Annotated in this window: 102 protein-coding genes, 5 tRNA genes and 1 pseudogene (1 of these 108 running past the window's edge); 53 read left to right on the forward strand and 55 right to left on the reverse strand. The window is 60.7% G+C overall.

What is annotated here, in order from left to right:
* Window positions 1-31: 31 nt before the first annotated feature.
* From NAV32_RS00290 to NAV32_RS00335, 10 genes are all read left to right on the forward strand, one after another.
* Window positions 32-1,006, forward strand: a complete 975-nt coding sequence (locus tag NAV32_RS00290; protein WP_256050733.1) for a KpsF/GutQ family sugar-phosphate isomerase — start codon at window positions 32-34, stop codon at window positions 1,004-1,006.
* Window positions 1,007-1,528: a KdsC family phosphatase gene (locus NAV32_RS00295; protein WP_256050735.1), complete on the forward strand. Its 522-nt coding sequence runs from the start codon at window positions 1,007-1,009 to the stop codon at window positions 1,526-1,528.
* Window positions 1,529-1,536: 8 nt separating this feature from the next.
* On the forward strand, window positions 1,537-2,109 hold the full coding sequence (gene lptC, locus NAV32_RS00300; RefSeq protein ID WP_256050737.1) for an LPS export ABC transporter periplasmic protein LptC: 573 nt from the start codon (window positions 1,537-1,539) through the stop codon (window positions 2,107-2,109).
* A complete protein-coding gene (gene lptA / locus NAV32_RS00305) occupies window positions 2,096-2,659 on the forward strand; it encodes a lipopolysaccharide transport periplasmic protein LptA (RefSeq protein WP_256050739.1) in 564 nt (187 codons plus the stop codon). Before lptC ends, lptA begins: the two co-directional genes overlap by 14 nt.
* The gene (lptB, locus tag NAV32_RS00310; RefSeq protein ID WP_256050741.1) at window positions 2,659-3,384 is read left to right on the forward strand and encodes an LPS export ABC transporter ATP-binding protein; all 726 of its coding nucleotides are present in this window, start codon (window positions 2,659-2,661) and stop codon (window positions 3,382-3,384) included. Before lptA ends, lptB begins: the two co-directional genes overlap by 1 nt.
* Before the next feature lie 144 nt (window positions 3,385-3,528).
* Window positions 3,529-5,037: an RNA polymerase factor sigma-54 gene (locus NAV32_RS00315; protein WP_256050743.1), complete on the forward strand. Its 1,509-nt coding sequence runs from the start codon at window positions 3,529-3,531 to the stop codon at window positions 5,035-5,037.
* 95 nt (window positions 5,038-5,132) lie between these two features.
* Window positions 5,133-5,441 carry a ribosome hibernation-promoting factor, HPF/YfiA family gene (hpf, locus tag NAV32_RS00320; protein ID WP_181085564.1) on the forward strand — a complete coding sequence of 103 codons (309 nt, stop codon included), beginning with the start codon at window positions 5,133-5,135 and terminating at the stop codon, window positions 5,439-5,441.
* 3 nt (window positions 5,442-5,444) lie between these two features.
* A complete protein-coding gene (gene ptsN / locus NAV32_RS00325) occupies window positions 5,445-5,909 on the forward strand; it encodes a PTS IIA-like nitrogen regulatory protein PtsN (RefSeq protein WP_256050747.1) in 465 nt (154 codons plus the stop codon).
* 106 nt (window positions 5,910-6,015) lie between these two features.
* Entirely contained in the window at window positions 6,016-6,873 is an 858-nt protein-coding gene (gene rapZ / locus NAV32_RS00330; protein WP_256050749.1) for an RNase adapter RapZ, read from the forward strand.
* An 8-nt stretch (window positions 6,874-6,881) separates the two neighbouring features.
* Entirely contained in the window at window positions 6,882-7,154 is a 273-nt protein-coding gene (locus NAV32_RS00335; protein ID WP_256050751.1) for an HPr family phosphocarrier protein, read from the forward strand.
* Window positions 7,155-7,171: 17 nt separating this feature from the next.
* Here the strand turns inward: NAV32_RS00335 and pmbA are convergent, their stop codons facing one another.
* Window positions 7,172-8,518, reverse strand: a complete 1,347-nt coding sequence (gene pmbA / locus NAV32_RS00340; protein WP_256050753.1) for a metalloprotease PmbA — start codon at window positions 8,516-8,518, stop codon at window positions 7,172-7,174.
* Between the two features lie 106 nt (window positions 8,519-8,624).
* Here pmbA and yjgA point away from each other — a divergent pair, with 106 nt between their 5' ends.
* A complete protein-coding gene (yjgA, locus tag NAV32_RS00345) occupies window positions 8,625-9,146 on the forward strand; it encodes a ribosome biogenesis factor YjgA (protein ID WP_256050755.1) in 522 nt (173 codons plus the stop codon).
* 126 nt (window positions 9,147-9,272) lie between these two features.
* On the opposite strand, the gene tldD is transcribed toward yjgA, so the two are convergent.
* The 8 genes from tldD to mreB all read right to left on the reverse strand — a co-directional run bounded on the left by tldD (window position 9,273) and on the right by mreB (window position 20,927).
* Window positions 9,273-10,715, reverse strand: a complete 1,443-nt coding sequence (gene tldD / locus NAV32_RS00350; protein WP_256050757.1) for a metalloprotease TldD — start codon at window positions 10,713-10,715, stop codon at window positions 9,273-9,275.
* 167 nt (window positions 10,716-10,882) lie between these two features.
* Complete coding sequence (locus NAV32_RS00355) at window positions 10,883-14,683, reverse strand: YhdP family protein (RefSeq protein WP_256050759.1); 3,801 nt, start codon at window positions 14,681-14,683, stop codon at window positions 10,883-10,885.
* Between the two features lie 49 nt (window positions 14,684-14,732).
* Window positions 14,733-16,190, reverse strand: coding sequence for a ribonuclease G (gene rng / locus NAV32_RS00360; RefSeq protein WP_256050761.1), 1,458 nt, complete (start codon window positions 16,188-16,190; stop codon window positions 14,733-14,735).
* Between the two features lie 75 nt (window positions 16,191-16,265).
* Complete coding sequence (locus tag NAV32_RS00365) at window positions 16,266-16,868, reverse strand: Maf family protein (RefSeq protein WP_256050763.1); 603 nt, start codon at window positions 16,866-16,868, stop codon at window positions 16,266-16,268.
* Between the two features lie 89 nt (window positions 16,869-16,957).
* Window positions 16,958-18,097, reverse strand: a complete 1,140-nt coding sequence (locus tag NAV32_RS00370; RefSeq protein WP_256050765.1) for a PEGA domain-containing protein — start codon at window positions 18,095-18,097, stop codon at window positions 16,958-16,960.
* A gap of 153 nt (window positions 18,098-18,250) precedes the next feature.
* Complete coding sequence (gene mreD, locus NAV32_RS00375) at window positions 18,251-18,739, reverse strand: rod shape-determining protein MreD (protein ID WP_256050767.1); 489 nt, start codon at window positions 18,737-18,739, stop codon at window positions 18,251-18,253.
* A complete protein-coding gene (mreC, locus tag NAV32_RS00380; RefSeq protein ID WP_423836408.1) occupies window positions 18,736-19,674 on the reverse strand; it encodes a rod shape-determining protein MreC in 939 nt (312 codons plus the stop codon). Before mreC ends, mreD begins: the two co-directional genes overlap by 4 nt.
* A gap of 215 nt (window positions 19,675-19,889) precedes the next feature.
* Complete coding sequence (gene mreB, locus NAV32_RS00385; protein ID WP_256050769.1) at window positions 19,890-20,927, reverse strand: rod shape-determining protein MreB; 1,038 nt, start codon at window positions 20,925-20,927, stop codon at window positions 19,890-19,892.
* 335 nt (window positions 20,928-21,262) lie between these two features.
* On the opposite strand from mreB, the gene gatC reads away from it, so the two are divergent.
* From gatC to NAV32_RS00415, 6 genes are all read left to right on the forward strand, one after another.
* A complete protein-coding gene (gatC, locus tag NAV32_RS00390; RefSeq protein WP_256050780.1) occupies window positions 21,263-21,550 on the forward strand; it encodes an Asp-tRNA(Asn)/Glu-tRNA(Gln) amidotransferase subunit GatC in 288 nt (95 codons plus the stop codon).
* A gap of 14 nt (window positions 21,551-21,564) precedes the next feature.
* The gene (gatA, locus tag NAV32_RS00395) at window positions 21,565-23,016 is read left to right on the forward strand and encodes an Asp-tRNA(Asn)/Glu-tRNA(Gln) amidotransferase subunit GatA (protein WP_256050782.1); all 1,452 of its coding nucleotides are present in this window, start codon (window positions 21,565-21,567) and stop codon (window positions 23,014-23,016) included.
* A gap of 11 nt (window positions 23,017-23,027) precedes the next feature.
* On the forward strand, window positions 23,028-24,473 hold the full coding sequence (gene gatB, locus NAV32_RS00400) for an Asp-tRNA(Asn)/Glu-tRNA(Gln) amidotransferase subunit GatB (RefSeq protein ID WP_256050784.1): 1,446 nt from the start codon (window positions 23,028-23,030) through the stop codon (window positions 24,471-24,473).
* Between the two features lie 223 nt (window positions 24,474-24,696).
* Window positions 24,697-25,113 carry a septal ring lytic transglycosylase RlpA family protein gene (locus tag NAV32_RS00405; protein ID WP_256050786.1) on the forward strand — a complete coding sequence of 139 codons (417 nt, stop codon included), beginning with the start codon at window positions 24,697-24,699 and terminating at the stop codon, window positions 25,111-25,113.
* Window positions 25,110-26,183 (forward strand): calcium/sodium antiporter, encoded by a 1,074-nt coding sequence (locus NAV32_RS00410; protein ID WP_256050788.1) that lies wholly within the window; start codon window positions 25,110-25,112, stop codon window positions 26,181-26,183. The genes NAV32_RS00405 and NAV32_RS00410 overlap by 4 nt, the downstream gene beginning before the upstream one ends.
* 26 nt (window positions 26,184-26,209) lie before the next feature.
* Window positions 26,210-27,292, forward strand: coding sequence for a calcium/sodium antiporter (locus NAV32_RS00415; protein WP_256050790.1), 1,083 nt, complete (start codon window positions 26,210-26,212; stop codon window positions 27,290-27,292).
* Window positions 27,293-27,346: 54 nt separating this feature from the next.
* Here the strand turns inward: NAV32_RS00415 and NAV32_RS00420 are convergent, their stop codons facing one another.
* The 3 genes from NAV32_RS00420 to NAV32_RS00430 form a co-directional block, all read right to left on the reverse strand.
* Window positions 27,347-28,282: an AEC family transporter gene (locus tag NAV32_RS00420; RefSeq protein ID WP_256050792.1), complete on the reverse strand. Its 936-nt coding sequence runs from the start codon at window positions 28,280-28,282 to the stop codon at window positions 27,347-27,349.
* 146 nt (window positions 28,283-28,428) lie between these two features.
* Entirely contained in the window at window positions 28,429-28,989 is a 561-nt protein-coding gene (locus tag NAV32_RS00425; RefSeq protein ID WP_181085512.1) for a response regulator transcription factor, read from the reverse strand.
* Between the two features lie 34 nt (window positions 28,990-29,023).
* The gene (locus NAV32_RS00430; RefSeq protein ID WP_256050795.1) at window positions 29,024-30,280 is read right to left on the reverse strand and encodes an ATP-binding protein; all 1,257 of its coding nucleotides are present in this window, start codon (window positions 30,278-30,280) and stop codon (window positions 29,024-29,026) included.
* Between the two features lie 143 nt (window positions 30,281-30,423).
* Between NAV32_RS00430 and NAV32_RS00435 the strand changes: the two genes are divergently transcribed.
* A complete protein-coding gene (locus NAV32_RS00435) occupies window positions 30,424-31,116 on the forward strand; it encodes an SIMPL domain-containing protein (protein WP_256050797.1) in 693 nt (230 codons plus the stop codon).
* A gap of 58 nt (window positions 31,117-31,174) precedes the next feature.
* Here NAV32_RS00435 and NAV32_RS00440 read toward each other — a convergent pair whose 3' ends face one another.
* Window positions 31,175-31,408, reverse strand: coding sequence for a hypothetical protein (locus tag NAV32_RS00440; protein WP_256050799.1), 234 nt, complete (start codon window positions 31,406-31,408; stop codon window positions 31,175-31,177).
* Between NAV32_RS00440 and NAV32_RS00445 the strand changes: the two genes are divergently transcribed.
* The 5 genes from NAV32_RS00445 to NAV32_RS00465 all read left to right on the forward strand — a co-directional run bounded on the left by NAV32_RS00445 (window position 31,407) and on the right by NAV32_RS00465 (window position 37,483).
* A complete protein-coding gene (locus NAV32_RS00445) occupies window positions 31,407-33,539 on the forward strand; it encodes a TonB-dependent receptor domain-containing protein (RefSeq protein WP_256050801.1) in 2,133 nt (710 codons plus the stop codon). The genes NAV32_RS00440 and NAV32_RS00445 overlap by 2 nt on opposite strands.
* Window positions 33,540-33,663: 124 nt before the next feature.
* Window positions 33,664-34,263 (forward strand): PepSY-associated TM helix domain-containing protein, encoded by a 600-nt coding sequence (locus tag NAV32_RS00450; protein ID WP_256050803.1) that lies wholly within the window; start codon window positions 33,664-33,666, stop codon window positions 34,261-34,263.
* Between the two features lie 9 nt (window positions 34,264-34,272).
* Window positions 34,273-34,782 (forward strand): DUF2271 domain-containing protein, encoded by a 510-nt coding sequence (locus NAV32_RS00455; RefSeq protein ID WP_256050805.1) that lies wholly within the window; start codon window positions 34,273-34,275, stop codon window positions 34,780-34,782.
* Window positions 34,783-34,944: 162 nt separating this feature from the next.
* Complete coding sequence (locus NAV32_RS00460; protein WP_256050807.1) at window positions 34,945-35,820, forward strand: DUF4198 domain-containing protein; 876 nt, start codon at window positions 34,945-34,947, stop codon at window positions 35,818-35,820.
* Window positions 35,821-35,923: 103 nt separating this feature from the next.
* Complete coding sequence (locus NAV32_RS00465) at window positions 35,924-37,483, forward strand: flavodoxin domain-containing protein (protein WP_256050809.1); 1,560 nt, start codon at window positions 35,924-35,926, stop codon at window positions 37,481-37,483.
* 169 nt (window positions 37,484-37,652) lie between these two features.
* On the opposite strand, the gene NAV32_RS00470 is transcribed toward NAV32_RS00465, so the two are convergent.
* Window positions 37,653-38,816 (reverse strand): type III PLP-dependent enzyme, encoded by a 1,164-nt coding sequence (locus NAV32_RS00470; RefSeq protein WP_143509805.1) that lies wholly within the window; start codon window positions 38,814-38,816, stop codon window positions 37,653-37,655.
* 436 nt (window positions 38,817-39,252) lie between these two features.
* Between NAV32_RS00470 and NAV32_RS00475 the strand changes: the two genes are divergently transcribed.
* The 6 genes from NAV32_RS00475 to NAV32_RS00500 all read left to right on the forward strand — a co-directional run bounded on the left by NAV32_RS00475 (window position 39,253) and on the right by NAV32_RS00500 (window position 45,556).
* A complete protein-coding gene (locus tag NAV32_RS00475) occupies window positions 39,253-41,379 on the forward strand; it encodes a TonB-dependent receptor family protein (protein WP_256050814.1) in 2,127 nt (708 codons plus the stop codon).
* Window positions 41,380-41,682: 303 nt separating this feature from the next.
* On the forward strand, window positions 41,683-43,266 hold the full coding sequence (locus NAV32_RS00480) for a peptide chain release factor 3 (protein ID WP_256050816.1): 1,584 nt from the start codon (window positions 41,683-41,685) through the stop codon (window positions 43,264-43,266).
* Between the two features lie 9 nt (window positions 43,267-43,275).
* Window positions 43,276-43,581: a nucleotide pyrophosphohydrolase gene (locus NAV32_RS00485; RefSeq protein ID WP_256050818.1), complete on the forward strand. Its 306-nt coding sequence runs from the start codon at window positions 43,276-43,278 to the stop codon at window positions 43,579-43,581.
* The gene (locus tag NAV32_RS00490; protein WP_256050820.1) at window positions 43,578-44,327 is read left to right on the forward strand and encodes a methyltransferase; all 750 of its coding nucleotides are present in this window, start codon (window positions 43,578-43,580) and stop codon (window positions 44,325-44,327) included. The genes NAV32_RS00485 and NAV32_RS00490 overlap by 4 nt, the downstream gene beginning before the upstream one ends.
* A 20-nt stretch (window positions 44,328-44,347) precedes the next feature.
* Window positions 44,348-44,956: a DUF4136 domain-containing protein gene (locus NAV32_RS00495; protein WP_256050822.1), complete on the forward strand. Its 609-nt coding sequence runs from the start codon at window positions 44,348-44,350 to the stop codon at window positions 44,954-44,956.
* A 39-nt stretch (window positions 44,957-44,995) separates the two neighbouring features.
* Window positions 44,996-45,556, forward strand: a complete 561-nt coding sequence (locus NAV32_RS00500) for a DUF4136 domain-containing protein (protein WP_256050824.1) — start codon at window positions 44,996-44,998, stop codon at window positions 45,554-45,556.
* A gap of 126 nt (window positions 45,557-45,682) precedes the next feature.
* Here NAV32_RS00500 and NAV32_RS00505 read toward each other — a convergent pair whose 3' ends face one another.
* Window positions 45,683-46,576, reverse strand: a complete 894-nt coding sequence (locus NAV32_RS00505; protein WP_256051136.1) for an SdiA-regulated domain-containing protein — start codon at window positions 46,574-46,576, stop codon at window positions 45,683-45,685.
* A gap of 231 nt (window positions 46,577-46,807) precedes the next feature.
* On the opposite strand from NAV32_RS00505, the gene NAV32_RS00510 reads away from it, so the two are divergent.
* The 4 genes from NAV32_RS00510 to NAV32_RS00525 all read left to right on the forward strand — a co-directional run bounded on the left by NAV32_RS00510 (window position 46,808) and on the right by NAV32_RS00525 (window position 49,508).
* The gene (locus NAV32_RS00510) at window positions 46,808-47,101 is read left to right on the forward strand and encodes a hypothetical protein (RefSeq protein WP_256050826.1); all 294 of its coding nucleotides are present in this window, start codon (window positions 46,808-46,810) and stop codon (window positions 47,099-47,101) included.
* A 63-nt stretch (window positions 47,102-47,164) separates the two neighbouring features.
* Complete coding sequence (locus tag NAV32_RS00515; RefSeq protein ID WP_256050828.1) at window positions 47,165-48,544, forward strand: MATE family efflux transporter; 1,380 nt, start codon at window positions 47,165-47,167, stop codon at window positions 48,542-48,544.
* 1 nt (window position 48,545) lies between these two features.
* Complete coding sequence (locus tag NAV32_RS00520; RefSeq protein ID WP_256050830.1) at window positions 48,546-49,004, forward strand: DUF2214 family protein; 459 nt, start codon at window positions 48,546-48,548, stop codon at window positions 49,002-49,004.
* 69 nt (window positions 49,005-49,073) lie between these two features.
* Window positions 49,074-49,508 (forward strand): hypothetical protein, encoded by a 435-nt coding sequence (locus tag NAV32_RS00525; protein WP_256050831.1) that lies wholly within the window; start codon window positions 49,074-49,076, stop codon window positions 49,506-49,508.
* Window positions 49,509-49,518: 10 nt separating this feature from the next.
* On the opposite strand, the gene NAV32_RS00530 is transcribed toward NAV32_RS00525, so the two are convergent.
* Window positions 49,519-49,848 (reverse strand): four-helix bundle copper-binding protein, encoded by a 330-nt coding sequence (locus tag NAV32_RS00530; protein ID WP_256050834.1) that lies wholly within the window; start codon window positions 49,846-49,848, stop codon window positions 49,519-49,521.
* 169 nt (window positions 49,849-50,017) lie between these two features.
* Here NAV32_RS00530 and NAV32_RS00535 point away from each other — a divergent pair, with 169 nt between their 5' ends.
* From NAV32_RS00535 to NAV32_RS00545, 3 genes are all read left to right on the forward strand, one after another.
* Window positions 50,018-50,608 carry an IMPACT family protein gene (locus NAV32_RS00535; protein WP_256050836.1) on the forward strand — a complete coding sequence of 197 codons (591 nt, stop codon included), beginning with the start codon at window positions 50,018-50,020 and terminating at the stop codon, window positions 50,606-50,608.
* Between the two features lie 444 nt (window positions 50,609-51,052).
* On the forward strand, window positions 51,053-52,000 hold the full coding sequence (locus NAV32_RS00540; protein WP_256050838.1) for an adenosine deaminase: 948 nt from the start codon (window positions 51,053-51,055) through the stop codon (window positions 51,998-52,000).
* A 129-nt stretch (window positions 52,001-52,129) separates the two neighbouring features.
* On the forward strand, window positions 52,130-52,771 hold the full coding sequence (locus NAV32_RS00545; protein WP_256050840.1) for a TetR family transcriptional regulator: 642 nt from the start codon (window positions 52,130-52,132) through the stop codon (window positions 52,769-52,771).
* A gap of 29 nt (window positions 52,772-52,800) precedes the next feature.
* On the opposite strand, the gene NAV32_RS00550 is transcribed toward NAV32_RS00545, so the two are convergent.
* Entirely contained in the window at window positions 52,801-52,992 is a 192-nt protein-coding gene (locus NAV32_RS00550; protein WP_256050842.1) for a heavy-metal-associated domain-containing protein, read from the reverse strand.
* Window positions 52,993-53,145: 153 nt separating this feature from the next.
* Between NAV32_RS00550 and NAV32_RS00555 the strand changes: the two genes are divergently transcribed.
* Window positions 53,146-55,545, forward strand: coding sequence for a heavy metal translocating P-type ATPase (locus NAV32_RS00555; RefSeq protein ID WP_256050844.1), 2,400 nt, complete (start codon window positions 53,146-53,148; stop codon window positions 55,543-55,545).
* Window positions 55,542-55,937 (forward strand): Cu(I)-responsive transcriptional regulator, encoded by a 396-nt coding sequence (gene cueR, locus NAV32_RS00560; protein WP_256050846.1) that lies wholly within the window; start codon window positions 55,542-55,544, stop codon window positions 55,935-55,937. The genes NAV32_RS00555 and cueR overlap by 4 nt, the downstream gene beginning before the upstream one ends.
* 77 nt (window positions 55,938-56,014) lie before the next feature.
* Here the strand turns inward: cueR and bfr are convergent, their stop codons facing one another.
* Both bfr and NAV32_RS00570 read right to left on the reverse strand, forming a co-directional pair.
* Window positions 56,015-56,479, reverse strand: coding sequence for a bacterioferritin (gene bfr / locus NAV32_RS00565; RefSeq protein ID WP_256050848.1), 465 nt, complete (start codon window positions 56,477-56,479; stop codon window positions 56,015-56,017).
* 209 nt (window positions 56,480-56,688) lie between these two features.
* Window positions 56,689-57,579: a PA4780 family RIO1-like protein kinase gene (locus NAV32_RS00570; protein WP_256050850.1), complete on the reverse strand. Its 891-nt coding sequence runs from the start codon at window positions 57,577-57,579 to the stop codon at window positions 56,689-56,691.
* Between the two features lie 192 nt (window positions 57,580-57,771).
* Here NAV32_RS00570 and NAV32_RS00575 point away from each other — a divergent pair.
* Both NAV32_RS00575 and NAV32_RS00580 read left to right on the forward strand, forming a co-directional pair.
* Window positions 57,772-58,305, forward strand: a pseudogene (locus tag NAV32_RS00575) (methylated-DNA--[protein]-cysteine S-methyltransferase); the annotation flags it as partial.
* A gap of 41 nt (window positions 58,306-58,346) precedes the next feature.
* Window positions 58,347-59,129 (forward strand): TatD family hydrolase, encoded by a 783-nt coding sequence (locus NAV32_RS00580; protein ID WP_256050852.1) that lies wholly within the window; start codon window positions 58,347-58,349, stop codon window positions 59,127-59,129.
* A 60-nt stretch (window positions 59,130-59,189) separates the two neighbouring features.
* Here NAV32_RS00580 and NAV32_RS00585 read toward each other — a convergent pair whose 3' ends face one another.
* The 4 genes from NAV32_RS00585 to nfi form a co-directional block, all read right to left on the reverse strand.
* On the reverse strand, window positions 59,190-61,220 hold the full coding sequence (locus NAV32_RS00585) for a methyl-accepting chemotaxis protein (RefSeq protein ID WP_256050854.1): 2,031 nt from the start codon (window positions 61,218-61,220) through the stop codon (window positions 59,190-59,192).
* Window positions 61,221-61,452: 232 nt separating this feature from the next.
* The gene (gene ampE / locus NAV32_RS00590; RefSeq protein WP_256050856.1) at window positions 61,453-62,289 is read right to left on the reverse strand and encodes a regulatory signaling modulator protein AmpE; all 837 of its coding nucleotides are present in this window, start codon (window positions 62,287-62,289) and stop codon (window positions 61,453-61,455) included.
* 26 nt (window positions 62,290-62,315) lie between these two features.
* On the reverse strand, window positions 62,316-62,867 hold the full coding sequence (gene ampD, locus NAV32_RS00595; protein WP_256050858.1) for a 1,6-anhydro-N-acetylmuramyl-L-alanine amidase AmpD: 552 nt from the start codon (window positions 62,865-62,867) through the stop codon (window positions 62,316-62,318).
* Between the two features lie 107 nt (window positions 62,868-62,974).
* Complete coding sequence (gene nfi / locus NAV32_RS00600; RefSeq protein ID WP_256050860.1) at window positions 62,975-63,679, reverse strand: deoxyribonuclease V; 705 nt, start codon at window positions 63,677-63,679, stop codon at window positions 62,975-62,977.
* Between the two features lie 160 nt (window positions 63,680-63,839).
* Here nfi and NAV32_RS00605 point away from each other — a divergent pair, with 160 nt between their 5' ends.
* Entirely contained in the window at window positions 63,840-64,832 is a 993-nt protein-coding gene (locus tag NAV32_RS00605) for a GlxA family transcriptional regulator (protein WP_256050862.1), read from the forward strand.
* A 67-nt stretch (window positions 64,833-64,899) separates the two neighbouring features.
* Here the strand turns inward: NAV32_RS00605 and zapE are convergent, their stop codons facing one another.
* The 3 genes from zapE to NAV32_RS00620 all read right to left on the reverse strand — a co-directional run bounded on the left by zapE (window position 64,900) and on the right by NAV32_RS00620 (window position 68,192).
* Window positions 64,900-65,994: a cell division protein ZapE gene (gene zapE / locus NAV32_RS00610; protein ID WP_256050864.1), complete on the reverse strand. Its 1,095-nt coding sequence runs from the start codon at window positions 65,992-65,994 to the stop codon at window positions 64,900-64,902.
* Window positions 65,995-66,139: 145 nt separating this feature from the next.
* On the reverse strand, window positions 66,140-67,498 hold the full coding sequence (locus NAV32_RS00615) for a tryptophan--tRNA ligase (RefSeq protein WP_256050865.1): 1,359 nt from the start codon (window positions 67,496-67,498) through the stop codon (window positions 66,140-66,142).
* Between the two features lie 64 nt (window positions 67,499-67,562).
* Window positions 67,563-68,192 carry an alpha/beta hydrolase gene (locus NAV32_RS00620; RefSeq protein WP_256050866.1) on the reverse strand — a complete coding sequence of 210 codons (630 nt, stop codon included), beginning with the start codon at window positions 68,190-68,192 and terminating at the stop codon, window positions 67,563-67,565.
* 244 nt (window positions 68,193-68,436) lie between these two features.
* Here NAV32_RS00620 and NAV32_RS00625 point away from each other — a divergent pair, with 244 nt between their 5' ends.
* Window positions 68,437-68,865, forward strand: a complete 429-nt coding sequence (locus NAV32_RS00625) for a ZapG family protein (RefSeq protein ID WP_256050867.1) — start codon at window positions 68,437-68,439, stop codon at window positions 68,863-68,865.
* A gap of 50 nt (window positions 68,866-68,915) precedes the next feature.
* On the opposite strand, the gene nadC is transcribed toward NAV32_RS00625, so the two are convergent.
* On the reverse strand, window positions 68,916-69,764 hold the full coding sequence (nadC, locus tag NAV32_RS00630; RefSeq protein ID WP_256050868.1) for a carboxylating nicotinate-nucleotide diphosphorylase: 849 nt from the start codon (window positions 69,762-69,764) through the stop codon (window positions 68,916-68,918).
* Window positions 69,765-70,094: 330 nt separating this feature from the next.
* Here nadC and NAV32_RS00635 point away from each other — a divergent pair, with 330 nt between their 5' ends.
* From NAV32_RS00635 to NAV32_RS00645, 3 genes are all read left to right on the forward strand, one after another.
* Window positions 70,095-72,374, forward strand: a complete 2,280-nt coding sequence (locus NAV32_RS00635; protein ID WP_256050869.1) for a DUF1631 domain-containing protein — start codon at window positions 70,095-70,097, stop codon at window positions 72,372-72,374.
* 89 nt (window positions 72,375-72,463) lie between these two features.
* Complete coding sequence (locus NAV32_RS00640; RefSeq protein ID WP_256050870.1) at window positions 72,464-72,637, forward strand: DUF3094 family protein; 174 nt, start codon at window positions 72,464-72,466, stop codon at window positions 72,635-72,637.
* A gap of 60 nt (window positions 72,638-72,697) precedes the next feature.
* Window positions 72,698-73,993 (forward strand): NAD(P)/FAD-dependent oxidoreductase, encoded by a 1,296-nt coding sequence (locus tag NAV32_RS00645; RefSeq protein ID WP_256050871.1) that lies wholly within the window; start codon window positions 72,698-72,700, stop codon window positions 73,991-73,993.
* Between the two features lie 154 nt (window positions 73,994-74,147).
* Here NAV32_RS00645 and NAV32_RS00650 read toward each other — a convergent pair.
* The 6 genes from NAV32_RS00650 to rluD form a co-directional block, all read right to left on the reverse strand.
* Window positions 74,148-74,223, reverse strand: a tRNA-Lys gene (locus NAV32_RS00650).
* 5 nt (window positions 74,224-74,228) lie between these two features.
* A tRNA-Pro gene (locus NAV32_RS00655) sits at window positions 74,229-74,305 on the reverse strand.
* 9 nt (window positions 74,306-74,314) lie between these two features.
* Window positions 74,315-74,390, reverse strand: a tRNA-Asn gene (locus NAV32_RS00660).
* Between the two features lie 208 nt (window positions 74,391-74,598).
* Window positions 74,599-77,163, reverse strand: a complete 2,565-nt coding sequence (gene clpB, locus NAV32_RS00665) for an ATP-dependent chaperone ClpB (protein WP_256050872.1) — start codon at window positions 77,161-77,163, stop codon at window positions 74,599-74,601.
* A 154-nt stretch (window positions 77,164-77,317) separates the two neighbouring features.
* The gene (gene pgeF, locus NAV32_RS00670; protein WP_256050873.1) at window positions 77,318-78,055 is read right to left on the reverse strand and encodes a peptidoglycan editing factor PgeF; all 738 of its coding nucleotides are present in this window, start codon (window positions 78,053-78,055) and stop codon (window positions 77,318-77,320) included.
* Window positions 78,052-79,026 (reverse strand): 23S rRNA pseudouridine(1911/1915/1917) synthase RluD, encoded by a 975-nt coding sequence (gene rluD / locus NAV32_RS00675; RefSeq protein WP_256050874.1) that lies wholly within the window; start codon window positions 79,024-79,026, stop codon window positions 78,052-78,054. The genes pgeF and rluD overlap by 4 nt, the downstream gene beginning before the upstream one ends.
* Window positions 79,027-79,318: 292 nt before the next feature.
* On the opposite strand from rluD, the gene NAV32_RS00680 reads away from it, so the two are divergent.
* The 4 genes from NAV32_RS00680 (at window position 79,319) to NAV32_RS00695 (ending at window position 83,675) form a co-directional block, all read left to right on the forward strand.
* Window positions 79,319-80,314, forward strand: a complete 996-nt coding sequence (locus tag NAV32_RS00680) for an outer membrane protein assembly factor BamD (RefSeq protein WP_256050875.1) — start codon at window positions 79,319-79,321, stop codon at window positions 80,312-80,314.
* A 77-nt stretch (window positions 80,315-80,391) separates the two neighbouring features.
* Window positions 80,392-80,628 carry a PP0621 family protein gene (locus NAV32_RS00685; RefSeq protein WP_256050876.1) on the forward strand — a complete coding sequence of 79 codons (237 nt, stop codon included), beginning with the start codon at window positions 80,392-80,394 and terminating at the stop codon, window positions 80,626-80,628.
* The gene (locus NAV32_RS00690) at window positions 80,618-82,210 is read left to right on the forward strand and encodes a sensor histidine kinase (protein ID WP_256050877.1); all 1,593 of its coding nucleotides are present in this window, start codon (window positions 80,618-80,620) and stop codon (window positions 82,208-82,210) included. Before NAV32_RS00685 ends, NAV32_RS00690 begins: the two co-directional genes overlap by 11 nt.
* 124 nt (window positions 82,211-82,334) lie before the next feature.
* The gene (locus NAV32_RS00695; RefSeq protein WP_256050878.1) at window positions 82,335-83,675 is read left to right on the forward strand and encodes a sigma-54-dependent transcriptional regulator; all 1,341 of its coding nucleotides are present in this window, start codon (window positions 82,335-82,337) and stop codon (window positions 83,673-83,675) included.
* A 92-nt stretch (window positions 83,676-83,767) separates the two neighbouring features.
* Here NAV32_RS00695 and NAV32_RS00700 read toward each other — a convergent pair whose 3' ends face one another.
* A complete protein-coding gene (locus NAV32_RS00700) occupies window positions 83,768-84,817 on the reverse strand; it encodes a DUF2333 family protein (RefSeq protein ID WP_256051137.1) in 1,050 nt (349 codons plus the stop codon).
* Between the two features lie 215 nt (window positions 84,818-85,032).
* On the opposite strand from NAV32_RS00700, the gene NAV32_RS00705 reads away from it, so the two are divergent.
* Window positions 85,033-86,643, forward strand: a complete 1,611-nt coding sequence (locus NAV32_RS00705; RefSeq protein WP_256050879.1) for a response regulator — start codon at window positions 85,033-85,035, stop codon at window positions 86,641-86,643.
* 52 nt (window positions 86,644-86,695) lie between these two features.
* Window positions 86,696-88,663, forward strand: coding sequence for a methyl-accepting chemotaxis protein (locus NAV32_RS00710; RefSeq protein WP_256050880.1), 1,968 nt, complete (start codon window positions 86,696-86,698; stop codon window positions 88,661-88,663).
* 157 nt (window positions 88,664-88,820) lie between these two features.
* On the opposite strand, the gene NAV32_RS00715 is transcribed toward NAV32_RS00710, so the two are convergent.
* From NAV32_RS00715 to rnr, 10 genes are all read right to left on the reverse strand, one after another.
* On the reverse strand, window positions 88,821-91,097 hold the full coding sequence (locus NAV32_RS00715) for a YgiQ family radical SAM protein (protein WP_256050881.1): 2,277 nt from the start codon (window positions 91,095-91,097) through the stop codon (window positions 88,821-88,823).
* A 164-nt stretch (window positions 91,098-91,261) separates the two neighbouring features.
* Window positions 91,262-92,338 carry an alanine racemase gene (gene alr / locus NAV32_RS00720; RefSeq protein WP_256050882.1) on the reverse strand — a complete coding sequence of 359 codons (1,077 nt, stop codon included), beginning with the start codon at window positions 92,336-92,338 and terminating at the stop codon, window positions 91,262-91,264.
* 127 nt (window positions 92,339-92,465) lie between these two features.
* Window positions 92,466-93,860, reverse strand: coding sequence for a replicative DNA helicase (gene dnaB / locus NAV32_RS00725; protein ID WP_256050883.1), 1,395 nt, complete (start codon window positions 93,858-93,860; stop codon window positions 92,466-92,468).
* A gap of 109 nt (window positions 93,861-93,969) precedes the next feature.
* Window positions 93,970-94,416 (reverse strand): 50S ribosomal protein L9, encoded by a 447-nt coding sequence (rplI, locus tag NAV32_RS00730; RefSeq protein WP_181083054.1) that lies wholly within the window; start codon window positions 94,414-94,416, stop codon window positions 93,970-93,972.
* Between the two features lie 21 nt (window positions 94,417-94,437).
* Entirely contained in the window at window positions 94,438-95,331 is an 894-nt protein-coding gene (locus NAV32_RS00735; protein ID WP_256050884.1) for a hypothetical protein, read from the reverse strand.
* 37 nt (window positions 95,332-95,368) lie between these two features.
* Complete coding sequence (gene rpsR / locus NAV32_RS00740) at window positions 95,369-95,599, reverse strand: 30S ribosomal protein S18 (RefSeq protein WP_181083052.1); 231 nt, start codon at window positions 95,597-95,599, stop codon at window positions 95,369-95,371.
* A gap of 28 nt (window positions 95,600-95,627) precedes the next feature.
* The gene (rpsF, locus tag NAV32_RS00745; RefSeq protein ID WP_256050885.1) at window positions 95,628-96,053 is read right to left on the reverse strand and encodes a 30S ribosomal protein S6; all 426 of its coding nucleotides are present in this window, start codon (window positions 96,051-96,053) and stop codon (window positions 95,628-95,630) included.
* 183 nt (window positions 96,054-96,236) lie between these two features.
* Window positions 96,237-97,646: an ATP-binding protein gene (locus tag NAV32_RS00750; RefSeq protein WP_336604858.1), complete on the reverse strand. Its 1,410-nt coding sequence runs from the start codon at window positions 97,644-97,646 to the stop codon at window positions 96,237-96,239.
* A 445-nt stretch (window positions 97,647-98,091) separates the two neighbouring features.
* On the reverse strand, window positions 98,092-98,844 hold the full coding sequence (rlmB, locus tag NAV32_RS00755; protein WP_256050887.1) for a 23S rRNA (guanosine(2251)-2'-O)-methyltransferase RlmB: 753 nt from the start codon (window positions 98,842-98,844) through the stop codon (window positions 98,092-98,094).
* Window positions 98,841-101,375, reverse strand: coding sequence for a ribonuclease R (rnr, locus tag NAV32_RS00760; protein ID WP_256050888.1), 2,535 nt, complete (start codon window positions 101,373-101,375; stop codon window positions 98,841-98,843). The genes rlmB and rnr overlap by 4 nt, the downstream gene beginning before the upstream one ends.
* Window positions 101,376-101,580: 205 nt before the next feature.
* Between rnr and NAV32_RS00765 the strand changes: the two genes are divergently transcribed.
* Window positions 101,581-101,667: transfer RNA gene (locus NAV32_RS00765), tRNA-Leu, on the forward strand.
* Between the two features lie 107 nt (window positions 101,668-101,774).
* Window positions 101,775-101,861 (forward strand) — tRNA-Leu (locus tag NAV32_RS00770).
* Window positions 101,862-102,022: 161 nt separating this feature from the next.
* On the opposite strand, the gene NAV32_RS00775 is transcribed toward NAV32_RS00770, so the two are convergent.
* The 11 genes from NAV32_RS00775 to NAV32_RS00825 form a co-directional block, all read right to left on the reverse strand.
* Window positions 102,023-103,318, reverse strand: a complete 1,296-nt coding sequence (locus NAV32_RS00775) for an adenylosuccinate synthase (protein WP_256050889.1) — start codon at window positions 103,316-103,318, stop codon at window positions 102,023-102,025.
* Window positions 103,319-103,406: 88 nt separating this feature from the next.
* Entirely contained in the window at window positions 103,407-104,594 is a 1,188-nt protein-coding gene (locus NAV32_RS00780) for an ATP phosphoribosyltransferase regulatory subunit (RefSeq protein WP_256050890.1), read from the reverse strand.
* A 284-nt stretch (window positions 104,595-104,878) separates the two neighbouring features.
* On the reverse strand, window positions 104,879-105,751 hold the full coding sequence (gene hflC, locus NAV32_RS00785) for a protease modulator HflC (protein WP_256050891.1): 873 nt from the start codon (window positions 105,749-105,751) through the stop codon (window positions 104,879-104,881).
* A complete protein-coding gene (gene hflK / locus NAV32_RS00790; protein WP_256050892.1) occupies window positions 105,751-106,935 on the reverse strand; it encodes an FtsH protease activity modulator HflK in 1,185 nt (394 codons plus the stop codon). Before hflK ends, hflC begins: the two co-directional genes overlap by 1 nt.
* A 97-nt stretch (window positions 106,936-107,032) precedes the next feature.
* The gene (gene hflX / locus NAV32_RS00795; protein ID WP_256050893.1) at window positions 107,033-108,334 is read right to left on the reverse strand and encodes a ribosome rescue GTPase HflX; all 1,302 of its coding nucleotides are present in this window, start codon (window positions 108,332-108,334) and stop codon (window positions 107,033-107,035) included.
* A 12-nt stretch (window positions 108,335-108,346) separates the two neighbouring features.
* Window positions 108,347-108,601 (reverse strand): RNA chaperone Hfq, encoded by a 255-nt coding sequence (gene hfq, locus NAV32_RS00800; RefSeq protein WP_037023690.1) that lies wholly within the window; start codon window positions 108,599-108,601, stop codon window positions 108,347-108,349.
* 92 nt (window positions 108,602-108,693) lie between these two features.
* Entirely contained in the window at window positions 108,694-109,665 is a 972-nt protein-coding gene (miaA, locus tag NAV32_RS00805) for a tRNA (adenosine(37)-N6)-dimethylallyltransferase MiaA (RefSeq protein ID WP_256050894.1), read from the reverse strand.
* A gap of 39 nt (window positions 109,666-109,704) precedes the next feature.
* The gene (mutL, locus tag NAV32_RS00810; protein WP_256050895.1) at window positions 109,705-111,582 is read right to left on the reverse strand and encodes a DNA mismatch repair endonuclease MutL; all 1,878 of its coding nucleotides are present in this window, start codon (window positions 111,580-111,582) and stop codon (window positions 109,705-109,707) included.
* Entirely contained in the window at window positions 111,579-112,994 is a 1,416-nt protein-coding gene (locus NAV32_RS00815; RefSeq protein ID WP_272890069.1) for an N-acetylmuramoyl-L-alanine amidase, read from the reverse strand. The genes mutL and NAV32_RS00815 overlap by 4 nt, the downstream gene beginning before the upstream one ends.
* A 17-nt stretch (window positions 112,995-113,011) precedes the next feature.
* On the reverse strand, window positions 113,012-113,482 hold the full coding sequence (gene tsaE / locus NAV32_RS00820) for a tRNA (adenosine(37)-N6)-threonylcarbamoyltransferase complex ATPase subunit type 1 TsaE (protein ID WP_256050896.1): 471 nt from the start codon (window positions 113,480-113,482) through the stop codon (window positions 113,012-113,014).
* A protein-coding gene (locus NAV32_RS00825; RefSeq protein ID WP_256050897.1) for an NAD(P)H-hydrate dehydratase crosses the window boundary here: on the reverse strand, window positions 113,470-114,224 show its 3' portion. Its footprint extends 736 nt past the window's final position; the window shows 755 of its 1,491 coding nt (coding positions 737-1,491); its start codon lies beyond the right edge, outside the window — the gene reads right to left on this strand; its stop codon occupies window positions 113,470-113,472. The genes tsaE and NAV32_RS00825 overlap by 13 nt, the downstream gene beginning before the upstream one ends.

Consider the following 114,224-nt stretch of genomic DNA (forward strand, 5'->3'; position numbering starts at 1 on the left):
CGCGCGTTTTCATTCAGGCGAAGATGCGAACATGAGCCAGAGCAGCCAGCTGATCGAAACCGCGCGGCGCACCATCAGCATGGAAATCGAAGCGGTCGAACAACTCAAGGCGCGTATCGACGAGACGTTCGTCAGGGCTTGTGAACTCATTCTGCAATGCAAGGGGCGCGTGGTCGTGGTCGGCATGGGCAAATCCGGCCATATCGGCAACAAGATCGCCGCCACCCTGGCCAGCACCGGAACCCCGGCATTTTTCGTTCATCCTGCGGAAGCCAGTCATGGCGACATGGGCATGATCACCAAAGACGATGTTGTGCTGGCCCTTTCAAATTCCGGCACCACCAACGAAATCGTCACCCTGCTGCCACTGATCAAACGCCTGGGCATTACCCTGATCAGCATGACCGGCAACCCCCTGTCGCTGCTTGCCAGATCGGCAGCCGTCAACATCGATGCCAGCGTCAGCACCGAAGCCTGCCCACTGAATCTCGCCCCAACCTCTTCCACCACGGCCAGCCTGGTCCTCGGGGATGCGCTGGCCATTGCCCTGCTCGAAGCACGCGGCTTTACCGCCGAGGATTTCGCCTTCTCCCATCCGGGCGGAGCGCTTGGCCGCCGCCTGCTGCTCAAGGTGGATAACGTGATGCATTCCGGCGACAGCTTGCCGCAGGTAACATGCGGCACATCCCTGCGCGATGCGCTGCTGGAAATGACCCAGAAAGGCCTAGGCATGACAGTGGTCATCGCCGACGATGGCAGCCTGGCCGGCATCTTCACCGACGGCGATCTGCGCCGCACCCTGGACAAGGGCATAGACGTGCGACAGGCCAGTATCGATCAGGTCATGACCGTGCGCGGCAAGACCGCCAATGCCGAGATGCTCGCCGCCGAGGCCCTGAAAATCATGGAAGACAACAAGATAAATTCGCTGGTTGTGGTGGACGCCGAGGACCGCCCGGTCGGCGCTCTGAACATGCACGACCTGTTGCGCGCCGGAGTCATGTGAATGAATGACCTCCTGCGACGCGCCCGCGATATCCGCCTGGCCATTTTCGATGTCGATGGCGTCCTGACTGATGGCAAACTGTACTTCCTGGTTGATGGCAGCGAATTCAAGACGTTCAATACACTGGACGGCCACGGCATCAAGATGCTGATCAACTCCGGCGTGCGCACCGCGATCATCAGCGGCCGCAAGACCCCCGTTGTCGAGCGTCGGGCGCAAAACCTGGGCATCCAGCATCTCTATCAGGGCCGCGAAGACAAGCTGGTGGTGCTTGATGAATTGCTCGCCGAACTGGGGCTCGACTACGCTGAAGTCGCCTACCTCGGCGACGACCTCCCAGACCTGCCGGTCATTCGCCGGGTTGGCCTGGGCATGGCCGTGGCCAGCGCCGATGCCTTTGTCCGCGAACATGCACACGGCGTCACCAGCGCCCGCGGCGGCGAGGGTGCAGCACGGGAATTCTGCGAGCTGATCATGCGCGCCCAGGGCACTCTCGAAGCTGCCCAGTCCGCTTATCTCTAGAGGTTTCGATGCTGAGCAAAATTCGTCTTCCCATTATCCTGCTGCTGATTGCACTGCTCCTGGTTGCTGCCGGCTACTGGAATATCCGCCCGGAAAGCTTCATGCAGCAACCGCGCACACCCTCGACCGAGGAATCACCGATCGATTTCTACGTGATCAACTCCCGCACCATCCAGTATCAACCGGACGGCAAGCGCAACTACGAGTTGACCGCCGAAAAACTGGAGCACATCAAGGCCAGCGACATCAGCCTGCTGACCCGCCCCAACCTGCACTCCTACCGTGGCGCCGAGCTGCCCTGGCACATCTCCAGCGAGCGCGGTGAAGTAGGCCCCCAAGGTGAGGAAGTCGAGCTGATCGACAACGTTCGTATCGAGCGTACCGACGCCAAAGGCCGCCCGACCATCATCACCACCAGCCGGATGACGGTACTTCCCGACAAGGATTATGCCGAGACCGGTCAACCCGTTAGAATCGTCGCCGCAAACGGCGTGACCACTGCCACGGGCATGAAAGCGTATCTGAATGAAAGCAGGATGCTCCTGCTATCCAACGTAAGAGGCCAGCATGAGCTGCGTTAAGACTTTCCCATTCCTGCTCGGATTGAGCATTTTCCTGCTCGCTAGCAACGCCCACGCGCTCCCTGAAGATCGCAACCAGCCGATCCGCATTCAGGCAGACACCGCCGAACTGGACGACCGTCAGGGCGTCGCCGTGTATCGCGGCGACGTGGTCATCACTCAGGGCACAATGAAGATCACTGGCGACACCGTGACCATCACCCAGGACGCCAACGGCGATGTTGAGGTCTTTACCTCCATCGGCAAGCCCGCCTACTACGAGCAGAAGCCGGCGGTGGACAAGGAAATCGTCAAGGCTTACGGCTTGACCATCCAGTACTTCGCAGCCAACGAACGCATCATTCTCATCGACCAGGCCAAGGTCATTCAGGAAGGCAACACCTTCGAGGGCGAGAAGATCGTCTATGACACCCTGCGCCAGATCGTCAATGCCGGTCGCGCCACCAATATCGACGTGACCAGCCCGCGTCCACGCGTGGACATGGTCATCCAGCCGCGCAAGAAGGAAACCCCCGCCACCGAAACACAGGCCGCGGAGCAGAGCGAGTAATGGCAACTCTCAAGGCCCAGCATCTGGCCAAAAGCTACAAGAGCCGCCAGGTCGTCCGTGACGTCAGCCTGTCCATCGAGAGCGGGCAGATCGTCGGCCTGCTGGGGCCGAACGGGGCCGGCAAAACCACCTGCTTTTACATGATTGTCGGGCTGGTGAAAGCCGACCAGGGGCGCGTGCTGATCGACGATCAGGATGTCACTCACCTGCCCATGCATGGCCGCGCACGCGCCGGCATCGGCTACCTGCCGCAGGAAGCCTCGATCTTCCGCAAGCTGTCGGTTTCAGACAACATCATGGCCATCCTCGAAACCCGCAAGGACCTGGATCGCAGTGCTCGCCAGCAAGCCCTCGAAAGCCTGCTTCAGGAGTTTCACATCAGCCATATCCGCGACAGCCTCGGCATGAGCCTGTCCGGAGGCGAACGACGTCGCGTCGAGATCGCCCGCGCACTGGCGACGGCGCCCAAGTTCATCCTGCTGGACGAACCTTTCGCCGGCGTCGACCCGATTTCAGTCGGCGACATCAAGCAGATCATCCACCACCTCAAGGCCAAGGGCATCGGTGTGCTGATCACTGATCACAACGTGCGCGAAACGCTGGACATCTGCGAAACCGCCTACATCGTCAACGATGGCCAACTGATCGCCGAAGGCGATGCACAGACGATCCTTGACAATCAACTGGTCAAGGATGTCTATCTGGGGCATGAGTTCCGCCTGTAATCAGGCTTTCATCCGCCAGGGTGAATCAGGGCTAGCCAACCGCTTCCTGTTCAGGCATATAATTTGCTTACATCGGCGCGCCAGCGCCAGCGAAGTCTGAACAGGCGCGATTGCGCCGGCACACAAGGTTCAAAGTCCTCTGCCATGAAAGCATCGCTAGTCCTGAAGATGGGCCAGCAGCTGACGATGACACCGCAGCTGCAACAAGCCATACGATTGCTCCAGCTCTCGACCCTCGACCTCCAGCAGGAAATACAGGAAGCGCTGGACTCCAATCCCATGCTCGAACGCGAAGAAGACGGGGACGACTTCGACAACCCCGATCCAATGGCCGAGTCACTCGACAAGAAAGCCGAGAACACTCCCGCTGAGCACAGCAGCTCGGACAGCCAGTACGAGGAGCCCATCAATACGGTGGAGAATCTCGAGGAAGGCGATTGGGGTGAGCGCATTCCCAATGAGCTGCCGGTCGATACTGCCTGGGAAGACATCTACCAGACCAGCGCCAGCAGCCTGCCCAGCAATGACGACGATGAATGGGACTTCACCACTCGCACCTCGTCGGGCGAAAGCCTGCAGTCCCATCTGCTCTGGCAGCTCAATCTGGCCCCCATGAGCGATACCGATCGCCTGATCGCCACCACCCTGATCGACTGCATCAATCCCCAGGGCTACCTGGATGAAAGCCTTGAGGAAGTGCTCGAGTCCTTCGACCCCGAGCTGGATATCGAACTCGACGAAATCGAGGTGGTACTGCACCGCATTCAGCAATTCGAGCCTGCCGGCATCGGCGCACGCGACTTGCGCGAGTGCTTGTTGCTGCAACTGCGCCAGTTACCCGAACAGACCGCCTGGCTCAACCAGGCCACTCAACTGGTCAGCGATCATCTGGACATTCTTGGCAGCCGTGACTACAGCCTGCTGATGCGGCGCATGAAGCTCAAGGAAGACGAACTGCGCCAGGTCATCGACCTGATCCAGTCACTCAACCCACGCCCAGGTTCACAGATCGAAACGAGCGAACCGGAATACATCGTCCCCGATGTAATCGTGCGCAAAGACAACAACCGCTGGCTGGTCGAACTAAACCAGGAAGCGATGCCTCGTCTGCGCGTCAACGCCCAGTACGCCAGCTTCGTCAAACGGGCCGACTCCAGCGCCGACAATACCTTCATGCGCAATCAGCTGCAGGAAGCACGCTGGTTCATCAAGAGCCTGCTAAGCCGCAACGAAACCCTGATGAAGGTCGCCACCCAGATCGTCGAGCATCAGCGTGGCTTTCTCGAGCATGGTGACGAAGCGATGAAGCCGCTGGTATTGCATGACATCGCCGAAGTGGTCGGCATGCACGAATCGACCATTTCACGTGTCACCACCCAGAAATACATGCATACACCGCGTGGCATCTACGAGTTGAAATACTTCTTCTCAAGCCACGTCAGCACAGCCGAAGGGGGCGAATGCTCATCCACGGCCATTCGCGCAATCATCAAAAAGCTGGTGGCTGCGGAAAACCCCAAAAAGCCATTGAGTGACAGCAAGATCGCTGGTCTACTTGAGGAGCAAGGTATCCAGGTGGCACGTCGCACCGTCGCCAAATACCGGGAGTCCTTGGGGATTGCGCCGTCCAGCGAGCGCAAGCGGCTGTTGTGATGACAGGTTCGCTGTAAAGCCAGGCACCCTGGCCGATTTCTTCCGGCGACGGGCTCAGGCCCGTCCATTCGCATGAGGCAAAGAGGAGAAGCAGTATGCAAGTCAAAATCACTGGCCTTCATCTGGAAGTAACCGAAGCACTGCGCGACTATATCGATGAGAAACTGCAGCGACTGGAAAGGCATTTCGATCGCATCATCGATATCCAGGTCGTGTTGCAAGTCGAGAAATTGAAGCAAAAGGCCGAGGCCACCATGCATATCGCAGGTCGCGAAGTGGTCGCCAATGCCGAACACGAAGACATGTACGCTGCGATAGACCTGCTCGCCGACAAGCTCGACCGGCAGTTGATCAAGCACAAAGAGAAACAACTCGACCATAACCAGGGTGCCGTGGCTCGCTGACCCATGATCCGACTCGAAGACATACTTACTCCCGGACGTTCACTCGTGAACGTACCGGGCGGCAGCAAGAAGCGCGTCCTGGAGCAGATCGCCAAGGTGATCGGCCAGGACCTCTCCGATCTCGATACCCAGAGCATTTTCGAAAGCTTCGTTGCGCGCGAAAAGCTCGGGTCCACCGGTTTCGGCAATGGCATCGCCATACCACACTGCCGGATGACCGGCTGCCTGACGCCGCTCAGCGCAGTATTGCGGCTTGATGCTCCGGTAGACTTCGACGCCATCGATGGCGCTCCGGTCGACCTGCTGTTCGTACTTCTGGTACCTGAAGCCGCAACCGACGAGCACCTCGAACTGCTTCGCCAGATCGCCAGCATGCTGGATCAGGAAGAAGTACGGGACCGGCTACGCAACGTCGCTACCGGCCAGGAGCTGTATCAGACTGTGGTCGATATCCAGCACGGCCACTAACAGGCCGGATGATCCGCAACCAGGAGCGAGACGTGTCCGCAGTCAATCCTTCACGAATTTCGCACCACTGCTGCGTGCAGCAGGGCGGCTGCCGAACATCGCTGCCATGCGCCTGATCATTGTCAGCGGGCGCTCCGGCTCAGGTAAGAGCACCGCCCTCGATGTTCTCGAAGACAATGGCTTCTATTGCATCGACAACCTCCCTGCCGGGTTGCTGCCGGAGCTGGCGGAAAAAGCCCTGCTGCATACCGAACTGCTGCAACCACAGGTCGCGGTCTCCATCGACGCACGTAATCTGCCGAGTCAACTCAAGCGCTTTCCAGAACTGCTCGAAGAGGCCCGTGCCCGGCATATCCAGTGTGACGTGCTCTATCTGGACGCCGCCGACGAGACGCTGCTCAAGCGCTTCTCGGAAACGCGGCGACGACACCCCCTGACCAATGAAAACCGCTCCCTGGCTGAAGCCATTCGCGATGAAGAGCAGCTACTGGCGCCGATCATCGATCAGGCCGACCTGAAAATCGACACGACCAACCTCAATCTTTACCAACTGCGCGACTCACTGAAACTCCGCCTGCTGAACAAGCCCGAGCCCGGTACCGCCTTCCTCTTCGAGTCCTTCGGGTTCAAGCGTGGCATGCCGGTAGATGCCGACCTGGTCTTCGACGTCCGCTGCCTGCCCAACCCCTACTGGAGAGCCGAGCTGCGCGACTTTACAGGCCTGGAGCAACCCGTGATCGACTATCTGGACGCTCAGGTGGATGTGGAGGAAATGTTTCAGGACATCTTCGGCTACCTGAACAAGTGGCTCCCCCGGTTCGCCGCCAGCAACCGCGCCTATGTCACGGTGGCCATTGGCTGTACGGGCGGCCACCATCGCTCGGTCTACCTGGCAGAGCGACTCTGCCGAGCACTGCGCGAGCCACTGAAAAACGTCCAGGTCCGCCACCGCGATCTGGCCTAGGAATCCACATGCCTTCCTGCGAAATCACCATCATCAACAAGCTGGGTCTGCATGCCCGCGCGGCAGCCAAGTTCGTCGGCGTCGCCAATCAGTTTCCGTGCGACATCCGAGTCGGGCACGGGCTTTCCAGCCTGGTCAACGGCAAAAGCATCATGGCCGTGATGATGCTCGCCGCCAGCAAAGGCACCACTCTGCACCTGCAGACCGAAGGCCAGCAGGAAGAAGAAGCCCTCAAGGCCCTGGTGGCACTGGTTGAGGACTACTTCGAGGAAGGGGAATAAGGCGGTACCAGCGCCCCTTAGCTCCCGGCTACCTTCATGCGCTCGATAAGTACCGATCCGGTGTGGATGCTGCTGCGTGTCTCGGTGTCGCAACCCACCGCGGCGATCTGCCTGAACATGTCACGCAGATTGCCTGCAATGGTCACTTCCTGGACCGGAAACTGGATCTCGCCATTCTCCACCCAGAATCCACCGGCGCCACGCGAGTAGTCGCCAGTCACCAGGTTCAACCCCTGCCCCATCAGTTCGGTAACCAGCAGGCCGCGCCCCATACGGCGGATCAGGGCAGCCTGGTCCTCATCGCCGTGACTGACGAACAGGTTGTGCACGCCGCCGGCATTGGCGGTGCTGGGCATGCCCAGCTTGCGGCCCGAGTAGGTCCCCAACACGTAGGACACGAGCTTGCCGTTCTCGACAAAAGGCTTCGCATAAGTCGCCAGACCATCGCCGTCATAGGCTGCACTGGCCAACCCGCGCGGTAGATGCGGGCGCTCATCGAGGCTCAGCCACTCGGGAAATAGCGTCTGCCCCAGCGAGCCTTCCAGATAGGATGACTTGCGATAGAGATTGCCGCCGGAAATGGCAGCAAGAAAGTGGCCGAACAAACCGGTCGCGAGCTCCGATGAAAACAACACTGGCACATCACAGGTCGGCACCGGCCGGGCACCCAGACGCCGTACGGCACGCTCGGCAGCACGCCGGCCAATCACCTCGGGGGTTGCCAGCTCGCTGGCAATACGGCTGACGTCATAGTGATAGTCACGCTGCATCTGCCCCCCGGACTCGGCGATCATCACGCAGCTCAGGCTGTGCCGGCTGCTGCAATGAGCGCCGATAAAGCCGTTGCTGTTGCCATAGCCACGACAGCCCCGGTGGGTACTCAGCGTGGTTCCATCGGCATTGAGAATGCGCTTGTCTGCAGCAAAGGCAGCGGCCTCGCAGCCGAGCGCAAGCTCCACGGCCTCGTCCGGAGAAATTTCCCAGGGATGATACAGGTCCAGGTCAGCCACCTCCGTGGCCATCAACGCAGGATCGGCGAGCCCGGCAAACTCATCTTCCGAAGCATGCCTGGCAATCGCCAGAGCAGCCGCGACCGTCTCCCGGATCGCTGCGTCACCGCTGCCAGTGGTGCTCGCCGAGCCCTTGCGCTGACCGACATAAAGCGTGATGCCGAAGCCCTGATCACGGTTGAATTCGACAGTTTCAACCTCCCGCTGACGAACGCTCGTCGACAGCCCCTGCTCCATCGAGACGGATACTTCGCAGGCGCTGGCGCCCTGACGGCCCGCCTCTTCGATGATGCGCGCAACCTGTTCGCGCAACCCCGGCAATGCTTGCGGGCCGATCCCCTCAACTTCACTCATAAAACACTCCACACCCACTGATTCGTTCATGACACGCCCGCCGAGCCGACTGCGCCGGCATCGAGGCTGCTGTTATCATGGCGGCATCTCCTACTGGACCTGCCCCATGTCTGATACTTCCGATCTCGATGGCTTCGAGGAAAAAAGCAAAACCCAGGTCAAGCGTGAACTGCATGCACTGCAGGATCTTGGCACGCGCCTGACCACGCTCAAGCCCGATGTTCTCGACCGGCTGCCGCTGACTGATGCCCTGCGCAAGGCGCTGGCCGACGCGCCAAAACATACGGCGCACATCGCGCAAAAACGTCACCTGCAATACATCGGCAAACTCATGCGCGCCCAAGATGTCGAGGCCATCCTCGCACTGGTCGATCAGCTCGATGCCTCTACCCGTCAGTACAACGAACGCTTCCATGCGCTGGAGCGCTGGCGTGACCGCCTGATTGCCGGCAACGATGAAGTCCTGGAAGCCTTCGTTCTCGACTACCCTGAAACCGACCGCCAGCACCTGCGCAGCCTGATCCGCCATGCCCAGCACGAAGCGGCTCGTGACAAACCACCGGCCGCCAGCCGCAAAATCTTCAAATACATTCGCGAGCTGGATGAAACCCAGCGAGGGCTGCGTTGAGTCACATCTGCCGAAGGGCGGAGCAATCTTGTCTTGTGGGAGCGGGTTTATTCGCGAATTTCGCGGTTGAAGCCACTCCCACGGATAAACCTCTCACACCTCCAGTCCGAAACGAAAACCCGCTTATCAACCACCCGTTCCGCCGACGGTAATCCCGTCGATCTTCAGCGTCGGCTGCCCGACCCCGACCGGCACCGACTGGCCATCCTTGCCACAGGTACCGACGCCGCTGTCCAGCTCCAGATCGGTGCCGACCATCGACACCTTGTTCATCACCTCAGGACCGTTGCCGATCAGGGTCGCACCCTTCACTGGCGCGGTAATCTTGCCATCCTCGATCAGGTAGGCCTCGCTGGTGGAGAAGACGAACTTGCCGCTGGTGATGTCCACCTGGCCACCGCCGAGGCTGGCGCAATAGATGCCCTTCTTCACTGAACGGATAATCTCCTCCGGATCACTCTCGCCGGCCAGCATGTAGGTATTGGTCATGCGCGGCATGGGCAGATGAGCATAGGACTCGCGCCGGCCATTACCGGTCGGCGCCACGCCCATCAGTCGGGCGTTGAGCTTGTCCTGGATGTAGCCCTTGAGTATTCCGTTCTCGATCAGCGTGGTGCATTGGGTCGGCGTGCCCTCGTCATCGACACTGAGCGAGCCCCGGCGACCGGCCAGAGTGCCGTCATCGACGATGGTGCACAACGACGAGGCAACCTGCTGACCGATGCGTCCGCTATAGGCCGAGCTGCCCTTGCGGTTGAAGTCGCCCTCCAGGCCATGACCAACCGCTTCATGCAGCAGTACCCCGGACCAGCCCGGCCCCAGCACCACCGGCAGGGTGCCAGCCGGTGCCGCCACGGCCTCCAGATTTACCAGGGCCTGGCGCAACGCTTCTCGGGCAAAGTCCATGGCGCGGTCTTCGCTGAGAAAATAATCATATCCGCTGCGCCCGCCGCCGCCCTGCCCGCCGCGCTCGCGGCGACCATTCTGCTCGACAATGACGCTGACATTGAAGCGCACCAGCGGGCGTATATCCGCCGCCATGCCACCATCCAGCGCAGCCACCAGAATATGCTCCCAGACGCCGGCCAGGCTTACAGTGACCTGCTTGATACGAGGGTCCAGCGCACGCGTGGCGACATCAATGCGCTTGAGCAGCTCGACCTTCTCCGCACGGCCCATGCCATCCAGCGGATTGTCCCGACCATAGAGCGGGACGAAGGTGGCCTTCGACAACACTTCGACACGCGCCTGGCGACCACCACGGGCAATCGAGCGGGCCGCAGCCGCCGCCTCACGCAATGCATCGGCGGTGATCGCGTTGCTATAGGCGAATCCGGTTTTTTCGCCGGACAGCGCACGGACACCGACGCCCTGTTCGATGTGGAAGCCGCCTTCCTTGACGATGCCGTCCTCCAGCACCCAGGTTTCGCTCACCTGATCCTGAAAATACAGATCTGCCGCATCGATACCGGGTCCGGCCAGCTCGCCGAGCAGCCCCGGCAGGTCATCAAGGTCCAGCCCACCCGGTGTCAGCAGGCGCTCGGTGACAGGTAACAGCAGTTCACTCATATTCACTCCAGACGGGCCGTGCCCAGCACGGTACGGAAAATCGGCGGCGCGCTGCACCGGCATGTGCGGGCGACGAAAACCCTGGATTCAGGTTCATTGCAGAAGTCACATGATAAGGGACAGGACCCTGAGGTTCATCCTCAGGCCCAAAACTGACCTTTGCTGTGTCAGTTGGGTTTTTCAAAAGGCTTGTCGAAGGAAATTTGGGGCGACTGCCATGGCCCTTCAACCTTGTACTGAACGCTGGCGAAGCGGGCGACTCTGTTACCCAGCAGCTTATCAACGACAAACAAGGCACCACCGATGGCCGGCGCCCCCACGATCAAGGCGGCCAGCGGCAGATTGTTGCTGACCGGCAACGTCACAAGCAGCTTGGCATCGATCCGGTCATTGGCCATATCCAGTCTGCCATCGAGTTCCAGATCGCTCGACGGCCCGGTCACCGTTATGGGACCTTTCGTCACGAAGACACCATCGGTGGCGACCAGCTCGCCCTTGACGCGATCGTAGCTCAGCCCTTTTCCAAACAGATCGGAAAAGTCCAACCGCAATCGCCGCCCGATGGAATCGAAGTTGAGCAGCCCAAATACCCGCAAGGCTTGGGCGCTACCTTCGATTTCCCGAAACTGGCCGTTGCGCAACCGGGCGTCGATACGACCGGACAGCCTTTTCATACTGAAGAACGCCGGCGATCCGGGCCAACTGCCATCCGCATCGAGATGGAAGCGCTCGCTTGTGGTCGAGGGCGCAAAGCCCCAGGCAAGCAGCACGTCGGCCAGGTTGTCGCCTTCCAAACGCCCCTTGTACCAGCTGCGTGATACGTTCCAGCCACCCGTACCGGCGAGCCGGAGCCCTTTCAACCCCAGATCCAGTGCCGAGAATTCAACACCGTCACCCCGAGGACGCATCTTCAGCGACCAGGCGCCCAGTGGCTGCTCACCTTGCAGCACCTGGGCCACGGCGATGTCCATCGCTGGCAGACTGCGCGGATCAATGCCTGCCAGCGGGTCCTTGTGTGGGGCGTCAGGCTGCGCCGGCTCGGTTGCCGGCAGTCGCAAGTGTGACAGCTTCAGCACGATCGGTGCGCCATCGGCATCAGGCAACTGGGCGTTACCGCTGACTGTCCGGCTTTCCAGTCCCAGCGACCAGGCACTCGAGAGTCGGCGTAAATCCAGCGTGAGGTTATCGACTTTGGTTCCCAGGCCTTCAAAGACTCCTATATCCAGTTGGACACGGCGCAGCAACGAGGCAGCCTGCCGCCCCTGCGGGGCATCATTGTAGGCGTTCAGCAGCGCTTGCCACTCATTCAAATCGACCCGCGGCAGGCGCCCACGCACACGCAAGCCCTGATCGCTGCGCAGGTTCGCAGCGCCACCGCCCAGCACCAGCTCACCACCGCCTTCGGCCCAGCGATTGTCGGGGGCACTGAAGGTCAGTGCAGCCAACGCACCGTGCTTGAGCGTATAGCGCTGGCGCTCACCGCCCAACGTCATACTCAGCGTCGTGTCGCGTCGCTGCCTTGCAGCCTTGGCAAACGGCGCCGGCAGCGTCAGCGTCGTTCCCAACAACGAGGAATCGATCTGCAGGCGGTTGTCAGCGCCGCCCAGCGTCAGGCTCAACTGAAACGGTACGTCGCCCGAAGCCGGCAATGGTTGCTCGATTTTCTGCCAGGTCTTGAGCTGGGCTAGCGACACCACTCCGCCAGCCTCGATACGGGTGACCGGCTTCCCTGGCGTGCCGATGGCGCTGGCCTTGCCACTGACCTGACTGCCCAGCGCACGGGCGCGGATCCCGGACGCACTCAATCCGCGTTCGGTGTCATAGCGAAATTGGCCACTCAGGGCTTCAAGCTGCAGATCGGCCTGAGCGATGAAGAGCGATGCATCATCAGTTGAAAAACCCACCACAACCTTGGGACGCTCGCCCGCGACCAGCGGAATATCCAGCTTGAGCGAACCGCTCAATGAACCCTCGCCTCGCCACCCGGAAAACAATTCTCGGGTACCGATTGGCGCAACCTGCATCAGGGTCAATGCATCCTTCAAGCTACCTTCGACCTGCCCATCGATAGCCAGCCGCAGTGGCCGCTCACTCTGGCCGAGCGGAATCCGGGCCTGAACATCATGCACACGACTGTCGAGCATGCGCCCTTCGGCAAGGCGCACCCGCACCTGACCATCCTCGATCAGCACCTCCCCATGTCCCTCGCGCAAAACTGGCCAGCCTGGCTGGAAGGCGAGCTCGGCATCCCTGACCTTGAAGTACAGGCTCAGACTACGCGCCGTATCGGAAGCCGTTTTGTTCAGCGCACCCTGATACTGGAAATAACCCTGCTCAACGACGCCACCGAGGATCGCTGCCGTCAGCCACTCGCTCAGGGCCGGGCTCAACGCCGGCGAGCGAGTTGGCAGGTATTTTTGCGTATGCCGCGCATCGCCATCGCTGATGCCCACCCGCAGATCCATATAATCCTCGGCCAAGGGATCGCGCATGAGGCGAATCAGAAAATCGCCGGCGATCCGCCCTTCCTCGCCTTCTACCTGCAGATAAGGTGCCGCCAGGGTGAATGCCTGCTCATCCAGCGTCCAGACGAGGCTGCCTCGGCTACGCTGATAATCCCATGGTTGCGCAAACAGCCCGGCAAGATGCAGGCTGAAATCACGATTGTCGAAACGCAGCTCGCCACCGCCGAGATTGCCCTGCACCAGGCCTGTGACGTTGCGCGCAGCAGGAACCCAGTGATGGGCCTCGATGCTCACTTCATCGAGATTGGCGACAAATGCCAGTCGCTCGGCCAGCGGCGCCTGCGCACGATATTCGAGCTGTATATTGCGTAGCGTTCCACTCGGCGCCAGCCCCAGCAGGTATTCGCTGGCGACCTCAGGCATGGGCGCCAGTGCATGGACCAGCGCAGCCAACGGCGCGACGGGCAGTTGATCGAGCTGCAACAGCCAGTGATCATTGGCGGCGTCCTGTTGCAGGACCAGCGAGGTTTCACGCCAATGGGTCTCATCGAGCCTGAAGGCCAGGCCGTGGACCTGAACCCGGTAACCTTCGGCTGAGCGGTCCAGATAGGCTTCAAGTGCCAGATCTTCAATCAGTACGGGCTCGGACTCCAATTGCCCGAGTTCCAGCACCGGTGCCGCCAGATGGGCGACCGCACGTGCGAAGCTCCGCTCGCGCCAGTCCAGCCAGACCTCACCGCCGACCTGCAACCGGTCGAGACTCCAGTTGCTCGTCAGGCTCTCGGGCAACCAGGCGGCCCAATCACTCTGCGGCAACTTGAGATACAGCCGTGCAACGCTGTCTCGCCAGTCCCGTACATCAATTCGTGCCTGAGCATTGAGGCTCAGTGGCTGACCATCGGGCAGTATCAGGCTACCGCTCAGCTGCAGGCGTTCGTTGCGGCTGCGCAACTCCAGGTTGGCATAGGTCAGGGTCAGCGGTGCTTCGTCACGGGCTTCGAGGGTAATCTGACTATCGAGTAGAGACAGGCGGTCTATTCGCTGCAGTTCAGCAATATTGTCGAGCGGGCTTGTCGGCTGACTGTCGCGCTCTGGAAGCCCTTCGATTCGCCACTGTCCATCGGAGTTCTGCACCAGGCTCAGGTGAATACCCGCCAGCTCCACCGATTTGAAGTAGACCCGGCGAGACCAGAGGCTAGTGGCAATATCAGGCTCCAGCGCCAGCCGATCCAGCCGAACCGCTGCACCGCCTTCGCCAAGCACTACGTCATAGGCCAACAGACGCGGCGCAAAGCCGCTCCAGCGTCCCTCCAGCCGCCCGAGACTCACGGGTAACGCAAGCAGTTCACTAGCCCTGTCCTGCACTTCCAGACGGTACTCGGCCACCAGTGGCACCAACTGACGGCCGAGGCTGACATACAGCGCCACCAGCATCAGAGCGATCGCTGCCAGCCAGACGGTGCGGCGCAAAACACCCAGCACAAGGGCAGGAAGCCGGCTCATGCGGACAGGTTCCGCCCGTCAGAGCCGGTCTGGTTGGGCTTTGGCCTATTCAGAGCAGCACCACGTCATATTGTTCCTGCGAGTACATGGTCTCGACCTGAAACTTGATCGAGCGCCCGATAAAGCTCTCAAGATCGGCTACGTTACCGGACTCCTCGTCGAGCAGGCGGTCAATGACTTTCTGATTGGCCAGCACGCGATAGCCTTCAGGTTGGTAGGCGCGCGCCTCGCGCAAAATCTCACGGAAGATCTCATAGCAGACGGTTTCCGGCGTCTTCAACTTGCCGCGTCCCTGGCAGCACATGCAAGGCTCGCACAGCACCTGCTCCAGGCTCTCGCGGGTACGCTTGCGGGTCATCTGCACCAGTCCCAGTTCGGTGATGCCGATGATATTGGTCTTGGCGTGATCGCGCTCCAGTTGCTTTTCCAAGGTACGCAGGACCTGGCGTCGATGTTCCTCATCCGCCATGTCGATGAAGTCGATGATGATGATCCCGCCGATATTGCGCAGACGCAGCTGCCGGGCAATGGCCGTGGCGGATTCGAGATTGGTCTTGAAGATGGTCTCTTCCAGCGTACGATGCCCGACAAAGGCGCCGGTATTGACGTCGATAGTGGTCATCGCCTCGGCGGGATCGATGATCAGATAGCCACCGGACTTGAGCATTACCTTGCGCTCGAGCGCCTTCTGGATTTCGTCCTCGACGCTGTACAGATCGAAAATCGGCCGCTCGCCGGGGTAGTGCTCCAGATGCTCGCTTAACTCCGGCATCAGCTCATCGACGAACTGGCTGACCTTCTGAAAGTTCTCACGCGAATCGATGCGGATCTTCTCAATACGCGGATTGATCAGATCGCGCAGGGTACGCATCGCCAGCGACAGATCTTCATAGATCACAGTCGGCGCGCCGGCGGTTTTCATCTGCTCGTCGATCTGTTCCCAAAGGCGGCGCAGGTAGCGGATATCCATGAGAATCTCATCGCTACCGGCCCCCTCGGCCGCCGTGCGCAAGATGAAGCCGCCGGTTTCCCTGATGCCTTCGGCAGCAACGCACTCGGCCACCACCTGCTTGAGGCGTTCACGCTCGGTCTCATCCTCGATACGCAGGGAAATACCCACATGGCTGGTCCTGGGCATGTACACCAGATAGCGCGAGGGAATCGACAGCTGAGTGGTCAGGCGCGCGCCCTTGGTTCCGATGGGGTCCTTGGTCACCTGCACCACCAGCGCCTGGCCTTCATGAACCAGCGCGCTGATGGGCTCTACGGCATTGCCTTCGCGCGCGGATATTTCCGACGCATGAATAAAGGCGGCGCGCTCCAGGCCGATATCGACGAACGCCGCCTGCATGCCGGGCAGTACCCGCACAACCTTGCCCTTGTAGATATTGCCAACGATGCCCCGGCGCTGGGTGCGCTCGACATGCACTTCCTGCAAGACACCGTTCTCCACCACCGCCACCCGTGACTCCATGGGGGTGATGTTCATCAGGATCTCTTCGCTCATTGTTGTTCTCGGCCTGTGGCGTGATACGTAACAGCCGAAGCTGACAGATAGGCTCGATTCTAACGACTTGAGCGCTCAAGCACAGGGGTCGGACGGCGCTTTTGTCCAGCAGGCAATTCCGAAGGCATCAAGCATCTGCGCCGTCTCGCACAACGGCAGGCCGACTACGGCGGAATAACTGCCCTGCAGGCCGCTGACGAATACTGCACCCAGCCCCTGAATGGCATAACTCCCGGCCTTGTCCTGGGGCTCGCCACTGCTCCAGTAGCGCTCGGCTTCGACAGGCGTAATGGCACGAAACCGTACCTGGCTGGCGACCAGCCGTACTGCACAGTCCGTTTCATTCGCCAGCGCTACGGCAGTCATCACCTGGTGTTCACGCCCGGACAAAACCTGCAGCATGGCCAGGGCATCGGCCCTGTCGGCTGGCTTGCCAAGAATGCGTCCGTCCAGCACCACCGTGGTATCGGCACCCAGCACACAGGCCGAGCGATCGCTGACATGCGCCAGACCGGCCAGCGCCTTTTCCCGCGCCAGGCGCTGAACATAGGCATCGGGCGTCTCCGCGCGATGAGGCGTTTCATCAACGGAAACGGATAGAAGGGAAAACGGAACGCCAATCTGGGTCAGCAGTTCACGGCGTCTGGGTGACGCGGAGGCGAGAAACAATGCGGGCATGCCTGATCCTTATTTAGGGTATCGAAGCAGGTTCGCATATCCGGACGACGCCCGGAAGCCGACGTGCAGGGCACGCCAGCCCGGCACGGTCAGAACTTGAAGTTGACGACCTGATCGCCCTTGAGCGACAGGGTGCGCTGTTGTGTCACACCATTCGAGGTGACCCGAATGTCATAAACACCGCTGTCGAGCATCAGCGAAATGGGCGTCGAGCCCTGCGGCTGTTCGTTGATCAGCACCTGATCGTTGTACTTGTTGCTCCGCACGATAAGCGAATGGGTCTTGCTGTCGCACATTTCATACGGCACATCGAGAATCGCACAGGCCATCATCTTCTTGGCGGTCACGGTGGCCTGAATGCTCATCTGGGCGCTGACGGTGCCATCCATGCTCATGCTTGCTTCGGAGAACTCGGTCTTGGTGCGATAGCCATACCAGCTGGGGCTGAGCTTCAGATCCTCGACCTGGTCACGAATATCCTCGCCAAGAACCCGCTCATAGTGATCGAGTACCCACTGGGACATCCGTCCATCGTGCTCGTACCCGGCCAGACAGGCAGCCAGGCTCTTGGTGGTCGAGCAGCGGAATGAAACCGACTCGTTGAAATAGAGCGTCTTGTCCAGGCGCCGCGCAATCGACTGAATCTTCTTGCTGTTGCGCTTGCGTACTTCGGAGGCCAGCTGCGCCTTCAGGCGCTCCACATCGCGGGCCGCCTGGGAGAAGCTCAGCTGCTTGGCACTCAGGTCCTTCTCCACCGACTGGACGCGCTGAAGCGCGGTCTGCTCGTCATCAGCGCTGCGCTTGTAGTCTTCGAGCAACGTGTCGAGGCGCTCGCGGTTGCTGCTTTGGGCGAAGAAATCTTCCAGCTCCATGCGAATCAGTCTCTTCGCATTGCTCGATTGCAGAGCGGCTGCGCTTTGCGCGCTCTTCTCTACGCGCAAGGCGTCTTCAAGGCTCTGCTTCTCGGCCAGGATAGCGTCCAGTTCGGCAATCTTGGCTGCCAGCTGCTCGGACGACTGTTCCCCGCCGCTCTGCACCGCCTTGCTCAGGGGTGCAATCTGTGGCTGCGCGCCCTTGCCAGAGATGGCAGCGCTGTCCGCCTGGGAGTAGCCACTGCCTACCGCGAGCATCATGACCAGCGCACCGAAGAAACTGGCCCCCGCCAGTAGCGCCTTCGCCCCAGTGAACACTCCGTTCGGCTTGGAATAACTCGAAACGCCCGTATCCATAACCCATTCGCCCGTATTGTGCTTAGCGTTGATATTTCTAATTATAAGTTTCAGGCCTGCGTGGCCTTTAGCTATTAAGGGTGTGGATAATTTCAGAAAAGGCCTGACGGCACAAGGATACAAGCGCCGCAGCCCCATTGCAGGACACAGCGCTCAATAGACATTGAAACGTCGGCGCATCCACTGCAGGGCGATGACAACCCAGGGCCAGAGCAAGGCGCTCACCGGTACCGGCACCAGAAACAGCAGCGTCGGCGGGCGATTACCGGTCAGCGTATTCAGCCACAGCTGCACCAGCTGCCCGATACCGAGAATCACCATCAGCACCAGACTCTGCTGCATCAGGGGGAACATGCGCAGTCGCTGTTGCAGGCTGAGCACAAGAAAGGTGATCAGAATCAGCGGCAATCCGTTCTGCCCCAACAACGTACCGGACAGCACATCGAGTATCAGACTGCAGACAAACGCTGCCGCCATTGCTCCCCGATACGGTAAGGCAATCGCCCAGTATGCAATGACCATTGCCAGCCAGAGCGGACGCCCGAGCCCGGTGCTGTAAGGCATGGGCGCGACGGAGAGCAGAAGCGCAACCACCAGAGTCAGCCAGATGACCCAGCTACCGTTCGTCCGTCCGCTGCTCATGGTCGCGACTCCGTGCTGGCCGGGGAAGCTGCCGGCGTTTCCGGTTCGGCCACGGGAGCCTCCGGAGCGGGCTGCGCAGCCGCTTCACGATCCGCCGTTGCCTGCGCTTGCGCCGCATCCGAGGCGCGCTCCTCTGGCGTGCGCGAGTCGCTGAAGACCAGTAGCAGGTAGCGACTGCGATTGAGCATTGCCGTTGGTGCCGCGCGAACGATGGAGAACGGTTGACCGGAGCCTCGCACCACCTCGGTAACCTGGGCGACCGGATAGCCGCTGGGGAAGCGCTGCCCCAGGCCGGAGCTGACCAGTAGATCGCCTTCCTTGATATCAGCCGTCTCGGCAACATGGCGCAATTCGAGATAGTCAGGGCTACCCGTCCCCACGGCAATCGCGCGCAAACCGTTTCGATTGACCTGCACCGGAATGCTGTGGGTGACATCCGTCAGCAGCAACACCCTGGCCGCATAGGGCATCACCTCGACCACCTGCCCCATCAGCCCGCTGGCATCGAGCACCGGCTGGCCGACGAACACGCCATCCTGCGCACCCTTGTCGATCAGGATGCGGTGCGTAAAAGGGTTGGGGTCAAGACCAATCAGCTCACCGACGATCACTTTGTCATCGACCAGCGCAGCAGAGTTGAGCAGTTCACGCAAACGCACGTTTTGCTCGGTGAGCATGGCCAGCTTCTGCAAGCGCCGCTGCAACAGCAGCGCTTCGGCCTTGAGCTTTTCGTTTTCAGCCACCAGGCTGCTGCTGCTGCTGATCTGCTCAGTGGCTCGCTGCCAGGTACGCACCGGCAGATCGGCCAGCCAGTAGAAGGGTGTCAGCACCAGCCCCATCTGGCTACGAACAGGCTTGAGCGTGTCGAAGCGCGCATCCACCACCATCAGCACGACACAGACCACGGAAAGCACCAGCAGGCGCACTCCGAGCATGGGTCCCTTGGCAAATAGCGGTTTGATCGGCGAATCCTCACGACTGCAGGCTTCAAACTTGACGCAACAAGCCGAAAGCAGGCTCAAACCCGCTTTCGGCTTGCACCTGGAGCTTACTGGTTGTCGCTAACAAGGTGTTTGCAAAAATGGCAAGCGATGGTCACGCAAGCTGAACGCGACATCGCCGAGCGCAGTCATTTGCAAGCCCCTCTCTCTTACTCCGTGGACAACAGATCCATGGCGTGACGATCCATCATCTCCAGAGCCTTGCCACCGCCGCGCGCGACGCAGGTCAGGGGCTCTTCGGCCACGATGACCGGCAGCCCGGTTTCCTGTGAAAGCAACTTGTCCAGATCGCGCAGCAGCGCGCCACCACCCGTCAGCACCAGGCCGCGCTCGGCGATATCCGAGGCCAGCTCCGGTGGAGACTGCTCCAGCGCGCTTTTGACCGCCTGAACGATGGTCGCCAGCGACTCTTGCAGAGCCTCGAGCACTTCGTTGGAGTTGAGGGTAAAGCTGCGCGGCACACCTTCAGCCAGGTTACGGCCTCGCACATCGACTTCACGCACATCATTGCTCGGAAAGGCCGTACCGATTTCCTGCTTGATGCGCTCGGCGGTGGATTCACCAATCAGGCTGCCGTAGTTGCGGCGCACATAGGTCACGATGGACTCGTCGAAACGATCACCACCAACGCGCACAGACTCGGCATAAACCACGCCGTTCAAGGAGATCAACGCGATTTCCGTGGTACCGCCGCCAATATCGACGACCATCGAACCACGCGCCTCGTCAACCGGCAGACCGGCGCCAATCGCAGCGGCCATCGGCTCTTCGATCAGGAACACTTCGCGCGCACCAGCACCCAGAGCCGACTCGCGGATGGCACGGCGCTCCACCTGAGTGGATTTGCAAGGCACGCAGATCAGCACACGCGGGCTTGGCTGCAGGAAACTGTTTTCATGAACCTTGTTGATGAAGTACTGCAGCATTTTTTCACAAACGCTGAAATCGGCGATAACGCCGTCCTTCATGGGGCGAATGGCGTTGATATTGCCAGGTGTACGACCCAGCATGCGCTTGGCGTCGGTACCTACCGCCACAACGCTTTTCTGATTGCCGTGAGTTCGAATGGCAACCACGGACGGCTCATCCAGGACGATGCCCCGGTCACGCACATAAATAAGAGTATTGGCAGTGCCCAGGTCGATCGACAGATCACTGGAAAACATGCCACGCAGTTTTTTGAACATGGGAAATGGCCCTGGGGCAAACGCGTGGGGAAAAAAGTGCCGCAAACTCTAACAATGGTGCGAACTTAGGGCAAGGCGCGCGTCCACACCCGACCGGCGAGGCGTGAGCCATTCGGCTTAAAGTCGACGAATAAGGCGTGCGAAGGGGTCTCTTCCAAACCGCAGCCACGCTACCGGGAAACCCCTCGGGCATGTAAGATTAACAGCTTTTCGGGCTCTAACAGGCCATTGAGAAACTACCTGCGAATGCCCGCTGCCTTGGCTCAGACCTGCCGCCTGGCGCGGATTATGGTCGACGCAGGTTGCACCCGATTCGCTTTGCGCTGGAGAAACCGATGGCGATTGAACGCTCCGAGGTGGAAAAGATTGCTCACCTGGCCCGTCTGGGCCTGGCTGAGGCCGATCTGCCCCGCACCACCGAGACCCTGAACAACATCCTCGGTCTGATCGACCGCATGCAGGCTGTCGATACCAGTGGCGTCGCGCCGCTGGCTCACCCACTGGAAACTCACCAGCGCCTGCGTGCCGATGAAGTCACCGAGCGCAACCAGCGCGACGCCTACCAGGCCATCGCCCCGGCTGTGGAAGACGGCCTGTATCTGGTTCCACGGGTGATCGAGTGATGAAGGACACCGACATGCATCAACTGACCCTCGCCGAAATCGCTCGCGGCCTTGCCGACAAGCAATTCTCTGCCGAAGAACTGACGCGCAGCCTGCTGGCGCGCATCGCCCTGCTCGACCCGCAGCTCAACAGTTTTATCACCGTCACCGAAGAACTGGCGCTTGAACAAGCGAAAGCCGCCGACAGCCGTCGCGCTGCCGGCGAGCATGGCGCCCTGCTCGGCGCACCCATCGGCCACAAGGACTTGTTCTGTACCCGGGGCATCCGCACCAGTTGCGGCTCGAAGATGCTCGACAACTTCACCGCGCCCTACGACGCCACCGTGGTGGAAAAACTTGCCGCCGCGGGGATCGTCACCCTCGGCAAGCTGAACATGGATGAATTCGCCATGGGCTCGGCCAACGAATCCAGCCATTACGGCCCGGTGAAGAACCCCTGGGACCTCACCCGGGTACCGGGCGGCTCCTCCGGCGGTTCCGCCGCCGCCATCGCCGCACGCCTGTTGCCAGCCGCTACCGGCACCGATACCGGTGGCTCGATCCGCCAGCCGGCAGCACTGACCAACCTTACCGGCCTAAAACCGACCTATGGCCGCGTCTCGCGCTGGGGCATGGTCGCCTACGCTTCCAGTCTCGACCAGGCCGGCCCCATGGCGCGTACCGCCGAAGACTGCGCCTTGCTGCTGTCTGCCATGGCCGGTTTCGACCCCAAAGATTCCACCAGCGTCGAACAACCGCTGGACGACTACCTTGCAGCGCTGAGCCAGCCGCTCGCCGGCCTGCGCATCGGCCTGCCGAAGGAATACTTCGGCGCCGGCCTGGACCCGAAAATCGCCGACGCAATAATGACCGTGGTCGATGAGCTGAAAAAGCTTGGCGCCAGTGTCAAAGACATCAGCCTGCCGAACATGCAGCATGCGATCCCTTCCTACTATGTAATCGCACCCGCCGAGGCCAGCTCCAACCTGTCGCGTTTCGACGGTGTACGCTTTGGTTATCGCTGTGAAAGTCCGGTGGATCTCACCGATCTCTACAAGCGTTCGCGTGCCGAAGGTTTTGGCGACGAGGTCAAGCGCCGCATCATGGTCGGCACTTATGCGCTGTCCGCGGGTTACTACGATGCCTACTACATCAAGGCCCAACAGGTTCGCCGACTGATCAAGAACGACTTCATCAGCGCCTTCTCTGAAGTGGACGTGATCCTCGGTCCGACCACGCCAAACCTGGCCTGGAAGCTGGGCGAGAAAAACGCAGACCCTGTTTCCGCCTATCTGGAAGACATCTACACCATTACTGCCAACCTGGCCGGCATTCCTGGTTTATCCATGCCCGCCGGCTTCATCGACGGCCTGCCAGTGGGCGTGCAGTTACTGGCACCCTACTTCCAGGAGGCGCGCCTGCTCAACGTGGCGCACCAGTACCAGCAAGTCACCGACTGGCACACCCGCGCCCCGACCGGATTCTGAGGAGATTGAAGATGCAATGGGAAACCGTGATCGGGCTGGAAATTCACGCGCAGCTCGCCACCCAGTCGAAGATCTTTTCCGGCAGCGCCACCACGTTCGGCGCCGAGCCCAACACCCAGGCCAGTCTGGTTGATCTCGGCATGCCCGGCACGCTGCCGGTACTTAATGCCGAAGCGGTACGCATGGCCTGCAAGTTCGGCCTCGCCGTCGACGCCGAAATCGCCGGCCAGAACGTCTTCGCGCGCAAGAACTACTTCTACCCGGACCTGCCCAAGGGCTACCAGACCAGCCAGATGGATCACCCCATCGTCGGCAAGGGCTTTCTCGACATCACCCTGGAAGACGGCAGCACGCGGCGCATTGGCATCACCCGTGCGCACCTGGAAGAGGACGCTGGCAAAAGCCTGCACGAAGACTTCCATGGCATGAGCGGTATCGACCTCAACCGCGCCGGCACGCCGCTGCTGGAGATCGTCTCCGAACCGGACATCCGCAGTGCCAAGGAAGCGGTGGCCTACGTCAAGGCGATGCATTCACTGGTGCGCTACCTGGGCATCTGCGACGGCAACATGGCCGAAGGCTCGCTGCGCTGCGACTGCAACGTCTCGGTGCGCCCCAAAGGCCAGGCGGAATTCGGCACCCGCGCCGAGATCAAGAACGTCAACTCGTTCCGCTTTATCGAAAAAGCCATCAACCACGAAGTGCAGCGGCAGATCGAGCTGATCGAGGACGGCGGCAAGGTGGTGCAGGAAACCCGCCTGTACGACCCGAACAAGGACGAGACGCGCTCCATGCGCAGCAAGGAAGAAGCCAACGACTACCGCTACTTTCCCTGCCCCGACCTGCTACCGGTGGTGATCGAGCAGAGCTTCCTCGACGAGGTCCGCGCCAGCCTGCCGGAACTGCCGGTGCAGAAGCGCGAGCGCTTCGAGCGCGAGTTCGACCTGTCCGCCTACGACGCCAGCGTACTCTCGGCCAGCCGCGAACTGGCCGACTACTTCGAACAGGTCAACAACACCTGCGGCGACGCCAAGCTGGCGGCCAACTGGGTGATGGGCGAGCTGTCCAGCCTGCTCAACAAGGAAGGCCTGGAGATCGAGCAGTCGCCGGTGTCCGCCGAGCAGCTGGGCGGGATGATCCTGCGCATCAGGGATAACACCATCAGCGGCAAGATCGCGAAGATGGTCTTCGAGGCAATGGCTGCAGGCGAAGGTTCGGCCGACGAGATCATCGAGAAGAAGGGCCTCAAGCAGGTCACCGACTCGGGCGCCATCGAAGCGATGCTCGACGAGGTACTGGCCGCCAATGCCGAGCAGGTCGAACAGTACCGAGCCAGCGACGAGGCCAAGCGCGGCAAGATGTTCGGTTTCTTCGTCGGACAGGCAATGAAGGCCTCGAAAGGCAAGGCCAACCCTGGCCAGGTGAACCAACTACTGAAGCAGAAACTCGAAGGCTAAGCGCAGCCGCGCACAGGGCCGAGCGCGTTCGGCCCTGTGCGCGGCGGCCGAATAAATTGCTGATGCCTCAATAACCGGTTGCCCACTTTTGTGGGAGCGAACTTGCCCGCGAGCTTTTGGCGGTGGATTCGCTGCTGGCACAAAAAAGCAGAGCTCGCGGACAAGTTCGCTCCACCGTGAGGGCCTCTGTTTTCGTTGATCAACCGACAGTGAAGGACACCCCATGCACCTGGGAACATGGCACCTGGTCCCGCTTCTGCTTGCCCTGCTCGTTTCCGGCTGCGCCGAGCGTGTACCTGCCCCTGCAACACAACCGGACACCAGCGCTACCCGGCAGGACAAGAGTCGCTTCAGCCAACAAGGCAAAGCCTCTTTCTATGCCCGCATGCACCATGGCCAACGCACTGCCAACGGCGAGACCCACGACCAGAACGCCATGGTGGCGGCCCACCGCTCCCTGGCATTCGGCACGCAGGTCAGGGTGACCAACGTGCGCAACGGCAAGCAGGTAACCGTGCGCATCAATGACCGCGGCCCCTTCGTGCGCGGACGCATCATCGACCTCTCACGCGCGGCTGCCGAACGGATCGGCATGATCGATCAGGGAATCGCCCGCGTACGCATCGAAACACTCGAATGACAGCACTGACCTTTGTCTATCTGATTGCAGGCTTGGTATTGCTCGTTCTCGGTGCCGAGAGCCTGGTACGCGGCGCGGTAAAACTGGCAGAGCGCCTGGGCATATCCGCCCTCGTGATCGGCCTGACCGTCGTCGCTTTCGGCACCAGCGCGCCGGAAATGGCGGTCAGCGTTCAGGCATCCTTGAGCGGCAGCGGCGATATTGCGGTCGGCAATGTGATCGGCAGCAACATCGCAAATATCCTTCTGATTCTCGGTCTTTCCGCGCTGGTGGCGCCTCTGGTGGTCTCCCGACAGCTGGTGCGCCTGGATGTGCCGGTCATGCTGGCTGCCGGCGTGCTGGCCTTTGCACTGGCCTGGAATGGCAGTATCAGTCGACTGGACGGCTGCATTCTGCTGGCTTTCCTGCTGCTCTATACGGTGTTCCTGGTGATCGCCAGCAAGCGCGAGGCCCGTTCCGACGAGCGCCATTCAGATGACGACGAAACCCAAACCAAACCACTGAGCTGGCTCACCCAGCTTTTCCTGATAGCGCTGGGGCTTGGCTTGCTGGTGGCTGGCTCGCATTTGCTTATCGAAGGCGCAGTATCCCTGGCGCGCGCACTCGGCCTGTCTGAGCTGGTGATCGGTCTCACCGTGGTGGCAGTCGGTACATCCATGCCCGAACTGGCGACCTCTCTGATGGCCGTTTATCGCGGCGAGCGTGATATTGCCGTGGGCAATGTAGTGGGCAGCTGCATTTTCAATCTGCTGCTGGTGCTGGGTGCCGGCGCTGTAGTCACGACTGAAGGGTTATCGATTTCGCCCAACGCACTCGCTTTCGATTTTCCGGTCATGCTGGCGGTCTTTGGCGCATGTTTGCCGATCTTCTTCTCAGGCTACCGAATCAATCGCTGGGAAGGCGCGATGTTTCTAGGCTATTACATGGCCTACACGCTCTACTTGATCATGTTCTCAGCCGGCCTGCCGGCGATCGAACTGCTGCGCCACGCAATGACCTGGTACGTATTTCCCTTGACTGCCATTACGGTTTTGGTGATCTTCCTGCGCGCCTGGAAACACCAGCGCTGATACCCCCCTTTCTGGAGCCTGTTCCTGTGTCCGTAATGACATTCGTCTATCTGATTGCCGGCCTGGTGCTGCTTGTTGCCGGCGCCGAAGTACTGGTTCGCGGTGCGGCCAAACTGGCAGCACAATTCGGCATTCCGCCCCTGGTCATCGGCCTGACCGTGGTCGCCTTCGGCACCAGTGCACCGGAAACCGCTGTCAGTGTGCAGGCGGCCTTCAACGGCAGTGGCGACCTGGCCATCGGCAACGTAATCGGCAGCAACATTGCCAACGTGCTGTTGATCCTCGGCCTGACAGCCCTGGTTGCACCGCTGATTGTTTCCCGCCAACTGATTCGTCTCGACGTGCCCATCATGATCGGCGCCAGCCTGGTCACCTATGCCCTTGCCTGGGACGGCTCGCTGAGCCGCCTCGACGGTGCCCTGCTGTTTGCCGCCGTCGTGGCCTATACGCTCTTTCTGGTCATCAGCAGCCGTCGCGAAAAAGCTGCCGAGGCTGATGACGAGTTTGCCAAGGAGTTCGGACTGGACGAGCCCGCCAAACCCTATGCCGGACTTATCAATGCAGGCCTGGTAATCGCCGGTCTGGTGCTGCTGGTGCTGGGCTCGAACTTCCTGGTCGAGGGGGCCGTGGAGCTGGCTCGCGCACTGGGCCTGTCGGAACTGGTAATCGGCCTGACGGTAATCGCCATCGGCACTTCGCTGCCGGAGCTCGCGACCTCGATTCTCGCCGCCATACGCGGGGAGCGCGACATTGCCGTGGGCAATATTGTGGGCAGCAACATTTTCAACCTGCTCTGCGTACTGGGCCTTGCTTCGCTCGTATCGCCACAGGCAATTGCCGTCTCGGCGAACGCGCTGGCCTTCGATTTCCCGGTGATGATTGCTGTCGCCGTTGCCTGCCTGCCGACCTTCTTCGCCGGCTATACCATCAATCGCTGGGAAGGCCTGCTGTTTATCGCCTATTACATCGCCTACACGCTGTATCTGGTGATGAGCAGCACCGGACGACCCTTTGCCGAAACCTTCGGCGACGCGATACTCGGCTATGCCCTTCCGCTGACCGCCATTACCCTGATCGTCATCGCCGGTCGTGCCTGGAAAAGGCAATAGCGGCCACTGCCACAGGCTGCAAGCCAGGGGGCTTGCAGCCTGCTGCCTTCCGCGCTATTCCAACCCACTCAGTAACAAAAGCCCGGCATTGATGGTGAGCGCCGACGACAACGTGGTAATCACAATGATGGTCGCCGCCAGTCGATAGTTTGAGTTGACTGCACGTGCCATGACGAAGCTGGCGGCTGCCGTGGGGCTGGCGAAGTAGAGGAAAAGGATACCCAGGTCTGCGCCTCGGAAGCCCCAAAGCCAGGCGCCGAACGTGGCCAGCAGCGGTAGCCAGAGCATCTTCATCAGGCTGGCGCTGATCGCCGTATCGCTGCTTTCATGCAGCGCGTTCAGCGACAGGGTCCCACCGATGCAGATCAGCGCCAGGGGCAGGCTCAGCTGGGCAAAATATCCTGCTGAAGTCAGCAGCCAGTCCGGCAACATTACCTGCCAGTAGGCAAAGGGAATTGCTGCCGCGACCCCGATGATCAGTGGATTACGCAGAATGCTCAGGCACACCGAGCGCAGACTGGCGTTGCCGCTGGGGCTGTAGATGGCCAGCACCACCACCGAGAGCGTGTTGTAGATAATGATCACCACCCCTGCGAGCACGCTGCCCAGCGACAACCCGTAGTCACCGTAGAGGCTGCCCGCAAGCGCCAAGCCGACGATGCCGTTATTGCCGCGAAAGGCGCCCTGCACATACACGCCACGATCGGCCTGCGGACAGCGCCACAACGCCCAGCCCCAGGCAAGCAGAAAGCTGGCGATGGTGGCCAGTACAAAATAAAGGATCAACGTCGGCTGCAAGGCAGTAGCAAGATCAGCCTGAAGGATCGAAAGAAACAACAGCGTCGGCAGGCTGCCCTTGAACACCAGCGTCGAGGCGCTGCCAATAAAGGCGCTATCGATCCAGCCGATGCGCTTGAGCACGACGCCAAGAAACAGCATCGCAAATACTGGAGCGGTAACGCCCAGCGTCTGAACGACAAGGGAAGGCATGGATAGGCTCGGAGAGTAGGAGACTGAGGGCGCTTGTCGGATCGGTGAAGCCTAGTCCGACTTGCAACAGCACGGAGTCCCGCTTTTTGCAGGTCGGATTAGCCGAAGGCTTAATCCGACGATCGGAAGGCAGCCCGACTGTCAGGCTACCGTCTTACAGGCCGTTTCTGCAGTTTGCGCTGCAGGGTACGTCGATGCATGCCCAGCGCGCGGGCGGTGGCGGAGATATTGCCGTCGTGCTCGCCCAGCACGCGCTGGATGTGTTCCCACTGCAGGCGGTCCACCGACATCGGATTCTCCGGAACCAGCGTATCCAGGTCAGCGTGCCTGGAAAGCAGCGCGGCAAGCACGTCATCGGCATCGGCGGGCTTGCACAGGTAGTTGCAGGCCCCACGCTTGATGGCTTCGACGGCCGTGGCAATGCTCGAATAACCGGTCAGGATCAGCACCTTCATCTCCGGGTCCAGTTCGAGCAGCTTGGGCAGCAATACAAGCCCCGAGTCGCCTTCCATCTTCAGGTCCAGCACCGCGTAATCGGGCGTCTCCTGCCTGGCCATCTCCAGGCCTTCCTCTGCCGAACCGGCGATGCTGACGTGCAACCCCCGACGACTCATGGCGCGCGCCATGACACGGGTAAAGGTCGGATCATCATCCACCAGCAGCAGGTGGGGCTGATCTTCACCGTCGTGCTGCAACTCTTCGGTCATCTATGCATTCCTCGCAATTGGGTCACGTCAGTGATCAGGCCCGTACCGAGCCGTGCGGCAGTCTCAATTCGGTCAGGGCGCCGCCATCTTCATGATTGTAGAGTTTCACAGTCCCGCCGGCACGTGTCACGCTCGCCTGACTGAGAAATAGTCCCAGACCAAACCCCTTGCCCTTGGTGGTAATGAAGGGTCTGCCGATTTGCTCTGCAATCGCCAGCGGCACGCCAGCGCCGTGGTCTCGAATGGTCAGCTTGATCCATTGCGCATCCCAGTCCAGTCGAATATCCAGATCGTCCGGGCTGGCATCGGTGGCGTTATTCAATAGATTGAGCAGCGACTGCCCCAGGTCCGCCGGGGGCATCAGCCGTGGCGGGCTGCCCTTGCCCAGGCACTGAAAACGATAGGTCGCCTCCGGTCGCATCAGGTGCCAGCGCTGCATCACCGACTCCACCCATTCACGTGCATTCTGCTCGACGATAGCCTGCCGACGATCTGCCTCGGCAGCGCGCACCAGCTGTCGCAGGCTCTCCTTGCACAGCTGAACCTGGGATTGCAGCAGTGCAAGGTCTTCATTCAGGGGCTGCGGCTGCTGGTATTCCTGGCGCAGCTCCTTGAGCAGCACACTCATAGTCGCCAGCGGCGTGCCCAGTTCATGCGCGGCCCCGGCAGCCTGAGTCGCCACCGCCAACAGTTGCTGGTCACGCATGCTTTCCTCGCGGCGCTGGGCCTGTAATTGCTCCTGGCGCCTTAACTGCTCGGCCATGCGGGCGACGAAAAAGGTGATCAGCGCAGCGGCCAGCGCAAAGCTTAGCCACATGCCATAGACCAGCAGCGTGGTGCGATCGACCGGCGGCACGATAATGGGGTCATACCAGGCCAGCATCAGCGTATAGCCGGCCAGCGCCAGGCCTGAGAGGACAATCGAGTACAACCACGGCAAGGTCGCCGCAGCGATGGTCAGCGGTACCAGGTAATAAGATACAAACGGATTGGTCGAGCCGCCCGAGTAATACAGCAGGGCACTGTGAATCAGCAGGTCGGTCGCCAGATGGAAGGCATATTCCTGCTCGGTTACCGGCCAGGGGCCACGCAGCCGCAGCGCGGTGACCAGGCAGATCACACCAGAAACCGCCAGCGTCACCCCAAGATGCAGCCACGGCAGCACAACCAGCTGCGTGGCATAGGCAAGGCCGACCGCGCCTGCTTGGGCGGCAAGAACAAGGATGCGGATCAGGGTGAGCAGACGAAGATTCTGCCGGCTTGCCGACAACAGCTGAACGGATGCGTACATGGGGTCTCCAATCGATTCGCGAGTATAACCAAGCGCCCCGAAAGGCACCCTGTCTGCGGCAATGAGACGCATGGAAAATCTGCGCAACCCTTCTCAACGGGATAAAGTCAGGTGCCGCCCACTTGCCCCCTCCAGGAGTCATCATGTCTGCCTCTTTTGTCCGTCCAGTCACCTTAATTGCCTGCCTGGCCTGCCTCCCGGCAATCGCCGACGATCAGCGCTACAACCAGATATCCCTGCGCGCCGAAGCCACCAGCGAAGTGGCCCACGACCGCATGCACGTCACGCTCTACAGCGAGGCCCAGCACCAGGACCCGGCGCAGCTCGCCGCGCAGACCACGCAGACCATCAACAAGGCGCTGCAACGCGCCCGCCAGACTGGTGAAGTGGTTGTCAGCCAGGGCAGCCGCAGCAGCTATCCGGTCTACGAGGAAAAGGGCCAGCAGATCACTGCCTGGCGCGAACGTGCCGAGCTTCGCCTTGAGAGCAGTGACTTTGCCGCTCTCTCCAAGCTCACCGGTGAGCTGATGCAGGACCTGAAGATGGGCAGCATGCACTTCAGTGTCTCCGACGCGATCCGCAAGCAGAACGAAGATGCCCTGCTCAAGGACGCCATTACTGCCTTTCGCGCCAGGGCACAGCTGACCACCGAAGCACTGGGTGGCAGCGACTACCGGATCGTCAACCTCAACCTGGGCAGCGGTGGCGGCTACCAGCCGGTGATGCGCAGCATGGCGATGAAGAACATGGATGCCATGGCAACCCCGGAAATCGAGGCCGGCACTCGCCAGGTCAGCGTCAATGCCGACGGCATCATCGAAGTGCTGATGCCGTAACAACCCACAAGGGACGGCCTGACCTGAGACCAATTCGCGGCATGTGATGCGCTCGCGGTCACTCTGCAAGCGCATCAATAGATGCCGGCGTGCCAATTGTTACGCTGTCGCCGAGCTCTCGAAAAATACTCGTAACAAATTGAAACAATTGCTCAGACCTTTGAAAATAGGGCTTTCCAGCCTGGTCGAGCAAGCAAATAGCCATGGTGGTAAATCTTTTGTAAGGAATTCCTATTCGCGAATAACTATCATGCGCACCGGAATGATTCTCAACAACAAAGGATCCGCGCATGTACGTCCCCTTCACCCGCTCGGCACTGGCTACTGCTCTTGTCGGTTGCGGCCTGAGCTTGTCAGTTTTTGCTGAAACAACCCCGGTAAACCTGGACGCGATGGTCGTCAGCGCCTCCGGTTTTGAACAGAAGATCACCGATGCTCCGGCAAGTATCAGTGTAATTACTGGTGAAGAGCTAAAACTTAAGCGAGTCGCCAGCCTGGCCGACGCTTTGGCTGATGTCGAAGGCGTGGACGTTAACGACAACGCCGGTAAGACCGGCGGCCTGAATATCAGCATCCGCGGCATGGGTAGCGCCTATACGCTCATCCTTATAGACGGACGTCGTCAGAACGCAGCAGGGGACGTGACACCGAACGGTTTCGGCGAAACCAAGACTAGCTTCATGCCACCCATTTCGGCCATCGAACGTATCGAAGTCATCCGTGGCCCAATGTCCACGCTCTACGGCTCCGATGCCATGGGCGGCGTTATCAACATCATCACCAAGAAGGTCGGCAAGGAATGGGGGGGCTCGGTTAGCGCCGAGACAACCTTGCAGGAGCACCAAGAATACGGTGACAGCCGTGCCACCGAAGTCTACCTTAGCGGCCCTCTTATCGAGGACAAGCTTGGCTTGACGTTGCGCGGCAAATATTTCGAGCGTGACGACTCAAATATCGAGTACGACAACTCAGCGACAGGCGAAACCGTGGCGCCCGGTATGGGTGCCAATCCGGTCGGGTCGGACATTTGGAACGCAGGCGGTCGTCTAACCTTTACGCCTAATGCTGACCACGACATTAGCCTAGACTACGAACAGAACAAGCAGTGGTACGACAATAGCGAAGGACAGATGGGCACCCTGGGCGCCGCGGGAGGCTACGAGGAAGAGCAGCGCTACAACCGCGAACAGTACAGCCTCTCCCATACCGGTCGTTTCAGCTTTGGTACGCTGGATTCCAGCCTAATGCGCAGCACCACCGAAACCAAGGGCCGCCTGATCCCCGCACTGCTCAACACGCCGGGCATCGTCGCTGGCGGGCCGCGAAAGCTGGAATCGGAAAACACCATCTTCGATACCAAGTTGATGATGCCTATCGGTGACCACAACCTCACAGTCGGGGGCCAGTACTGGGAAGCCGAGATGCTCGACGGCGTGGTGCTGGATAAATTCGAGCACCGCATGAAATCGGTATTCGTAGAGAACGAATGGCGCATGCTCGACAGCCTTGCTCTGACTGTCGGTGTTCGTCGTGACGATCACGACAAGTTTGGCAGCCACACCAGTCCACGCGCCTACCTCGTCTGGAATGCCAGCGACAATTGGACACTTAAAGGTGGTGTCAGCGAAGGCTTCAAGGCGCCGGACCTTGAGGACCTGGCTGACGGTATCAACGGCTTTGGCCGTCAGGGCCGCATGCCTCTGATCGGCAACCCAGACTTGCAGCCGGAAACCAGCCGTAGCAGTGAGTTCGGCGTCTATTTTGACACTCTGGAAAACTTCAACGCCAATGTGACGCTGTTTCACAACAAGTTCGAAGACAAGCTATCCACCACCACAGTGGACAACTGCCGTGTAAATAACAGTGCAAGCTGCGTGGATATCGGGCCGGGCTGGGAAGCCGCAGCGCCGACCTTCTCTAAGGCGGTCAACGTCGATGAAGCCGTCACCAAGGGTGTCGAAATCGCAGGTCGCTGGCGATTCGCTCCTGCCTGGAGCCTTAGCGCCAACTACACGTACACTGATACCGAGCAGAAGAGTGGCGTCAACAAGGGTTGGCCGCTCAACAGCACACCCGAGCACATGGTCAACGCCAAGCTTGACTGGCAGGCAACCGACCGTCTGAGCACTTGGCTGCGTGGCGAGTACCGCAGCGAGCGCTTCCGCCGCACCGGCGTAGCACGCGACTACGGCTACGATGCTTTTGGTGACTACAAGGCCTACACCCTGTTCCACCTCGGCGGCAGCTACAGGGTTAGCGATAATCTCGACGTCAGCGCGACCATCTACAACCTGTTCGACAAGGACTTCATCGATTACCAGCCCTACGCCAGCAACGCTGCAGGCCTTGTTGCCTACGGTAACGAATACAACAACAACCAGGAACGTCGTCGCCTCTGGCTCTCCGCTACCTACAACTTCTAAGCACTAGTATCGGCCCGCATCATGCGGGCCGATGCAAATGTATAGTGTTGGTAAATCATTCGCATTTGTGCACCGATTGTTTCTAGAATCCTTCCTCAGGATTTCGCTGCATTAAGGCTTCTCGATGCTCCCCATCCCCTGGCTCGGCACTCTGCGCCAATGGCACTGGATCAGCTCTGCGCTGTGCCTGGTTGGCATGCTGCTGTTCGCGGTGACAGGCATCACGCTCAACCATGCGGCGCAGATCGAGGCCAGCCCGCAAGTCATCGCACGCACGGCCTCATTGCCGGAATCCCTGCAGCAACGCTTGTTGGCCGATCAGCCTGTCGAGGGCCTGCCGAACGAACTGCAGGCCTGGCTGGAAAGCGCGCTGAACATCGACCTAACGAGCCGCGAAGCGGAATGGAGTGACGGCGAGTTGTATGTCGCCCTGCCCCGTCCCGGTGGTGATGCCTGGCTGAGTCTGGTGCTGGAAACCGGCGAGCTCGAATATGAATCCACCGACCGTGGCTGGGTTTCCTACCTCAACGACCTGCACAAGGGCCGTAATACCGGAACGGCCTGGAGCTGGTTCATCGATATCTTCGCCGCAGCCTGCGTGGTCTTCAGCCTGACCGGGCTGCTGCTGTTGCAACGCCACGCGGCGGGACGCCCGACAACCTGGCCACTGGTGGGGCTGGGGCTGGTCATTCCGCTGCTGCTGGCGCTGCTTTTCATTCATTAAGGACTCCTCATGCCCAAACGCTTGCTGCTGCCCCTCGCCCTGCTCAGCGCTCCCCTGCTGGCGGCGGACATGGACGTGACCGTGGAAATCCCACGCCTGCAGGTGGCCGAATACCACCGCCCCTATGTGGCGATCTGGCTGGAAAAACCGGACCAGAGCCATGCCGCCGATCTGGCAGTGTGGTACGACCTCAAATTGAAGGACAAGGAAGGCGAGAAATGGCTCAAGGACCTGCGCCAGTGGTGGCGTCGCAGCGGTCGCAGCCTGGAAATGCCGGTGGACGGCCTCAGCGCAGCGACCCGCGCAGTGGGCACTCACAGCCTGAAATTCAGCGATAGCCGGACGCCCCTGCAAGCTCTGCCCGCTGGCGAATACCGCCTGGTAGTGGAAGCGGTGCGCGAAGTCGGTGGCCGCGAGTTGCTGCGCCTGCCGTTCAGCTGGCCGCCGCAGCAGACCGAGACCCAAAGCATTCAAGGCGAAAGCGAGCTGGGCGCCATCACACTCACGCTCACCCCCTGACAGACCGTTGAAAAACTACCTGCGTTGGCAATACGGCGTTAAAAACAGGCTCGGACTGCTCATTTAGATCACTAAACTCCGCGTCCTCGCCTGTTTTTGCCTTGTCTTGCCTGCCTCGCCTACGTTTTTCAATCGGCCTGTTTAACAATAAGGAAGCCCACCATGAACCCCATGATCAAATGGACCACCCTGGCCCTCGCCATCTGCCTGCCGCTTTCCGCCCAGGCGCACCGAGCCTGGATGCTGCCCTCAGCCACCGTTCTTTCCGGAGACGAGCCCTGGATCACCGTGGACGCCGCCGTTTCCAACGACCTGTTCTACTTCGAGCATGTGCCGCTGCGCCTTCAGGGCATCGGCGATGCAGCCCAGGCACCCGCTGGCGGCCCGCCCGGCATGCGCGCACGCCCGACCCCGGCACTGCAGATCGTCGCCCCGGACGGCTCGCATGCGAGCGCCCAGAATGGCAGCATCGGCCGCTATCGCAGCACCTTCGATGTACAGCTCAGCCAGAAAGGCACCTACAAGCTGGCCGTCGCCAACAGCGGCCTGTTCGCCAGCTGGAAGGAAAAAGGCGAGCTGCGCCGCTGGATGGGCACCGCAGAGAATTTCGCCAAGGACGTGCCGGCCAACGCCGAAGATCTCAAGATCAGCCAGACCAGCAGCCGCATGGAAGTATTCGTCACCTCCGGCAACCCCACCGAAAGCGTGCTCAAGCCCACCGGCCAGGGCCTTGAACTGGCGCCAGTGACCCACCCCAACGACCTGTTCGCCGGGGAAGCCGCCGAGTTCGTCTTCCTTCTGGACGGCAAGCCCGCTGCCGACGTGGAGATCAGCGTGATACCCGGCGGCAACCGCTACCGCGATCAGTTGGGCGAGATCAATGCCAGCACCGATGCTCAGGGCAAGGTCAGCATCACCTGGCCGCAGGCCGGTATGTACTGGCTGGAAGCCGAGCTGAAGACCGACAAGGGCGTGGCCAAGCCAGCCACCGAGCGGCGCGCCAGCTACAGCGCCACGCTGGAAGTCCTGGCCCCCTGAGCCATTCGGGCTGGACCGGCCAGGTCCAGCCCGAATGCCCGGCCAGGCATACGCACAGCGCTGCACACTATGCCGACTCCCCATCAAGCCGAGACACCCTGACGTGCTTCGCTCCTTCCCGTCTGCACGCTACGCCCCCCTGCTGGCCTGCCTGACACTCGCGGTCCTGCTGCTGTACTGGCAACCGGCACGAGAGCTATCGGCCCTGCTGGTGGTTGTCGCCTACCTCGTCTTCTGCCTGCATATCCGGGCAAGGCATCGCCGCACCCACAACCTTTCTGCCGGCGACAGCAGCGCATGGCTGATCGCCTATGCCAGCCAGGGCGGCCAGGCGCAAGAGCTTGCCGAGCGCAGCGGCGAACAGCTGCGCCATGCGGGCGTCGCGGTGGAAATCCAGCCATTGAATGCGCTGGACCGGAACGCCCTGCCCCGACGGCAGCGGGTGCTGTTTATCGTCAGTACCTATGGCGAGGGCGAGGCGCCGGACAATGCGGCCCGCTTCGAGCGACAGCTGCTGGCAGTCGACTGCGATCTGTCCAATGTCGAGTTTGCCGTGCTTGCCTTGGGCGACCGTCAGTACCGACACTTCTGCGGTTTCGGCCGGCGACTCGACACCCGGTTGCGCGAACTGGGCGCCCAACCGCTGTTCGACCGGCTGGACGTTGACCGCGCCGAGGCCGGTTCGCTGCGCCATTGGCAGCACCAGCTGGGGCATATCAGCGGGCACAGCGATTTCAGCGACTGGCAGCCGGCGCCCTATCAGCCATGGCAACTGGACAGTCGTGAACGGCTGAACCCCGGCAGTCTCGGCGCTCCAATCTTTCAACTGCGCCTTCGCCCCGAGGCCGGGATGCCGCACTGGCGCGCAGGCGACATCGCCGAGGTCGGCCCGCAGCATTCACTGGCAGCCATGACGGAAGTGCTGGAGCAACTGGGGTTCGCCCCACACCAGCTATTGGAGAACGAGCAAACCCTGGCCGGCGCCCTCGCCTCGCGACGCCTTCCCCCTGAGCTTGAACAGCTGCGAGGCTGCACTATCGAAGCGCTGCTGGCCCTGCCGCAACTGCCCCATCGCGAATACTCCATCGCCTCGATTCCCGCCGAAGGCGAGGTACAGCTACTGGTACGCGAAGCCCGGCACGCGAATGGACAACCCGGTATCGGTTCAGGCTGGCTCTGTCAGCATGCGGCGATTGGCGACAGGCTGGACCTGCGCATTCGCAGCAACCCGGGTTTTCACGGGCCGGCGCCACAGGTGCCGATGATCCTGATCGGCAACGGCACGGGGCTGGCCGGATTGCGCGCGCACCTGCGCGAACGTCTCGGTACAGCGTCACGCAACTGGCTGCTGTTTGGCGAGCGCAACGCCGCCCACGACACCCTGTTGCATGACGAGCTGCAGGGCTGGTTGCAAGCAGGGCATTTGCAGCGGCTCGATCTGGCCTTTTCCCGCGACCAGGCGCAGAAAATCTACGTCCAGCACCTGCTGCGCGATGCCGCGGACGAACTGCGTCGCTGGGTTGCCGATGGCGCGGCCATCTACATCTGCGGCAGCCTCGAAGGCATGGGCCGCGAGGTCCAGCAGATACTGGTCGGTCTGCTGGGCGAGGCACAGCTCGATGAGCTGAGCGAGCAGGGACGCTATCGGCGCGACCTGTACTGACCACGACGCCGGAAAAGCTTCGCCCCGAGGGCAGAGCTCCCACAAAAAAGCCAGCCAGCCGCACCAAACCGTGAGAGCCGCGCCCTCGCGGCGAAAGGCGGGCCAACGGCTGCCCGAGTCTTAAACAAGAACGCCGCGAAAATCGCGGCGTTCGGTCCTGCATCGGCGCTTAGAGGTAATAAGCCTTCAGCGGCGGGAAGCCGTTGAATTCCACCGCGCTGTAGCTGGTGGTGTAGGCACCGGTGGAGAGCCAGTACATGCGGTCGCCGATGGCCAGGTTCAGCGGCAGGCCGTACTTGTAGTTCTCATACATGATGTCGGCGCTGTCACAGGTCGGGCCGGCGATGACCACTTCTTCCATCTCGCCCTTCTTCTCGGTCCAGATCGGGAACTTGATGGCTTCACCCATGGTTTCGATCAGGCCGGAGAACATGCCGACGTCGGTGTATACCCAACGCTCGACGGCAGTACGGGACTTGCGCGCCACCAGCACCACTTCGCTGACCAGGATGCCGGCGTTGGCGATCAGCGAGCGGCCCGGCTCAAGAATGATTTCCGGCAGCTCGTCGCCGAAGTCTTCCTTGAGGAAGCGGATGATTTCCTCGGCGTAGGTTTCCAGGCTGTTGGTGCGGGTGATGTAGTTGGCCGGGAAGCCGCCACCCATGTTGATCATCTTCAGCTCGATGCCGTCTTCTTCCTTCAGGCGCTCGAAGATCACCTTGACCTTGGCGATAGCGGCGTCCCACACGGAAATATCGCGCTGCTGCGAACCGACGTGGAAGGAGATGCCATAGGGCTCGAGCTTCAGCTGGCGTGCCAGGATCAGCAGGTCCATGGCCATATCGGTCTGGCAACCGAACTTGCGCGACAGCGGCCAGTCAGCGGTGGTCGAGCCTTCGGTGAGGATGCGCACATAGACTTTCGAGCCCGGTGCCGCCTTGGCGATGTTGCGCAGGTCGGCTTCCGAGTCGGTGGCGAACATGCGCACGCCCTTCTCGTAGAAGTAGCGGATGTCCTTGGCTTTCTTGATGGTGTTGCCGTAGCTGATGCGCTCGGGGCCGACGCCACGGGACATCACCTTGTCCAGCTCGTAGATCGAGGCAATGTCGAAGCTCGAACCCTTGTCCTTGAGCAGGTCGATGATCTCGACCGCTGGGTTGGCCTTGACCGCGTAATAGACCTTGGCGAAGTCAAATCCGGCACGCAGATCGTCATAGGCCTTGTCGATGGTGGCAGTGTCGATGACCACGAAAGGGGTTTCGTGCTGGTCGGCAAACGCCTTCATTTTCTGGAAGGTGGGACGGGAATAATAATCTTCGATCTTGATCGACATGCATGGCTCCAAATCGGGAAAACGTAAAGTCGGATTAGGGATGGAAAGAACGCCTGATCAGTTTCCCCACTTTGGTTCGCCTACTTCCCAAGGCTGTGTCGCCGAGAACCCCTTGAGGTCTCTCGTCGTCAGTACTTGAGCCGGATGGATCGTTGCCAGCATGGACGTTCGGGCGCGAACCATAAGACCAAGCGCCACAGGGGTCAAGAGTCGATTTCCACCTGTTTACCACAGATGGAAGGCATCGATGTTTCAGCGGGGCTGCGCGCTCCCTTCGGGAATTATTCCCGGCCTTTTTCGGGAAAAATTCCCGCGGGCATTCACCAACGAAGCCCAACAAAAGTATTAAGTCAACGGAGCCAACGGTCAGTTCCCGGCCCTAGCCGGCTGATCGACCATGGGTCGCGAAAAGCTGCCCACCAAGGACATAACAATTATGAGCTCCCGCCCTTACCCGACGCTTCTTCAGCTGTCTCTGATGATGTGCATGCCTGCCATTGCACTGGCCCAACAGGACCCTGCCCCCCTGGAACTGCCCAGCCTGGACGTGCGCAGCATGGTTCCGGAAAGCATTCAGGGAACACCCGGCGCGGCCAACCTGCTGTCAAGGGAAACCGTCGACACCTACAAGCCCTATACCCTGCATGACGCCTTCGACTTCGTCCCCGGCGTGCGCACCATCGATGACGATGTGCTCGGCCTGCGCTCGGGCATCGGCGTGCGCGGCGCGCCACCGCGGCGCTCACGCAAGGTGCTGCTGCTGGAGGACGGCACCCCCATCAACAACAGCGCCTATCTCGATTCCGGCGCCCACTACACGCCGCCGCTGCAACGCCTGGAACAGGTCGAGGTGCTCAAGGGCGCCGGGCAGATCATTCATGGTCCGCTGAACAATCACGGCATCATCAACTTCCGCAACCTGCGGCCAACTGCCGAGCCACAGACCCGTGTTGAACTGGCCGCTGGCAACCAGAGTACGCGCCAGAGCCACATCAGCCACCGCCGCACGGAAGGCCCGCTGGGCATGGTCTTCAGCTACACCGGCAAAGAGGCCGACGGCACCTTCGACGTGGAAGAACACGAGTTCGACGACTTTTACGGCGGCTTCGAGCTGCAGCTCAACGACAGCCACCAGCTCGCCGCCTCGGCCACCTATTTTCGCGAACGCAGCCAGGGCTACGATGAAAGCAACCTCTCGCTGCAGCAGTACCGCGAAGACCCACGCGGCAAGAAGCGCCTGGACGAAGGCCGCGAGTACAACAACATCTCGGTGGACTACTACAAGCTTGACCTGACCCACAACTACCAGATCAGCGACGACGTTCGCCTGTCCTCGAAAGTCTTCGCCACCGAACTGGATCGCCCGCGCTTCCAGACCCGCGGCACCGCACCGGACGAAGGCGGCGTGATGGAAGGTCGTGATCGCCGTTACCACACCCTTGGCCTGGACAGCCGGCTGGATATCGGCGGCATTTCCGCCCTTGGCCTTGATCATCGCATCCAGACCGGCATTCGCTACGAGAAGCACCGCTTCGCCGACCGCCGTCCGGTAGGCCGTCCCGGCGAAGCACTCAAGGAAGGCAATCGTGGCGAGGTCTATGCCCATGCCGGCGAAAACGGCTACACCCGCGATGGCCGTCTGATGACCTACGATGCCGAAGCCATTTCCGCCTTTGCACAGAACACCATCAGCCGCGGCGACTGGGCCATCACCCCCGGCCTGCGCTTCGAGACGTTCAACCAGTACAACAAGACCAATTTCCGCCCTGGTGACGATGACGAAGGCGTGACCAAGAAGGACAGCAACAGCCTGCTGCTGCCCGGCATCAGCCTGCTTTACAGCGGCTTCGACAACAGCGAGGTCTACGCCGGCATCCACCGCGGCTATGCCCCGGCCTCGGCTCGCAGTGATGAATTCCCGCTGACCCCGGAAACCGGCATCAACAGCCAGATCGGCCTGCGCAGCAGCGCCCTCAAGGGTGTCAGCCTCGACATGGCGCTGTTCTACAACCGCATCGAGGACACCCTGATCCGCAAAGAGGTCGACGAATTCGGTGATGCGCTGTTCGTCAATGCCGCCGACTCACGGGTCTACGGTCTGGATCTTGGCGCGCGAATCGACTCCTGGGCCTGGTACGACTCACCGCTCAATGCTTTTGCCGAAGTCGCGATGAACTACACCAATGCGAAATTCAGCAACGGCCCACTCAAGGGCAACGATGTCCCGGAAGTGCCGCGCTACAACGGCAGCCTGACCCTGGGCCTGGAGCACACCGCCGGTTGGCATCTGAGCACCACCCTCAGCCACTTTGGCGCTTTTTATACCGATATCGAAAACACCCGACCGATCACCGCCAGCGGCGACGAGGACGATGCCGGGCGCGTGCCCAGCCACACCCTGCTCTCGGCACGCGCCAGCTACAAGCTGCCGACACGCCTGGACACCACCCTCTGGATCCAGGGCCGCAACCTGACCGACAAGCTGTACATCGCCGATATCCAGGAAGGCATCCGTCCCGGCGCGCCGCGCTCGATTCTGGCGGGCGTGACCTTCAACTTCTGACGGTTCATCGGAAAGCGCCTGACAGATCACCACATGGCTTGCCGACAAGCACGCCATGCGGTGAAAAACAGGGCCTTTTGTAGGAGCGAATTTATTCGCGAGCCTTTAGCGAAAACTCCGTGCCGCAAAGCAACACTCGCGAACGAGTTCGCTCCTACAGGTAGATGAGGCAGCGTTTTCACCTTCTCTTGTACCCCGCTCATGCGATTGCCCTGAGCTTCCCCCTACAGTTCGCGACCTGCAAATACGACTCGCGTATAATCGACGACTTTTCCGTTTTGCCAAAAGCAGGTTTTGCCGTTCATGACCACCCAGGCCGCTGAAGTCGCGAAGCGCCGTACGTTCGCGATCATCTCCCACCCCGATGCGGGCAAGACCACCATTACCGAACGCCTGCTGCTGATGGGCAAGGCCATCGAGGTTGCCGGCACGGTGAAGTCGCGTAAATCCGACCGCCACGCCACGTCCGACTGGATGGAAATGGAAAAGCAGCGCGGTATCTCCATCACCACCTCGGTGATGCAGTTCCCCTACCGCGAACACATGATCAACCTGCTCGACACCCCCGGCCACGAAGACTTCTCCGAAGACACCTACCGCACCCTGACTGCGGTGGACAGCGCCTTGATGGTGCTCGACGGCGGCAAGGGCGTAGAGCCGCGCACCATCGCGCTGATGGACGTCTGCCGCCTGCGCGACACGCCCATCGTCAGTTTCATCAACAAGCTGGACCGCGACATTCGCGACCCGATCGAACTGCTCGACGAGATCGAAGCGGTGCTGAAGATCAAGGCCGCGCCCATCACCTGGCCCATCGGCTGCTACCGTGACTTCAAGGGCGTGTATCACCTCGCGGACGACTACATCATCGTCTACACCCCTGGCCACGGCCATGAGCGGACCGAGGTGAAAATCATCGAGAAACTCGACTCCGACGAAGCGCGCAAGCACATCGGCGACGAGTACGAGCGTTTCATCGAACAACTGGAACTGGTGCAGGGCGCCTGCCACGAATTCAACAGTGAGGAATTCCTCGCCGGCCAGCTGACGCCGGTGTTCTTCGGCACTGCGCTGGGCAACTTCGGCGTCGATCATGTACTGGACGCCATCGTCGACTGGGCACCCAAGCCGCTGGCGCGCGCTGCCAACGAGCGGGTGGTCGAGCCGGTCGAAGAAAAATTCAGCGGCTTCGTATTCAAGATCCAGGCAAACATGGACCCCAAGCACCGCGACCGCATCGCCTTCATGCGCATCTGCTCGGGCCATTACGAAAAGGGCATGAAGATGCGCCATGCGCGTCTGGGCAAGGATGTGCGCATCGCCGATGCCCTGACCTTTTTCTCCAGCGAACGCGAAATGCTCGAAGAAGCCTGGGCCGGCGACATCATCGGCCTGCACAACCACGGCACCATCCAGATCGGCGACACCTTCACCGAAGGCGAGAACCTGAGCTTTACCGGCATCCCGCACTTCGCGCCGGAACTGTTCCGCCGCGTGCGCCTGAAAGACCCGCTGAAATCCAAGCAACTGCGTCAGGGCCTGCAGGAGCTGGCAGAGGAAGGCGCGACACAGGTGTTCTTCCCCGAGCGCAACAACGACATCATCCTCGGTGCGGTCGGTGTGCTGCAGTTCGACGTGGTCGCCAGCCGCCTGAAGGAGGAATACAGGGTGGAATGCGCCTACGAGGCCATCAACGTCTGGTCGGCGCGCTGGATCGAGTGCAGCGACGAGAAGAAACTCAAGGAATTCACCGACAAGGCCTATGAGAACCTGGCTATCGACGGCGGCGGACACCTGACTTACCTGGCGCCCACGCGGGTCAATCTGGCGCTGATGGAAGAACGCTGGCCGGACGTGAAATTCCGCGCCACCCGCGAGCATCATTGATCCCCGGCCATGAATATCGAAACCATCCTCCAGCGTCTGCACGCCATCCGGGATCACAATGACTGGCAGCGTTTCCACAGCCCGAAGAACCTGGCCATGGCCGCCAGCGTGGAGATGTCGGAGCTGGTGGAAATCTTCCAGTGGCTCACCGAGGACGAATCCCGCCAGTTGCCTGCCGACAAGCTCGAACACGCCGGGCAGGAAGTCGGTGACATTCTCATGTACCTGCTGCTGATGTGCAGCGAACTGGGCATCGACATGGAGCAGGCACTGCTGGCCAAGCTGAGCGACAACGAGCGGCGCTTCGTGCGATGAGTGATCGCCATTTCGACGAGCTGGCCACCCGCTTCGCCGAAAAAATCTATGGCGGCAGCAAAGGTGCGATCCGGCTTGCCGTGCTGCAAGCCGATCTTGCCGAGGCCCTGCCGCAACGCCCGCTGCGAGTGCTGGATGTTGGCGCCGGGCTTGGTCATATGAGCCTCTGGCTGGCCCAGCAGGGCCATGAAGTCACACTCGCCGAACCGGCCGAACCGATGCTTGAAGGCGCGCGCGAGCGTTTCGCTGCTGCAGGACAGACGGCGGCCTTTATCCAGACTGCCTGGCAGGATGTGGAACAGCATGTCGAAGGCCGCTTCGATCTGGTCATCTGCCACGCCGTGCTGGAGTGGCTGGCCGAGCCCGAGGCGATCCTGCCGGTGCTGCGTCGCCTGATCACCAGCGATGGCTGGCTGTCGCTGGCTTTTTATAACCGCGATGCGCTGATCTATCGCAACCTGCTCAAGGGCAGTTTCAAGAAGCTTCGCCGTCAGAACTTCGCTGGCGAACGCCAGAGCCTGACCCCGCAACGCCCACTTGATCCGCGCGAGCTGGCGGCGCAACTTGCGCCCCACTGGTGGGTCGAAAGCAGCAGTGGTGTGCGGGTCTTCCATGACTACATGCCGCACGATTTTCAGATACGCGCCAGACAGCAGGAACTGGTGGAAATGGAACTGGCCTATCGCCGTCACCCAGCCTTTGCCGGCCTGGGCCGCTACCTGCACTGGCTGTGTCGACCGCACTGAACAGCAGCTGGGAGACATCGATGCTCAAGCGTACAGCGTTATCCCTGATCTGCCTGAGTCTTGCGGCCTGCCAGAGCAGCAATCCCTATACCAGCGAATCCGCACCGATTCCGCCGGCGCCACCTGTCGAACAGATCCAGTCCCCGATCTATCCGGCCACACCCCGGGATTTTTCCAGTTACCAGAGCTGGAGCTGGCGCACCCCGCCCGCCGGTGCAGCCTCGCTTGCCGGCGAAGAACTGCAGGAGATGGTTGCCGGTGCGCTCGATCAACGTGGCCTGCGCCCGGCGCCGAGCGGCTCCCTAGGCGATGTGCAGATCAGTACCAGCGCCAGCCTGCAGACGCGGGTGCGGCAGGTCTATGATGATTACGGTTCTCGCGTCGGCGTGGGTCACTATGGTGGCGGCTATGGATACGGCAGCGGCTACGGCGTCGGCGGCAGCGTACCCGTCGTGCGCAATTACGAGGAAGAGGTGATGTCGGTGCGTATCGAGATGTTCGACACCGCCTCCGGTCAGTCCGTCTGGAGCAATCAGGCCGAATCTCGCAGCGCCGCCAAACAGGCCGAGCGCAAGAACGCCGCCCGTGAGGCGATCAATCGTGCACTGGCCGACTATCCACCGCGTTGACGCATACAGCCGAACACGGCACCCCGAGGAGATAGCCACATGCTCCGCACACTGATGATCCTCCCCCTGCTGGCGTTGCTGGTTGCCTGCCAGACTAGCCAGGTGCAACGCGATTTCGATCCGCAACGGGACTACGCCGCCTATCGCAGCTGGGACTGGCAGGAGCCAGGCCTGCAGTACCGTCCGGATGATCCACGCATCAAGAGTGATCTCACCGAGCAGCGCATCCGCAGCGCCGTCACCGAGCAGCTCGACCAGCGTGGCCTGCGCCAGGCACAGACCGGCAGCAGCGCAGACGTACGGGTGCAGGCATGGTTCATCGTCGAGCAACGCACCCAGCAATACAGCTCGACGTCGATGGGGGCCTGGGGCAGCCCGTGGCATGGTTACTGGGGCGGGCCGATGTATACCGACACCCGCACCCTGCACTATCAGGTCGGTACCTTGCAGATCGACTTCTACGACGCCGATGACGGCAAGCTGATATGGCGCGGCAGTACCGAACAGACCCTGCGCAGCGATCCGGGTGGTCCCCAGGAGCGGGCCAGCATGCTGCGTGAAGCCGTTGCCCGTGTGCTCTCGCAATATCCGCCGAGATAAAGCGTAATCAGGCCGTTAAAAACCTAGACGAGGCAGGCAGGACAAGGCGCAACGACCAGCGGGAGTACCCGCCACAGGCTCGCCCAAAGGGATGAGCGCAGCGAATCAAGCGGCGTTTGATCGTTTTTATTTGCGCTCGAAGGCGTAGAACAGATTGGGTTCGCTCACCAGATACATATCGCCACCTGCATCGAAGGTCACACCCTCCGCCTGCGGCACGCTGCTCTCCAGTCCGGCGAATCCGCGCCAGAGCGAGCGATAGCTGACCAGGCTCCCGTTGGCGTCCAGCTCCATCAGCAGCTTCGCTTCCTCGCTGAGCAATACCAGATGCCCGGTGCGCTCATCAAAATGCACGGAGGCCAGGTCGCTGGCCATGCCCTTGTCCTCAATCCAGGCTTCACGGTCGATGATCTTCAGATTCATCTGGCCGCTCAGGCTGGCCCTGATGCCCTGGATTTCGTAGAGCTTGCGCGGCGAATGCTCCTTGACCACGAATAGCCGATCACCGCTCCGGTCGTAACCAACGCCTTCGAAACCACTGTTTTCACCGTCACCCAATGCCAGCGTAATCGATGCGTAGTCCTCGCGCTGGAGCGCGCCAGGTGCTTGCGGCACCGGCACAATCACCAGCGACTGGCTGCGCTCTTCGGCCATCACCAGCAGATCGTCGCCCAGGTAGGTGATACCCTCGACATCGACAAAGCCACTCAAGGGATAACGCGCCAGGAAGGTTCCATCCCTGTCCAGCGCGATCAGTTCCTCGGGATTGTTCAGCACCGCCCAGAGGTGGTTGCGACGGTCATCGAACGTCAGTCCGGAAAGGTTGTTGGCGACCGATGCCACGGGCAGCGCATCGACCCGCACCTGGTACTCGGGCAGCCACAGGCTACGCGCCTCCCAGCTGTTTTCATGCCAGGCGGACTTGAGCGCATAGAACGCCCGCTCATCCAGATGCATCGCCGAGACGGCATAAAGCAGGCCGGCAGCCAGCAGGCCAAGCGGCCACAGTTTCGGGCGCATTCCGGAAAGTCCCGAAGCGCGCACCCCGGTATGGATCGTCATGGTCTATCTCATGAGGAGGCAGGCCAGCAGCCTGAACGGAAAGGATTACAATTGCGTGGCACTCTCATCGCCAGCCGACAGCCCATCATGGACCGGCAGGCAGGGCGCCAAGTTCAACAACTGCGGAACTGCAAGCCGGATTGATGGCCCAACGCCCCAGCAGCCGTGCGAGCGACAATGGAGAGCAGCATGCGGGTGGAAGGCTTTTTCGAGTGGCTGGGCGAGGCGCTCGGCACCGTTATTCGTTACATCGTCGACGCCCTGAGCGGCATTTTCGGGTTCCTGGCCGGCGCCGGGAGCAACTTCCTGGAAGGCCTCTCACGCACGCTGGGCATCGACCAGTCGCTGATCAGCCTGTTCGCGCTGTTCATCGGCCTGATGCTGCTGGTGGCTGCATTGCGGGCCTTGCTCCGGGGTTCGGTCATCGCAGCGCTGATCTGGCTGTTTCTGGGCTTATGGCTGCTGAGCTGGTTGATCCACTGACAGCAGCGGCAAGCTTCGAGCCACAAGCTTCGGTATAGTTGCGGGCTGTTCTGGAGGCCCGCAATGTTCCGGTTGCTTGATGCCTGGCGGCACGCACCCACTCATCGACGTGTCTGGGCGCTGGCTGCGCCGATGATTCTGTCCAATCTTTCCGTACCCCTGGTCGCGCTGGTGGACAGCGCGGTGATCGGTCATCTGCCCCATGCGCATCAGCTGGCCTCGGTGGCCGTGGGCGGCAGCCTCTATACACTGCTGGTCTGGGTGATGGGCTTCCTGCGCATGGGTACCACCGGTTTCGCTGCACAGGCAGCCGGTCGCAACGATGGCGGTGTCCTGCGCCAGGTATTGCTGCAGGGCTTACTGCTGGCATTCGGCTTTGCCCTGCTGCTGAGTCTCGTTGCGCTGCCCCTCAAGGGTTTGGCCCTGCAGTTGATGCAGCCCTCGGCTGACCTCGATCACCTGACCCAGGTGTACTTCCATACACGCCTGTTCGGGCTCCCCGCGGCGCTGGGCAGCATGGCGCTTATCGGTTGGTTTCTCGGTGCCCAGAATGCCCGAGCGCCGCTGGCTATTCTGCTCACCACCAACCTGATCAACATCGTACTGGACCTCTGGTTCGTCATCGGCCTGGAATGGGGCGTCGCCGGAGCCGCACGCGCCTCGGTGATTGCCGAATGGAGCGGACTGGCCGTCGGACTGGCCCTCACGCGCGGCGCCCTGCGCCGCCATCCGGGCCGACTGGACCAGCAGGCGCTGCGCCTGTGGGCGAACTGGAAGCCGCTGATGTCAGCCAATCGCGATATCTTTTTGCGCTCACTGGCGCTGCAACTGGTGTTCTTTCTCGTCACCGTGCAGGGCACGCGTCTGGGCGACACCACCGTCGCGGCCAACGCGCTGCTGCTTAATGGCCTGCTGCTTACTGCCCATGCTCTCGACGGCCTGGCACACGCCATCGAAGCACTCAGCGGCCATGCCATCGGCGCCCGGAATCACCTGGAGCTGCGACGGATCTTGACTGTGGCAGGAGGCTGGTCGCTGCTGGCCAGCCTTGCCTTTGGCCTGTTCTTTCTGCTCGGCGGTTCATTGTTCATCCAGTTGCAGACCGATATCCCCGACGTGCGCGAAATGGCCATCACCTACCTGCCATACCTGGCCGCATTGCCGCTGGTGGCCGTGTGGAGCTATTTGCTCGATGGCCTGTTCATCGGCGCCACCCGCGCCCGCGAAATGCGCAACGCCATGCTCCTGGCCGTGGCGATTTCGCTACCATTGGGCTGGCTGCTGCAAGGCATGGACAATCATGGATTGTGGATGGCCTTTCTCGCCTTCATGCTGTTACGCGGGATATGTCTGGGCGCCATCGCCCGGCGCCTGCAACGCCAGCGGCAATGGTTCGATATACCTCACGCCACGCCCACCGAGCCCATACCAAAAGGTCCCTGACATGGTCTATGCCGTGGTCGCCTACCTGCACTTCGTGGCGATTCTTTTACTCTTCGCCCTGCTGGTGCTCGAACATCAGCTGCTTCGCCAGCCGCTGGATTTCGAGCGGGCACGCAGCCTGTACCGCGTGGATATCGCTTTCGGCATCGTTGCCGGCCTGGTGCTGTTCACCGGCGCCGCACGCGCCATGCGCTACGGAAAAGGGCTGGACTACTACCTCAACAACAGCCTGTTCCACACCAAGGTCGGGCTGTTCATCGCCGTTGCTCTGCTATCGCTCTACCCCACTCTGACCTTTTTCAGATGGCGCTCGGCGTTGAAGGCTGGCGAAGTTCCTGCACTGACACCAGGCAGCGCGCGGCGGGTGACACTGATCATCCGTATCGAGCTGTTCACCCTGCTATTGATCCCGCTATTTGCCGCCCTGATGACACGAGGCTTCGGAGTAATGCTGCGCTGATCGCTTGGCAGTCAAAGCGAACTCTCGGCCAGCGAGAGCCTCCAAGCTGCGTTCCCGAAGGAGGTTTTCATGATCAAGCATCTCACCACCGGTGGCTTCGCCCTCTGCATGTACGCGTCGGTCGCACTGGCCCAGACACCTAAACCGGAAGTTATTGCCCATCTGAACGGGCTGGATATCGAAGTCAGTGCCATGGGCGTGCCGACCGCCACGACCGAAGCCGGCGGCGAGCTGGTGGGCATCAGGGCAATTCGCGTGATGAACAACACTGACGAAATGGTGACCTGCGAATTTCATGTGCCGGACGAAGCAAGGGCAAGCACTTCAGCCCCGCCGGTGTTCAACCTGACCCCGAAGAGCCAACGTGTCGAACGCGTTCCAGGCGACTACTCCCCTGACGAACCCTTCGCCGAACTGACCTGTCATGCCGCTAACCAGAGTGTGGAAAGCCCGGCTACGGAGTCGCCGGGCGGGGCTGGTTCAGAACAGTCACCCTCCGATTAAGACTGGCTGCTTAGGCAGCCATACGCTCGCACGCCTCGGCGCAGCGCCGGCAGGCCTCTGCACAGGCCTGACAATGATCGGCCTGATGTTTGCTGCACTCCTCGGCGCAGGCATGGCACGCCTGAGCACACAGTTCGCAGACAGCCTTTGCATGACCGCTGTCGCGGGTCATCAGCACGGCGGCCAGCGAACAGATGTCGGCGCAGTCACGATCCAGCTCGATGCAGCGCGCCATCATCTTCACGTCTTCCTCGCGCAGGCAAGAGGCGGCGCAGGTTTCACAGATCAACGCACAGTTGGAACAGGCCTTGATGCAGGCCTCATGGTCTGGATTGAGCATGGGATAGTCTCCTCTGTGATGGATTAATGGACTGCCAACGGATTTTCCGCGGAGCATCTCTCATTCGTTTGATGGGCCACAGGCTTTGCAAAGTTCCAGCAGATCGATCAATGGCGCTGCGGGAGTTGACCGTTACAATGGCGCACCCAAGTCCATACCTTCCGCAGTCATGACGTTCACCCTAGCCGCGCCCAGCGAATTCCAGGAAACCATCCGCAAGAGCCGCTTCCTGGCCAAGGCCGCACCGGTATCGAGTCCGGAAGAAGCCCAGGCATTTATCGATGCAGTCAGCGACAGCAGCGCGACGCATAATTGCTGGGCCTGGAAGATTGGCAATCGCTATCGTTTCAGCGACGACGGCGAACCCGGCGGCACAGCGGGCCGACCAATGCTCAGCGCCATCGAAAGCCAGGACTGCGATCAGGTCGTGGTGGTGGTGATTCGCTGGTTCGGTGGCATACAGCTCGGCACCGGTGGTCTGGCGCGGGCCTATGGCGGCTCGGCGGCGAAATGCCTGCAGGGTGGCGAGCGCCTGGAACTGGTATCCCGATCCCTTTACCGATGCCACTGCCGCTTTTCCGAACTGGCCCTGCTCAAGGCCCGCCTGGAAGAGCACGATGCGCTTATCGAAAGCGAAACCTTCGATGCCGAAGGCGCCGAGTTGAAACTGGCCGTGCCCGAGATACAGCGGGCCGGGTTGCAACAACTGCTGGCCGACATCAGTCGGGGCCGCAGCCATCTGTCGGCTGCTGATGACTGATCATGCTTCACGTTGCCCACATTTGTTGTTGAATTCGCTGTGGATAACCTTTTGATGAGTGGCTGCAAGAGCCTAATGGCGCGGCTTTCACGAAGTTGTCGATTTAGTGAGCAAAGCTCGCTCCAAATGCCAAATCAGCCACTCAACCTACTGATAAATAAATGTTTTGAGGGTTTTCCATAAAAATCCGGAGTGTCATTTTCACGCCCTTGTCAACCATGGAGTTATACCCCGATTAAGTGGAGAACTCTGTGGATAACACTGGGAATAACCCAGCGAACACTGATGGTTGCTGCGCCGGTCAATTCTGATCATTTTTTCACCAGCGTCACATCATGTTCATCACGCTGCCATACGCCGGCAATCTACCTTCCTGTTGGATTCGGTTGCCCTTTCGCTGCACCTGACCACTAGAATGTGGCAAACGCCGATGAGAACGCCCCTATGTACGACTGGCTCAACACCCTACCCAAAGCCGAACTGCACCTCCATCTGGAAGGCTCGCTGGAGCCTGAAATGCTCTTCAGTCTGGCCGAACGCAACAAGATCGCCCTGCCCTGGGATAACGTCGATACCCTGCGCAGCGCCTATGCGTTCGGCAACCTCCAGGAGTTTCTCGACCTCTATTACCGTGGCGCGGACGTGCTGCGCACCGAGCAGGATTTCTACGACCTTACCTGGGCCTACCTGCAAAAATGCGAAGAACAGAACGTGGTGCACACCGAGCCTTTCTTTGATCCCCAAACCCACACCGATCGGGGCGTTCCCTTCGAAGTAGCGATACGCGGCATCAGCGATGCCCTGGCTGATGGACGTGAACTGCTGGGCATCAGCAGTGGCCTGATCCTCAGCTTCCTGCGCCATCTGTCTGAAGAGGAAGCCTTCAGAACACTGGAGCAGGCAATGCCCTATCGCGATGCGTTCTTCGCCGTTGGGCTGGACAGCTCCGAAGTCGGTCATCCGCCAAGCAAGTTCGAGCGTGTATTCGCCAAAGCCCGCGCCGACGGCTTTCTCGCAGTCGCCCATGCCGGAGAGGAGGGTCCGCCCGAGTACATCTGGCAAGCGTTGGACCTGCTCAAGGTCCGCCGCATCGACCATGGCGTGCGCGCCGCCGAAGACCCCAGGCTGATCGCCCGCCTGATTGACGAACAGATCCCGTTGACCGTCTGCCCACTGTCCAATACCAAGCTGCGTGTATTCGACGACATGAGCCAGCACAACATCCTGCAGCTGCTGGAGCAGGGCGTGAAGGTTACGGTCAACTCCGATGATCCGGCGTACTTCGGCGGCTACGTGACAGAGAATTTCATGGCCCTGCACAAAAGTCTGGGCATGACCGAAGACCAGGCGCGGAGGCTGGCGCAGAACAGCCTGGACGCACGCCTGGCTTAGCAGACCGTTTACAGAGCGAGGCGGATGCTGTTACATACACAAGTGACTGTAAACCTGTGCAACCCCTACAAGCGCAGCACCATTCGCCCGCAACGGCCTTAATGTAGCCTTTGGCTGCCGTAGTCAAATATGCGAAGAACCAAAGAAGACGCCGAAAAAACCCGCCTGGCCCTACTGGCCTCTGCCGAGAAGCTGTTCCTGGACAAGGGCGTGGCACATACCAGTCTCGACCAGATCGCACGTGACGCCGGCGTGACGCGCGGCGCGGTGTACTGGCACTTTCAGAACAAGGCTCACCTGTTTCACGAAATGCTCAACCAGGTGCGCCTGCCACCCGAGCAGATGAATGAACGGCTCTGCAGTTGCAACCAGCAGCAGCCCTTGCTGGCGCTGCGCAATCTTTGTATCGAAGGCCTGCGGGCGCTGGCCAGGGACGAGCAAAAGCGCCGGATCATGACCATCCTGCTGCATCGCTGCGAGTTCACAGAGGAACTGCGTGAAGCCGAAGAGCGTCACCAGGCGTTCATCAATCAATTCATTGATCTGTGCGAGCAGTTGCTGCAACGAGCAGCCAACAATCTACACCCGGGAGTGACGCCGCGACTCGCCGCCCTCACGCTTCATGCGCTGCTGGTCGGTCTGTTCAGCGACTGGACCCGAGACGCCTCGCTGTATGATCCCGAAACCGACAGCGCCGCGCTGATCGACCCGTTGTTTCGCGGTCTGATACGCGACTGGGACGAAAAAGCGCGACTCTTGCCAACAGCCTGAGCACTGCAGCGCCCGCCAGACAGGCTGAATCAGTGGGCTGAATAGCCCTCTTCTTCAATCACCTCACGTATCGCCGCTTCGCTCAGACTGCCCTCGACCTGCACCGTCCCCGCCTTCAGATCAACCCGAACCTGGGCCTCTGCATCGCGCGCCTTGATTGCATTGATCACGGCGCGCTCGCAATGTCCGCAGGTCATGCCGCTTACGTTGAATGTCTGCATGACGTTCTCCTGTATCGCTATTGTTGAAGACCCGGCCATTCTCATGCTTGCCATAATGACAAGGTCAAGAGCTGCTGAGCCAGTCCTGCAGGGCTTGACCTTCACCCAAGGTAAGGGTTGATCATGGCAGGCATGAATCAGCAGGAGCCCACCATGCCCAGTTCCACCCACACACTGCCTGTCAGCGGGATGACTTGCGCCAGCTGCGCCGGACGGGTCGAGCGCGCCCTGCTCAAGGTGCCGGGCGTTGCCAGCGCCTCAGTTAACCTTGCGACCGAACAGGTCCACATTGAAAGCAGTGAAAGCCCCCTGATCAAACTGATCCAGGCTGTGGAAAAGGCCGGTTATGCCGTACCGCTGCAGACATTGGAACTGGCCGTTGAAGGCATGACCTGCGCCAGCTGCGTCGGCCGGGTCGAACGCGCCCTGCTCAAGGTGCCAGGGGTGCATAGCGCTACGGTAAACCTGGCCAGCGAGCGCGCCCGTATCGAAGCGCTCGCCACGCTTGAAGTTGCAACACTGCTCCAGGCCGTCGAGGCCGCCGGCTACAAGGCGCATGCCAGCGATAGGCAACAGGCTGCGAGAGACAACAACGATCAGCGTCTGCACCGCGAACGGCGGACGGTCATCATAGCCCTGCTGTTGGCGGCACCACTGGTGCTGCCGATGTTCGGCGACCTCTTTGGTCAGCACTGGATGCTGCCGGCCTGGGTGCAGTTCCTGCTGGCCACACCCGTGCAGTTCATTCTTGGCGCGCGTTTCTACGTGGCCGGCTGGAAGGCCGTACGCGCCCTCACTGGCAACATGGACCTGCTGGTCGCCATCGGCACCAGCGCCGGCTATGGCTTAAGCCTTTATCAATGGTGGGTCGCGCCTGCCGGAGAGATGCCGCACCTGTATTTCGAGGCCTCGGCGGTGGTCATCGCCCTGGTGCTGCTCGGCAAGTATCTGGAAAGCCGCGCCAAGCGCCAGACCAGCGCCGCCATCCGCGCTCTGGAAGCCTTGCGCCCCGAGCGGGCAATACGCATCGTTGAAGGCCGTGAAGAAGAGGTCGCCATCGCCGCGCTGCATCTCGATGACCTGGTCATGGTCAAGCCCGGCGAGCGCTTCCCGGTGGATGGCGAGGTGGTCGAAGGCGAAAGCCAGGCCGACGAGGCACTGATCAGCGGCGAGAGCCTGCCGGTAAACAAGGCGCCCGGCGACCGCGTCACGGGCGGCGCCATCAATGGCGAAGGCCGCTTACTGGTGCGCACCATCGCACTGGGCGGCGAGACAGTGCTGGCCCGCATCATCCGCCTGGTGGAAGACGCCCAGGCAGCCAAGGCGCCGATTCAGAAACTGGTAGACAAGGTCAGTCAGGTGTTCGTCCCGGCAGTGCTGGTCATCGCCCTGGCGACGCTCATCGGCTGGCTGCTGACAGGCGCAACGGCGGAAGTTGCCTTGATCAACGCCGTCGCTGTGCTGGTTATCGCCTGCCCCTGCGCGCTGGGGCTGGCGACACCGGCGGCAATCATGGCCGGGACCGGCGTGGCGGCGCGCTACGGCATTCTGATCAAGGACGCTGAAGCGCTGGAAATCGCCCATGCGGTCACCGCTGTGGCCTTCGACAAGACCGGCACACTGACATCCGGTACACCGCGCATCGTCCACCTGCATGCCGTCGATGGCGACGAAGCCGCACTGCTACGTCAGGCAGGCGCGCTGCAACGCGGCAGCGAGCATCCCTTGGCCCGCGCAGTGCTCGATCGCTGCGCAGAAAAAGGCCTTGAGATGCCGGATGTGGAAAAAAGCCAGTCACTGACCGGGCGCGGCATCGCCGGCACCCTTAAAGGTCGCTCGCTGGCACTTGGTAACCAGCGGCTGCTGACCGAAAACGGTCTGCAGCCGGGTGAGCTGACCAGCCAGGCCGAAGCCTGGGAAGCTCAGGGCCGTACCCTTTCCTGGCTGATCGAAACCAGTGAGCAGCCCCGGATACTGGGCCTTTTCGCCTTCGGCGACAGTCTCAAGCCGGGCGCTGCAGAAGCGATTGCCGCGCTCGATGCACGCCATATCCGCAGCCATCTGATCACCGGTGACAACCGTGGCAGTGCGCGAGTGGTGGCCGAGGCGCTGAAGATCGACAGCGTACATGCCGAAGTATTGCCGGCGGATAAGGCTGCCACTGTTACCCAGCTGAGAAAAGACGGCGCGGTGGTGGCAATGGTCGGCGACGGCATCAATGATGCCCCGGCACTGGCCGCCGCAGACGTTGGCATTGCCATGGGTGGCGGCACCGACGTGGCCATGCACGCCGCCGGCATCACCCTGATGCGTGGCGACCCGCGTCTGGTGCCGGCAGCGCTGGAAATAAGCCGCTACACCTATCGCAAGATCCAGCAGAACCTGTTCTGGGCTTTCATCTACAACCTGGTGGGCATTCCGCTGGCGGCATTCGGCTTTCTCAGCCCGGTGGTCGCTGGCGCGGCAATGGCCCTGTCCAGCGTCAGCGTGGTCAGCAATGCCCTGCTGCTCAAGCGCTGGAAACCGGATCACGACGAGGAGCATCGACCATGAACATTGGCGAGGCGGCACGGCACACCGGCCTGTCGGCAAAAATGATTCGCTACTACGAGTCCATCGGGCTGATTTCACCTACCGGTCGCAGCGCCAACGGCTACCGCCATTTCGACGAAGAAGACCTGCACCGCCTCGCCTTTATCAGGCGTTCGCGCGATCTGGGCTTTTCCCTGGAGGAAGTGGGCAGACTGCTGACCCTCTGGCATGACCGCCAACGCGCCAGCGCCGACGTGAAAGCCCTGGCAGGGACGCATATCCAGGCACTGAATCGCAAGATCCACGAGCTGGTGAGTCTGCGCGATACGCTGCAGGAGCTGGTCGATACCTGCCACGGCGATGACCGCCCGGACTGCCCCATTCTCAAGGATCTGGAGTCGGGTGGACGGTAAGACCTGCAGGCTACAGACCGAGCGTGTGGATCACCGGCTGCCGACCACTGCAGGACGCTCGCTGCCAAAGGCGGTGTTCAAGCCTGTGATTGCAGGTAATTCTGCAGACCGACGCGGTCGATCAGACCGAGCTGCTGTTCCAGCCAGTAGGCATGGTCTTCCTCTGTGTCGTGCAGTTGCAGGGCGAGGATATCGCGCGTCACATAGTCACTATGCTGTTCGGCCAGGGCGATGCCTTTGGCCAGCGCCTCACGCACCTTGTACTCCAGCGCCAGATCGTTGCGCAGCATGTCCGGCACGCTGTGGCCGATGTTGAGCGCATCGGGTGTCATGTCAGGCGTACCTTCGAGAAAGAGGATGCGTTGCAGCAACGCATCAGCGTGCTGGGTTTCCTCTTCCATCTCGTGGTTGATGCGCTCGTAGAGCTTGCTGAAGCCCCAATCGGCGTACATCCGCGAGTGCAGGAAATACTGATCGCGCGCGGCCAGCTCTCCACGCAGCAGTTCCTTCAGATACTCGATAACCAGGGGCTGACCTTGCATTGCGACTTTCTCCTGACATTGAAATGCCGGGTAATGATACGCCCAATCCGCGCCGAACCAAGCAGCGCGGTGGCGCAGGAAAAGGCTACTGGCCAGTCAAGGACGAACCACCTGGCTGGCACAGGGCTCTACTGCGTCGAGCAGAGCGATGCCCGGATGGGAAACTGAAACGATACAGGGTCATGAAGCACGAACCCTTTGTCATCGACTCAGTGGCGCATCCACGGCGGCACAGGCGGCTCGTCGGAGGGCTCGTCAACGGCATTGCGCAGTGCTTCCTTGCGTGCCTGCTCCGCCAGGGTCGCCTTGATTTCACGCATGACGGCATCCAGATCGGCAGCGTCTTCCGGCTCGGCAAACTCCCCGGTCAGTTCGGTTTCCGGCGTCAGCTTGCCTTCCTCATACAGGGCCCACATTTCCTTGGCATAACGGGTAAACCGAAGCTCGGGCGCGAATTGGCCGAAGTAGGCGGACATATTGCCAACATCACGCTCAAGCATCTCAAGCGCATGATTGTTGCCAGCCGCATCCACTGCCTGCGGCAGATCGATGATCACCGGGCCATGTTCGTCGAGCAGCACGTTGAACTCGGAAAGATCGCCATGCACCAGACCGGCGCAGAGCATCTTCACCACTTCGCCAATCATGAAGGCATGAAACTCTCGGGCGTCGTCGGGGTGTAGCTCCACGTCGTTGAGGCGCGGAGCCGCGTCTCCGTCGTCGCCGGTGATCATTTCCATCAGCAGCACGCCGTCGAGAAAGTCATAAGGCTTGGGCACCCGCACGCCCGCGTCGGCCAGACGAAACAGGGCTGCCACTTCGGCGTTCTGCCAGTTTTCCTCCTTTTCCTTGCGCCCATGTTTGGAGCCCTTGGCCATGGCCCGGGCATCGCGACTGCTGCGCACCTTGCGCCCTTCCTGATACTTCACCGCCTGCCGAAAGCTGCGGTTGTTGGCCTCCTTGTAGACCTTGGCGCAACGCAACTCCTCACCGCAGCGCACCACATAGACCGCTGCCTCCTTGCCACTCATAAGCGGGCGCAGCACTTCATCAATCAGCCCATCCTCGACCAGCGGTTCGAGTCGTTTTGGCGTTTTCATCAGCGATTTACAGACCCTTCTCGGCTACACAGGTCTGCAGGTTACGGTAATCACCAGCGAGCTTCCATGCTCACCCGCAAGTTTGCCGCAGCAAGGCGTATTGGCACAGGCGCACGCAAGGCGGACAATCGTCCCAATCGCCAGCGGAGGCCTGCCATGCTCGACCCAGTTCGTCCTCGCCCAGCCGATGCACGCAAGCGCAAAGGCACACCCGAAGTGCTGCGCTACGCCATCAGTCCCTGTCCGCTGGGATTGCTGCTGATTGCAGCCAGCGAGCATGGCCTCTGTGCCCTGCTGTTCGCAAACGATGAACCGGCACTGCTGGAAGAGTTGCAATCGCGCTTCCCAAGCGCCGTACCGGTTCGCGATCAGGCCGGCCTCGATGACTGGCTACAGGCTGTGCTGGCGCAACTTGAAGACCCCTCTCGCAGCACCGACCTGCCACTCGATCTGCGCGGCAGCGCTTTCCAGCAGCGCGTCTGGCAAGCCCTGCAAGCCATTCCACCCGGCCAGACCATGCGCTACGGCGAATTGGCCGCAAATCTGGGCAGTCACGCCCGAGCCGTGGCTCGCGCCTGCGCAAGCAATCCGCTCGGTCTGCTGGTGCCCTGCCATCGGGTTGTGGGCGCCGATCAGGCACTGACCGGCTATCGCTGGGGCGTCGAGCGCAAAGCTGCTTTGCTTGCCGCTGAAAGCAGACAATCGGGAGCCTCACAACGATCCTGAGGTCCGATATTCGGCCTGTACCTGATCAAGAGATTTCTGCCGTGCCATTGATCGACACCCACACCCATCTCGATTTCGAGGACTTCGCCGACGACCGCGATGCCGTGCTGGCCCGCTGCGCGGCAGCCGGCGTGGAGAGGATCGTCGTGCTCGGCGTGCATCGGGCGAACTGGGAGCGCGTCTGGCAACTGGCCCTGGACAAGCCGGCGATTCATGCGGCGCTCGGCCTGCATCCAGTATTCCTGCGGGATCATCAAAACGAGCATATCGCGCAGTTGAGAGACTGGCTGCTGCGACTGCGTGGCGAGCAAAAACTCTGCGCCATCGGCGAAATCGGCCTGGACTATTACGTCGAGGAACTCGACAGGGAACGACAGCAGCACTTGCTTGAAGCCCAGCTTGAGCTGGCCAATGAGTTCGCGCTACCGGTACTGCTGCATGTGCGACGTGCCCATGCACCGATGATCGCCACGCTGAAACGCCACAAGCTCAAACGCGCCGGGATCGTTCACGCCTTCAGTGGCAGCCTGGAAGAAGCACTGGAATACATCAGGCTTGGCTACAAGCTCGGCCTCGGCGGCGCTGGCACCTGGCCACAGGCGCACCGCATGCATCGCGTGCTTCGACAGTTGCCGCTTGAGAGCATCGTGCTGGAAACCGACGCCCCGGATATTGCGCCGCACAGCCATGCCGGCCAGCGCAACAGCCCGGAATTTCTTCCGGACATCTGCCGTGAACTGGCGCAGCGCCGGGGCATCAGCCCAGAGGAGTTGGCTGCGGCCAGCCACCACAATAGCTGCGAGCTGTTTCGCTGGGCCTCGTAGAGCCGAACCTGTTCGGCTTTAACAGTTTGCGGTCGAGCGAATTCAGCCCTGCAACCAGCGTTAAACCTTGAATGCAGCAATCAAACGTTGCAAACGCCCCACCAACTCGCTCAGTTCGCGGCTGGCCTGCTCAGTCTGCCCGGCACCTTCGGCAGTACGCTGCCCGGCCTCGTTGATGGCTACGATGTTGCGATCAATATCCTGAGCTACCGCAGTCTGCTGCTCGGCGGCAGCAGCGATCTGCTGGTTCTGATCGACGATCACGCCCACCGCGCCAAGAATATGCTCCAGCGCCTGACGGACCTGTGCCGACTGCTGGACCGTTTCGTCGGCCATTGCGTGGCTGGCACCCATGGTCTTCACCGCAGCACCCACACCGCCCTGCAGGCGGTCGATCATCTGCTCGATCTCCTCGGTAGACTGCTGGGTGCGCCGGGCCAGATTGCGCACTTCATCGGCGACCACCGCAAAGCCGCGCCCCTGCTCACCGGCGCGCGCGGCCTCGATGGCGGCATTGAGGGCCAGCAGGTTGGTCTGCTCAGCGACGCCCTTGATCACATCCAGCACCTGGCTGATGGCCTTGCTGTCACCGGCCAGCCGATTGATCACCTCTACCGACTCCGCGATTTCCGCCGCCAGCCGCTCAATGCCATGTACCTGGGCTTCGACCAGACCGCGACCACTGAGGGTTTGCTGGTTGACGTCATGCGCGCGGCCCACTGCAGACTCGGCACTGCTGGCCACTTCCTGGGCCGTTGCCGACATCTGATTCATGGCGGTGGCGACTTGCTCGATCTGGCCGCGTTGCCCGGATACCGTCTGGTTGCTCTGCCCTGAAACCATTTCAACCTGCACAGCCTGGCGCTCCACCTCGGCCACCGTCTGGCCGACCCGCTCGATCAACTCGCGAATTCTGGCCACCGTCTCGTTGAACACCTGCCCCAGTTCGCCCAGCTCGTCACGGCTGCGCACCTCGCAGCGCGCCGTCATGTCGCCAGCGGCTACGCGATTCATGGTGGCGCCAAGGCTGCGCAGCGAGGCGCGTGTAGAGATATAGAAGGCGCTGTAGAGGTAGACAACCAGCATAAACACCACAGCCAGAGCTACCAACAGACCAGTCATCAGCAGGCGCTTCTGCTCCAGGCGCGCGCCCAGATCGGTATCCAGGAAGACCAGGATTGCATCGTTGAGCGCGTAGGTCTTCGCCATTTCACGGCTGATCAGGTCATAGAACGCATGCCACGGCTGATCCAGCGTCTCGGCCATGATCACCTGATCCTGGAAAATATCGCTACTGATCTGCAGCGATTCACGGCTCGCCCGGGTGAAGCTTTCCAGCTGCCGTGACGCGGCAGCACTGCCGGCGAGCACATCCTGCAACTGGGCAGCGTACTGGTTCTGCTGCTTTTCCAGCTCGAGCACCAGCGCATCCAGCTTGTTGCTGGCGTCGGAATTGAGATAGCCCTGACCAAAGGTGTAGGCCCCAACGGCGCGCCCCTCGCCAAGCATGCCGGTGATGGATGGGGTCACCGAGGTCAGTAGCTCTGCCAGCATGCGCACATCCCGCTGACTGTCCTGGCTGAGCCCGGACTGACTGGCAATCAGCTTGATCATCACCTGAGTTTCACCCAGCAAGGCCCGCGCCATGGCCACCTTGGCCTGCAGGGACTGCTGCGCCTGAGCCTCACGCAAGGCCGCAGCGAGGGCGTCGCGCCGCCTGTTGAATTCCTCGATCTGCTCGGCATCATCGCTGGCCAGGGCCAGGTTTTGCATGCGCCCGGTGAGTTCGTCCTCGGCATCAGCCAACCGGGTCACCAGGCCCTGCTCGCCGCCCGCCTGCCCGATGATGCTTTCAATCTCAACGAGGTCTTTCCATTCCTCCACCTGCCGGCGCAACTGCAAGGCACTGCTCAACAGCTCCAGGCTCTGCAGCTCATTGCGGGTTCCAACAAACTCCCGGTACGACTCACGCACCAGCGCGAAATTGGTCAGCAACATGGGCGCGAAGAAAAGCACACTGATCAGGCTGAATTTCATGGCGAAACTCAGGCGATTCATCAATGCGACGGCAGGACTCAACAGGCTGTTCAAAAGACGTCTCCCAACTTTTTGTTGTTGTGCTTGCAGCGTTCGATGGCTGCAGCAGGGCTCGTCAGAGAGGTAGCACAGGAACTTATACGGGATATCACCTGTCGGCTTTGTAAATTAACGTAATGGCACAGTGCCTGAGATGCATTTGCAAGCAACACGCCTGTTCGATTAGCCAAAGGCGTGATTCGATAATCCGAGTCGCAATCCAGGGATTGGCGACTTCTGCAGAAAACTAGCCGGATATGGTCCAGAGCGCGATCAGCGCATACCAGAGCATGCGCGTACGCGTCAGCAGCGCAGTGAGATTGTCGAGCCGGACGAGCCCTGCCTCGCCCTCCACAGAGTCATCCAGTTCAGCAGCAGCCGGACCGACATTGGCCAGCAGTTGCCGGGCCGAAATGTCCCAATTCAGCAACTCGTGCAACAGGGAACGATTGACGGCAACAAAATTGCCGACCAGGCCGAAGCTGAGCAGCAGCACACGCACCGCTGGCCAATCGAAAGCGTGCAGCAGTTGACCCGCGCGCTCGCGCATGGCGTCGGTACTTGCATGCTCGCAGGTCAAGACCAGCAATCGATAGGCCAGCGCCGCCATCGGCCCCAACAGCAAATACCAGAAAATCACCGCAAAGAATCCCTGATGACTGCCCCAGAGCAGCCGCGTCTCCACGGCCCGCAACAGCCCTGGCGCATCCTCCGCGGTCAGGCCCAGGTCACGCTCGGCAACCAGTGCCGCAGCCTCATCATCACCACGTCGCCAGGCATCGCGGAACGGCCCCAATTCACGCTTGGTATGTCCGCGCCCAAGACTGTAAAGCAGCACCAGCAGGTGCAACGGCAGGCTGAGCCAGCCATAGGCCAGCGGCTCCAGCGCCATCAACAGCAGCCCGAGCAACAGCACCGGCAGCAACACCACCAGCAATAGACTCAGCCAGGGCATCGTCGCCAGCCTGGAACCCGCTTCGATACGCCGCAGCAGACGTAGCCAGGGCTCATCCTGCTGTACATTTTGTCGCCAATCGGTGAGCTTTTCGATCAGCAATACCAGCAAAACCACGAGAAAGATCATGTTTCAGGTCCTTGGGCGGGACGAATTCAGGCGATGATCGCAGCCGCGCGCAGACGCGACCAGTCGAATTTCGGTCCCGGATCGGTCTTGCGGCCCGGTGCGATGTCGCTGTGGCCGCAGATCCGCTCGGGTGTAATGGCCGGATAGGCCTGGCGCAGTATGCCGCACAGACGGATCAGACTGTCGTACTGCGCCTCGCAGAATGGCTGATCATCGGTCCCCTCCAGCTCGATGCCGAGTGAAAAGTCGTTGCAGTTCTCACGCTCGCCAAAGCGCGAAACACCCGCATGCCAGGCGCGGTCGAGACAGGAGACGAACTGGGTGACAACGCCATCACGCTCGATCAGGAAGTGTGCTGATACCTGCAGGGCGGCAATTTCCTCGAAGAATGGATGCTCATCGCATGGCAGGCAATTCTGAAAGAACTGTTGCACCTTGCCCGTGCCGAAACAACCCGGCGGCAGGCTGATGTTGTGGATGACCAGCAGCGAGATCTCACCCCTCGGCCGCTGATTGAAATTGGGTGAAGGGCAATGACGAACACCTCGACACCAGCCTGTCGCGTGGTCCAGCTGCATTGCGGCAAATCCTGGCTATTGCGGCCCTGCAGGCTAGCGCCTGCAAGCGGCAAGCGGCAAGCGCGGCCTGTGCCACCTCGCTCGCCGGGTCGGTAACACCTGACCGATCACCCGCTGCGCTTTTCATCACGGCGCGAGGCCAGACGATCAGCCAGACGAGTCGGTTCCGGCAGGCGGTAACGAGTGACATAGCGCATCACCAACTGCGGTGCGGTCGCCAGGCTGACCCGGTTGCCTGGCGAGATAATTAATGGGCGCACCTTGTCCTTGCTGCGCAACACCGTGCCGATGAGTTTGCCGTTGCGATCCAGCAGATCGACCTGATCACCGCGAAGCTCTCCGAGCGGCTGGTGCTGGCCGGTCAGTATCTTCTTCGCAACGCCGATGGTCGGCAAACCGGTGATGACACCCAGGTGAGCAGCAATACCCAGCCCGCGAGGATGGGCGACTCCATGGCCGTCGCAAAGAATCAGATCAGGTGCCCGTCCGAGCGCGTCGAGTGCCTGCAACACCGCCGGCAACTCCCGAAAGGAAAGCAGACCGGGGATATAGGGCATGTTGGTGGGAATCCTCGCCAGCGTCTGCGTCACGGGTTCAAGGGTTTCGGCATCAAGCAGCACCACGGCGGCACGGGTAATGGCGCCGCCCTCCTCAAAACCGACGTCAACGCCGGCAATCAGCCGCAACGAGCCAAAGTCGTCCGCCAGCAACACCCGGCTGGCCAGTTTTTTCTGCATCTCCCGCGCAGCTGTGACGCTGCCATCCCAGCCCGAAAAGGCGTCGGCGTAGGCGTGTGGCACTGTTGAAGTCATAGGCAATCCTCCGTTACGGATGGACAACGACAGGGACGATTTTCACCGTTGCAGATGAATTGTGACTGGACACTCTGCTAAAAAAATAAGACGCTCCCGCCTAAAGACGGCAGATATACCCTGCCATTCAATAAAAATAATGACCTGCAGACCTAAAACCATGCTCAACGCACACGCATTGAAACGCGTCAGCATCCTGGCCACCGAAGGCGTCTTCGCCTCCACCCTGATGCAGGCCAAGGATTTTTTCCACATGGCCAGCCTGCGCTACGGCAAACAGCTGGGTCTGGGCCTGACGCCTGCCCTGGAAACCTGGGTGGTCAGCCCTGACGGCAATCCGGTCACGACATTCAATGGCACCCGCATTGCAGTCGATGGCGCGCTGGAGGCGACCGATGCGGTCATTCTGCCGGCGTTCTGGGGTGATTTCGACACGCTATGCCAGCAGTATCCCCAGGTCATTCCATGGCTACAGGAACGCCACACCGCCGGCAGTGCCATCTGCGGGGAAGCCAGTGGAGTGTTCTGGATGGCTGCGGCAGGTCTGCTCGATGAGCGCGAAGCCACGACCCACTGGCGCTTCGCCAACGAGTTTGCCGAACGTTTCCCGCGCGTACTGCTCACCCTGGAAAAACACCTGACCGACAGTGACAACCTGTACTGCGCCGGCGGAACCACCTCGTCTTGCGATCTTTACATGCATCTGGTCGAAGGTTTCTGCGGCCCCAGCGTCGCCCAAGGCATGGCGCGCGACATTCTCTTCGAGGTGCAGCGCAACTACAGCCCGGGACGCATCGGCTTTGGTGGCCAGAAGCTGCACCTGGATACACGTGTGCTGCAGATTCAGGAATGGCTGGAAGAACATTTCGCGGAGAAATTCCGCTTCGAAGACGTGGCCCGTGAGCACGGCATGAGCATCCGCAACTTCATGCGTCGCTTCCAGAGCGCCACCGGTGACAAACCGCTGCATTACCTGCAGCGGCTGCGTATCGAGACGGCCAAGAGTCTGCTCTCGACCACGCGCAAGAGCATCAAGACCATCAGCTATGAAGTCGGCTACGACGATGCCAGCTTCTTCGCCCGCCTGTTTCGCCATCACACCGAACTGTCACCGAACCAGTATCGGCAGCACTACAGGCACAAAAGCGGCTGAAGCTGGAGTGTTCACAGGAAGCACGCCAGACGTGCGAAATGCCAACACCGTCCGGCGGGTTGCCGCCCTACGGTTTGTGTGGTCGCGACAGGTATTCGTGGGATTGCATCTCCAGCAGGCGACTCAGGGTTCGCTGGAATTCGAACTCCAGTCGCCCGCCGGCATAGAGATCCTTGAGTTCAACCTCCGCAGAGAGAATCAGCTTGACGCTACGGTCGTAGAACTCGTCCACCATATTGATGAAACGTCGCGCCATATCGTCCTTGTAGGCGTCCATCCGCTCAACGTTCGAGACCAGGACCGTATCGAAAATCTTGCCCAGTTCGATGTAATCGTTCTGACTGCGCGGCCCATCGCAGAGTTCGCGAAACTCGAACCAGGCGACACCGCTGGCGGTCTTGCGTGCAACGATCTCGCGGTTCTCGATGTTCAGCGCATCGTTTTCCTGCACCCGGCACTGCTCCGGTAGCAAGCTGCGGAAACTCTTCTCCAGGCTCTGCTCCGCTTCGGCATCCAGCGGAAAGTGATACAGCTCGGCCTGTTCAAGCGCGCGCAGGCGGTAATCGATACCGCTGTCGACGTTGATGATCTCGGTATGTTTCTTCAGCAACTCGATGGCTGGCAGGAAACGAGCGCGCTGCAGACCGTCCTTGTAGAGACCATCGGGAACAATATTGGACGTCGCGACCAGGCTGACGCCGTTTTTGAACAGCTCTTCAAGCAGGGTCGCCAGGATCATTGCGTCGGTGATGTCGGAGACGAAAAACTCATCGAAGCAAATCACCCGCGACTCTTCGGCGAACCGCTTGCCGATGATCGTCAGCGGGTTCTTCTCACCCTTGAGGGTGCGCATTTCTTCGTGCACACGCTTCATGAAGCGATGGAAGTGGGTGCGCGTCTTCTGCTCGAACGGCAGGGCATCGAAGAAGGTATCCACCAGATAGGTCTTGCCGCGACCGACGCCGCCCCAGAAGTACAGGCCTTTGATCGGTTCCTGCTGTTTCTTGCCGAAGAGTTTGCCCAGCAGGCCGGAGGATGTGCGCTCAGCAGCGACCAGATCATCGTACAGGCGCTGCAGATGACGAACGGCTGTTTCCTGAGCCGCATCATGAAAGAAATCTGGACGTTGCAGGTCTGCCTGATAGCGCTCGAGAGGTGTCATGGCCGGGTCTGGGTAGTGAAACGGGGCGTTACTTTAGCCGCGGCCTCGGCGGATGGCAATTTGCGCAGATCATTCAACTCAGCTGTCCCCCGCTGATGATGGAAAATCGCCGCCCCGGTGATAACCGGCGGCCCAGGCTAGCCGGCTAAACAGCAAGCGTCGCCATAGCCTGGCGCAGGCGCAACATGGCGGCTTCCAGCGCGGTCTCGTCGGCATAGCGCGGGCTATCGGCAATGCATTCGCTATCAAGCCACAAGGTGAATTGATCGTCCTCATCGGCACGCAGTTCCAGCGCATCGACACCCTGCGCAATCAGACGCTGACTGAGTGCGCCGATGGCCTTGGGATCGCTGAAAGGACGCGATAGCAATAACTCCTCCCCATCAGCGGCGAAGAAGCGGAAACGGAAGCTGCCATCGGTTTCCCGAAAGCTGGCGAAACGGGCTGTCTTGCCACCTTTTTTCTTGGTCGGACCGGCATTCTTCACTTCACTGCGGAAATTGCGCAGACCCACGGCTTCACGCAATTCGCCGAGGAAAGGCGTGGCCACCTTACGCGCCTTGGCCGCACCCGCCTGAAGGATATCCTCCAGTTCGCCAGGTCGGGTCATCAGCATGTGATAGCGCTCGCGGGCCTCACTCAGCTCGTCATCAAGCAGTTGGAACAGGCGCTGCTTGGCTTCACCCCAGGCCAGCCCGGCAAGCAGCTCACCGCGAAACTCATCCAGTTGAGCCGGCGTGGCGAAGGCCTGATAGAGCGTGAACAGGTGTGAGACGTCCGGATCTTTGGGTTCACCTGGCAATTTCGAGTCGGTGACGATGCGAGCGATGGTGTTTTTCAGCTCCTTGGCGCTGGCGAACAGCGGAATGGTGTTGTCGTAGCTCTTGGACATCTTGCGCCCATCGAGCCCCGGCAGGGTCGCCACGCTTTCCTCGATCAGCGCCGCCGGCATAGTGAACAGCTCACGTCCCTTGCCGAACAGGTGGTTGAAACGCTGAGCGATATCACGCGCCATTTCCACGTGCTGAATCTGGTCGCGACCCACCGGTACCTGATGTGCATTGAACATGAGAATGTCGGCGGCCATCAGCACCGGGTAGCTGAACAGCCCCATGGTGATACCGGCGTCTGGGTCTTCGCCCTGCTCGAGATTCTTGTCTACCGAGGCCTTGTAGGCGTGCGCGCGGTTGAGCAGCCCCTTGCCGGCAACGCAGGTCAGCAACCAGGTCAACTCCGGGATTTCCGGGATATCGGACTGGCGATAAAAGGTCACCCGCTCGGCATCCAGACCACAGGCAAGCCAGGTGGCGGCAATTTCCAGGCGCGACTGCTGAATGCGCAACGGCTCATCACACTTGATCAGCGCATGGTAGTCGGCGAGGAAATAGAAGGAGTCGGCATCGGCTGCGCGACTGGCGACAATGGCCGGGCGAATGGCCCCGGCATAATTGCCCAGGTGCGGCGTGCCCGTGGTGGTGATGCCGGTAAGGATGCGGGTTTTCATACGATCATCTCGATTCAGTCGGCAAGCGGCTCAAGGGTTTAGCAGGTCGTTCTACCGCGACCTGCTAGTTCAGCCGAGGCGCAACCAGCTCTTTCAGCTCGACCAGCCTGCCATGGAAAAAGTGGCCGCATTCTGCCACTTTCAGCAACTCATGGGGACGCTCAAGCGTGGCAGAGAATGCGTGCACCGAAGCTGGATCGATCACCTCATCATTGTCGGGTTGAATGATCGTCAGGGTGCAGCCTTCGGCCATTGCCCCGCTTTCAAGTCGCGAAACCGCCGGCGCCACCATGAACAAGCGTTCCAGACTCTCACCCCGCGCCTCCACCCGGCTCGCCAGTGCTGCGGCCACGAAACCGCCAAAGGAAAAACCCAGCAACGTCAGTGGCAACCCCGGATGTTGCGCCTGCAGCCAGCGTAGCGCCGCTTCGGCGTCATCGACCTCACCGGTCTTCATGTCGTGGCTGCCGCCACTGCCGCCGACTCCCCGATAATTGAAACGCAACGTGATATAGCCTGCATCGCGGGCGGTGCGCTGCAGGGTGGAGACCACCTTGTTCAACATGGTGCCGCCCTTGACCGGGTTGGGATGACAAAGCAACGCCAGTCCTCGCGCATCGGGCTGGTCATAATGCAGGCCTTCCAGCACGCCGGCCGGCCCTTCGAAGGAAATGGGGGTTTCGCGTTTCAACAAAATGGCTCCGTGACCTTGAGGCAAGTCGACTCGTCTTGCTTACGAGCTGCCTGATAACCGCCGCGCTGCGTCGCGGTATACAGGGCAGGTACGAGACGTTAACGTATCAGGCCGTGGAAAAACCACCCGCCTCAGGCGATAGGTCGGCGACACCGGGCGCATCAGCCTCCGATTGTCGCAGTCGACGCCTTTGCAATGTTTTACCCGGCCTGAACAGTACAGCCGTTTATATAGAGGAAAACCCGTGGAACAGAACCTCGCGACCTGGTTGCTCCCGATTGCCGGCCTGATCGTCGGTATCGCTATTGGTTATCTGATATCGCGCAACAGCGCGCCCAACAGCACACAGCACCAGGTGGATGAGCTGCAGGAACGCCTGGACACCTATCAAAGCGAAGTGGTGACTCACTTCAACACCACCGCCAGCCTGTTGCGCAAACTGACTGCGAGCCATCAGGACATCCAGAATCACCTGTCCGAAGGCGCTGACAAGCTCGCGCTCGACGAACAAACTCGCCAGCGGCTACTCACCGCGCTGCACAGCAAGGAAACCCACACGCCTCGTGAACGCCTGGACTCGCCGACATTCACCGAGCCGCCGAAGGATTACGCCCCGAAAGATGAAGATACTCCGGGCACGCTGCATGAAAACTTCGGTCTGAAAAAGCACTGACCTCCATGAGGCAGGTGGCACACCCTCTGTGCCACCTGCTTGCACAGCACTTATTGCTGCAGGCGCATCGACAGATCAATCGCGCGAACATGCTTGGTCAGCGCGCCGATTGAAATATAGTCCACGCCGGTTTCGGCCACAGCGCGCAGACTTTCATCATCGATCCCACCCGAAGCCTCCAGCTTCGCCCGTCCCGCCGCAATAGCCACGGCCTTGCGCATATCATCCAGGCTCAGCTCGTCGAGCATGACGATATCGGCCCCGGCACGCAGCGCCTGCTCCAGTTCATCCAGGCTCTCGACTTCCACCTCCACCGGCTTGCCCGGTGCAATACGGTGGGCCGCTGCAACAGCCTCGGCAATTCCACCACAGGCGGCGATGTGGTTTTCCTTGATCAGAAAGGCGTCGTAAAGCCCGATCCGGTGGTTGTGACAACCGCCACAGGTGACGGCGTATTTTTGTGCCAGACGCAGGCCGGGAATGGTTTTACGGGTATCGAGCAGTTTCACGCCCGTCCCCTCGACAAGATCGGCATAGTGCCGGCTCTGAGTAGCAACGCCGGATAACGTCTGCAGAAAATTCAGCGCGGCTCGCTCACCGCTGAGTAACGCACGCGACGGCCCTTCAAGCTGGAACAGCACGCGATCAGCCGCCACCCGATCGCCATCGGCCACCTGCCAATGCACTGCAACCCGAGGGTCAAGCAGGCGGAATACTGCGTCCACCCAGGCCGTCCCGCAAACCACGGCTTCTTCCCGGGTAATCACCTTCGCATGAGCAAGACGCTCAACCGGAATCAGCTGCGCGGTTATGTCACCGGCGCCAATATCCTCGGCCAGCGCCTTACGCACGTTGGTTTCGATTTCAGCACCGAGATCGGCAAGAGTGAGATTGGTCACGACAGACTCCCATTAAATTCGTCATGAGTATAAAGCCTCGCCTGGTGGACGCGCAGGCTCCAGAAAGGCTGGCAAAACGCCACAGGTTTCCCGAAATAGACACCGCCGGTAGTATTTTGTGACCGTCCGCCGGAATTCGCGGGAGTATCTGTGAGCTGCATCATGTCCAAGCACTGCCCGGACCAAAGAGCAGCACGTGTAGGCATATAATGCTTCCATAAATTGACGCCATGAAAATGGCGACAGATATTCATAGGCCGCTATCTCTATCTGTCTACAGCGGCATGCCAGGCATTGTGATCGCCCTATAGGGTGATCGGGAGAGTTTCGATGCGAACCGATGCGAAAGTAGTGCACCTGAAGGGCATTGCAGAGCACCAGCCCACACCATCGACGGGCAGGTTGCCTGTCGCACTCATCGGCGTGCGCGACCAAGCGGCACAGCAGCTGCGAGTGGCGCTGCAAACCCTGTTCGACAATGCCGACGATTCGCTTTTCGAGATAGCCGATCGGGCCACCAGCAACGCCGAACAAAATGCATTCTTTGAAGCCATGCGCGACCTGCGCATGAAACGTCGCAGCATCGAGCGTGGCTTTCTGCAGCAGGTCTTCGAGTCTTTCAGCCGGCTCAACCAGTACGAAATCGGCAAGCCCGCACAGCCGGAAGCCTCCTTTGAAAGCCTGGCACTGGTACAGAACGACGAACTGGAAGAGTCGGTCACCATCGACACCATGGTCGCCAAGGTCATCAATCGAGCCGCCCAGCCGCTCAGCCACCTCACCACTCGCCTGAATGTGCTGGTTAGCAGAAAAATCGACGACAAGAGCAACCCGCTTGGCCCTCAGCAGCTATGCGAAAACTTTCTTGAGGCCTGCAGCAGCCTTGGCGTGGAAATCAAGGTCAAACTGATCATCCTCAAACTGTTCGAGCGCTACGTACTGGCAGACCTGGATCAGCTCTATGCCGAGGCCAACCAGACACTGGTGACTGCCGGCGTATTGCCTGAACTGCACTCCAACCCGCCACGCAAAACCAGCAATCGCGGCGCGGCAGGAACCCCGACGCACACCTTCAGCGGTGCCCAGGACTATCCCGAAGAAGGCTTCCACGAAGCCTTCGGCGCACTGCAAACCCTGCTTTCGGAACTGCGCGGCAGCGCCCTCCCTACACGCAACATCCCCAACGATGCCGTACCGATCTCCAGCAATGACCTGATGCGACTGCTTTCACACCTGCAGGCACGCGCACCTCAGCAGATCGATGAGCACAGCCTGCAAGACCAGCTTGAGCAACTGCTGCATCGGGTCAGCGCAAAAAGCGGCAAGTCGCGGATTGTCGGCGAGGTGGATGAAGACGTCATCAACCTGGTGTCGATGCTGTTTGAATTCATTCTCGATGACCGCACCCTGCCCGACTCGCTCAAAGCCCTGATTGGTCGACTGCAGATTCCGCTGCTGAAGGTCGCGGTGCTGGACAAGACTTTTTTCAGCCGCGGTAGCCATCCGGCACGACGCCTGCTCAATGAAATCGCCTCCGCCGCGATGGGCTGGGTTGATCAAGATGAAACCCAGCGCGACAGCCTTTATCAGAAGATCGAACAGGTCGTGGCACGCCTGCTGAACGATTTCGTTGACGATCCTGCCATCTTCTCCGAACTGCTTGCCGACTTCCTTGCATTCACTGGCGATGAACGTCGCCGCAGCGAACTGCTCGAACAACGTACCCGCGACGCCGAAGAAGGACGCGCCAAGGCAGAAGTGGCACGCCAGGAAGTTGAGCAGGCACTCAACCAACGCCTGCTCGGCAAGACCCTGCCCGAGGTCGTAGTGCGCCTCCTGCAGGAAGCCTGGAGCAAGGCCCTGCTACTGACCTGCCTGAAGTACGGCACGCACTCCGAACAATGGCAGGCCGCCCTGGCAACCATGGATGACCTGATCTGGAGTGTCGAACCACACGACGACCCGCAATCGAGAGAGCGGCTGCTGGAACTGGTGCCAAGTCTGCTCAAAAACCTGCGCGACGGCCTGAGCAGTGCCGCGTTCGATCCGTTCTCGACCAGCGATTTCTTTACCCGCCTCGAGGCGCTGCATGTGCAGACGCTGCATCAGGCCAGTCACTCCTCGCAACCTGCACAATCGGCAGCAGCCAGCGCACCGGCCCGCGACGACAGCCCCCGTGAACAGAGGCTCGAACTGCCTCATAACACGCCACCTGAAGACACTGTCACGCCCCCTGCAATGGTTGAGGTGGTCGAGGAAATCGTGCTGCTCGCACCTGGCGAAAGTCGTGAACTGGAGCCTGAGATCGACCTGGCCGACAACGACGAAGCGCTGACCCAGGTCGACAATCTGCGGGTCGGCAGCTGGGTGGAATTCCAGGAAGATGAAGAGCACAAGCTGCGCTGCAAACTGGCTGCGATCATCAAATCCACCGGCAAGTACATTTTCGTCAACCGCACCGGCATGAAGGTATTGGAAAAGACCCGCATGGGGCTTGCGATTGAATTTCGCCGCGGCGCCATCCGCCTGCTCAACGACACCCTGCTGTTCGACCGCGCCCTGGAATCGGTCATCGGCAACTTGCGGCAGCTGAAGGACGGCAACCGCTAGTACTTTCGACGGACTGGGGCTTCGTGCACAAGCAGGATTGGCTTTTCTCGCCCCAAGGCTAGAATGGCTACATACCATCCGAGGTGCACATGCCCAGTCGCCTGAATCCTGAAGACCAGAAACGCGTTGACCAGTATCTCAGCGCCCCTCAGCACCAGGTAGAGCGCCAGCCCTTCCGGCCTTGGCTCCTGCTGCTCCTGGTTCTGGTCGTAGTGATTGGCCTGGGCATTCTCAGCCGCCTTCTCAGCCGCCTGGTGACATGAGCGATTCTGCGCTCCCCTCGCGCTCGACCTGAATCCCGCAAAACCTTATGAGTTCATCTAATGACCCATCGCATCGTAATCGTCGGCGGCGGCGCCGGCGGCCTGGAGCTTGCTACCCGCCTGGGTAAAACCCTGGGCAAGCGCGGCAAGGCCCGAATCACCTTGATCGACACCAACCTGACGCATATCTGGAAACCACTCCTGCATGAAGTTGCTGCTGGCTCGCTGAACTCATCGGCCGACGAGCTCAACTATGTAGCCCAGGCCAAATGGAACCACTTCGATTTCCAGCTTGGCCGCATGTGTGGCCTGGAGCGCGCACACAAATGCATCCATCTCGCCGCCACCCTGGACGAGCAAGGCGTCGAACTGGTGCCCGCACGCGCGCTTCGCTATGACACGCTGGTCATCGCCGTCGGCAGCACTACCAACGACTTCGGCACCCAAGGTGCAGCTGAGCACTGCATTTTCCTCGATACGCGGGAACAGGCGGAACGCTTCCATCGTCAACTGTTAAGTCATTACATGCGCGCCCATGCCAATGAAGGTCAACAGGGAATCCTGAACCTGGCCATCGTCGGGGCCGGGGCGACGGGCGTCGAGCTGGCTGCGGAGCTTCACCACGCCGCCCGCGAACTTGCTGCTTACGGCCTTGATGGAATCAAACCGGAGAATATGAGCATCAGCCTGATAGAGGCCGGCCCACGCGTATTGCCTGCACTACCGGAGCGCATCAGCCAGCCCGTACATCAGACACTCAGGGATCTCGGCGTGAAGGTCCTCACGGATGCCGCCGTCAGCGAAGTGACCGCCGACGGACTGCACACTCAAAACGGTGAATTTGTACCTGCCAGCCTGAAAGTCTGGGCCGCCGGCATCCGGGCACCGAAGTTCCTGCACGAGATCGACGGACTGGAAACCAACCGGATCAATCAGCTGGTGGTTCGGCCCACACTTCAGACCACGCGCGATGATGACATTTTCGCCTTTGGCGACTGCGCAGCCTGCCCGCAGCCAGACAGCGATCGCAACGTGCCACCTCGCGCACAGGCCGCGCATCAGCAGGCCTCGCTGCTGGCCAAGTCGATTGCCTTGCAGCTCGCAGGGAAAGACCTGCCCAGCTATCGCTACCGTGATTACGGCTCGCTGATTTCGCTCTCCAGCTTTTCAGCCGTGGGCAACCTGATGGGCAACCTCACCGGCAGCATCATGCTGGAAGGCTGGCTGGCACGCATGTTCTACATCTCGCTTTACCGGATGCACCAGATGACGCTGTATGGCGTCGCTCGTACAGCCCTGATGATGATCGGCGACAAGCTCAGCACCAGCACGGCGCCGCGCCTCAAGCTTCACTGATTGCGCCTGTCGCGCCTCCCGGAGCGAGCCGGGAGGCGCGGGATCAATTGCGGCCAATGATGCGCCATGATGGCAAAGGAAAAACGCAGGCATAAAAAAACCGGAAGATCCTCTCGGATCTTCCGGTTTTTTCAGGCTTCTTGCGAAGCCATTTTGGTGGGTCGTGTGGGACTCGAACCTACGACCAATTGGTTAAAAGCCAACTGCTCTACCAACTGAGCTAACGACCCAAAAATGGTCGGGGTAGGGGGATTCGAACTCCCGACATCCTGCTCCCAAAGCAGGCGCGCTACCGGACTGCGCTATACCCCGATTGGAATTTGGCTCCGCGACCAGGACTCGAACCTGGGACCCAATGATTAACAGTCATTTGCTCTACCGACTGAGCTATCGCGGAACTTCTATTTCCATCTCCCCGGCTGGCTTGCTGTGTAGCCTTGCAAACCCCCCGTTGAGGCGCGCCATTTTACGGTTCTCGACGGCGCTGTCAACAGAAAAAATACGATTTACTACAATACCTTGCGAGAAACTTCAGGCCGAGGAAGATTGCCCACGGCAACACCCCATCCAGGCGGCGCCACTCCGAGGGAGCGACGCCGTTCGGATCAGGCAAATACGATGTCGTCGCCCTCCACTCTGCCTGCAATGCTGGCGCCCGGCTCGAATGTGCCTGAAAGGATTTGCTGGGCCAGGGGGTTCTCGATCCAGCGCTGGATCGCACGCTTCAAGGGTCGAGCCCCATAGACAGGGTCGTAACCGACAGCAACCAGCCTGTCCATGGCCTCATCGCTCAGCACCAGGCTCAGATCCCGCTCCGCAAGTCGCTGTTGCAGGCGAGCCAGCTGAATCCGGGCGATACCGGCAATCTGCTCACGCGCCAGCGGATCGAAGACCACCACCTCATCAATGCGGTTGATGAATTCCGGGCGGAAATGCTGGGACACAGCATCCATCACCGCGGCACGCTGAGCATCCGGGTCACCGACCAGCTCCTGAATCTGCATCGAGCCGAGGTTCGAGGTCATCACGATCACCGTATTGCGGAAATCCACCGTACGCCCGTGGCTGTCGGTCAGACGACCATCCTCCAGCACCTGCAGCAGGATGTTGAAAACGTCAGGGTGCGCTTTCTCGACCTCATCGAGCAGCACCACCGAATACGGCTTGCGACGCACCGCCTCGGTCAGGTAACCGCCCTCCTCATAACCAACGTAGCCCGGCGGCGCACCGATCAGGCGAGCCACCGAATGCTTCTCCATGAATTCGGACATGTCGATGCGGATCATTGCCTCCTCGGTATCAAAGAGGAATTCCGCCAGCGCCTTGCACAGCTCGGTCTTGCCCACGCCGGTCGGGCCGAGGAACAAGAAGGAACCGCTGGGACGGTTGGGGTCCGCCAGCCCCGCCCGGGAACGACGCACGGCATTGGCCACCGAAACCACCGCTTCGTGCTGACCGATCACGCGCTGGTGCAGCAGGTCTTCCATCTTCAACAGCTTCTCGCGCTCGCCTTCAAGCATCTTCGACACCGGAATACCGGTCCATTTCGAGACGACCTCGGCGATCTCCTCGTCGGTCACCTTGTTGCGCAACAGCTGGTTTTCCGCCTTGCCATGCTGATCGACCATCTGCAGGCTGCGCTCCAGATCTGGAATGATGCCGTACTGCAACTCAGCCATACGCGCCAGATCACCCTTGCGCCGTGCAGCCTCGAGTTCGGCCTTGGCCTGCTCGATCTTCTGATGCATCTGCGCCGAGCCCTGCACCTCGGCCTTCTCCGACTTCCAGATTTCCTCCAGATCGGCGTATTCGCGCTCCAGCTTGACGATTTCTTCATCGAGCTTGGCCAGACGCTTCTTGGTGGCCTCGTCGTCCTCGTTCTTCAGTGCCTCGCGCTCGATTTTCAGCTGGATCAGACGTCGGTCGAGTCGATCCAGCTCTTCGGGTTTGGAGTCGATTTCCATACGGATACGACTGCCCGCCTCGTCGATCAGGTCGATGGCCTTGTCCGGCAGCTGGCGATCGGTGATGTAGCGATGGGACAGCTTCGCCGCCGCGATAATGGCGCCGTCGGTGATGGAGACGCCATGGTGCACTTCGTAGCGCTCTTTCAGGCCACGCAGGATGGCGATGGTGTCCTCTTCGCTCGGCTCATCGACCTGCACACGCTGGAAGCGCCGCTCCAACGCCGCATCCTTTTCAATGTACTGGCGATACTCGTCCAGCGTGGTCGCTCCGACGCAATGCAGCTCGCCGCGCGCCAACGCGGGCTTGAGCATGTTGCCGGCATCCATCGAGCCTTCGGCCTTGCCGGCGCCAACCATGGTGTGGAGCTCGTCGATGAACAGGATGACGCGCCCTTCCTGCTTGCCCAGCTCATTGAGAACTGCCTTCAGGCGCTCTTCGAACTCCCCACGGAACTTGGCGCCGGCGATCAGCGAGCCCATGTCCAGGGACAGCAGGCGCTTATCCTTGAGCCCGTCGGGCACCTCGCCGTTGACGATACGCTGAGCCAGCCCCTCGACAATTGCAGTCTTGCCCACACCGGGCTCACCGATCAGCACCGGGTTGTTCTTGGTGCGCCGTTGCAGGACCTGGATGGTGCGGCGGATTTCATCGTCACGACCGATCACCGGATCGAGTTTGCCTTCCTCGGCGCGCCTGGTCATGTCCACGGTGTATTTGTCCAGCGCCTGACGCGACTCTTCTGCATTGGGATCGTTGACCGCCTCGCCGCCTCGAAGGTTACTGATGGCGTTCTCCAGCGCCTGCTTGCTGACGCCTTGCGCCAGCAACAGCTTGCCCAGGCGGGTGTTGTTGTCCAGCGCGGCCAGCAGCACCAGCTCGCTGGAAATGTACTGATCGCCCTTCTGTTGCGCCAGGCGATCCGCCTGATTGAGCAGGCGCGCCAGCTCCTGGGACATGTTCATGTCGCCGGTGGGATTCTGCAGCTTGGGCAGCTGATCCAGCTCTTTGGTCAGCGCCTTTCGCAAGCCATTGATATCGAAGCCTACCTGCATCAGCAGAGGTTTGATTGAGCCCCCCTGCTGCTCCAGCAGTGCCTGCAATAAATGCAGGGGTTCGATGGATGAATGATCTAGGCCAACTGCGATGGACTGGGCATCGGAAAGCGCAAGCTGCAGCTTGCTGGTCAAACGATCGATACGCATGTAGTCACCTTTCTGGTTAGGCAGGCCGGCGCACTGAATCGCACCACGAACAAAGCCCGCGAGATGAAACCTAGATAAGGTTGATTGTTGAAGATTCAAGGCGGATGGCATTGATACAGGTCATGGGCAGACAGCCGGGACCCTGCCGAATGACTCAGTCTTCGATCCAGACCAGGCTTGCGAAGCGCCCGGTACGAGCGGTACGCCGATAGGAATAGAAGCGGGGATCGCTGAAGGTACAGTACCCGCCACCGTAGACGGCTGTAACACCGCAACCGGCGAGCCGGATGCGGGCCAGATGACAGAGGTCGGCCATGTAATGTCCGGCATTGCGGCTGGGACGAAAGGCTTCGACGGCAACCGGGTGCTGCGCGACGAAGACCTCTCTAACTTCGGGGCCGACCTCGAAGGCATCCGGCCCTATTGCCGGCCCCAGCCATGCCAGTAGCTGGTCGCCCGGCACCTGCATGGCGGCCACGGTCGATTCCAGCATGCCATTGGCCAGTCCGCGCCAGCCGGCATGCGCAGCCGCCACGCGGGTACCGTCCTGATCGCAAAAGAGTACCGGCAGGCAATCGGCAGTCAGCACCGCGCAGGCTATGCCGATGGCGTCTGTCCAACTGGCATCGGCAATCGGCACCATTGCCGGATCAGCCTCGACGGTAATAACCGAATGCACCTGACTCAGCCAGGCAGGCTCGCACCCGAGAACATCCTGCAAGCGCTGCCTGTTGGCCAGCACAGCTGCAGGATCGTCACCGACGTGATCACCCAGATTGAAACCCTCGAAAGGCGCCCGGCTTTCGCCACCCTCTCGCGTGGTCACGCAGGCCCGCACGTGTCGTGGCGCAGGCCAGTCCGGGATGATCCAATCGCCAGGCCAGCCACTCACCCGATGAAGGCCTCGCGATCCTGCTGCAGCAGCGTCAGCAACCAGACGAAATCATCCGGCAACGGTGACTCCCATTTCATGCGCTCACCGCTGAGCGGATGATCCAGCTCAAGGAAACGGGCGTGCAGTGCCTGACGCGGAAACTCACGCAGCGACTGCACAAGCGTCTGACTGGCCGCCGGCGGTATGCGAAAGCGTCCGCTATAGAGAGCATCGCCCACCAGCGGATAACCCAGGTGGGTCATATGCACACGGATCTGATGGGTGCGCCCGGTTTCGAGCTTGACCCGCACATGGGTATGCGAGCGAAAACGTTCCAGCACACGGTAATGACTGATGGCCGGCTTGCCCCCCTCGACCACGGCCATGCGCTGACGCTGCTGACCATGGCGCCCAATAGGTGCATCGACGGTACCACCGGTGATAATCACACCGATGACAATGGCTTCATAAATACGGCTGACGCTACGCGCCTGCAACTGTTCGACCAGGCGCGTCTGCGCCTGCAACGTCTTGGCGACAACCATCAGACCGGTGGTGTCCTTGTCCAGCCGATGCACGATCCCGGCGCGCGGCACGTTGATCAACTCCGGCACATGATGCAGCAGCGCATTGAGCAGCGTTCCACTGGCATGTCCGGCAGCCGGATGCACCACCAGACCAGCCGGCTTGTTCAGCACCAGGATGTGTTCATCCTCGAAGACGATATCCAGCGGAATGTCCTCCGCTATCCATTCACCCTGCGCCTGCTGTTCGGCGCTGAGCGCCAGCACGGCACCGGCATGCACGATGTCCCGCGGGCGCAGCGCTGCCCCGTCCACGGTAAGCGATCCGTCCTTGATCCACGCAGCGAGGCGTGAGCGTGAATGCTCGGGAAACAACTGAGCCGCGACCTGATCGAGACGCTGCCCGCCCAGATCGAACGACACTTCGGCGCGAAGTTGGATGGCTTGCGTGGGGATGGTGGACATAATTAAGGACGCTTCATGAGTAAGGAGGAGCCGATACCTGCCCGGCAGGACCAACAGGAACCGGAGGCGGCATGTTTTCAGGCCGTGCGGTGGAAGAGTTCGCCGCAGACAGGCGTCAGCGCGTCATTGAGCGCGAGGCCGACAGATCTATTGCCCTGGGTACGGGTGAGCCTTTGGTTTCGGCCACAGGCTTGTGTTTAAATACGGCGTCTTTGTCCCGGCCAGCCGGGGCGCTCATCATAACAGGACGGCTCAGCGCGAGACAGCCAGCCGTGACAGGACGCAAGCCGCCATGCAAGTGAAACACCTGCTGCTGATCGCCATTTTCGCTCTTACCGCCGCCTGCTCGTCCAACGAAACCATCAGCGAGAATCTCGGTGAAACGGAGCTGTACCGGCAGGCGCAGGCAGACCTGGACAACAAGAGCTATACCAGCGCCATCAACAAACTGAAGGCTCTGGAGTCGCGCTATCCGTTCGGCCGCTACGCCGAGCAGGCGCAGCTGGAACTGATATACGCCTACTACCGCAACATGGAACCGGAAGCCACGCGCTCTTCCGCCGAGCGCTTCATCCGCTTGCATCCACAGCATCCTAGCGTCGACTACGCCTATTACTTGAAGGGTCTGGCGTCCTTCGATCAGGATCGCGGCATTCTCGCCCGCTTCCTTCCGCTGGACATGACCAAACGTGATCCGGGCGCCGCGCGTGATTCCTTCAACGAATTCGCGCAGCTGACCAGCCGCTTCCCCAACAGCCGTTACGCACCGGACGCCAAGGCGCGCATGGTCTATCTGCGCAACCTGCTGGCCGCTAACGAAATCCATGTGGCCGACTACTATCTACGCCGTCAGGCCTATGTGGCGGCGGCCAATCGAGGCCGCTATGTCGTAGAAAACTTCCAGGGCACACCGGCAGTCGGTGATGGCCTGGCCGTGATGACCGAAGCCTATCAGCGGCTGAGCCTCGACGAGCTTGCCTCCTCCAGCCTGGAAACCTTGCAGCTCAACTACCCCGAGCATCCGAGCCTGGAAGATGGCCAGTTCGTACCGCGCGAGGAAGAAGCGGATAACCGCAGCTGGCTGTCCCGCGCCACGCTGGGCCTGATCGAATCCAAAACCGCACCATTGGACAGCTCCCGCTCCAACCGCGACGTGCTGCGCCAGTACGAAAATGCCGCTCAGGACCTGCCTGACGAATTGCGCCCGGTGTTGAGAGAAGCCGAGGGCGAACAGCAGGACGGCGGACGTTCCTGGTGGAGCTACCTGACTTTCGGTCTGTTCGACTGACAAAGCCACCACCGCCGCCGCTCAGGCGTCGGCGGCGGGCCAGCACCTGCAACGGCCAGTGCGCCGGGAAGTGAAAAATGGGACTGTTTCGACTGCTGTTCTGGATCATCCTGATTGCGACGGCGTTCTGGCTCTGGCGACGACTGACGAGCAAGCGCAAGACAACCCGCAAGCCGGAACAACCCACACTGCCGATGGTGCGTTGCGCCCAGTGCGGCATCCATCTGCCCCGCGATCAGGCACTGCAGGAACGCGATCACTGGTATTGCAGCCAGGCTCACCTGGAACAGGGCAGCAAGCCGGGTGGGCGCTGAAAACCAGGTGTTTCTAGGCCAGCAAGGCCGGCGAATTCTTCGCCTCTATCATCTTTATCGCGTCGCCATCGGTCTGGTGCTGGTACTGCTGATCAGCAGCGACCTGCACAATGACCTGATGCGCATGAGCAACCCGGCGGCGTTTCATTACGGCGCCTGGGGCTATCTGATCCTCAATATCCTCATCGCCGTTCTGCTGCAGAATCCCAAGCGCGAGCTGTCGGTCCTGATCCTCGCCCTGATGGACGTTTCCCTGCTCTCGACGCTGTTCTACTTTGCCGGTGGCACTCCCAGCGGAATCGGCAACCTGCTGATCATTGCCGTTGCCATCGCCAACATCCTGCTGCGCGGACGCATGGGCTTCCTCATTGCCGCCGTCGCCGCAACCGGCCTGATCTACCTGACCTTTTACCTCAGTCTTAGCGACAGAGATGCCAGCGGTCAGTACGTTCAGGCCGCAGCCCTGGGCACCTTGTGTTTCGCCGCTGCCCTGCTGGTGCAGGGCCTTACACGCCGCCTGCAAATCAGCGAAACCCTGGCCCGCCAGCGAGCCGAGGAAGTCGCCAACCTCGAAGCCCTTAACGCCCAGATCCTGCAACGCATGCGGACCGGCATTCTGGTGCTTGATCCGCAACAGCGCATCTTGCTCGCCAATCAGGGCGCACTCGACATGCTCGACCAGCACTCCCTGGTCGGTGAGCGCCTGGCTCCACGCTGCCCGGAGCTGATCAGGGCGCTGCAACTTTGGCGCGACAACCCGACCTTGCGACCGCAGCAGTTCAAGGCCACGCCAAATGGCGCCATGTTGCAGCCAAGCTTCGCCGCGCTGCAGCATGGAGTGCGTCAGGACACCCTGATATTTCTCGAAGACATTTCGCAGATTGCGCAGCAGGCCCAACAGCTCAAACTGGCATCGCTGGGCCGGCTGACGGCAAGCATCGCGCACGAAATCCGCAATCCGCTCGGCGCCATCAGCCATGCGGCACAGCTGCTACAGGAATCAGAGCAACTGGATCCCGCCGATCTACGCCTGACGCAGATCATTCAGGATCACTCGCGACGCATGAATCTGGTCATCGAGAACGTTCTGCAACTGTCACGCAGGCGTCAGGCCGAACCACAATTGCTGGACCTCAAATACTGGATGCATCGCTTCGCCAGCGAGTTTCGGGGCGGCCTGCCACCGCGCCAGCAGATCCACGTGAAAACCCTGGGCAGCTCGCTGCAGACACGCATGGACCCTAACCAGCTGCTTCAGGTTCTGACCAATCTGGTGCAGAACGGCCTGCGCTACAGCGGCAAGGAACATGTCGAGGCGCAGGTCTGGTTGCACCTGTTTCGCGACGAAACCAGCGATCTGCCGGTTCTCGAGGTGCTCGACGACGGCGCCGGAATTCCTGCCGAGCAGGTACAGAACATCTTCGAGCCCTTTTTCACGACCGAAAGCAAGGGCACCGGGCTGGGCCTGTACATCTGCCGCGAGCTGTGCGAAAGCAATCAGGCACGCCTGGATTATCAAGCAAGAGCCGAGGGGGGCAGCTGCTTCCGGATCGTATTCGCACATCCAGGCAAACTTGGCTGAGGCCGTGCCAGGCAGTCACAGGTCACACATCGACTACCGTCCGGGTACAAAGCAACCGCTGTAGCGTTAAGATTGCGTCCCGCGCCCCATTCGAGCGCTTTGCTGCCATTGAAAGACCGAAACCATGACTGCCCGCCAGAAAGCCTTGATCATCGATGACGAACCCGACATCCGGGAACTCCTGGAGATCACCCTGGGGCGGATGAAACTTGACACCCGCAGCGCCCGCAACCTCAAGGAAGCCCGCGAATGTCTGGCGCGCGAGCATTACGACCTGTGCCTCACCGACATGCGCCTGCCCGATGGCTGCGGCCTGGAACTGGTGCAGTTCATCCAGCAGCAGTACCCGCAGCTGCCGGTGGCAATGATTACTGCCTACGGCAGCCTTGATACCGCTATCGGCGCGCTCAAGGCCGGCGCATTCGATTTTCTGACCAAGCCGGTCGACCTCGGACGTCTGCGTGAACTGGTCAACACCGCGCTGCGCCTGCGCACGCCCAATCCCAACGACCTGACTGCCGACAACCGACTGCTCGGCACCTCGCCGCCGATGAACCTGTTGCGCAAGCAGATCGGCAAGCTTGCCCGCAGCCAGGCGCCGGTCTACATCAGCGGCGAATCCGGTAGCGGCAAGGAGCTGGTGGCACGCCTGATTCATGAACAGGGCGCGCGCCATGAGCGCCCCTTCATCCCGGTCAACTGCGGGGCAATTCCCTCGGAGCTGATGGAAAGCGAGTTTTTTGGCCACAAGAAAGGCAGCTTCACCGGCGCGATCGAGGACAAGCCCGGTCTGTTCCAGGAAGCCAATGGCGGCACCCTGTTCCTTGATGAGGTCGCGGATCTGCCCTTGACCATGCAGGTCAAGCTGCTGCGCGCCATTCAGGAAAAGGCTGTGCGCCCGGTTGGCGGTGCCAAGGAAGTGGTGGTGGATGTGCGTGTGCTCTGTGCCACGCACAAGGACCTCGCCACCGAAGTGGCAGCAGGGCGCTTCCGTCAGGACCTCTACTACCGCCTGAACGTCATCGAACTGCGCGTCCCGCCTCTGCGCGAGCGCCGCGAAGATATCGCACTGCTCGCCGACACCATGTTGCGCCGGCTCGCCGAAGAGTGCGGAGACAGCACGGCCCGCCTGCATGCCGACGCCCTGGTAAAACTGCAGAACTATCGCTTTCCAGGCAACGTGCGCGAACTGGAAAACATGCTGGAACGCGCCTACACACTATGTGAAGGCGAGGAAATCAAGGCCGGCGACCTGCGACTGAGCGATGCACCTGGCGCTGGCGAAAGCGGCGAAGCGAACCTGGCGCAGATCGACAATCTGGAAGATCACCTGGAAGAGGTCGAACGCAAGCTGATCATGCAGGCCCTGGAAGAAACCCGCTGGAACCGCACCGCCGCAGCCCAACGCCTGGGCCTGACTTTCCGTTCCATGCGTTATCGGCTAAAGAAGCTGGGCCTGGATTGAAAGTTGGCGAGGTTGTGGTGGATGGCGCTTTTACATCCACCACCCCTTCGCTTGGTGGTGGATCGGTGAAGCGTGATCCACCCTTGCGCTGACTACCCCTGCGACAGCAGATTGCGCAGATCGATGATGGCCGCATTCGCGCGTGAAATGTAGTTCGCCATCACCAGCGAGTGGTTGGCGAGGACACCGTAGCCGCTGCCATTGAGCACCATCGGGCTCCACAGCGGCTCCTGCGCGGCTTCGAGCTCGCGAATGATCTGCCTGACGCTGATCGTGGCGTTCTTTTTGGCCAGTACGTCGGCAAAGTCCACTTCGATGGCGCGCAACAGATGCGACAGAGCCCAGGCCTGACCACGGGCTTCGTAGAAGACGTTGTCGATCTGCAGCCAGGAGGTTTCGACACGATCCTCCTCGACCACCATACCTTCCGACTCCAGCTCCGATGCACTCGTGGCGTCCAGACGCTCCCGCCCGACACTGGCCGACAGCCGCTGGGACAGCGACCCCAGGCGAGTCCCCACGTCACCCAGCCAGTTGTTGAGATTGTCCGCCCGCGAGTAGAACTGCGCCTTGGGTGCGGGATCACTCAAGCGCGCCAGGTAACTGTCGAGGTAACGAATGCCGTTGCGGTATTCCGATTCGGTTGCAGGCAAAGCCCAGCTGCGATTGTCGAAGTTGAACAGTGGCTCGCCCTTGGACAGATCCGGGTCTTCGGTCGACTGCGATTGCGAACGGGCAAAGTCCTTGCGCAACGCACGACTGAGGTCGCGCACCTGCACCAGCACGCCGTATTCCCAACTGGGCATGTTATCCAGCCACAGGCCGGGGGGTGCCACGTCATTGGTCAGATAGCCACCCGGCTTGTCCAGCAGCGTACTGGCAACCTGCCTGAGGGTTTCGACAGTGGTGTAGCCGTTCACAATCTGTCGCTGCGAGGCCTCTGCCGCCTGGCGGACATGCTGCTGCACCGGAAACCGATCCGGTTCGCTGCTCCAGTACCAGCCCAGGATCAGGGTGACCAATAGATACAGGCCCACCACGGCCATCAGCGCCAGCCAAAGTGGATTGCGGCTCGTTCCGGACGCAGTCGCGCCATTTGCCGACGAGCCGAGACGCCCAAAGCGGTTCTTCCAATCCAACATAGACATCTGTCCTTCTCTCTTTCAGAGTTCAGAGGTTCGACCGCCAGTAAACTGCAGCGTTGCGGCGGGAGCCTCACTATAACGCAGCTGCCGTGACCAATCGCCATAATGAGAACCAGACCACCCTTGCAGACGTCTTGAACCGGCCGGACAGGTGATAGCATGCCGCCAGCACAACGGTGCACGTGGACTGTCGCGGCGCTCAGGAAGCAGAAATGTCGGAACAGGAAGAGCTCAAACAACACTTTGCGCAGCGGGTCATCCATCAGGCCCGGGAGGTGCTCGAAGTCTGGCAACAGGTACAGCGCAACGAGTGGAACGCTTCCTATCGTGCCGCCCTCGCCGACGCCAATCAGCGGCTGCAGCGCTTTGCCGAACGCTTCGAACAGATCGAGCATCATCAGCTTGCCCTGCAGATAGAAGAGTGTCTCAGTGACGTTGATGACAATCGCGGTCGTCTGTCCAGCGACATCATCGCCACCCTCAGCCAGCTGATTTACCGGCTCGCCCGTACCGGCCTGCGCAACGGTGATCCGCGCGGTCCGTCCGCCCATGTCCCATCACTGAACAAGCCGGTCTATATCGCCCTGGATGATCACGAACGCGCCAGCCATGTGGTCCGTCAGCTGGAATTCTTCAGCATGAACGCGCAGGCCTTTGCCAGCGATCACGAATTTCGTGCAGCGATGCACCTTCGCCATCCGGCGGCCATCGTCATGGATGTCGATTTCAATGGTCCCGGCGAAGGGCTCAGACTGGCCGAGCGGGTACAGCAGGGCCTGGAAGAGAAACTGCCACTGATCTTCTTCAGCCAGCAGGACACTGACACCCCCACACGCCTGGCTGCCGTACGCGCCGGCGGGCTGGAGTTTTTCATCGAGTCGCTGGATGCCTCAAGTCTGCTGGAAAAGATCGAGATCTATACCCGAACCGCCTACTACGAGCCTTTCCGGGTGCTCATCATTGATGACTCGCGCGCACAGGCGACGCACACCGAGCGCGTCCTGAACAACGCTGGGATCATCACCCGGACACTCAACGAGCCAATCCAGGCGATCAGCTATCTGGCCGAGTTCCAGCCGGACCTGATCATCCTCGACATGTACATGCCCGAATGCATGGGCACAGAGCTTGCCAAGGTCATCCGCCAGCATGAACGTTACGTCAGCGTACCGATCATCTACCTGTCCGCCGAGGACGACCTGGACAAGCAGCTCAGTGCGATGGATGAGGGTGGCGATGATTTCCTGACCAAACCGATCAAACCCAGCCACCTCATCGCCACCGTGCGCACCCGTGCCGAGCGTGCGCGCAACCTCAAGGCCCGGATCGTCCGCGACAGCCTGACCGGCCTCTACAACCACACGCACAGCCTGCAATTGCTCGAAGATGCCAGCGCCCGGGCACAGCGCGACAATAGCCCGTTGTGCTTCGCCATGGTCGATATCGACCACTTCAAGAAGGTCAACGACACCTATGGCCACCCCATGGGCGACCGGGTGATCAAAAGCCTGGCGCTTTTTCTCAAGCAGCGCCTGCGCAAGACCGATTGCATCGGCCGTTACGGCGGCGAAGAGTTCGCCATCGTATTGCCCGATACCACCTTGGAAAACGCTTGCCGGGTACTCGACGAAATTCGCCAGCGCTTCTCGGAAATCCGTTTTCCGGCGCAACCTGAGGATCTGTCTTGCACCTTCAGTTGCGGTATCTCGCAACTCACACCTAGCACCGATGTGAAAATGCTCACGCAACAGGCCGACGAAGCCCTGTACCGCGCCAAGAACGCAGGACGTAACCGTGTCATGGGCTTTGACGCTGTCACGTGACTGACATCAAATAGCCATATATTGCGGGCCTCCTACCCATCCGGAGGCCGGCATGCGCCTGAAGTCGCTCACCACGTTCAATACGCTGCTACTCATTGCCATCTGTCTAGCACTGGGCGCCACGCTCTGGTGGTCCGAACGTGCGCTGGAGCGACCCTATCAGCTGATGGAGCGCTACCTCGGTCTTTCGCAGCAATTCCAGCAGCCTGTCGCCGGCAATATCCAGGGTTATCTGGCCAGTGGTGATGCGCTGCAGCACAGCGCGGCCCTGCAGGCGCTGGACACCCTGGCAGGCGACATCGCCGCTCTGCCCACCCAGTTCGCCGAACGCCTGATACCCAGTCTCGAACAGCTCACCCAATTCACCGCCACCGAGCTGCTGGCGGCTGGCAAGCTGGCCGGTGATCCGCAGGGCCTGCTGCTGCAGGCCGAACGCGAAATGATCGCGGCACTGGCGCAGCTGCAACAGTATGCCGAACAGAGTGACCATCCGAGCGCAACGGCCTATCAGAGTGTGGTGTTCGAGGCGAGTCGCCAACTGCTGCGGCTGAGCCATGCCCGCGGCAGGCTGGCTGCCAGCAGCCAGAACGTGCTGGCGGCGGAAGCCGAGCAGGCGCTACAAAGCCTGGAGCGGGAAATTGCCACCCTCGCAGCCCTGCCGCTGCTTGGCATCATCACCAAACAGCAGTCGGGCAGCAGCACCTTTGCCGCCCTGCTCGATCTGCAGGGACAGGACCAGACCGAGCAGGCCAGCGAGGACCAGGGCATTTCGCTGAAGCGTGATATTGCAGGCCTGCTGAAGCGCTATCCCGCAGAACTTGGCCGCACGCAGGCGCTGATCGGCCAGCGCAGCCAGCTGATGGCCAGCAGCCAGCAAAGAATCGCAACGCTGCAACAGGCACTTGCTGAGCTGGAACCTGTGGTACGCGCCGAGCATGGACGCATCCAGTCGGAAGTACGCCTGATTCAGGGCACCATCATTGTCCTGATACTGGTTATCGCATTCGCTATTGATCGCCTGCAGCGTCAACTGACGCGCGCGCTTGCGCAATTGGCACCGGCGCTTGGCGCCTGGGCTCAGGGCGACTTCGGCAAAGCCATCCGGCTCGGCTCGAAAACCCCCGAGATGATCGAGATCGAAACCTCGTTGAACCAGTTGAGAAACTATCTGGTGACGCTGGTCGGCACCCTGCGCCAGCATGCACAAGAGGTCGCGGGGAACAGCCGCAGCCTGTCTGAAATGAGCAATGATCTGCATCAGGCCGCCACTCGTCAGACCAGCGATACCGCACAGATTCGCGATTCACTGGGTGAACTGGAAGCGACCATCCAGAATGTCGCCGACGGTGCCGGACAGGCTGCCGAAGCCAGCCGATCAGCCAGTCAGGCCGTTGCCCAAGGACAACAGGACATCAGCCAGAGCCTGACGGGCCTGCATCATCTGGTCAGCGAAGTGCAGGGTAATGCGCTGGCCATCGAACGTCTGGCCGATGAAACCAATACCATCGGCAAGGTGCTGACCGTCATTCGCTCCATCGCCGAACAAACCAACCTGCTCGCCCTCAACGCCGCCATTGAAGCAGCCAGGGCCGGCGAGCAGGGCCGCGGCTTTGCCGTGGTGGCCGACGAAGTACGTACCCTGGCGCAACGCACCAGCGGCGCCACCGAAGAAATACAGCAGCTGATTGGCAGCCTGCAAAAGGCAGCGCATCAATCGGTGGAAGCCATGCGCGTACAGGTCGATCATGCAACGGCCACCGCTGAACTGGCCGAAACCGCCGATCTGGCGCTGGATCAGATCGTCGCCACCATCGGCACCATCGAGCACATGGCTGAGCAGATCGCCCAAGCCACCTCGCAACAGAGCGGCGCCGTCAGTGAAATCCGCAGTCACGGCGAACACATTCATCAGCTGGGTGACAGCAACCTTTCACACATCAGTCGTGGTCGTGAACAGAGCGAACAGATGCTGCGCCTGGCCAACGACCTGAACCAGGCGACGCAGACGTTTCGGGTTTAGCAAGTTCGGCAGTAGGGTGGACAACGCGAAGCTTGTCCACCGCACCCCAGGCACCACCGAGACGACCCGACCAGACGTTACCCCTCTAAACGGCGGATGAACAAAGCATCATCCACCCTACCGCCAGCCTTTCAGGTCGGTGGCGCGCTCTCCCGCTCTATCGAGGAACAGGCTTGCTGCGCTCCTTGCCCGTCGACTTCGGCTTTCCACCTGCCGCCGCTTTGCGCCGTGCTTCAGCAGCAGCCTTGGCTTGCTCGCGCTTGTCCCAGGCATTGCCGTCGTGGCTGCGCGGTGGCAGGCCATTGTGCTGAGTGAGAATCTGCCCGCCTTGCCCGGCCTTTTTGCTGCCTACGGGCGTGGAGTTCTTGCGCCGGGCACTCTGATAGCCTTCCGTAGCGGGCTGATGAGCCGGAATCAACTGATGCTTGCCACTGCCGATCAGGTCACCACGCCCCATGCGCAGCAGCGCTTCACGCAACATCGGCCAGCCTTTGGGATCGTGGTAGCGCAGGAAGGCCTTGTGCAGGCGGCGCTGCTCCTCGCTCTTGACGACGGTCACCTCCTCGCTCTTGTAGGTGACCTTACGCAGCGGATTCTTGCCGCTGTGGTACATGGCCGTGGCGCTGGCCATCGGTGACGGATAAAAGGCCTGCACCTGGTCGGCACGGAAACCGTTGGCCTTGAGCCACAGCGCGAGGTTCATCATGTCCTCATCGGTGGTGCCCGGATGCGCGGCGATGAAGTACGGGATCAGGTATTGCTCCTTGCCCGCCTCCTTCGAATACTTCTCGAACATCCGCTTGAACTTGTCGTAGTTGCCGATGCCCGGCTTCATCATCTTGTCCAGCGGACCCTTCTCGGTGTGCTCCGGCGCAATCTTCAGGTAGCCGCCGACATGGTGCGTGACCAGTTCCTTCACATACTCCGGCGATTCCACCGCCAGGTCGTAGCGCAGCCCCGAGGCAATAAGGATCTTCTTCACGCCCGGCAACGCGCGCGCCTTGCGGTACAGCTCGATCAGCGAGCTGTGGTCAGTATCAAGGTTCTCGCAGATGCCTGGGAACACGCACGACGGCTTGCGGCAGTGCTTCTCGATGTCGTAGCTCTTGCATGCCAGGCGATACATGTTCGCAGTCGGCCCACCGAGATCAGACACCACGCCGGTGAAGCCCGGCATGCCGCGCATCGCCTCGATCTCGTTGAGGATCGATTCGTGCGAGCGGTTCTGGATGATTCGCCCTTCGTGCTCAGTGATCGAGCAGAAGGTGCAGCCGCCGAAGCAGCCGCGCATGATATTCACCGAAAAGCGGATCATCTCGTAGGCGGGGATCTTTGCCCCACCGTAGGCCGGATGCGGCACACGAGCGAAGGAAGAGGCGAACACGTAGTCCATCTCCTCGGTGGTCAGCGGAATCGGCGGCGGGTTCAGCCAGATGTCCTGGTCGCCATGGCGCTGCACCAGCGCACGGGCATTGCCCGGATTGGTCTCCAGGTGCAGCACCCGGTTGGCGTGGGCATACAGCGCGGGATCGTTGCGCACCTTCTCGAACGACGGCAGGCGGATCACGGTCCTGTCACGCTCGATCTTCGGATTGGGCAGCAGCTGGACCACTTTCGCCTCGTTCGGATCCTCGACGGGGCCCTTGTCCTTTTCGATGGCACAGGCTTGCAAGTCCTGGGTACTGACGTAGGGGTTGATGATCTGATCGACCTTGCCCGGACGGTCAATGCGCGTCGAATCGATCTCGAACCAGTCCGGCGCCAATGTCTTGCGAATGAAGGCGGTGCCGCGCACATCGGTGATCTCTGCGACATCCTCGCCGCGCGACAGCCGCTGCGCCACCTCGACGATGGCGCGCTCGGCGTTTCCATAGAGAAGGATGTCAGCGGTGGCATCCATCAGGATGGAGCGTCGCACCTTGTCCGACCAGTAGTCGTAGTGGGCAATGCGGCGCAGCGAGGCTTCGATGCCGCCCAGCACCACTGGGACATGCCTGTAGGCTTCCTTGCAGCGCTGGCTGTAGACCAGGCTGGCGCGGTCAGGCCGCTTTCCAGCCAGGCCACCGGCGGTATAGGCGTCATCGGAACGTATTTTCCGGTCAGCCGTGTAACGGTTGATCATCGAGTCCATGTTGCCCGCGGCAATGCCGAAGAACAGGTTCGGCTCACCGAGCTTCATGAAGTCGTCTTTGCTGTGCCAGTCCGGCTGGCTAATGATACCCACTCGAAAACCCTGGGCTTCCAGCAACCGGCCGATGATCGCCATGCCGAACGACGGGTGATCGACGTAAGCATCGCCGGTGACGATGATCACGTCGCACGAGTCCCAGCCAAGCTGATCCATCTCCTCCCTGCTCATCGGCAGGAATGGCGCCGGACCGAAACATTCGGCCCAGTACTTGGGATAGTCAAACAGTGGCTTGGCGGCATGCATGGCGAAAACCGGGGCATCGAAAACGGGCGCGAAATATAGCACAAAAAATGATCAGCATGTCCCAGCAAAACAGTCAGGATTCGTAGGGTGGATATCGTTTTTTACATCCACCACAACTCCGCCCGGTGGATCGGTAAAGCGTGATCCATCCTACGCAGCGACCGTTATCCGATATACCGCCTGGGCACCCGCTGCGTCACCTTGGTCAGCAATTCGTAGCCGATGGTAGCGCTCGCCCGAGCGACATCATCGACGGGCACCTGAGCACCCCAGAGTTCGACCGCATCACCGATTGCAGCATCCGGCAGATCCGTCAGGTCAATCGCCAGCATGTCCATTGACACCCTGCCCGCCAGCGGCACGCGCTGACCACGAACCACAAGCGGAGTACCCGACGGTGCGTGGCGCGGATAGCCATCGGCATAGCCGCAGCTGACGGTGCCAATACGTGACGGGCGCTGCGCCACCCAGCTCGCACCGTAGCCGACGCTGTCACCCGCAGGCACGTCGTGCAGGGCAATCACTTCGGCGGTCAGCGTCATGGCCGGCCGCAGCCCAAGCTCGGCAGCACTGCGATCGGCAAAAGGCGAAGCACCGTAGAGCATGATGCCGGGGCGCAGCCAGTCCATATGCGCTGGCGCCAGAGTCAGCACGGCTGCGGAGTTGGCAAAGCTGCGCTGGTCGAAGGCGAAGCCCTGCACACCATGACAACTCTCCAGCTGACGATCAGTGAGCTCATGCCTGTGCTCATCCGCACAGGCAAAGTGGCTCATCAGATTGACTTCAGCCACCTGCTGCGCACCACGCAGGCGCGCCGCCCAGTGCTGCAATTCAGCAGCACCAAAGCCCAGTCGGTGCATGCCCGAATCCAGCTTGAGCCAGACATTCAATGGCCGTACCGGCGCGCAGTCCAGCAGCCGCTGTGCTTGCTCGGCCCCCTGTACCGAGATATCCAGACCCAGCTCCATGGCCGCTGCATAATCCTCGGCATCGAAACAGCCTTCGAGCAGCAGCACACGTGCTTCGGGCGCCTGCCCGCGGACCACCCGCGCCTCCTCGACGCTGCACACCGCGAAACCGTCAGCCTCGCCACGTAATGCCGCCGTTACCGCCGCCGCCCCGTGACCATAGGCGTCTGCCTTGACCACGGCAAAAGCGCGCCGCCCCGGTGAGCAGTGTTTTGCCAAGGCATAGTTGTGACGAATGGCGGCCAGATCGACCGTGGCAACGAGGGGACGCATGGGAGGATTCCTGCACAACGAGGTGAAGCAGAATCTTAGGCTGAACGGCCGGAAGCTCCAAGTACGGCACAGGGTTTACTTGCGCCGATTGACCTGCCAGCTGTCACCTGAAGCTTATGACTGCCCTTTAGTCATCATCGAACTGGTAGCTGCCCGGCGCCAGGTTCTCGAAGCGCGAATACTTGCCAAGGAAGGCCAGTCGCGTGGTGCCGATGGGGCCGTTCCGCTGTTTGCCGATGATGATTTCAGCCACGCCCTTGTATTCGGTTTCCGGGTGGTAGACCTCGTCCCGGTAAACGAACATGATGATATCGGCGTCCTGCTCGATGGCGCCTGATTCGCGCAAGTCGGAGTTGACCGGACGTTTGTTGGGGCGTTGTTCCAGCGAGCGGTTGAGCTGTGACAGCGCAACTACCGGGCAGTTGAATTCCTTGGCCAGCCCCTTCAGGGAGCGGGAAATTTCAGAAATCTCGTTGGTGCGGTTGTCGCCGCTGGAGCCGGGAATCTGCATCAGCTGCAGGTAGTCGACCATGATCATGCCGATCTCGCCGTGCTCGCGCACCAGCCGGCGGGTACGCGCGCGCATCTCCGAAGGCGAAATCCCAGCAGTGTCATCAATGAACAGCTTGCGGTCGTTGAGCAGATTGACTGCCGATGTCAGGCGCGGCCAGTCATCGTCACTGAGCTTACCGGTCCGCACTTTGGTCTGATCGATGCGTCCGAGGGAGGCCAGCATACGAATCACGATGGAGTCGGCTGGCATTTCCAGCGAATACACGAGAATCGCCTTGTCCGAGCGCAGGACAGCATTTTCCACCAGATTCATCGCGAAGGTGGTTTTACCCATGGACGGACGCCCCGCGACGATCACCAGATCCGCCGGCTGCAGGCCACTGGTGGCCTCATCCAGATCAGTAAAGCCGGTGGACAGGCCGGTAATCGCTTCACCGGCATTGAACAGCGAGTCGATACGGTCGATGGCCTTGACCAGGATATCGTTGATGCCGATGGGGCCGCCGGTCTTGGGCCGCGCCTCGGCGATCTGGAAGATCAGGCGCTCGGCTTCGTCGAGGATTTCTTCGCCGGTTCGTCCCTGCGGCGCATAGGCACTGTCGGCGATTTCGTTGCTGATACCGATCAGCTGACGCAACGTGGCCCGCTCGCGAATGATCTGCGCGTAGGCCTTGATATTGGCCACCGACGGCGTGTTCTTCGCCAGTTCACCGAGATAGGCCAGGCCGCCCACCTGCGGCAGATGGCCTTCCTTGTCCAGCTGCTCGGACAGGGTTACCACATCGAAGGGCGAATTGCGTTCGGCCAGGGTGAAGATGGCACGGAAGATCAGGCGATGATCGTGGCGATAAAAGTCGCCATCGGATACCTGGTCAAGCACCCGCTCCCATGCATTGTTGTCCAGCATCAACCCGCCCAGCACGGCCTGCTCGGCCTCGATGGAATGCGGCGGCACCTTGAGCGCGGCGGTTTCCAGATCGTACTGCTGAGGGATGCTGATGTCGTTCATGGCACTCGAATTCTTTGTATTCAGAAAAAACAAAAGGCACGTCCCACTCACGTGGAAACGTGCCTGATGTTACTCGTCAGGCACCCGAGGTGCCAGACGACGGCCAGTATCAGCCAGCGATCACGATCAGCTTCACGGTCGCCTCAACGTCGCTGTGCAGGTGCACAGCCACGTCGTACTCACCAACCTGACGGATGGTGCCATTCGGCAGACGGATTTCGCTCTTGGCCACTTCCACGCCAGAGGCGGTCAGGGCGTCGGCGATATCGTGAGTACCGATGGAACCGAACAGCTTGCCCTCATCGCCCGCGGTAGCGGTGATGGTGACTTCCAGCTCGGCCAGCTGAGCAGCGCGCGTTTCGGCAGAAGCCTTGCGCTCGGCAGCAGCTTTTTCCAGATCGGCACGACGAGCTTCAAACTCGGCGATGTTGGCTGCAGTAGCAGCAGTAGCCTTGCGCTGCGGCAACAGGTAGTTGCGACCGTAGCCAGACTTGACGTTTACCTTGTCGCCCAGGTTGCCCAGGTTTGCGACTTTTTCCAGCAGGATGACTTCCATTTGAGTCTTACCTCTTAACTTTTAACCTTCACCGTTCGCAGGTCCCGCATCGTCATCACGAGATGCCCGACCGCGAAAATCAAAAAAACTGTCGACAATGGCCATGACAGCCAGTAACGGATAAATCACCTGCATGAACAGCACCAGCGTGACATACAGCCCAACCAGCCAGAACCGCTGCATCCGGCCCTGCGACACCAGCCCGTGAAGCAGTGCAACACCGGCAAACACCAGCGGAACACTGCAAAGCGGAGCCAGCATCGCCATCTGCACGCCCAAGCTCGGCCCGAACAACATGCCCGCCAGGAGCAGCATTGCCAGCACCGGCGAAAAGCGCAGCGCGCGGAACTCAAGCCCGAAACCACCGGGGTTGTACAGCAGTGCCTGCCAGTAACGCCCAAGTATCAGGCTGAGCAGGGTAACGATCTGCAGCAACGCCGCCAACAGGCCGGTCAAGACCGGTATCAGCAACGCCTCCAGCCGCGCCCGCTCTTCAACCGAAAGCTGCTGATAGGCTTGCGACAACATGTCGGGCAGCACTTTCTGCAATTCGGTCGCCAGCGCCGCAATCGGCTCGCCAAACACCGCACCAAGCGCTACGGCATACAGCAGCCCGAGGCCTACACTGCACAGCATCACACGGGGCCAGGCATTCTGGCTGCGCAACAACAACGCCAACCCGAAGGTTCCCAGCAGCACCAGCAGCGTGCGCGGATCACCGAAATACCACCAGGCCAGTGCGGGCAATACAGCCCACACCAATACACCCAGCGCGTCATTCAGCCCGCGGCGCAACAACACCAGGCTACCTGCAGCCGCACACAGCCAGAACAACATCGGCAGTGCCGCAGAGCCAGCCACCACTACGATAGCTTGCATACGGCCGCGCATGATGAATTCAGCCAGGGCGCGCATGCGATTTATCCTTACCTTTTACTGTCGAACAGCTCGATCAACGGCCGTGGCTGTCGGTGTAGGGCAACAGGGCCAGGAAACGGGCGCGCTTGATAGCGGTGGCCAGCTGGCGCTGATAGCGTGCTTTGGTTCCGGTGATACGGCTTGGAACAATCTTGCCGGTTTCGGAAATGTAGGCTTTCAGCGTGTTGAGATCTTTGTAATCGATCTCCTTCACGTCTTCAGCGGTGAAACGGCAGAACTTACGACGACGGAAAAAACGTGCCATGAAATAGGCTCCTCAATAGACCCGTGGATTACTCGTCAGCGTTGTTGTCGCGGCTGTCACTGTCGTTGTCATCGCCATCGTTGACATTGTCAGATTCAGGGCGATCACGACGCTCACGGCGCTCGCTACGGTTTTCCTCAGCCTTGAGCATCTCGGACTGTTCGGTCACGGCTTCGTCGCGACGGATGACCAGGTTACGGATGACGGCGTCGTTGTAGCGGAAGTTGTCTTCCAGCTCAGCCAGTGCCTTGCCGCTGCACTCAACGTTCAGCATCACGTAGTGAGCCTTGTGAACGTTGTTGATGGCGTAAGCCAGCTGACGACGACCCCAGTCTTCCAGGCGATGGATCTTGCCACCGTCTTCTTCGATCAGCTTGGTGTAACGCTCCACCATGCCGCCAACCTGCTCGCTCTGGTCGGGGTGGACCAGAAAGATGATTTCGTAATGACGCATTGTTGCTCCTTACGGGTTGCAGCCTGCCGCACAACGCGGATCAGGCAAGGAGTGAATCAGTTATGTTGACTTGCCAGCCAGAGAGGCGCGCAAACGCCTGCCATCCGGGCAAGGGGCGCAATTCTAGAGAAGCCTGGCCTGCCGCGCAAGGCGATCTGGTGATTATTTAACCAGCCATGCACTTTAGCGCCCAGCGCCCGTCCGCTCCATGCGAATGTTCTCCAGCAGGGTTCTGACCTGATGGATGTCATACGGCTTGAGCATGGTCCGCAAACCGGCCAGGCCTTCTTTCCGTACATCGACCTCGTAACCCGATGCAATCACCACGCTCAGCGTTGCATCGCGCTCACGGGCCAGCCGGACCAGCTCAATACCGCTCATGCCGGCCAGCCCGATATCCGTCAGCAGCACATCAAAACGGCGCTGCCCGAGCTGCTCCAACGCCGCCTCGGCCGACTCACAGAGACATACTTCATGACCAAGCTCATCCATTACCTCACCGGTGAGCATGCGCAAGGTGGGGTCATCTTCGACAAAAAGAATCTTCAGTCCCGGGCCCGCCTGTTCAATTGCATGGACGACAGCAGACGAGCGGCCCTGGCCACGCTCACCCGACTCAGGCGGACTCGATTCAGCCTGCGCGATATCGGCAGGCAAATAGACGCGCACACAGGTGCCTGTTCCCCTCTCGCTTTCCAGCACGACGAATCCACCACTCTGTCTGACGAAACCATAGACCACACTCAACCCCAACCCGGAAGCTCCAGAGCTGCTTCGGGTTGTGAAAAAGGGCTCGAACGCATGTTCAAGAACCTCCTGACTCATCCCCTCGCCCTGATCGATCACGCAGAGCTCCACGTACTTCCCCGCCCTGACGCCTGGCTGCGCAGCGAGCTGAACAGGATCGAGCAAGCAATTGCGCGCACTCAGGCTCAGCACACCACCATTGCCCATGGCGTCTTCTGCATTGACGGTGAGACGGTGAATCGCGTCCCGTAGATTGCCCGCATCGATATAAACCGGCCACAGTCCCTGCTCCAGATCGAGCGTGACAGTAGTCCCACTCCTCACTCCGACAGCGGACAACTCATCCATTCGCCCGAGCATCTCGGCAAGGTTCATCTGTTGGGGTCGCAAAGGTTGCCTGCCAGCGAAAGCCAGGAGCTGGGAAGCAAGACGAGCCCCCATATCGACACCACTTGCCGCCGACTCCAGACGCCTTTGCGCCGCTCCGTCAGACCCCAGATTGCGCCTCAACAACTGCAGGTTGCCGCCAATGATCTGCAGCATGTTGTTGAAATCGTGCGCGATACCACCCGTGAGCTTGCCGATTGCTTCAAGTCTTTCCGACTGCAACGAGGCAGCCTGGCCCTGCGGGTCGCCATGCAGAAGCTTGTGCACACCTTCCTGCACCTCGGCCATATCCTCAATGCTCAGCAGTATGCTGCCTGCATTTTCTTCAGCGTCCGCTACCGGAATATGCGTCATACGCCAGCATCGGCCTTTACGGGCAACAGTGCCCTCGTTACCGGTTGTAGCGGCACGAGCAGCATGAGCAGCCACCAACAAGGTGTCCGCCGCACCCGAAGCCAAAGCACGTGCGACGGACGCCAGACAATCATCGACCATGGCTTGAGAAAACTGCAGATTCTCTGCAAGCACTTCCTGGACCAGGCGACCGAGAATGTCCCGGGCGTCACGCCCAGCCAGTCGCAGGCATGCCGCATTCGCGTCAATGATGAGCCAATCACTGTTCAGCAACAGATAGGCGCTTGGGGAAATCCTGAAGAACGTCCCGAAGGACGGGTATTGCGGCATACAGCCTCCATGTTGCGTGCCTGAGACGGCTCAATGACAGATAACCAGAACGGCCTTGGCCAGACACAAGGGCCCGAATGACGCAAGCAGCAACGCCCGGATTGGATCGGATAATGGACAGCAGCCGAAGACGTACGTTCAAGCAGGAGGGATAGCGCCGGACGGCGCAGGAGCGCCCATCAGACGCCCCTGGAAAACATGTGCAAGCTTCGCCGAGCCTTTAACGACTGGCTGGCGAGCGACGCTGACGCAGTGCCTCGAACAGACAGACACCGGTCGCCACCGAGACATTGAGGCTGCTGACGCTTCCCGCCATTGGCAGCCGCACCAGGAAATCGCAATGCTCACGCGTCAGGCGTCGCATTCCCTTGCCCTCGGCCCCCATCACCAGCACGATCGGACCACTGAGGTCCTGATCATAGATTTCCTGCTCGGCTTCGCCTGCCGTACCAACAACCCACAATCCGCGCTGCTGCAACTTCTCCAGCGTTCGCGCAAGGTTGGTGACAGCAACCAGCGGAATCACTTCTGCTGCCCCACAGGCCACCTTGCGTACCGTGGCGTTCAGCGTGGCGGATTTGTCCTTGGGAATGATGACCGCCAGCGCACCAGCGGCATCGGCGGTACGCAGACAGGCGCCAAGGTTGTGCGGATCGGTGACGCCGTCGAGGACCAGCAGCAAGGGCGCGCCCTCGGTGCGATCCAGCAGCTCTTCGAGCATTGCATCGCCCCAAACCTGGCTGGGACTGACATCGGCCACGACGCCCTGATGAACACCCTCAACCCAGGCATCCAGTTCGCGACGCTCGCATTGACCGACACGAATCCTTGACTGTTCAGCTAGCTGGATCAGCGTCTGAACCCGCGGATCATCACGCCCTTCCGCCAGCCAGACCTGCTTGACCCGTTTCGGATGATGGCGCAGCAGCGCCTCTACGGCGTGCAGGCCGTAGATCTTCTCGAGATCGCTCATGACTTGCTCTTGCGCTTGCCTGTCGCGCCCCCATCCGGCTTGGCAAACGACTTGCCGCCCGCCTTGGGCTTCTGACCGCCGCGCCGGGACTTGCCACCGTCGGGCTTGCCAGCTTTCGCCTCGCCGAGCAGCGCCTTTTTCATCTCGCGGCTTTTGCGAACATCAGCGCCCACAGACTCCTTGGCTTTGGAAGAAGAACCCGCAGGGCCCTTTCTGCTACGTCCGTCCTTACGCTCGCCCCCCGCATCAGCCGATCCACGCTGACCAATGCCGGTCTTGCTACCGCCGCCAATCAGCTCGAAATCGATTTTCCGCTCATCAAGATCGACTCGCATCACCCGTACTTCGACGCTGTCGCCCAGACGGAAACTGCGCCCGCTGCGCTCACCTGACAGGCGATGATGCAAAGGATCAAAGTGGTAGTAATCGCCCGGCATGGCGGTCACGTGAACCAGTCCTTCAACATAGATATCCGTCAGCTCGACGAACAAACCGAAACCGGTTACAGCCGTGATGACACCGGGGAAGCTCTCACCGACCCTGTCCTTCATGAACTCGCACTTGAGCCAGTTCACAACATCGCGAGTCGCCTCATCGGCACGTCGCTCGGTCATCGAGCATTGCTCGCCCAGCTGCTCCAGCGCCGCCTCGTCATAAGGATAGATACGCGCCTTGGGCATGCTGGTTGCACCCTCACGGCGCACATGCGAGGTTTCACGACGTGAGCGGATCACACTGCGGATGGCGCGGTGAATCAACAGATCGGGGTAACGACGGATCGGCGAGGTGAAGTGTGCGTACGCCTCGTAATTCAGGCCGAAATGGCCGTGATTATCAGGGCTGTAGACCGCCTGACTGAGCGAGCGCAGCATCACCGTCTGGATCACATGGAAATCGGGGCGACCCTGGATGTGCTCCAGCAACGCCTGATAATCCTTGGGCGTCGGCCCCTCCTTGCCCTTGTGCAAGCTCAGGCTCAGCTCACCCAGGAAGGCGCGCAGTTTTTCCTGGCGCTCCAGCGGCGGCCCATCATGGACGCGATACAGTCCAGGCAGGTCATGATCCTGAAGGAAGCGCGCAGTCGCCACGTTGGCGCAGAGCATGCATTCCTCGATCAGCTTGTGTGCATCGTTGCGCTCGGTGGGCTTGATCGCCGCAATCTTGCGTCCGGCGCCAAAGACGATACGCGTCTCCTGCGTCTCGAAGTCGATTGCACCACGGGTATGGCGCGCCTTGAGCAGTACCTTGTACAGCGCGTGCAGATTCTTGAGATGCGGCAACACCTCGGCATACTCCGCACTCAGCTCCTTGCCTTCGGTGCTCTTGGGCTGCTCGAGCATGCAGCTGACCTTGTTGTAGGTCAGGCGCGCATGTGAATGAATCACCGCTTCATAGAACTGATAGTCGGTCATCTTGCCCGACTTGCTCAGGGTGATTTCGCAAACCATTGCCAGCCGGTCCACGCCGGGGTTGAGCGAGCAGAGCCCGTTGGACAGCTCCTCGGGAAGCATCGGCACCACGCGCTCGGGGAAATACACCGAGTTGCCACGCACCTCGGCTTCCTTGTCGAGCGCCGAGCCTACTTTCACGTAATGCGAAACGTCGGCGATGGCGACATACAGCCGGAAACCACCGGTCAGCAGCTTCCAGCCACCAGGCTTCTCGCAATAGACCGCATCATCGAAATCACGCGCATCTTCACCGTCGATGGTAACGAAGGGCAGGTGGCGCAGATCGACGCGCTTGTGCTTGTCCTTCTCTTCCACTTCAGGCTTGAGCCGCGATGCCTCTTTCAGCACCTCCTCAGGCCAGACATGCGGAATATCGAAGCTGCGCAGCGCCACATCGATCTCCATGCCCGGCGCCATGTAGTTGCCGATGACTTCGACGATATCGCCCTGGGGCTGGAAGCGCTGGGTCGGCCAATGGGTGATCTTCACCTCGACGAACTGGCCGGGCTTGGCATCCATGGAGCGACCGGGCGTCACCAGCACTTCCTGCTGGATCTTGGGGTTGTCAGCCATGACGAAGCCGATGCCGCTTTCTTCCTGAAAGCGTCCGACGATGGTTTCGTGGGCGCGGCTGATCACCTCAACGATAGCGCCTTCGCGGCGCCCACGCCGATCCAGCCCCGCCACCCGCGCCAGAGCACGGTCGCCATCAAATACCAGGCGCATCTGCGCGGGACTCAGGAAGAGGTCGTCGCTGCCATCGTCAGGAATCAGGAAGCCAAAGCCGTCGCGATGACCGCTGATACGGCCACACACCAGGTCCAGCTTGTCCACCGGGGCATAGGTGCCACGCCGGGTGTAGATCACCTGGCCGTCGCGCTCCATCGCACGCAGGCGGCGCCGCAGCGCCTCGATGTCTTCTTCGGAGCTCAGCCCGAACTCTTCCACCAGCTGCTCGCGTGCGGCAGGTGCCCCACGCTCACTCAAATGCTGGAGAATCAGCTCGCGGCTGGGAATGGGGTTTTCGTACTTTTCCGCTTCACGAGCGGCCTCGGGATCGAGGGATTGCCAATCGGCCATTAAGAGATGTCACCTTTCATTCATTTATTGAGGCAGAACGCCCTGTATCTATTGAAGCGCGAAACGGGCGTCTACGGCAGCTTTAGCGCAATTTTTTTTTAATCGACGGGGCTTTACAAGGTACAATCTCGCCCGTATAGTTCGCGCCCACAATGTCTGGTAGACGTTGTAACACGGAAACGAAGAAGCTACATCGTTTTGCAGTGCCCAGGTGGCGGAATTGGTAGACGCACTAGGTTCAGGTCCTAGCGGTGGCAACACCGTGGAAGTTCGAGTCTTCTCCTGGGCACCATTTATTCGATGAGCGCATCTCTGCTTTCGAGCGACTCATGAGACACGAAGTTTTGTCGACTTCGACCACGAACGACAAAAAAAGCCGATGAGCAATCATCGCAATGTGCCCAGGTGGCGGAATTGGTAGACGCACTAGGTTCAGGTCCTAGCGGTGGCAACACCGTGGAAGTTCGAGTCTTCTCCTGGGCACCACTCTTCAGAAAAAACCGAGCCAATGGCTCGGTTTTTTCGTTTCAGCCTTCCCTCTTTACTGCCTTGGCTGCTTCGCCGCGCATACAGCTCTGACGATACCTGCGAGCCTTAAATGCAGAAGGCCGCCCAAAGGCGGCCTCTGTTCAAGCAACTCCATTCGTTCAGGCGTAGGGATGACGCAGCACGATGGTCTCGTTGCGATCAGGCCCTGTGGAGATGATATCCACAGGCGCTTCGACTAGCGTCTCGATACGACGGATATAAGCGCGAGCATTGGCCGGGAGCTCTTCAAGGGTTTTGGCGCCAACAGTCGACTCACTCCAGCCCGGCAACTCCTCGTACACCGGCTGCAGGCCATCGTAGCTGTCTGCATCGGTCGGCGCATCGACCAGCACCTCACCATTGCGATCCTTGTAACCCACGCAGATTCGAATGGTTTCGAGGCCATCGAGCACATCCAGCTTGGTCAGGCAGATGCCAGAGATGCTGTTGATTTCGATGGAGCGACGCAGAATGACCGCATCGAACCAGCCACAGCGACGCGCGCGCCCGGTGGTCGAACCAAACTCATGACCACGCTCGGCCAGGCGCGCACCGACATCATCGAACAGCTCGGTAGGGAAAGGACCCGAGCCGACCCGCGTGGTATAGGCCTTGGTAATACCAAGAATGTAATCCAGATACAGCGGACCAAAACCCGAACCGGTGGCAGTACCGCCAGCCGTGGTGCTGGAACTGGTGACATAGGGATAGGTGCCGTGGTCGATATCCAGCAGCGAACCCTGGGCGCCCTCGAACATGATGCGCGCGCCTTGTTTGCGCAACTCATGCAGACGAGCCGTCACATCGGTCATCAGCGGCTTGAGCACTTCGGCGTAAGCCAGCGCCTCATCCAGCGTTTTCTGGAACTCGACCGGCTCGACCTTGTAGAAGTTCTGCAGGATGAAGTTGTGGTATTCAAGCAGCTCACGCAGCTTGACGGTAAAACGCTCGGGATTGAACAGGTCACCAATGCGCAGGCCGCGACGCGCCACCTTGTCCTCGTAGGCCGGCCCGATGCCACGTCCCGTAGTACCGATCTTGCCCTCTGAACGCGCCGCTTCGCGCGCCTGGTCCAGTGCCACGTGATACGGCAGGATCAGGGTACAGGCGGGACTGATACGCAGGCGCTCGCGCACCGGCACGCCCTTTTCTTCGAGCTTGGTGATCTCACGCATCAAGGCATCGGGCGCAACCACCACGCCGTTACCGATCAGGCACTCGACATTTTCGCGCAGGATTCCGGAGGGAATCAGGTGCAGCACGGTCTTTTCACCGTCGATGACCAGCGTGTGACCAGCGTTGTGGCCGCCCTGAAAACGAACCACGGCAGCTGCCTGGTCGGTCAGCAGATCGACGATCTTGCCCTTGCCCTCATCACCCCACTGGGTGCCCAGGACCACGACATTCTTACCCATAAACCTATGCCCTCTTCGGCGAAGCAGACCGGCCACAACAACCGGTGAAATATCGGAACCAGCCCAGCGCGATTGCGCGCGGCCGTTATCAGGACGCCAGTGGCGCCACCGTCCAGGTGTCTTCCTTCAATACCAGCTGGCGATCACAACCAACCGATAGCGCAGCCTCACAGGCCTGTCCATCCAGCGCCTGAACCACGCGCTCACCCTGCCCGCGCAGCCGGCAGACAGCCTGCCACAACAGCGGATCCGCAGTGTGCGGCGCCCAGATGCCCGTGACGGGCGAAACAAGCTCGGCATTGCCAAGACCAACCAGCGTCTTCAGGTCCGTCGAGAAACCCGTCGCCGGACGTGCACGACCAAAATCAGCCCCAATGTCGTCATAACGACCGCCCTGGGCAATCGACTGCCCCATGCCCGGCACGAACACAGCAAACACCACGCCGGTGTGATAGTGATAACCGCGCAGCTCGCCCAGATCGAAATACAGCGGCAGGCCCGGATAGCGCTCTGCCAGGCAGTCGGCGATCTGCGTCAAGCCTTCCAGCGCTTCGAGCACTGCAACCGGAGCAGCGGCCAGGGTTTCACGCGCGGCATCGAGCACCTCGCGCCCGCCACACAACCGCGCCAGTGCGCGCAACATAACTGCCAACGCAGGCTCGACATTGGTCGTGAGCCGCGCGATTTCATCCATTGCCTTGCGCTGCAGCGCATCGAACAAGCGCTGTTCGGCGTCCCCGGACAGACCTGCAGCGCGCGCCAGGCCGCGGTAGATACCCACATGCCCAAGATCCATGTGCACGTCCGGCACATTGGCCAGGCTGAGCGTTTCCAGCATCAGGCTGATCACCTCGATATCGCTGGAGGTACTGCTGTCGCCATAGAGTTCGGCGCCCAACTGGATCGGGCTGCGTGATGTGGCGAGCGCCTGGGGCTTGGCATGCAGCACGCTGCCGGCATAACAGAGGCGACTAGGCCCTTCGCGGCGCAGCGTATGGGCGTCCACCCGCGCCACCTGTGGTGTGATATCAGCGCGCAGCCCCATCTGCCTGCCGGAGAGCGGATCGATGACTTTGAATGTCTTCAGGTCGAGGTCCTGCCCCGCGCCGGTGAGCAACGACTCGAGAAACTCCACATGCGGAGTAATGACCAACTCGTAGCCCCAACTCTGGAACAGATCCAGCACGCGCCGGCGTGCAGTTTCGATACGTCCCGCCTCGGGCGGCAGCACCTCTTCGATGCCATCTGGCAGGAGCCAGCGGTCTACCGTTGCCATTTCGCCAATCACCCCTCGATACGGCAAGCCTAGTCAAGCAGACGAACACCGGGCTACAGCTTCTAGCTGGCCAACGGTCGCGTGCAATTTTGTTTGAAACATAGCGCCATGTGCTACGACCCGAAAGGATCGACATGCTGTCCGGTGCGGATCAGCCTGTAACCACAGGGACGCAGACGCAAAAAAGCCGGGTTTCCCCGGCTGGCGAATCATAGCAACGTTTTGCCAACGGGTCACCCGGAGGACGGTACCGTCCTGCCGGATGGAGGCCCCTGAACCCGTCGCTATTTCGCGGTTGCCGACTCCAAGTAGCGGAAGAAATCGCTCTTGGGATCAAGCACCAGCACATCTTCCTTGCTGGAGAAGCTGTCACGGTAAGCCTGCAGGCTGCGATGGAAGGAGTAGAACTCGGAATCCTGTCCATAGGCCGAAGCATAGATCGCCGCCGCCTGCGCATCACCATCACCACGCAACTCCTCGGCCTCGCGGAAGGCCTCGGCGAGCAATACGCGGCGCTGACGATCGGCGTCGGCCCGAATACCTTCAGCCAGTTCCTTACCTTTCGCCCGATGCTCGCGCGCTTCACGCTCACGCTCCGAACTCATGCGCTCGAAGACACTGCGGTTCACTTCGCGCGGGAGATCGATAGCCTTGACGCGCACATCGACCACTTCAATGCCGAGTTCCTGCTGTGCTGCACGATTGAGACTGTTGGTAACCATCCCCATCAGCTCATCACGCTGGCCCGACACAGATTCATGCAAGGTGCGTTTACCGAACTGGTCGCGCAATGCCGCTTCCAGACGACGGGCGAGTCGCTCATCGGCAATCTGTTTCATCCCGGAAGTCGCGGTATAGAAGCGCTCGGCATCATCCACGCGCCACTTGGCGTAGGAGTCGACCATCAGCGCTTTCTTTTCCAGCGTCAGGAAGCGTGAGGTAGTGCTGTCCAGCGTCATCAGTCGCGCATCGAACTTGCGCACGCTGTTCACGTAAGGAATCTTCATGTGCAGGCCAGGCTTGACGTCAGGCTCGACGATCCGACCAAAGCGCAGCATTACTGCGCGCTCAGTCTGCGACACGATATAGAAGCTGTTCCACAGCACAATCGCCAGCACCACACCCACGATAAGGGCGGTCAGAGACTTGTTACTCATTAACGGGCCTCCCTTGTACGCATCTCACGCGGATCGAGTTCCGTCGGCAGGCGCGTGGCCTGAGTCGAAGCTGACGACACGGTTGCCGGGGAAGAGCGCTCGGCACCGCTGCGGCTGTTGATCATCTTGTCCAGCGGCAGATAAAGCAGGTTGTTCTGCCCACTCTCGCCGGTGACGAGAACCTTGCTGGTATTGCTCATGACTTCCTGAATGGTTTCGAGGTAGAGGCGCTCGCGCGTCACCTCTGGTGCCTTGTGGTACTCGGCGACCAGTTTAGTGAAACGATCCGCCTCACCCTGGGCGCGCGAGATCACCGCATCGCGATAACCGCTGGCCTCTTCGAGCATACGCTGGGCCTGGCCACGCGCCTCGGGAATAACACCATTGGCATAGGATTCAGCCTGGTTCTTCTCGCGCTGCTCATCCTCACGCGCACGAATCACGTCATCGAAGGCTTCCTGCACTTCACGCGGCGCCGCCGCACTCTGCAGGTTGACCTGAGTGACAATGATCCCGGTAGCGTAATTGTCGAGGAAGCGCTGTAGACGCTCCTTGACTTCGCCTGCCATGGCTTCACGCCCCTCGGTCAGCACCTGATCCATTGCCGTTGAGCCAACCACGTGGCGCACGGCGCTGTCGGTTGCATGCTGCAGCGAGCCCTCAGGGTTTTCGACATTCAACACGAAAGCCTGCAGGTTGCTGATCTTGTACTGAACCGTCAGCGGGACTTCGATGATGTTCTCGTCTTCGGTCAGCATCTGCCCCTGTTTGCTGTAGGAACGCTCGCGGGTGACATTTGCCTGGAACTTGCGATCGAAGGGCGGGAAATAGATATTCAGGCCCGGGCCTACCGTCTCATGGTATTTACCCAGGCGCAGCACCACGGCCTGCTCCTGCTCGTCGACGATATAGATCGCATTCGCCAACCAGACAGCAAGCAGCAGCACCAGACCAACCCAGATCAGCGCAAAACCGCCGCGACGGCCTCCACCGCTCGACGACGAGCCGCCACCACGTTTTTTGCCGCCGAACATGCCATTGAGGCTGTCCTGCAGCTTACGGAAAGCCTCATCCAGATCCGGTGGACCTTTCTGATCGCCACCGCCACCGCCGCGACGACCACCGCCACCACTACCCCAGGGATCCTGGTTATTCGAGTTGCCACCCGGCTCATTCCAAGCCATAGCGCTCTCCATTCTAATAAAGCTAAAGGCGCGCCAAAGGCGCGGCCGCCAATGCTACCGAAAGCCCGGTTCAAACGGCTCAAAAGCCGCCCGAGCTTTATTGCAAAGTGTGTTGCTCCAGGAACTGTTCCGTATCGAAACCTTCCCGGCTGATCAGGCGCCGCAGCTCGACACGCTGCACGCGAACATTCAACAGGCTACCACCCTCTTCGTCGTGAGACTCGGATTGCACAGCACCCAGCCCGAACAACTGCGCCCGCAGCCGCCCGAGGCCCTGCGGAAGTCGCATCGTACCGATGAACAGATCATCACCAAGCAGCTCGGCGACAGCCTGCTTCAACAAATCTAGCCCCAACCCCATCTGTGCCGAAATCCAGACCCGCTGCGGGACGCCATCGGCGTTGCGCTGGATCTGCGGTTCGATGCCCTCGAGCAGATCCACCTTGTTGTAGACCTCAAGAATTGGCAATTCATGCGCGCCAATTTCAGTCAGCACCGCCAGTACCTGCTCGATCTGCTCGTCACGCTCGGGCTCGTGTGCATCGATCACGTGAAGCAGCAGGTCGGCATTGCTCGACTCCTCCAGCGTGGCCCGGAAAGACTCAACCAGCTTGTGCGGAAGATGCCGAATAAAACCGACCGTATCGGCCAGCACCACAGGTCCCAGATCGTCGAGCTCTAGACGGCGCAGAGTCGGATCGAGCGTGGCGAACAGCTGGTCGGCGGCATACACCGCAGATTCGGTCAGTGCATTGAACAGGGTGGATTTTCCGGCATTGGTATAGCCAACCAGGGACACCAACGGAATATCAGCTCGCCGGCGACCACGGCGCGCCTGCTCGCGCTGCCCGCGTACTTTTTCAAGGCGCTGCTTGATCTGGCGAATGCGCACCCGCAGCAGACGCCGGTCGGTTTCCAGCTGGGTTTCACCAGGCCCGCGCAGACCAATACCGCCCTTCTGCCGCTCCAGGTGAGTCCACCCGCGCACCAGCCGCGTACTCATGTGCTCAAGCTGGGCCAGTTCGACCTGCAGCTTGCCCTCGTGAGTGCGCGCCCGCTGGGCGAAAATATCCAGGATCAGGCCGGTTCGATCGAGCACACGGCACTCGAGCGCACGCTCAAGGTTGCGCTCCTGACTGGGTGTCAGTGTGTGATTGAAGATGACCAGCTCGACCTCGCCCTCACGAACGAGATCATGCAACTCCTCGACCTTGCCGCTGCCGATCAGAAACTTGGCAGACGGCTGATGTCGAGCCACATTGACGAAGCCAACGGCTTCAGCACCTGCCGAGCGCGCCAGCTCCCTGAATTCATGAGGATCTTCACGCGCCGCTGGATCCTGGCCATCCAGATGCACCAGGATAGCCCGCTCACCACCACCGGGACGTTCGAAGAACAAAGACAGCTCCCTTTAGTCGTTACCCGACTCGGACTCATCAGCATCGCCAGCAGCTGGCAAACGCACGGGACGACCTGGCACGACCGTGGAAATCGCATGCTTGTACACCATCTGGCTGACGGTGTTCTTCAGCAGAATAACGAACTGGTCGAAAGATTCGATCTGACCCTGCAGCTTGATGCCATTGACCAGATAGATGGAAACCGGAACACGCTCCTTACGCAAAGTGTTCAGGTAAGGGTCTTGTAGCGAATGCCCTTTTGACATGTGCCGCACTCCTTAGAGGATCTTTTTCATTAGTTTTTAGAATCAAACACAGCCGACCCGATGTTCTGAGGATAGCCGGTCAAATCGCAGTGTCAGCTCAATATGGTGAGCCTATTCAAGTATTTCAATGCGCGTGGCAGATTGTCGCGGCCCGAACTCTCCAACCAGTGAAGCCCCTCCCACCCCCGCAACCAGGTCAACTGGCGCTTGGCCAACTGCCGGGTGGCGATGACGCCAAGCTGAAGCATCTCGTCCCTTGAGCAGACACCGTCCAGATAACTCCAGACCTGCCGGTAACCTACCGCACGCATGGAAGGCAGCTCGGCATGTAGATCGCCACGCCCGCGAAGGGCTTCGACCTCTTCAACAAAGCCGTGTTCAACCATTTGCACGAAACGCTGCTCGATACGCTGATGCAAGACCTGCCGCTGGGCAGGTGCGATGCACAATTGCGCGACAGTATAAGGCAAGACACCCGCCTCCGGCGTGCCTACTCCGGCTTTTTGCAACCTTTGCCGGGCGCGGTGCTCGGTCATGCTGATACCGCTTACCCGATAAACCTCCAATGCCCTGACGAGTCGCTGAGGATCATTGGGATGGATCCGCGCAGCCGACTCGGGATCGACCTCCGCAAGGGCCTGATGCAGCGCTGCCAGGCCTTGGATTTGCGCCTGCATCTCCAGCTCGGCACGCACTACCGGATCGGCTGCCGGCATATCGGCGAGCCCTTCGATCAAAGCCTTGAAGTAGAGCATGGTGCCGCCAACCAGCAGCGGGATTCGTCCCGCCGCCGTAATATCAGCCATGGCCGCCAGCGCATCGGAGACGAATTCCGCTGCCGAATAGCTTTGCGCCGGATCGCGTATATCGATCAGCCGGTGCGGGAACTCCTGCAGCACCTCGGCTGAAGGCTTTGCCGTACCAATATCCATACCTCGGTAAACAAGGGCCGAATCGACACTGACCAGATCGCAGGGCAGCACGCGGGCAAGCTCCAGCGCCAGATCGGTCTTGCCGGCTGCAGTAGGCCCCATAAGAAAAATGGCGGGGGGAAGCTGGGACATAAGGGAATCCATAAAAAGAATGCTGCAAGCTTGCGACGATTACCTGCCGCGCAAAAACAGCTTGTCCAGCTCCGCCATGCCCAACTGGGTCCAGGTCGGACGACCATGGTTGCACTGGCCGCTGCGCTCGGTCTGTTCCATGTCGCGCAGCAGACCGTTCATTTCCGGCAGGGTCAGGCGGCGATTGGCGCGCACCGCACCGTGGCAGGCCATGGTGGCCAGCAACTCGTTGAGATGCGCCTGGATACGATCACTGCTGCCGTACTCCAACAGGTCGGCCAGCACATCACACACCAGCCGGGAGGCGTCGGCCTGTTTGAGCAACGCCGGTGTCTGACGGATAGCCAGGCTCTCCGGCCCAAGACGCTGCAACTCAAAACCGAGCCTCGCGAACCACTGCGCATGCTCCTCGGCACAATCGGCCTCTCGCTGGCTCACGGCGAGTGACTCGGGCACCAGCAGCGGCTGGCCACGCAGGCCTTCGCTGGCCATCGCGGTTTTCAGGCGCTCATAGGTAATGCGCTCATGGGCGGCGTGCATATCGACCAATACCAGCCCCTGGGCATTCTCGGCCAGGATATAGATGCCCTTGAGCTGCGCCAAAGCGTAGCCCAGGGGCGGCGTGTCATCGCCACTTTCCGGCAGCGGCGCCTCGCCAGAACCGGCCAGTGGCGAAAAAAACTCGCGGTAGGCCCCCTGCATTTCAGCCGTGTTGCCCACCGACATGGGCCGCAGCACCTGGTAGCCAGCCCCTGCTCCGCGCCAGGCGGGGGGGGTCGCTTGTGACTGCTCGCTCACGCTGGCGGCGAGGCTCATTTCATTCTGACCGGCGAACTCGCCTGCGGCCTGGCCGCTGACCTGGGCAATCGGTGCAGCACTGGCGGGCGCCGCCAGCTGGTCTTCAGGGCGCACCTCACCCAAGGCGCGATGCAGGGTTCCGTAGAGAAAATCGTGAACCATGCGGCTTTCACGAAAGCGCACTTCATGCTTGGTCGGATGGACGTTGACATCCACCACTGCCGGGTCGACATCGAGGAACAGCACGAAGGTCGGATGGCGACCATTGAACAGCACGTCACGGTAGGCCTGACGCACCGCATGGGCTACCAGCTTGTCTCGTACCATGCGCCCATTGACGTAGAAATACTGAAGATCGGCCTGACTGCGGCTGAAGGTCGGCAGGCCGACCCAGCCCCATAGGTGCAGGCCGTTGCGCTCGACCTCGATTGGCAGCGCCTGCTCCAGAAATGCAGCGCCGCACACCGCCGCCACACGCCGTGCCCGTGAAGCGGGATCGTCAGCCTGATGCAACGCCAGCACGCCCTTGCCGTTATGCCGCAGATGAAACGCAACATCGAAACGCGCCAGGGCCAGACGCTTGACCACCTCCTGCAGATGATCGAATTCGGTCTTTTCGGTGCGCAAAAACTTGCGCCGCGCCGGGGTATTGAAGAACAGATCGCGCACTTCCACCGAAGTACCGACCGGATGCGCCGCCGGTTGCACACGCGCTTCCATATCGCGGCCCTCGGTTTCCACCTGCCAGGCTTCGGCAGCGTCAGCGGTACGCGAGGTCAGGGTCAGGCGCGATACCGAACTGATCGACGCCAACGCTTCTCCGCGAAACCCCAGGCTCATCACCCGCTCGAGGTCTTCCAGGTCGCGAATCTTGCTGGTGGCGTGACGGGCCAGGGCCAGAGGCAGGTCTTCGGCGGAAATCCCGCTGCCATCGTCGCGCACGCGCAGCAGCTTTACCCCGCCCTGCTCGACATCCACCTCGATGCGCCTGGCGCCAGAGTCCAGGCTGTTCTCGAGTAACTCCTTGATCACCGAAGCCGGGCGCTCGACCACTTCGCCCGCGGCAATCTGGTTCGCCAGCCGCGGTGTCAGCAGCTGAATGCGTGCCGCTTCGCTCATGGTTGCGAAGCCAGGGTCGTCACGGGAATGTTGAGCGTCTGTCCAACCTTGATCACATCGCCCTTCAGGCTGTTGGCGCTGCGAAGCGCGGGCAGGCTGACCTGGTAGCGACTGGCCAAGAGCGCGAGGCTTTCGCCGGGGCGCACGATGTGTTCACGAGGGACGCTGGCGATCTTGCCGGAGTCGCGCATCCAGGCGATATAGGTGCCCGGCGGTGGATTTTCGTGGAAGAACTGCCGCACGCCACCATGAATCGAGCGGGCAAGCGCTTGCTGGTGGGCCTTTGTTTGCAGCTTGCGTGCCTCTGACGGATTGGAGATGAAACCCGTTTCAACCAGAATCGAGGGAATATCCGGCGACTTCAGCACCATGAATCCTGCCTGTTCGACCCGACGCTTGTGCAGCGGCGTGATCCGGCCCATGTTGCTCAGCACCTTCTGGCCCACGTTCAGGCTGGAGGCCAGCGAAGCCGTCATGGACAGATCCAGCAGCACGCCCGCCAGCATCTGGTCCTTGTCGCCGAGGCTGACATTACCTGCACCGCCAATCAGGTCGGAACGGTTCTCGCTGTCGGCCAGCCAGCGAGCGGTTTCCGAAGTGGCACCGCGGTCTGACAGGGCGAAGACCGAAGCACCATAAGCGGCAGAGCGTGGCGCGGCGTCAGCATGGATCGAAACAAACAGGTCGGCGCCCTTGCGACGGGCAATCTCGGTCCGCTTGCGCAGCGGAATGAAGTAGTCGCCGGTACGTACCAGCTCGGCACGAAAGCCTTTTTCAGCGTTTATCTGGCGCTGCAACTCCTTGGATATCTGCAGCACCACATGCTTCTCGTAGATTTTACCCGGCCCGATGGCGCCCGGATCCTCGCCGCCGTGACCGGCATCGATGGCGATGACGATGTCGCGCTGGCTACTGGGAAGCGGCGGCAATTTTGCTGGCAGGGTGGGCGATACAGGTTTGGCCGGCACGCTCGGGGTCACAGTAGCCGGAACCCTGGCGCTGGCCGCGGAGACATCTGTCGGGCTATCAAACAGATCGACCACCAGACGATGCCCATACTGCTGGTTGGGTGGCAAGGTAAAACTCTTGGGTGCAACCTGATTGGACAGGTCGATGACGATCCTGAGCGTGTCGGCATCATATTTCGCTGCACGCAAGCCCGCGACCGGGGTATTTTCAAGGGACAGGGACTCGAAGGGTCTGGCCAGATTGGCCTTGTCCACATCAATCACGATGCGGTCCGGTGCTGTGAGGGTAAACACCTTGTGCTGTACCGGACCGGAAAGATCGAAGACCAGGCGGGTATTGTCCGGCGCTCGCCACAGCCGAACGCTCTGCACGTCCGAGGCAGCCAGCACCTGGAATGCCGCAAGCATTAATGCCAAACCCGTTGCCAGCGCGCGCATGCGCATACCCAACCCCATATTGTTCATTGATTACCGATGGTCAGGATGGAACACCAGTCCGCGCCGCGCGCGCCCTGTGGCGTCAGGCACAGCATACGGCCAGCTCCGTGGGGCGTAATGGTAATGTCCAGGTCGGCCTTTGGCAAAACGCCCGTACCACGTTCCGGCCACTCTACCAGGCACAGCGCATCCCCCTCGAAATAGTCGCGGATGCCGAGGAACTCCAGCTCCTCCGGATCGACCAGCCGGTACAGATCGAAATGATAAACCCGCGCAAGCGGCGTTTCGTATGGTTCGACCAGAGTGAACGTAGGACTCTTCACCTTGCCCTGATGGCCAAAACCACGGATCAAGCCGCGCGACAGCGTTGTCTTTCCCGCCCCCAGATCACCATGCAGATAGATCACGCCCCGACCAGCGGTTGCCTGGGCGATGCGCGCACCGAGCACCAGCATCTCGTCTTCATCAGCGGCGAACAGCTTCAGCGGCGGCATGGTGAATGTGTCTCCAGTTGTTCACGGATGGACGGAATCAGGTCGGCAGCGGCAAGCCCCCTACCGAGTTCGCCATTGCGCTCACCAGCCACGGCATGCAGCCAGACCGCCAGGCAGGCTGCCTCGAATGGCGCCATTCCCTGCGCAAGAAGAGCGCCTGCCACGCCGGCCAGTACGTCACCCAGGCCGGCGCTGGCCATCGCAGGATGGCCACGATCACAGAGCGCGAGCCGTCCATCCACCGCAGCGACCAGGCTGCCAGCGCCCTTGAGCAGCACCGTACAGCCGTAGCGACGGGCCAGCTCTCGCGCAGCCCTTGGCCGGTCAGCCTGCACCTCGGCAGTCGTGCATTTCAACAGCCGCGCCGCCTCGCCGGGGTGTGGCGTCAGCAGACCGTCAACAGGTGGTTCGACGCCTGACTCAGCGAGCAGGTTCAGCGCATCGGCGTCCCACACCTGCGGGACTGGACATTGCGCGGCCAGCGACAGCAGGCTGCGCCCCCAGGGGGCCTGCCCCAGGCCGGGGCCTATCACCAACACATCGGCCCGCTGCGCCAGCGCGCTCAGGCCATAAGTGGACTCGATGCCGCTGCACATGATCTCTGGACGTCGCACCAGCGACGCCGTCACGTGCTCGGGCCGGGTCGCCAGCGTCACCATACCCGCACCGCAGCGTAATGCGGCTTCAGCACTGAGCAAAGCCGCACCGCCGGTGCCCAGATCACCACCAACCACCAGCACCT

This window comes from Stutzerimonas stutzeri, assembly GCF_024448695.1.
Classification (GTDB): domain Bacteria; phylum Pseudomonadota; class Gammaproteobacteria; order Pseudomonadales; family Pseudomonadaceae; genus Stutzerimonas; species Stutzerimonas stutzeri_T.

What these genes read in the sequence shown, in the direction of transcription:
- NAV32_RS00635 (WP_256050869.1), top strand. Translation starts at nt 70,095, where the DNA reads ATGCGAACCGATGCGAAAGTAGTGCACCTGAAGGGCATTGCAGAGCAC.
- NAV32_RS00425 (WP_181085512.1), bottom strand. Translation starts at nt 28,989, where the DNA reads ATGACCGAAGAGTTGCAGCACGACGGTGAAGATCAGCCCCACCTGCTG.
- NAV32_RS00735 (WP_256050884.1), bottom strand. Translation starts at nt 95,331, where the DNA reads ATGCGCGCCCTGGCTGAATTCATCATGCGCGGCCGTATGCAAGCTATC.
- NAV32_RS00815 (WP_272890069.1), bottom strand. Translation starts at nt 112,994, where the DNA reads ATGCGCATGCGCGCGCTGGCAACGGGTTTGGCATTAATGCTTGCGGCA.
- NAV32_RS00500 (WP_256050824.1), top strand. Translation starts at nt 44,996, where the DNA reads ATGCTCCGCACACTGATGATCCTCCCCCTGCTGGCGTTGCTGGTTGCC.
- NAV32_RS00450 (WP_256050803.1), top strand. Translation starts at nt 33,664, where the DNA reads ATGCTCCCCATCCCCTGGCTCGGCACTCTGCGCCAATGGCACTGGATC.
- tldD (WP_256050757.1), bottom strand. Translation starts at nt 10,715, where the DNA reads ATGAGTGAACTGCTGTTACCTGTCACCGAGCGCCTGCTGACACCGGGT.
- NAV32_RS00460 (WP_256050807.1), top strand. Translation starts at nt 34,945, where the DNA reads ATGAACCCCATGATCAAATGGACCACCCTGGCCCTCGCCATCTGCCTG.
- rplI (WP_181083054.1), bottom strand. Translation starts at nt 94,416, where the DNA reads ATGGAAGTCATCCTGCTGGAAAAAGTCGCAAACCTGGGCAACCTGGGC.
- pmbA (WP_256050753.1), bottom strand. Translation starts at nt 8,518, where the DNA reads ATGAGTGAAGTTGAGGGGATCGGCCCGCAAGCATTGCCGGGGTTGCGC.
- gatA (WP_256050782.1), top strand. Translation starts at nt 21,565, where the DNA reads ATGCATCAACTGACCCTCGCCGAAATCGCTCGCGGCCTTGCCGACAAG.
- hpf (WP_181085564.1), top strand. Translation starts at nt 5,133, where the DNA reads ATGCAAGTCAAAATCACTGGCCTTCATCTGGAAGTAACCGAAGCACTG.
- NAV32_RS00535 (WP_256050836.1), top strand. Translation starts at nt 50,018, where the DNA reads ATGACGTTCACCCTAGCCGCGCCCAGCGAATTCCAGGAAACCATCCGC.
- NAV32_RS00540 (WP_256050838.1), top strand. Translation starts at nt 51,053, where the DNA reads ATGTACGACTGGCTCAACACCCTACCCAAAGCCGAACTGCACCTCCAT.
- NAV32_RS00645 (WP_256050871.1), top strand. Translation starts at nt 72,698, where the DNA reads ATGACCCATCGCATCGTAATCGTCGGCGGCGGCGCCGGCGGCCTGGAG.
- NAV32_RS00315 (WP_256050743.1), top strand. Translation starts at nt 3,529, where the DNA reads ATGAAAGCATCGCTAGTCCTGAAGATGGGCCAGCAGCTGACGATGACA.
- ampD (WP_256050858.1), bottom strand. Translation starts at nt 62,867, where the DNA reads ATGCAGCTGGACCACGCGACAGGCTGGTGTCGAGGTGTTCGTCATTGC.
- NAV32_RS00440 (WP_256050799.1), bottom strand. Translation starts at nt 31,408, where the DNA reads ATGCGCGGATCCTTTGTTGTTGAGAATCATTCCGGTGCGCATGATAGT.
- NAV32_RS00435 (WP_256050797.1), top strand. Translation starts at nt 30,424, where the DNA reads ATGTCTGCCTCTTTTGTCCGTCCAGTCACCTTAATTGCCTGCCTGGCC.
- NAV32_RS00505 (WP_256051136.1), bottom strand. Translation starts at nt 46,576, where the DNA reads ATGCGCCCGAAACTGTGGCCGCTTGGCCTGCTGGCTGCCGGCCTGCTT.
- rpsF (WP_256050885.1), bottom strand. Translation starts at nt 96,053, where the DNA reads ATGCGTCATTACGAAATCATCTTTCTGGTCCACCCCGACCAGAGCGAG.
- NAV32_RS00295 (WP_256050735.1), top strand. Translation starts at nt 1,007, where the DNA reads ATGAATGACCTCCTGCGACGCGCCCGCGATATCCGCCTGGCCATTTTC.
- hflK (WP_256050892.1), bottom strand. Translation starts at nt 106,935, where the DNA reads ATGGCTTGGAATGAGCCGGGTGGCAACTCGAATAACCAGGATCCCTGG.
- NAV32_RS00685 (WP_256050876.1), top strand. Translation starts at nt 80,392, where the DNA reads ATGGGACTGTTTCGACTGCTGTTCTGGATCATCCTGATTGCGACGGCG.
- NAV32_RS00370 (WP_256050765.1), bottom strand. Translation starts at nt 18,097, where the DNA reads ATGGATACGGGCGTTTCGAGTTATTCCAAGCCGAACGGAGTGTTCACT.
- NAV32_RS00455 (WP_256050805.1), top strand. Translation starts at nt 34,273, where the DNA reads ATGCCCAAACGCTTGCTGCTGCCCCTCGCCCTGCTCAGCGCTCCCCTG.
- alr (WP_256050882.1), bottom strand. Translation starts at nt 92,338, where the DNA reads ATGCGTCCCCTCGTTGCCACGGTCGATCTGGCCGCCATTCGTCACAAC.
- NAV32_RS00410 (WP_256050788.1), top strand. Translation starts at nt 25,110, where the DNA reads ATGACAGCACTGACCTTTGTCTATCTGATTGCAGGCTTGGTATTGCTC.
- NAV32_RS00520 (WP_256050830.1), top strand. Translation starts at nt 48,546, where the DNA reads ATGGTCTATGCCGTGGTCGCCTACCTGCACTTCGTGGCGATTCTTTTA.
- NAV32_RS00545 (WP_256050840.1), top strand. Translation starts at nt 52,130, where the DNA reads ATGCGAAGAACCAAAGAAGACGCCGAAAAAACCCGCCTGGCCCTACTG.
- NAV32_RS00525 (WP_256050831.1), top strand. Translation starts at nt 49,074, where the DNA reads ATGATCAAGCATCTCACCACCGGTGGCTTCGCCCTCTGCATGTACGCG.
- zapE (WP_256050864.1), bottom strand. Translation starts at nt 65,994, where the DNA reads ATGACACCTCTCGAGCGCTATCAGGCAGACCTGCAACGTCCAGATTTC.
- mutL (WP_256050895.1), bottom strand. Translation starts at nt 111,582, where the DNA reads ATGAGCGAAGCGGCACGCATTCAGCTGCTGACACCGCGGCTGGCGAAC.
- NAV32_RS00710 (WP_256050880.1), top strand. Translation starts at nt 86,696, where the DNA reads ATGCGCCTGAAGTCGCTCACCACGTTCAATACGCTGCTACTCATTGCC.
- gatB (WP_256050784.1), top strand. Translation starts at nt 23,028, where the DNA reads ATGCAATGGGAAACCGTGATCGGGCTGGAAATTCACGCGCAGCTCGCC.
- rlmB (WP_256050887.1), bottom strand. Translation starts at nt 98,844, where the DNA reads ATGAGCGATCTCGAGAAGATCTACGGCCTGCACGCCGTAGAGGCGCTG.
- NAV32_RS00335 (WP_256050751.1), top strand. Translation starts at nt 6,882, where the DNA reads ATGCCTTCCTGCGAAATCACCATCATCAACAAGCTGGGTCTGCATGCC.
- NAV32_RS00605 (WP_256050862.1), top strand. Translation starts at nt 63,840, where the DNA reads ATGCTCAACGCACACGCATTGAAACGCGTCAGCATCCTGGCCACCGAA.
- rpsR (WP_181083052.1), bottom strand. Translation starts at nt 95,599, where the DNA reads ATGGCACGTTTTTTCCGTCGTCGTAAGTTCTGCCGTTTCACCGCTGAA.
- clpB (WP_256050872.1), bottom strand. Translation starts at nt 77,163, where the DNA reads ATGCGTATCGATCGTTTGACCAGCAAGCTGCAGCTTGCGCTTTCCGAT.
- NAV32_RS00445 (WP_256050801.1), top strand. Translation starts at nt 31,407, where the DNA reads ATGTACGTCCCCTTCACCCGCTCGGCACTGGCTACTGCTCTTGTCGGT.
- yjgA (WP_256050755.1), top strand. Translation starts at nt 8,625, where the DNA reads ATGTCTGATACTTCCGATCTCGATGGCTTCGAGGAAAAAAGCAAAACC.
- ampE (WP_256050856.1), bottom strand. Translation starts at nt 62,289, where the DNA reads ATGATCTTTCTCGTGGTTTTGCTGGTATTGCTGATCGAAAAGCTCACC.
- NAV32_RS00615 (WP_256050865.1), bottom strand. Translation starts at nt 67,498, where the DNA reads ATGAAAACCCGCATCCTTACCGGCATCACCACCACGGGCACGCCGCAC.
- NAV32_RS00700 (WP_256051137.1), bottom strand. Translation starts at nt 84,817, where the DNA reads ATGTTGGATTGGAAGAACCGCTTTGGGCGTCTCGGCTCGTCGGCAAAT.
- mreD (WP_256050767.1), bottom strand. Translation starts at nt 18,739, where the DNA reads ATGAGCAGCGGACGGACGAACGGTAGCTGGGTCATCTGGCTGACTCTG.
- NAV32_RS00550 (WP_256050842.1), bottom strand. Translation starts at nt 52,992, where the DNA reads ATGCAGACATTCAACGTAAGCGGCATGACCTGCGGACATTGCGAGCGC.
- rng (WP_256050761.1), bottom strand. Translation starts at nt 16,190, where the DNA reads ATGAGCGAAGAGATCCTGATGAACATCACCCCCATGGAGTCACGGGTG.
- mreC (WP_423836408.1), bottom strand. Translation starts at nt 19,674, where the DNA reads ATGCTCGGAGTGCGCCTGCTGGTGCTTTCCGTGGTCTGTGTCGTGCTG.
- rapZ (WP_256050749.1), top strand. Translation starts at nt 6,016, where the DNA reads ATGCGCCTGATCATTGTCAGCGGGCGCTCCGGCTCAGGTAAGAGCACC.
- NAV32_RS00490 (WP_256050820.1), top strand. Translation starts at nt 43,578, where the DNA reads ATGAGTGATCGCCATTTCGACGAGCTGGCCACCCGCTTCGCCGAAAAA.
- hflC (WP_256050891.1), bottom strand. Translation starts at nt 105,751, where the DNA reads ATGAGTAACAAGTCTCTGACCGCCCTTATCGTGGGTGTGGTGCTGGCG.
- NAV32_RS00780 (WP_256050890.1), bottom strand. Translation starts at nt 104,594, where the DNA reads ATGGCAACGGTAGACCGCTGGCTCCTGCCAGATGGCATCGAAGAGGTG.
- NAV32_RS00290 (WP_256050733.1), top strand. Translation starts at nt 32, where the DNA reads ATGAGCCAGAGCAGCCAGCTGATCGAAACCGCGCGGCGCACCATCAGC.
- rnr (WP_256050888.1), bottom strand. Translation starts at nt 101,375, where the DNA reads ATGGCCGATTGGCAATCCCTCGATCCCGAGGCCGCTCGTGAAGCGGAA.
- NAV32_RS00470 (WP_143509805.1), bottom strand. Translation starts at nt 38,816, where the DNA reads ATGTCGATCAAGATCGAAGATTATTATTCCCGTCCCACCTTCCAGAAA.
- gatC (WP_256050780.1), top strand. Translation starts at nt 21,263, where the DNA reads ATGGCGATTGAACGCTCCGAGGTGGAAAAGATTGCTCACCTGGCCCGT.
- NAV32_RS00515 (WP_256050828.1), top strand. Translation starts at nt 47,165, where the DNA reads ATGTTCCGGTTGCTTGATGCCTGGCGGCACGCACCCACTCATCGACGT.
- lptA (WP_256050739.1), top strand. Translation starts at nt 2,096, where the DNA reads ATGAGCTGCGTTAAGACTTTCCCATTCCTGCTCGGATTGAGCATTTTC.
- NAV32_RS00695 (WP_256050878.1), top strand. Translation starts at nt 82,335, where the DNA reads ATGACTGCCCGCCAGAAAGCCTTGATCATCGATGACGAACCCGACATC.
- bfr (WP_256050848.1), bottom strand. Translation starts at nt 56,479, where the DNA reads ATGCAAGGTCAGCCCCTGGTTATCGAGTATCTGAAGGAACTGCTGCGT.
- NAV32_RS00680 (WP_256050875.1), top strand. Translation starts at nt 79,319, where the DNA reads ATGCAAGTGAAACACCTGCTGCTGATCGCCATTTTCGCTCTTACCGCC.
- NAV32_RS00640 (WP_256050870.1), top strand. Translation starts at nt 72,464, where the DNA reads ATGCCCAGTCGCCTGAATCCTGAAGACCAGAAACGCGTTGACCAGTAT.
- lptC (WP_256050737.1), top strand. Translation starts at nt 1,537, where the DNA reads ATGCTGAGCAAAATTCGTCTTCCCATTATCCTGCTGCTGATTGCACTG.
- NAV32_RS00775 (WP_256050889.1), bottom strand. Translation starts at nt 103,318, where the DNA reads ATGGGTAAGAATGTCGTGGTCCTGGGCACCCAGTGGGGTGATGAGGGC.
- NAV32_RS00510 (WP_256050826.1), top strand. Translation starts at nt 46,808, where the DNA reads ATGCGGGTGGAAGGCTTTTTCGAGTGGCTGGGCGAGGCGCTCGGCACC.
- NAV32_RS00495 (WP_256050822.1), top strand. Translation starts at nt 44,348, where the DNA reads ATGCTCAAGCGTACAGCGTTATCCCTGATCTGCCTGAGTCTTGCGGCC.
- NAV32_RS00475 (WP_256050814.1), top strand. Translation starts at nt 39,253, where the DNA reads ATGAGCTCCCGCCCTTACCCGACGCTTCTTCAGCTGTCTCTGATGATG.
- hfq (WP_037023690.1), bottom strand. Translation starts at nt 108,601, where the DNA reads ATGTCAAAAGGGCATTCGCTACAAGACCCTTACCTGAACACTTTGCGT.
- rluD (WP_256050874.1), bottom strand. Translation starts at nt 79,026, where the DNA reads ATGTCCACCATCCCCACGCAAGCCATCCAACTTCGCGCCGAAGTGTCG.
- NAV32_RS00705 (WP_256050879.1), top strand. Translation starts at nt 85,033, where the DNA reads ATGTCGGAACAGGAAGAGCTCAAACAACACTTTGCGCAGCGGGTCATC.
- NAV32_RS00365 (WP_256050763.1), bottom strand. Translation starts at nt 16,868, where the DNA reads ATGCCCGCATTGTTTCTCGCCTCCGCGTCACCCAGACGCCGTGAACTG.
- miaA (WP_256050894.1), bottom strand. Translation starts at nt 109,665, where the DNA reads ATGTCCCAGCTTCCCCCCGCCATTTTTCTTATGGGGCCTACTGCAGCC.
- NAV32_RS00570 (WP_256050850.1), bottom strand. Translation starts at nt 57,579, where the DNA reads ATGAAAACGCCAAAACGACTCGAACCGCTGGTCGAGGATGGGCTGATT.
- NAV32_RS00485 (WP_256050818.1), top strand. Translation starts at nt 43,276, where the DNA reads ATGAATATCGAAACCATCCTCCAGCGTCTGCACGCCATCCGGGATCAC.
- NAV32_RS00355 (WP_256050759.1), bottom strand. Translation starts at nt 14,683, where the DNA reads ATGAGCCGGCTTCCTGCCCTTGTGCTGGGTGTTTTGCGCCGCACCGTC.
- nfi (WP_256050860.1), bottom strand. Translation starts at nt 63,679, where the DNA reads ATGACTTCAACAGTGCCACACGCCTACGCCGACGCCTTTTCGGGCTGG.
- NAV32_RS00405 (WP_256050786.1), top strand. Translation starts at nt 24,697, where the DNA reads ATGCACCTGGGAACATGGCACCTGGTCCCGCTTCTGCTTGCCCTGCTC.
- dnaB (WP_256050883.1), bottom strand. Translation starts at nt 93,860, where the DNA reads ATGAACGACATCAGCATCCCTCAGCAGTACGATCTGGAAACCGCCGCG.
- NAV32_RS00555 (WP_256050844.1), top strand. Translation starts at nt 53,146, where the DNA reads ATGCCCAGTTCCACCCACACACTGCCTGTCAGCGGGATGACTTGCGCC.
- tsaE (WP_256050896.1), bottom strand. Translation starts at nt 113,482, where the DNA reads ATGCCGCCGCTGAAGCTGTTCGCCGCTGATGAAGACGAGATGCTGGTG.
- NAV32_RS00420 (WP_256050792.1), bottom strand. Translation starts at nt 28,282, where the DNA reads ATGCCTTCCCTTGTCGTTCAGACGCTGGGCGTTACCGCTCCAGTATTT.
- lptB (WP_256050741.1), top strand. Translation starts at nt 2,659, where the DNA reads ATGGCAACTCTCAAGGCCCAGCATCTGGCCAAAAGCTACAAGAGCCGC.
- ptsN (WP_256050747.1), top strand. Translation starts at nt 5,445, where the DNA reads ATGATCCGACTCGAAGACATACTTACTCCCGGACGTTCACTCGTGAAC.
- NAV32_RS00480 (WP_256050816.1), top strand. Translation starts at nt 41,683, where the DNA reads ATGACCACCCAGGCCGCTGAAGTCGCGAAGCGCCGTACGTTCGCGATC.
- cueR (WP_256050846.1), top strand. Translation starts at nt 55,542, where the DNA reads ATGAACATTGGCGAGGCGGCACGGCACACCGGCCTGTCGGCAAAAATG.
- mreB (WP_256050769.1), bottom strand. Translation starts at nt 20,927, where the DNA reads ATGTTCAAAAAACTGCGTGGCATGTTTTCCAGTGATCTGTCGATCGAC.
- NAV32_RS00715 (WP_256050881.1), bottom strand. Translation starts at nt 91,097, where the DNA reads ATGCATGCCGCCAAGCCACTGTTTGACTATCCCAAGTACTGGGCCGAA.
- NAV32_RS00530 (WP_256050834.1), bottom strand. Translation starts at nt 49,848, where the DNA reads ATGCTCAATCCAGACCATGAGGCCTGCATCAAGGCCTGTTCCAACTGT.
- NAV32_RS00430 (WP_256050795.1), bottom strand. Translation starts at nt 30,280, where the DNA reads ATGTACGCATCCGTTCAGCTGTTGTCGGCAAGCCGGCAGAATCTTCGT.